Source organism: Mesorhizobium sp. M1163 (assembly GCF_040318415.1).
Lineage (GTDB): Bacteria > Pseudomonadota > Alphaproteobacteria > Rhizobiales > Rhizobiaceae > Mesorhizobium.
Window position 1 is genome coordinate 1 of record NZ_JAMYMF010000026.1, and the last position, 110,706, is coordinate 110,706.

Consider the following 110,706-nt stretch of genomic DNA (forward strand, 5'->3'; position numbering starts at 1 on the left):
AAGTGAAATCAACACCGAACAGGTTCGCCCCGCTCAGGTCCTGTCCTTCTAGGATGAGAAGCTTCTTGTCACACTCGTGCCAATTAACGCCAGGCGTCGCGGCTGCGTGGCAATTGTGAGCAGCAGTGGCGTTCTGCCAAGCAAACACAGTGCAAACCGCTAGAGCCAAGCCGGATGCGCCGTAAGCTCTGGTTCGCCTCAAAGTCATTGTTGCTGGACCTCTGCTACTCGCCGACACGCAACCTTACCACATCTGCTGACACTCGAGCCACGGTGACCACCGCCGTCACAGTTAGCGCATTTCTCATATTCAAGCTTTGATGTTGTTCAACCGATCAACCCGCGCGTAGGGCGCGATTTGCGAGCGCCTCCCCATATCATCGGCGGTCCAGCAGAGATTCATTTGTCACCGGCCAGGCGCATCATTCCGTAGGTATGCTTGACTAAGCCGAGGAGAGCGGTCGTTCAGGCTGGCGAAGTCGCGTGCCAAGATTGGCCTCCGCTCTGGACGCTTGTCTCGCTAATTAGGAGCCTGCTCGAGTGCAGACCGCCAACCGCCGGCGTCCGCTGCCGACAAGCGTGAATCCGCTTGGTTCCGCACCGGTCGGTACTTCCCGACGGCGAGGTTGACCCATTGCTTGGCGACGCCGTTATCTTTCTAGGAGATGAGAGTGGTTCCATGCATCTGGCGGCATCAGTAGGGACTCCTGTCGTCGGCCTTTACGGCTTGACACCGCCGGACATTTGGGGGCCGCTCGGAGTTCCGCATCGATCGTGGCGCCTCGGCTGCCCTGCCAATGCGCTGCTCCCAACTTGTGCAAGCCGAACAATCCCGGTGGCGTCTACTGTGTGCATCGCGTGCGAGTAGAGGAGGTCACCACAGCTACCCTCGACCTGATCGAGTTCGAAACGCTCAAATCAATACCGAATCGTTAAGCTCAGTTCAGCTAGTTCGTTGAAGCGGCGGACCTAACAACTGGCCGGATCGACGGCGAGCGGCCTAGGTCCATCAGATCAAAGCCGGGCCTCGATCCAGAACCGAGATATCGTAAACTACACTCTGCGTCTCATGAACGGCCAAGTCAGCAAAATACCCCTATTCACCCCCGCCGTCGGTTACTGCTCATCGCCTTGAGATAGCCTCTTGCGAGTCGACAATCGCCTCCCGCGCTATGACAATGTCTTTCCGGGTGAGGAGCATTGCATTCCGTCGCAAGCGCGATTAGAATCGTTATTGCGCGTTCATTTTCCGCAAGACGGCAGCGCGTTCCCGGATAACGAACATTCGATCCCAGCTAACGGCAATCGCATCCCACATAACGACAACGGATTTCCCTGTTAATTCACCGGCGGCCGCGAATATTCACGCAAATCTGGTCGATATTCCCTGACGCCTCGCGCAGGAAATCTCCCACTAAGTAGCTGACATCGCGACAAGATATTGATGTTCTGCCCGCCCAAAGCGCGCATTTCGCACAAATACCCTGCTTTTTGCCTGTTAGCAGGAAATATCAAACGGAGACTGGTTCGCCACAGACCGGTCGGTTCACCATGCTTTCAATAGGTTACCCGAGGGATGCATCGGTCATGAGCCGTGGACGCGTGCAAGGAAGTCGCGCACCAACGCAAGCGCCTCATCGAAATGGGTTTCCAGTAGCCAGTGGCCGGCGCCATCGAGGAGGTGGAACTCAGCTCGCGGCAAGTCGCGTTTGTAGGCGCGGGCCGATGCGACCGGCATATAGCCGTCCTCGGGACCCCAGACGATCAGTGTCGGCGGTTGCCGTTTGCGCAGATAAGCTTGGTATTTCGGGAACCAGTTGAGGTTCCCCTCCAGCTTCTCCATCAGGCCGACCGCAAGCCGCCGACGGGCTGGCGTGTCCATCAGAGGCCAATGGAGTTTCCACAGATCCGGTGGCACGCGCTCGGCCACGGCCTCGCCAACTTCACCGATGAACTCGTGCCGGAAGCCCTCCTCGCTGACCGCATCTTCCAGCGGGCGATGCTTCTCGGACGTCTTATCGTTCCAATACATCTTGATGGCTGCGTATTTCGGGCCGAGCACGTCTTCGTAGATGTCGCCGTTCTGGATGATAAGCGCGGCAACGCGCTCCGGATAGGCGATGGCGTGGCGCAATCCGATCTGCGAGCCATAGTCGTGCAGCCACAGCGCATAGCGGGATAGGCCGAGCGCGTCAGCGAAAGCCGCCAGAAACCCGGCATAGGCATCGAAATCGTAGCCGAATGCAGCCATGTCGGGCGTGGCGCTGTAACCGAAGCCAGGAAAATCCGGCGCGAACGTGTGCCAGCGATCTGCCAGTCCAGGCATCAGCCTTCGAAACTGATAGGACGAGCAGGGATAGCCGTGCGGCAGCAGAAGCACCGGAGCGTCGGCCGGGCCGTCCTCGCGAAAGAAAATAGCGTCTCCGTTAACTTTGACTTGGCGGTGTCGCAATTTTGCCTCCTTGATCGAAAGGCTGCAACCTCCCGCATCCCGTTGTTTACGATGCTCTCGCTGGAAGGTTCCGTGGAAAAATAGACGCGGCAACTGACTTCCAAAACACAATACGGTGACAGTGCACTTTGTCTTGTTCGCGCGATTGTCGCTTTCTGTACTGCTCCGCTCGGCCAGTCCGGGCATGAGTTCGGGCCACGTGGTCCCCGCACCGTCCAAGGCCAATTCGCAAACTTATGACCAGGCGGAGGGTTCCCGGTCGCGCCGTTGAAAGCGCCAAGGAACCTGCCGCCGATCAGATCGTTTCGCGGTATCTGGCCAGATCGACCGCAACGGAGGAGAGACATGCTCGAAATTCTGCATGCTCACAATCGCGCGACACCGAACATCGGCCGGCTCGGCCAGTTCGGGCTTTGGCACGATGCTGCGTGACGTCGACTACGTCCTGCGAAAACTCGACTGGATGCGCGCCGAAGGCATCTGGCCCAACGGCTTGCGATATCTGTGGACCGATGCATTCGGGGTCGTGCTCTACGTCTCGCTTTACACAGAAACTGGCGAACAGCGCTGGCTGGACGCGGCCGAGCGGCTGGTCGCCGATGTCGAGCGTGTGCTCGGCCGCCGGCGCGGACTGAGGATCGGCGAAGCGGCCGATCGCGACGGCCAGTACTTCCACTATCTCGCGATGTGGCTGTTCGCCTTGGCGCGCCTCGGCGATCTGAAGCCGGAATACCGCAAGCGCGGCATTGCGCTGGCGCGTGACATTCACCCGGCATTTGTGGTCCCCGGCCGTGGTGTGATCTGGAAGATGCAGGAGGATCTAAGCAGCCCATATCCTGGCTACGGTCTCGGCAGCATGGATGCCTATGACGGCTACGTCTCTTACCGGACGCTCGATGAGGACGCACTGGCGCCCGAGATCGCGCAAATGCGTGATCTGATGCAGCGCGATTGGCGCACCCTCGACATCGAGCAGGACCTCGGCCTCGGCATGATGCTGTGGCTCGCCCATTTCTTTCCCGACGAGCCGTGGGCCGAGGCCCAGACGAGGCGTTCCCTGCGAACCCTGGAAACGATGTGGGTCGACCCGCCCGGCTATTTCAGCCGTGCCCCATGGCTGGGCGACACCAAGTTCGCCTTCACCAATTACGGCGTTTCGCTCGGCCTGCAGGCCGCCGGTATCTGGCCGGGGCGTGTCGATAGGCTGAACGCCTTCTTCGAGGACTGGCGCTCCGGCGACGAATACGACCGCGAGGCGATCACGTGGGTGATGGCCTGCACCTCACATCTTCCTGGTGCTTTTCTGACCCGGGGCGGCGAGACAATGATTGAAAGCGACCAAGCTCGGGAACGTTCCTCTGCCGGCGCGGTTGTCGATGGAAGTGCACCGAGACGCAAGGAACGCGGTTGAAATGGCCATTCTCTTGGGAAAACCGGGAAGCTGTTGGGTGGCGGCAGCCAGATCCACGAACTATCCCCAGCTCGAAGGTTCGATCCATGCGGACGCCGTTGTCGTGGGGGCTGGAATTGTCGGGCTGACGACGGCGCTTCGGCTTTGCGAGGCGGGCCGATCGGTGGTCGTCCTCGAAGGCCTGCGCACGGGCGGCCAGGTGACCGGCCGCTCGACGGCCAAGATCACCACGCAGCATACGCTGATCTATCGTCATCTCATCGACACTGTCGGCCGGGAGTTGGCCCAGGTCTACGCCGATGCGAATTCCGCCGGCGCCCGACAAATCCGCGATTGGGTTAACAACTACGCCATCGCCTGCGATCTCGAGAGCAAGGAAGCCTATACCTACACCTGCGACGATCGCCGGCGCGCGGAGGTCGCGGCCGAGGCGGAGGCCGCGCGCCAGGTCGGGCTAGAGGCCGAGTTTCTCGAACGCGCACCGCTGCCTTTCGAAACGGCCGCGGCATTACGGTTCCCCGACCAGGCGCAGTTCAATCCGGCGATGTATCTGGTTGGTCTGGCGGAAGCGGTGACGGCCCGTGGCGGTCGGATCTTTGAAAACAGCCGCGCCACCTCGATCGACGAGGCAATCCGCTGGCGCGTCGTCACAGATGGCGGCGCCGTTGATGTCGGGCACGTCGTCGTCTCCACCAACATGACGGTGAAGAGCCCCGTCGGCATGGCGAACCGGACGCAACCGCGCTGCCACACCGTGATAGCCTTTCGGATCGATGATCCCCTCCCTGTCGACGGCATGTTCATCGGCATCGACGAGCCGACGCATTCCATTCGCACAGGCCGTGATGCCGAAGGTCCGCTGCTGGTCACGCTTGGCCCCAAATTCAACACCGGCTGGGATGGCGACTTGGCGAAGCGGTTTGTCGAACTGGAAAAATGGACAAGAAAGAACCTTCCGGTCGGCGACGTCGCGTGGCGCTGGTGCAACGAGGACTATGATACGGCCGACAGGATCCCATACGCCGGCGAACCCGATCCCACCAAGGCCGCCGGCTTCCGCATTGCCACGGGCTTCAACGCCTGGGGCATCACCAACGGGACGGCCGTGGGAACGATGATCGCCGACCTGATTTGCGCCCGCCCGAGCCCATGGCAAAAACTCTACGATCCGGCGCGGCCCTATCCCGAGGACTTCCACAAGAATGGCCGCAGTCAATCGATCGTCTCGAGCACCCACGACATTGCGCCCGGCATGGGTGGCGTGATCGTCAGGGGAGACGAAAAGATTGCGGCCTGGAGAGACACCGAAGGCGCACTCCAGGCGGTTTCGGCGACCTGCACCCACAAAGGCTGCACCGTAACCTGGAACAATGCGGACCACACCTGGGATTGTCCCTGCCACGGCTCGATCTTCGCCGCCGACGGTTCGGTCATCCACGGCCCTGCCCGAAAACCGCTTGCCCAGATTACATTGTGAAGGCGGCCACTGTGAAGGCGGCGATCGGCGCGGCCCGCGTCACGCCGGCCGTTCGTAGGTTCCGACCAACTCCGTCTCCTCCAATGCGTGTTTCTGGGCTTGCTTCCAGACCTGATGCACGCCCGCCTGTCCTGGTACGCTGAGGCTCGGCACATCGAGCGCGGCCAGTAGGAAGTGGTAATGGTGGACGCCGTGCCCTGCAGGCGGCTGCGGACCATCGTAATAGGCATTGCCGAAATCGTTGGTGCCTTGCCTGAGTGCCGACGGGCCGGGCTTGCCGTCTTCGGCCTCGGCGAGTCCGCCGGCATCCGGCGGGATATTGAAGACCGCCCAGTGCGCGAAAACCCCGCTTGGCGCATCGGGATCCTGCACGACAAGAACAAGGCTCTTGGTACCATCCGGAACACCGGACCACTTCAGCGGCGGCGAGACGTTCTGGCCGTCACGCGCATATTTTTCGGGAATTGTTCCGCCTGCCGGGAACGCCGGACTGATAAGGGTAAGTGGCATTGCCATTTCCCCAAGGAGGTTGCGACCGAGAAACCCGCGTCGGCGCCGTTCACGCCGCTTGCTGAGCTTCCGCGATGCGTCTGATCTCTCCTGGAAGGGATTCCCAGACCTTGTGCATCTGTCCTTCTCCGACATGATGGGCGAGCACCTTGGACACGACCCTGAATGCATCCTTGGAATCGACCGGACGGGTGAATTCCAGCTCCGCCTTGATTTTGGCCAGAAACTCGTCGAGCGACCGCATCTTCTCGGGAGCTTTGGAGGGCTGATATTGGTCATAGAAGGCGCCCCGCACCAGAATCGGCAGCTGCGAGCCGAGGTGGGCTGCAAGGTCCGGGTGCATACGGTCGCGCAGCGCGTGCAGCACCGCGCCGAGAACGTGCCAGTCGACCTGCCGATCCGGTCCAATCTCGTCCATGATCTCGTCGAGCCAGGTGTTGGCGGTCTGCAGCGTCTTGTCGAATACGTCGAGTCCGGTGGCGTTCATCGAAATCCTCCTTCCGTTCAAATCCGACTACGCCCGATGTGACCAAACAGCCGTACCTGCCCGTTGTTCCCCGATGGGCATGTCCTGACGCGCATTCATTGTCGGAGGTCCCGTCATGAAGGAATTTGGGCCGGCTTTTTGCCGCTGTTTTTTCGACCGCCTTTCTTGGCCGGCGCGCTCGGAACATCCTCCTGGGCGGACGAGTTTTATTTGCCGTCGCCGATCACATGGCGACGAGTGATGCAGACACGAAAAACAGGAGAAGAACCATGGCACATCACGATTTGGCGCCCAGGACGCCATCGCGCAGCCTCTACCCATCCGCGCGAGACCCGCTCACGTCATTTCACCGGCAGATTGATCGCCTGTTCGACGACTTCTTTGCGCCAATGGCCGAAGCGACTACGGCCGGCGGTCTTTGGCCGAGCGTCGACGTATACGAAACAGACCAAGCCTATAAGGTCACCGCCGAATTGCCGGGGCTCGAGCAGAAGGATGTTGAGCTCGAGCTGCGCGACAACACCCTCTCCATTACGGGCGAGAAGCGTTCGGAGCACAAGGAAGGCGACGGCGGCCGCACTTACAGCGAACGCAGTTATGGCCGATTTCAGCGGACCATCCCCCTAGAAACGGAGATCGATGCCGATAAGGTGCAGGCCACTTTCAGGAACGGCGTTTTGGCTGTCGAGCTTCCGAAGAATCCCGCTGCAAAGGACAAAACACGCCGCATAGAAGTGAAAGCGCGATAGTTGCCAAACTGAAGGTTGCCTGATCAGGCGGCGTTCAGCCCCTGTGGAAGGAGAGCGGCGAGCACGGCGGCAACCGCTCAGGGCGAGCGTCTAGCGCCGGGGATCGTCCGTCGCCTCGGAAACGCCTTCGAGAGCGATCTTGGCGGCTTCCTCATCGGTCCGCCCGAGGTCGGCCAAGGCAATGACGCCGACGAGGCGCTTGTCGTGGTTGATCACCGGAAGACGACGCACCTGATGCTTGGCCATGATCTTCGCCGCATCGGTGATATCGGCATCGTCGAAGCACCAATAGACATGCTCGGACATGACCTCGCGAACGGTCGTGTTGCCGGCTGAGCGCTCCTCGGCGACGCCGCGCATCACGATGTCGCGGTCGGTCACCATGCCGACCAGCCTGTCATTCTCGCCGACCGGAAGGGCACCGAGATTGTCGGCCCGCATTTTCCGGGCGGCATCCCTGATTGTCGTGTTCGGGCCGACCAGTTCGGTCCGACGGCTCATGATCTCCTGAACTTGCATGGGATATTCCTCTCTCTGATTGCTTAGGCAACAAGTCGCCAAACGCGCTGTTGCCGCGCATCGCGAGATTGCCAGCTGGCCGGACGAGGCTTGTGCGATCGCCATCCTCTCGATCCCGCGCCAATGCACGTGCCGGCACCTCGCGATCGAAACTATTCTTGGAACGTCCAGGCAGCGAGCGAGTTCCAAACGGTAACCGGCGTCGCAGCCATCCCACGGGATGTCGCCGCAGGCTGGTGAAAAACATCCACCGGAAAAACAGATGCACGCGGATTGAAGATCATGGCTGTCATCTTTTCAGATCGCCGCGAGGCCGGGCGGCGACTCGCCGGAGAGCTCGTTCGCTTTGCCGGGCGCGACGACGTGACCGTGTTGGCACTGCCCCGAGGCGGCGTGCCGCTCGGCTACGAGGTCGCGCAGGCGCTCAAGGCACCGCTCGACGTCTTCGTCGTGCGCAAGCTCGGCGTTCCCGGTCACGAGGAGCTTGCCATGGGAGCGATCGCGCCCGCAGGCATACGTGTCCTGAACGACGAAATCGTCAGCGGTCTCGCGATCCCGCCACATGTCATCGACGCGGTCGCCGCAAAGGAGGAAAAAGAGCTTCTGCGCCGCGAGCACCTCTACAGGGACGGGCGGCCCCCACCGCAGTTGAATGGACGAACCATTATCCTCGTGGATGACGGGCTTGCGACCGGATCGACCATGCGGGCCGGGATCAAGGCGCTGCGAAAAAACCACGCCGCCCACATCGTCGCGGCCGTTCCCGTCGGTAGCCCCGACACTTGCGACGCGATGCGGGCGGACGCCGACGAGGTCGTTTGCGCGACGACACCAGACCCGCTGCTCGGTGTCGGGCGGTGGTACGTGGATTTCTCACAGACGAGCGATGAAGAGGTCCGCGCGCTCCTCGCCAGGTCCGTGCCCAAGCCTGCCGCTTCCGAAGAGGAATTGGCTGGGCACGCGAGTGCGGGTCCGGCGCCTGGCACCAGATCGACTTAGCGGAGGTGGATATGGACCGGGATAGCGAGCACGTCGTGCATGTTCCCGCGGGGCCTATCACGCACGAGGGCAATCTTTCGTTACCCCGGATGCCCGCGGCCTTGTGCTCTTCGCCCATGGCAGCGCTGGACGAAGTCGCGGATCTCGCGAGCCGATGGTTCTTGCGCCATCTGATTTCGGACAGATCGGCGTCCACGTCCTGACAGCTGGAGGTTGGATCACCAGTCCCGGGATCATTTGCGTCCTCAACGCGTTAAGGTCCTCGTAAGACAGCGCGCAGCTGCAACCCCAATGGCTGTCGCAATCCGTATGTGGGAGCCGTATGTGGGAGAAAGACAATGCCGGACAAGAAAACCATCGAGAAGGCCCGAAAGGACAAGCGCGAGGGCAAATCGCCGAGCACGCAGGCCGGCGAGTTCGTGCACGAGGAGATCGATAAAATCCGCCGCGGCGAGCACGGCGCGCGCTCGACCCAGCAAGCTATCGCCATCGGGCTTTCCGAGGCGAGACGCGCAGGCGTAGACCTGCCCCCGCCCAAAAAGGGCAAGGTGAAGGAGAGCACGCGAAAAAGCGCCGAATACGCCTATGAGGCTGGCCAGGGCGAACGCACGCCGAAACGCCGCCCGCGGGTCTCGAAAGCCGTCTCCAAGGTGCTCGAGCACGAGCCGAAGAACACAGCGTCGCACGAGGCGCTGGCGCAGCAGGCAAAGCGTGCGGCCTCGCGCCGGACGGCTGAGGAGCGTTCCGCAGCAGCAAAGAAAGCCGCCGAGACGAAAGGCGCCAGCGGAAGGAAGGCGGCGGCGCAAAAGGCCGCCAGAACGCGGGCACACCACGCATAGGTCAAAGATGGCAGTTCGGCTCTAGGAAACCCGATATGGCCCAAACGACCGGTATCGAGCTCCGCTCCTGCAGCGTGGGACGGTGCCGCTGCCCAAAGCGAATCAGTGACTGCATCTGCGGGACAACATCGACGCCTTCGCTCGAAATGTTCCGTTACGCGTAACACCGACCCAGAGGTACTCGGCGACAAGGCCCCGGAGGTACTCGGCGGCAAAGTCGACGGGAGACCGGGAGGAAAGCGCAGCCTGTTTCTTGAGCAGATGCCTATTGCCCACAACGCGGAGAACTCTGATCATGTCCTCAGTAGCCAGCACGACAATGCCACGAACCACCCCTCAGGCGAGACATATCGCTTTGCTCGGCGCGCCCTCTAATCTTGGGCTGATGCCGCGGGAGGGTGAGCCGGAGCCCGGCGCATGGAAGGCGCCGGAGGTACTTCAATCGCTTGGTCTCGCCAACCGTTTGGGCGCCGGTCCGTTGCGCACGGTTCGGGCTCCGCCCTATCGGCCTGAGGTGGACCCTGCGACGGGCGTGCGCAATGCCCAGGCGCTGCGCCAGTATTCCGAGACGCTTGCCGAAGGCGTCGGCGAGGAGCTGAACTCGGGAGGGTTCCTGCTCATACTCGGCGGCGATTGCAGCGTGTTGCTTGGCCCCGCGCTCGCGCTACGGCGTCGTGGCCGCTACGGCCTTATCTTTTTCGATGGGCACACGGATTTCAAATTGCCGGATACCTCGCCCTCAAAGGGAGCCGCGGGCATGGATTTGGCCTTCGTGACCGGCCATGGACCGAAGCTCCTGACCGATTTCGGCGAGCACACTCCTTTGTTCCGTGAGGCCGACGTGGTCGCATTCGGCTACCGCGATGTGCAGGACCCGGCGACGTATACGTCCAAGGCCGTCTTCGACACCGATGTTCGCCGGATGGATTTGGCTGAAGTGCGGCGGCTCGGCGTCGCCGATGCTGCACGCGTAGCGCTTGATGCGGTCGCAGGGCAGGACGTCGAGGGTGTATTCGTTCACTTCGATGTCGACGTGCTGGACAGCGAGATCATGTCGGCTGTCGATACGCCGGAAGCCGGCGGTGTCTTGCCCGACGAAGCCGTCGAAGCCCTTCGCACATGGTGCAACGATTCACGCGTGATTGGGATGGAGGTGACGATCTATGATCCCGAACGCGATCCAGATCGCCGCTGCGGCAAGCTGCTGATCGACATTCTGACTGCTGCACTCCGCGACCGGTAGGCCAATGGCAGTCGTCCTGCACTTGTGCACGAATGCAATCCGCCGGAGCGAATGGCAGTCGGTCTGACGGATCGCCGCGCGCCCTTTCTGGGGTGCCACCTCATCGGGAACCGTTCTCAAGGAAACATGGTTCCGAGTGTGCGACTGAAAGCATTTGGCTCCTTTTACCCCCGCTAAAGGAGATTCGCCATGACCGGCAAAACCCGTCCCACCGTCCTGATCACAGGCAGCAGCGGGTTTCTGGGCCAGGCCATCGCTCGCGGCCTGACGGAGCGCTACGACATCATCGGCCTCGACGTTGCCAGGCGGTCCTTGCCCGGCGTCGAGACGATCGAGATCGACCTTACCTCGGATACGAGCGTGGCGAAGGCGCTGGCGGAGGTGCGCGAACGGAGTGGCGGCCGCATTGCCTCCGTGATCCATCTCGCGGCCTATTACGACACGACCGGCGAGGATAATCCGAAATACGGCGCGGTGACCGTCGAGGGAACGCGCCGGCTGCTGAACGCGCTGAGGGGGATCGAGACGGAGCAGTTCGTGTTTTCGAGCACGTTGCTGGTGCATGCGCCGAGCCCGGCGAAGGGCGCCAAGATCAACGAGCGATCGCCGATCGATCCGGCCTGGGCCTATCCGAGATCGAAGGCCGAGACCGAGACGCTGATCCTGAAGGAGCACGGCGACATCAAGGTTGCGATCCTGCGACTGGCGGGTGTCTATGACGAGGATTGCCACGCCGCCTTCATCGCCCAGCAGATCGCCCGCATTTTCGAGCGCATGCCGACCGCCTATCTTTTCACCGGCGACATCAGCCTTACCTGCACCTGGACGACGTCGTCGACGCCGTAGTGCGCACCGTCGACCGGCGCAGCGAGCTTCCCGACGAGACCGTACTGCTGATCGGCGAAGAGCAGACGCCGTCCTACGACGAGATGCAGAAGCAGATTGGGCGGTTCCTGCATGGCGAGACCTGGCGGACCCTGTCCCTGCCCAAGGAGGTGACGAAGCTCGGCGCCTGGATGCAGGAGAAGGTTTTCGACCAGGAGACCGACATCAAGCCATGGATGATCGAGAACGCCGACGATCACTACGAGATCGACATCTCCCGCGCCAGGCGGCTGCTTGGCTGGAAGCCGCGGCACAGCCTGACCGCTACCTTGCCGGAAATGATCCGGCGGCTGAAGGCGGATCCCACCGACTGGTACAAGAAGAACAAGCTTGAACCGTCGGCGGTCGCCGCTTCCGCGCCCGAGCTCGACCAGGCCGCCGCAAGGCTGCGGCGTCCGCTCGAGCGCTCAGACGACGAGGTCGAGGTGGAAACCGAACGCCACCGGGCCGCAACGCTCTGGGCGCCACTGACCAATGTTGCCATCGGACTGTGGCTCGTGGCGGCGCCCTTCACGCTCGGCCTGTTCGATCCCGCTTCAGCACCGATTCCGCCGGCGCTCGGACATGAGATCGCCTCGCCGGAGACGCGCGACGGCAGGCTCGGCATCAGTGAGATCGTATCCGGCCTCGCCATCCTGTCGCTGGCGCTTGTAGGCATGCGCCGGCGCTGGCACGGACTGCAATGGATCACCGCCTCGATTGGGGTTTGGGTGATGTTCGCGCCGCTCCTGTTCTGGACCACCAGCGCCGGAGCCTACGCGACCGACACGCTGGCCGGCATGCTGATCGTCGCGTTCGCGGTGATGGTCCCGCCAACGCCGGGTATCAGCCGGCGTGCCCTTGCCGCCGATGACGACCGGCCGCTCGGCTGGAGCTATTCGCCCTCGCTTTTCACCCAGCGCATTCCCATAATCGGCCTCGCCTTTGTCGGCCTGTTCGTCTCGCGTTATCTCGCTGCCTATCAGCTTGGCCATATCGATGGCCTTTGGGAACCGTTCTTCGGCCCGGGCGGAACGCCGGCCGGCAATGGCAGCGAGGCGGTGGTCACCTCCTGGGTCTCCAAGGGCTTTCCGATCGCCGATGCCGGGCTGGGCGCCTTTGCCTATGCGCTGGACATTCTCGCCGGCGCGATCGGCGACCGCCGCCGCTGGCGCACCATGCCGTGGATGGTGCTGTTGTTCGGCTTGCTGGTCGTCCCGCTCGGCGTGGTCAGCGTCGGCTTCATCATCATCCAGCCGCCGCTCATCGGAGCGCTGTGCACGCTCTGCATCGTCCAGGCTGCCGTCACGGTCGTGCTCATCCCCTATTCGGTCGACGAGGTGCTGGCGAGCTGCCAGTATCTTTGGCGTGTGAAACAGGCGGGAGAGCCGTTCTGGCGCACATTCTGGTGCGGAGGCCCGGCACTTTCGGAGGACCAGACGCCGGCGCCCGACCTCGACCGGCCGCTGTCGGAAGTGGCGCGGGACTTCGTCACCGGCGGTGTGAACTTCCCATGGACCCTAGTCGCCAGCACCCTCGCCGGCGCCCTGCTGATGATCACGCCGCTCGCCTTCGGCACAAGCCCGCCGCTCTACTTCAGCGACCATGTCACCGGCTGCCTGGTCATAATGGTCGCCGTTACGGCGATGGCCGAAGTGGGGCGCGCCGTCCGCTTTCTGAACATCGCGCTTGGAGCCTGGATCGCCCTCTCTCCCTTTATCCTCGCCGGCGGTGCGGCGGCGAGCCTCGCCAATCTGGCGATCGGAGCGCTGCTGGTCGGGCTCAGCCTGACGCGCGGCACGCGCAGCGCTGCGCATTATGGCGGCTGGGACCGAGCCATCGTCTAAGGGATGTTCAGCAGCGCTAGACGATCCGCCAGGTGACTGCAAAGATTGATCCGCATCAGTCTGTCGAACATGTTGAGCGGGAAGTCGGCGAAAGACGCAAAGGCCGCCGCACCCTTCCAACTTGAATTTTCCGCGTATCTGGGTTTCATAAGTCGGCAAATAACTTAGGGAGGAATTTCAACATGAAAAAATGGGCAATTCTTGGCGCCGGCATCCTCGCCGCCGCGTCGGCATCGGCGTCCGCCGAAAGCCTGACCATGTATTGCGGCGTCGATGAGGTCTGGTGCCAGCAGACGGCACGGGCGTTCGAGGAGAAGACCGGCATCACCGTCAATATGACCCGCAAGAGCGCTGGCGAAATCTATGCGCAATTGCGCGCTGAGGCCGCCAACCCAAAGGGAGACATCTGGTGGGGCGGCACCGGCGACCCGCATCTGCAGGCAGCCGAGGAGGGCCTGACCGAGGAATATGAATCGCCGCTGCTCGACCAGTTGCAGCCATGGGCGATCAAGCAGGCGGAAACATCCGGCCACCGCACTGTCGGCATCTATTCGGGTGCGCTGGGCTTCGGCTACAACAAGGATCTGCTGGCCAAGAGCAATCTTCCCGAACCGAAATGCTGGGCCGATCTGATCAAGTCCGAATACAAGGGGCACATCCAGGTCGCCAACCCCAATTCCTCGGGGACCGCATACAATATGCTGGCGACCATCGTTCAGCTGTTTGGCGAGGACAAGGGTTTCGAATACATGAAAGCCCTGCACAAGAACGTTAACCAGTACACCAAGTCGGGCTCGGCGCCGATCAAGGCCGCCGGTCTCGGCGAGACCACCATCGGCATCGTCTTCATCCACGACGCCGTGTCGCAGGTCGTCGCAGGTTTCCCGATCGTTCCGGTCACTCCCTGCGAGGGAACCGGCTACGAGATCGGCTCGGAATCGATCATCAAGGGGGCGCGGAACCTGGAGGCTGCGAAAAAATTCTATGACTGGGCGCTCGAGGCCGACGTCCAGTCCATGGCGCAAAAGGCGGGGTCGTTCCAGGTTCCGTCGAACAAGGCGGCAAAAACCTCCGACAAGGCGCCCGACCTCTCCACCATCAAGCTGATCGACTATGACTTCAAGAAGTATGGCTCGAGCGAAGAGCGCAAGCGGCTGCTGAAAAAATGGGACGAGGAGGTCGCATCGCTGCCGCAATAGCAGATGCGCTTCCGCGAAACCCGCTGGCCCATTGAACCGGTCGCCCTCCTTTGGATGGCGGTCGGATGGCTGGGGTTTGCCGTGCTGCCTTGGTACGGCATCGAGGACGGGTTCTTCGGCTTTTCCTGGCTGTTCGACGGCTACCCGTCCGACAGCGAATTCGCGCCGGCACTGGTTCTGGCGCTCAAGGGCGAGAAACTGTGGCTGGCGCCGCTCGGCCTGCTGCTGGCGGCGCCGCTGCTTCTGTGGGGCCGCACCAAATCCGATCCGTTTTTCAGCCGGCTGCTGATCATCGTCGGCGCCGCCGGATTTGGCTGGCTGTTGTTCCAGGGCTTCGCCATCGGGCTGCGCGGCTGGCAGTTCGGCTGGCTCACCAGCACGTTCGGCGAACTTGGCGACCGCCAATTCGGCATGGGCTACGGCGCCTTGCTGGTCAGCGGTGCCTTTCTGTTCCTTTTCACCCTGGGTGTTGCCGCGCGCGGCGCCGTCTCTGGCGACGTCTTCGTCGTCGGTTCGATCGGCTTAGTCGTCGCCATGGTTGCCATCTTCATCTTCATGCCGATCCTGATGATGCTGGCCAATGCCATGCAGACCGACGATGGCGGCTACTCGCCTGTCGCGTTCCTGGCCAAGCTGTTCAGTTCGCGGCTGTGGAGCCTGGCTTGTCTTGCCGGCGGCAGCCGCTGCGGCGTGGCCTGGAATTCGCTGCTGCTGGCCGTGCTCGTCGGCCTGCTGACCATGTTTCTGGGGCTGGTGTTCGCGCTGGTGGTGACCCGTACCGATTTCCGCTATGGCAAGCTGCTGCGCGCCCTGACCGTGTTGCCGATCATCACGCCGGCTTTCGTCATCGGCCTTGCCATCATCCTGTTGTTCGGACTGTCAGGCGCGGTGACGCAGAGCGTGGCCAGTGTCTTCGGCTTCCAGCCGACACGCTGGGTATATGGACTTCCCGGCATGCTCATTGCCCAGGTTCTAGCCTTCACGCCGATCGCCTTCCTGGTGCTGATCGGCGTCGTCGAAGGCGTCAGCCCGTCCATGGAAGAGGCCTCACAGACGCTCCGAGCCAGCCGCTGGCAGACGTTTTGGACGGTATCCCTGCCGCTGATGCGGCCGGGACTGGCCAACGCCTTTCTGCTCGGCTTCATCGAGAGCATGGCCGATTTCGGCAATCCGCTGGTGCTGAGCGGCAATTACGACGTGCTGTCGACAGAAATCTTCTTCGCCATCGTCGGCGCGCAGAACGATGCGGCACTTGCCGCGATCCTGGCGCTGGTGCTGCTGGCCTTCACGCTCGGCGCGTTTTATGCCCAGCGCTTCTGGATCGGCAGGCGCCCTTACACCACCGTCACCGGCAAGGGCGACGCCGGCGTCCATCCGCGCTTGCCTGCCGGGCTGACATACGCGCTCTATGTCATCGCCGGACTGTGGACGGCCTTCACCGTGCTGGTCTACGCGGTGATCTTCTACGGCAGCTTCGTCAAGCTCTGGGGGGTCGACCAGAGCCTCACATTGGAGCACTACAGGAAGGCGTTTTCCGTCGGCTGGAATGAGTTCGGCATCCACTGGTCGGGCTCGGCATGGAGCTCCTTCTGGACGACCATGGAGATCGCGCTGATATCGGCGCCGCTGACGGCCGGAATAGGGCTTCTGACCGCCTACCTTCTGGTCCGCCAGAATTTCCGCGGCAAGAATGCCTTCGAATTCGCGACCATGCTCTCGTTCGCGATTCCGGGAACCGTAATCGGCGTCAGCTACATCATTGCCTTCAACGTGCCGCCGATCGAACTGACCGGGACCGGCATCATCCTCGTATTGTCGTTCATCTTCCGCAACATGCCGGTGGGCGTGCGCGCCGGCGTCGCCTCGATGTCGCAGATCGACCGCAGCCTGGATGAATCCTCGCTGACGCTTGGCGCCAACTCGTGGCAGACCTTCAGACGCGTCATCCTGCCTTTGCTGAGATCGGCAATGCTGGCGGCGCTCGTCTATTCCTTCGTGCGCGCCATGACCGCGATCAGCGCCGTCATTTTCCTGGTCAGCGCGCGCTACGATCTTTCGACCAGCTACATCGTGGGACGTGTCGAGAACAATGAATACGGCATCGCCATCGCCTATTCGACGGTGCTTATCGTCGTCACGTTGATGGTGATCGGCCTGATGCAGCTGGTTGTCGGCAGCCGCAATATCGGCCGGCGCGGCATCCAGCCGGGCGACGGCTGGAGCGTGCGCACCAATGTCAGCCTGCCCGGAACGGCAGGCGGCCCGACGACGATAGCAGGAGCTGGGTGATGGCCGAAATTCGCGGCAACGCCGCCTCGGTGACCTTCGACCATGTCACCAAGACATATCCGGGCGCCAGCACGGCGGCGGTCGACGACATCTCGCTTGCGATCGAAGCCGGCAAGCTGGTGACGCTTCTCGGGCCCTCCGGCTGCGGCAAGACGACGACGTTGCGCATGATCGCCGGACTCGAAATGCCTTCCAGCGGCCGCATTCTGATCGGCGGCAAAGACGTCACGCGCCTGCCCGCTACCGACCGCGACGTGTCCATGGTTTTCCAATCCTATGCGCTGTTCCCGCATATGACGGTGATGGAGAACGTCTCCTATGGCTTGCGCTTCTCCGGCCATGACAAGAAGGAGGCTGCGTCGCGTGCCCGTGCCGGGCTGGAAATGGTCGGCCTGACCGGTTTCGAGGCGCGCCTGCCCAGCGAATTGTCTGGCGGCCAGCAGCAGCGCGTGGCGGTGGCGCGGGCGCTGGTGCTCGAACCGCAAGTGCTGCTGTTCGACGAGCCGCTCTCAAATCTCGACGCCAAGCTACGTCGACACGTGCGCGAGGAAATCAGGGAAATCCAGACCAAGCTCGGGCTGACGGTGGTCTATGTCACGCATGACCAGGAAGAGGCGCTGGCGGTTTCGGACCGTATCATCGTCATGAACAAAGCCGTGATCGCACAGGACGGTACGCCGCGCGAACTCTATGACGCGCCGGCCAACGCTTTCGTCGCCGATTTCATCGGCGAAGCCAATATCCTGGATTGCGAGGTGGTTTCGGTAGAAGGCGATGAAGCCACCGTCCGGCTGGGTTCGCTGGCCTTGAAACTGCCGGCGCGTGGCCACCGGGCCGGCCCGGCGAAGCTGGCGGTCCGGCCGAGCCGGATCGGGATCGGGGCTGCCGGCACGCCGCGGACGATCGCCGGCAGTCTCGAAAAGGTCACCTATGTCGGTAGCCATCTCGAACTGATCATCGGCACACCGCACGGCCAGGTGTTTGCAATATCGCCCAATATCGATGCGCCATTTCAGGCAGGCGACAGCGTCGGGATCGGCTTTCCGGAGCGCGGACCGGTTCTGATCAAAGCTTGAAGGATTGCACGCAGAGTTGGCGGATCTGGGCGAACACGCCGCTGCCGCCGCAAATCACCAGCGCGCCTCCTTCCAGCACCGTCTTTGGGTCGGGCTTGACGATCGTGCCGCCGGCTTCTTCCACCAGGAGCATGCCTGCCAGGCAGTCCCACGCGTTCATATGCTCTTCGACATAGCCGAGCAGCCTGCCAGCGGCCACATAGGCGAGCATCAGCGCACCGGATGCGTTACGGAAAAACACGCCGCCTTTGGAAAACAGCAAGCCGATGAGCGTGGCGACGTTTTGCATATCGGCGCGGTTGGAAAACCCGGTGCCCAACGAACCGTCGGTCAGGCTGGTGGCCGCGCTTGCCCTGATCGGCTTGCCGTCGAGAAAGGCGCCGCCGCCCTTACGGCAATGAAAAGTCTCGCCCGTGGAGGGTTCGTGGATGACGCCCACGACAGTGTCGCCGTCCTTGGCGCAAGCGATGACCACACACCAGGCCGGAATGCCCCGCACGAAGTTCGCGGTGCCGTCGATCGGATCTATCACCCAGACATGCCCGCTCGATCCGGTGACCGAGGCATGCTCCTCGCCGACAATTCCATCGGTCGGGTAGGCGGCTTTCATTGCCGCGCGGATGAACAGCTCGACCTCGCGGTCGGCCTGCGAAACCATATCCTGATGACCTTTGCTCTCGATGGCGAGGCTGTCGAGATCGCGAAAATATTTCAGGCCGAGCGCGCCAGCGCGCCGCGCGAGATCGATGGCGAACTGTTCGCGCGCTGCTGTGTCGGGTGTCATGGGGTCCTTGGGATGGCGAATGTGATCTGAGGAAAATACCCCAGCCGGAGAAGCTTAGCGGTCAAGGTAAGAGTGTGCAAATGACGGCTCTGCCTTTTGCAGGGCGGCTCGAGGTCGACCGATCTCCCACGCACTGACAGCGATGACCGCGGTCATACCGAGCCGGTCATGCCGCCGTCGACATAGATGATCTGGCCCGTCATGAAGCTCGATGCATTGGATGCCAGGAAGATCGCGGCGCCGCCCAGTTCGTCGACTTCGCCCCATCTGGCCAGCGGTGTGCGCCCGACCAGCCAGCGCGAGAATTCGGCGTCTTGCACCAGCGCCTCGTTCAGTTCTGTCCGGAAGTAGCCTGGGCCGATACCATTGACTCTGATGCCGTGTGGGCCAAGCTCGGTGGCAAGCCCCTTGGTCAGCATTTTCATCGCACCCTTCGATGCCGTGTATGGCACGATCGAGGAACGCCCCAGTTCGCTTTGCACCGAACATATGTTGATTATGGACCCGGTCTTGCGGGCCATCATCGAGCGGACCACCGGCCGGGTGACATAGAATGCACTGTAAAGGTTTGTCCGCATCAATCTGTCGAACATGTCGAGCGGGAAATCGGCGAATGGCGCGCGGTGCTGCATGCCGGCATTGTTGACGAGAATATCGATCGGGCCGCGCTCTGCTTCCAGCCTGCCGATTTCACGCTCGACGTCTTCAGCCACGGTCACGTCGAAGGTGGAGCCGATCGCCTGGATACCGGATTCGGCCAACGATCCGAGTGCCTTTTGAACGTGGTCTTCGTCCCGCCCATTGATGATCACCGTCGCGCCGGCGCTCGCCAGCGCCTTCGCCATGGCAAAGCCGATGCCGCGGCTCGATCCGGAGATGAAAGCGGTTTTGCCGGCGAGGCCGAACAGGTTCGATAGGTCGGTCAATGTTTGTTTCCCAGAGATGCGGCCAGATGCAGGCGATCGAGGCCCTGACGTACATCGTAAGCGCGGACGACCGCTGTCAGCAATGGCGAGATTGCCGGCAATAAACGCTTATCCCCGCCAGACACCTTCCCGGCGCAGATCGTCCATCGTGCGCGAAATGCCTTCGCGCAGGATCGACACCATGTCGTCGACCTGCTCGCGCGTGATGATCAATGGCGGCGACATCACGCACATGTTGATCAGTGGCCGGACCAACAGGCCGAGCTCGTGGCAATGCGCGTCGATGCGTTTGCCGACATCCTTGTCGAGCTGCAGTGGATCCTTGCTGTCGCGGTCGGCGACGCATTCGACGCAGCCCATCAGCCCCATGCCGCGCACCTCACCGACCAGCGGCAATTCCTCCAGCGTCTTCAGTTGCGCCTGGAAGTAGGGCGCGACCTCGCGCGTATGGGCCAGCACGCTTTCTTCCAGAATATCGAGGTTCTTCAGCGCCACCGCGCAGCCGACCGGATGGCTGGTGTAGGTCAGGCCATGGCCGAACATGGCGTCTGGATGGTTCGAGCGGCGCAGCTCCTCCAGCAGCCGTTCCGAAAGGATGACGCCGCCGAGCGGGAAATAGCCTGAGGTCACACCCTTGGCGAAGGTGATCATGTCGGGCTCGATGCCGAACACCTCGCCGGAGGCAAAGACATGGCCGAGCCGGCCGAAGGCGGTCACCACCTCGTCGGAAACATAGAGGATGTCGTTGTCGCGGCAGATCTGCCGGATGCGCTGGAGATAGCCTTCGGGCGGCACGATGACCCCGCCTGATGCCTGCACCGGCTCGCCGACGAAAGCACCGATCCTGTCGGCGCCGACGCGGGCGACTGTGTCGCGGAATTCGGCGACCAGCGCATCGGTGAAAGCGGCAACGCTCATGCCCTTCGGACGGCGGAACGGATCGGGTGAGGACAATTTGACGACCAGCTCGTCTGCGCCATCCATCCAGTCACGGTCGCGCGGACGCCCGTTAAGCGAGGCCGACAGATAGGTCGAGCCGTGATACGCGCCGCCCCGGCTCAGGATCAGCTTCTTTTCCGGGCGGCCGCGCACATTGTTGTAAAATTGCATAAAGCGCAGCGCCGTCTCGACCGCCGAGGAGCCGCCCGTGGTGAAGAAAACATGGCTGAGATCGCCCGGCGCGTGGCCGGCGATTCGCATGGCCAGTTCCGCCGACGGCGCATTCATCGTGTACCACGGCGTGTTGTAGGACAGCGCCATCGCCTGGTCGTACATTACCTTGGCGAGCTCTTCGCTACGGTGGCCGACATTGATGCACCACATGCCCGCCGGTCCGTCGATCAGCCGCTTGCCGGTGGCATCGGTGATGTAGATGCCCTCGCCCGCGCCGATCAGGGCGCGTGCCTCCGCGCCGACCGAGCCGGCGAACGGCCAGGGCTGGACAAGATGGCGCTTGGCCAGTTCGACGGCATCCTGAGCGCCGGCTCCAGCCATTTCGGTCGAAGTGATGTCTCTTGCCGCCGCCATCTTCGCCTCGCATTGTATGCCGCAATTTCACCGGACACGAAGCTGGTTCACGCTCCAGGAAAGCTCGGCTTTCTTCGTTAATTTTGAATGGCCGTTCAATCAATATTGCAGAAATAGCGCTTGATTTCAATCCGCCGATGCGCGCATGATGAAGAAAGCCGGCAAGCTCGGAGCGCGATAGCGCCTGGGCATAAAGTGGGAACAGATAGCCGGTTCCAGCAATGGGATGCCGCATGGCAGGACAGTCCGCGCCAGCAACCGAAATCACGCCGGAGACCCTGCCCGAGGGCCTGCAATGATGGTGGCCGCGGAAGGGTCGCCCGCTTTCGGCATGACGCGGGCCAGGCGCAACGCCCTTCTGCAATCAGAACCCGTTCAGGGTCTTGCCCTGATCAGCCCGACCTTCGTCTATGCGCTGATACTTCTGGTGCTGCCGATCCTGGCGGTCATCGCGCACTCCTTCTGGACGCAGAATTACCTCACTGTCGACCATACCTTCACGCTTGAAAACTACCGCCTTGCGCTGACCGAGCCGATCTATCGCGACCTGCTGTGGCGCTCGCTCTACATCTCGCTGACGGTGAGCTTCTTCACGGTCGTGCTCGCCTATCCGATCGCCTATTTCATCTCGTTCCACGGCGGCCGCCACAAGGGCCTGTGGCTGTTCCTGATCACCATCCCGTTCTGGACCAGCTATCTGCTGCGGGTAATGTCGTGGAAGGTCATCCTCGGCTATAATGGCGTGCTCAATTCCGGCCTGATGGGCCTTGGCATCATCGACGAGCCGTCGACCGCGCTGCTTTACAATTCGACTGCCGTCATCATCACGCTGACCCACGCCTGGGCAGCCTTCGCCATCCTGCCGATCTTCGTCTCGCTGGAAAAAATCGACCGCACGCTGGTCGAGGCGGCCACGGACCTCGGCGATGGCCCTGTCCGTTCCTTCCTGCGCGTGACGCTGCCGCTTTCGGCGCCCGGCATCATTTCGGCAGCGCTGATCGTCATGATCCCGACGGTCGGCGATTACGTCACGCCGAAGCTTGTCGGCGGCAAGGACGGCGTCATGATCGCCAATGCCATCCAGGCGCAATTCGGCAAGGCCTCCAATTGGCCGCTGGGTGCTGCACTCTCCGTCACCACGATGCTGGTTGTGACGCTGATCGCAGGCGCCACGGTTCTGATCATCCGTGCCGCCCAGCGGCTGGCACGATGAGGCTGGCGCGATGAGGCCGGCGCGATGAGGCCGGCGCGATGACGGCGATGCGCCGCTTGCTGCCGGGCCGATTGCTGCCGGCCTATGCGTTCCTCTACGTCGTGTTTCTCTATCTGCCGGTTATCTTCCTGCCGATCTTCTCCATCAACACCGCCGCGACGCCGAAATTCCCGCTCTCCGGCTTCACCTTGAAATGGTACCACGACCTGCCGCGCACGCCGGCGCTGCTCGACGCCACCTGGAACAGCCTGGTCGTCGGGGTATCGGCTTCCATCCTGTCGACCGTTCTTGGCATCCTCGCCGCCCGCTCGATCACCCGCTACCGCTATCCCGGCCGCCGCGCCATCAACGGCCTGATCATGGCGCCGCTGGTACTGCCCGAAATCATCGTTGCCATCTCCTTGCTACTGGTGATCCTGCAACTCGGTTTGAGCCTGTCGCTGTTCACCGTCGTGCTTGGCCACGTCCTGGTCTGCGTTCCCTATTCGATGACGGTGCTGACCGCTGGCTTCGAGGGCTTCGACCGCAGCCTGGAGGAAGCCTCCGCCGATCTCGGCGAGAGCGCCTTCGGCACGTTTCGGCGGGTGACGCTGCCGATGGTGGCGCCGGCGATCATTTCAAGCCTGCTCGTCTGCTTCACCATTTCGCTCGATGAGTTCCTCATCGCCTTCTTCCTGACCGGCACCGAGGCTACACTGCCGATCTATATCTGGGGCCAGTTGCGTTTCGCCGCGAAACTGCCCGGCGTGCTGGCGCTGGGCACGCTGTTGCTGGTTGCCTCGTTTCTTTTGATGACGACCGCCGAAATCCTGCGCCGCCGCGCGGCCAGGCGCACCCAGAACGAGGGAGCCTTCCATGCCTGAGCGGCCCCAAATCGAACGCTCTATGATCGAGGTCCGCAACGTCACGCGCAGCTATGGTTCGTTCAAGGCGCTGGACGACGCCTCGCTGACCATCAGGGAGGGCGAATTCTTTTCGCTGCTTGGCCCGTCCGGCTGCGGCAAGACCACGCTGTTGCGCATGATCGCAGGTTTCGACAATCCGACCAGCGGCTCGATCTCCGTCGATGGCCAACCGATGGAAGGCATCCCCGCCAACCGCCGGCCGACCAACATGGTGTTCCAGAGCTACGCCATCTTCCCGCATCTCAATGTGGAGCAGAACGTCGCTTATGGCCTGAAGCGGCTGAAGCTGGCCGGCACGGAGGAAAGGCGCCGTGTCGAAGAAGCCCTCGCCCAGGTGTCGCTGACCGGCCTCGGCAAGCGTCTCGCCACCGAGCTTTCCGGTGGCCAGCGTCAGCGCGTGGCGCTGGCTCGTGCGCTGGTGATGCGGCCAAAAGTGCTTTTGCTCGACGAGCCGCTGTCGGCGCTGGACAAGAAATTGCGCGAGCAGATGCAGGTCGAGCTGCGCCGTCTGCAGCAGGCGGTCGGCATCACCTTTGTCCTGGTAACCCACGACCAATATGAGGCACTGGCCATGTCGGATCGCATCGCAGTGATGTTCGGCGGCATGATTGCGCAGGTCGCATCGCCGAAGGAGATCTACCAGCGGCCGGTCAATCGCCAGGTGGCCGACTTCCTCGGCGGCATGAATTTTGTCAAGGCCGAGATCGTCGAGGAGAACGGCGCCTCGCTGGTGCTCGACACGCTGGGCTTCGGCCGCGTCAAGACCGACAAGCCGAAAGCTTTTGTGCGCAATGGCACCGCCGCGACGCTTGGCATCCGGCCCGAGCGCCTGCGCGTTCTGTGGGACGATGCGACGGCAAAATTCGAGGTCGCGGGCAAGGTGGTCGAGCGCCATTATTTTGGCGAGATCACCCATCTGATCGTCGAGATACCAGGGCTGGAAAAGCCGTTGTCGGTGACCGAGACCAACGACTTCGGCGCTGACGACATTCCGGTCGGCACCACGATCCGCCTCGCCTACGACCCAGAGGCCTTGGTGGCGATGGCAGATTGAATGATCCTTTGCGCAGCAATACGCCCGGCGACGATTGCACCCTCGACATAGCCTGGGAATGACGGCGACAGCTCCGACGAGGCGAAATGGACCGGCGGCGCGCCGGCGCGGATGATGCGTTCGGCATTGGTTGCCGTCGCATCGACGATAAGGTCGCTGTAGCCGCCACCGCTCCAGCGATCGTCCGTCCAGTCACGGTAGCTGAGATCGGAGAAGCCGGCCGCCTCGGCGCCAAGCGCTTGCTCCAGTTTTGACGTCACCTTGGCGCGCAGTTCCGCCTCGCCCAGTTCGCGCCAGCGCCGGGCCAGCGGCCCGCCGATGAAGACGACAAGGGCTGGATGACCGTCGTCATTGCCGGCGTCGCAGGCAAAAAGCCCGTGCGGATCGCGCCACATCACCATGCCGCTCAAGCCCCTGTCCCGCCAGAAGGCCGTGGGATAACGCGCCAGCATCTTGATTACCGCGCCGCTTTGCCAGACGCCGAGCGCTGCTTCCAGCGCAGCCGGCAGCAGCGGTACGAAATCCAGTCTCGACGCCATCATCGGCGGGACTGCGACCAGCACCGCTCGCGCCTCGATTGAGCCTGCGGCCGAGACGACGCGAACCCCTTGCGGTCCGCGCTCTATGCTCTTGACCGGCGTGTTCAGCCGCAGGCGACCACCGAGGTCGCGGGCCAGGTCGTCTGCCAGCGAATGCATGGTTTCGCGCACGAAATACTGCAGTTCCGACACCTCGTTGGTGATGCGGCGGTCGTTGTCGATCAGGTACCACAGCGGCAGCCTTTCCACTGCCAGGCACCAAAGGCCCTCGATCAGCGAATGAAAGACCGCCTTGGCTTCATCGGGATCATTCTGGCGATCGAGCCATGCCGCGACGGTCAAACCGGCAATGGCCGGATCGTCCGGTGCAATCGCGTTCATCCGCTCGCGTATTCGCATGGCGGTGCCATAAGTGCGCTCGGCTTGCGCCTCGCTCATCCGCGGTTGGGTGATGAATTCGCCGGCGAAATGCGTCCCGACCAGCGTCTTGCCGCGTGCCCGCACCAGCGCCATCAGTTCGGGCATGTCCTCGCACAGGAACTGGCCGCCGCTGTCGATGCGCTCGCCGAGCCCGTTCGGCATGGCTTCGACGCGTCCGCCGACGCGGTCGCGGGCTTCGAGCAGCACGAAATCGACGCCAGCGTTGTTCAGCTCATGCGCCGCCGACAGGCCGGTGAAGCCGGCGCCGACGACGACCACCTCGGCTCGTTCGATCTCGGACGTCAATAGCCGGCCTTGATCTTCTCGAATTCGGCGATCATCCGCTGCTTGAGCTCCGGCGCCACCGGCTGCTGGAACAGCGTCTTGTCGAGGAACTTGTCGAGATCGTCGAAGCCGCGCTCGGCCAGGATCTTGGGATCGATCGCCGCCATGGCAGCGGCGTTGCCATGGCCATAGCCGAACGTCTTGACCAGATAGTCGGATACAGCAGGCGCATTGACAGCGTTCAGGAAATCATAGGCCTGGTCGAGATCACCCGGTGCGTCCTTCATCAGCACATAGCCGCACACCCATGTCGACAGGCCTTCCTTGGTATCGCGGTTCATGGCGATCGGCACGCCTTGGCCCTTGAGGGTGACGAAAGTCTCGTTCCAGCCCCAGGCGAGATCGACCTCGTTGCCGGAGAAGGCCTGATTGATATCGGTGTCGTCGGTCCAGTAGAAGCGGATGTTCTTGTGCACGTCACGCAGAAATGCCGAGGCGTCCTTGAACTGCGCGTCGGTCATCTTGTTCCAGTCCTTGAGGCCGATGACCAGGCTGGCCAGCGCGTAGGCGTCGTCGACATTGTCGCCAATGGTAACGCGCCCCTTGAACTTCGGATCGGCAAAGATCCTGAGCGACTGCGCCTGATCCGGCGTCACATGGTCGGTGCGGTAAAGCAGGGCCGTATTGCCCCAGTCGAAAGGCATGAACCAGGCCTTGCCGTCAGCGGTGGTGGCGAGATCCTTCATCGCCATGATGCCGGGATTGAGATCCTTCCAGCCGGCGATACGGCTGGTGTCGAGCGGCTGCAGCATGCCGGCCTCGCGCCATTTCACCACGCTTTGCGAGCAGGGATGCGCAATGTCCGCCTTGAAGCCGGCCCGCATTTTCTGAAAGGCCTCTTCCTCGTCGCCGAAGAAGGCGAAGGTCGGCTCGGCGCCTTGTTCGGCGGTGTAGGCCGGATGCAGCAGCGGGTCCTCATAGCCCGACCAGTCGAACACGACGAGGTCGCCGCCGCCTGCCGCAAGTGCCGCGACTGTGCCTGCGCCGATTGCGCAGGCCGCGGCGATGGCCAGGCGGCGAAGCACGGAATTCATGGCGCAAAGCTCCTCATCGCGGGAAACACCGCGGCGACGTTAGGAGAATTCGGGAGCTTTGGCGAGCCCGTCCGCCCGCTATGTCCGTGGGCAGACGGGCCAAGCGAGGAGAGCTCAATAGCCGGCTTTGATCTTCTCGAACTCGGCGATCATCTTGAGCTTGAGATCGGATGGAACCGGCGACTGGAACAGCGTCTTGTCGACGAACTTCTGCACGTCGTCATAGCCTTTCTCCTTTAGCACCACCTGGTCGACGCCGGCCATGCCATTGGCATTGGCCTGGCCGTAGCCCCAGTCCTTGACCAGGACCTTGGCGACTTCCGGATCGTTGACGGCGTTGAGATAATCATAGGCCTTGTCGGCATTGCCGGGCGCATCCTTGAACAGCACATAGCCGCAGACCCAGGTCGAAATGCCCTCGTCGGTGTCCTTCTTGGCCTTGATCGGCACGCCGGCGGCGACAGACTGCACCGTCGCGTCGTTCCAGGCCCATGCGAGATCGACCTCGCCGCCGCTCAACAGCTGCACGATATCGGTTGAGTCGGTCCAGTAGGAGCGGACGTTCTTGTGCACCTGGCGCAGGAAGCCTGATGCCTGTTTGAACTGGTCGTCCGTCATCTTGGTCCAGTCCTTCAGGCCGATGGCGAGACTGGCCAGCGCGTAGGCGTCGTCGACATTGTCACCGACGGAAACCCGGCCCTTGAACTTCGGATCGGCGAAGGCCTTCAACGACTGCACGTCCTTCGCATCGATCTTGTCGGAATTGTAGGTCAGCTGCGTGTTGCCCCAGTCCCAAGGCATGAACCAGGCCTTGCCGTCGGCGGTGGTGGCGAGATCCTTCATCGCCATTATGCCGGGATTGAGGTCTTTCCAGCCTGATATCTTCGAGGTGTCGAGCGGCTGCAGCAGGCCGGCCTCGCGCCATTTCACCACGCTTTGCGAGCAAGGATGGCCAAGATCGGCCTTGAAACCGGAGCGGACCTTTTCGAACGCCTCGTCCTCGTCGCCGAAGAAGGTGAAAGTCGGCGAATCGCCGTTCTTTTCGACATATTTCGGATGGAAGCCGGGCTCCTCGTAGCCAGACCAGTCGAACACGACGAGATCCCTGTCCGCAGCCAGCGCCGCCGCCGAAGCGGCGAGCGCTCCGGCCAATGCCAATGTCAGCGTCAATGTCAGCGTCGGGCGTCGCGTCATTGTCTTCATTGCTGTTCCATCCTCTTTTGATTGTTTCACGCCGGCTTGGCACCGCCGGCTGTCGGCCACGGATAATGCTTGGGAAATGCCGCGGACAGGAACGCGTTCGCGGCCTGCAGCGCAGTCTCGCGCGTGGTGTCTTCGGTGCCCATCATCAGCCGCAGCCACAGTCCCTCCAGCATGGCGCTGAGCGCCAGCGCCATCACCTGCGGCTCATAAGAATAGCCGCCGCTCTGCTTGAGCGTCGCGCAAAGGTCGATAAAGATGTTCTGATAGACGGCGTCGCGTGCGCTGCTCAGCGCCTGATAGGTCGGCCGCGATTTGGCTTCGCCCCAGAACGCACACCAGGCCGCCAGCTTGCGCTTGTTGCAGATCGAGCGGTCGAAATCGGCCGCGACCAATGCCTGCAACTGGCGGGCGGGATCATCGCCGGCCTTCTGCAAGGCGCTGCGCCAATGCGCCGAATACTCGTCATACATGTATTGCAAAGTCGCGACGAGCAGCTTCTCCTTGCTTTCGAAATGGAAATTGACGATGCCGCGCGACAGGCCGGCACCGTCGGCAACGTCGGCCATCGTCGTATCCGAATAGCCGCGCTTGGCCAGTGAATCGATCGTCGCTTCGATCAGTTGAAGCTGCCTGGTCTCTTTCGACGCCTTGCGGCCACGCTTTTCGGTGTCGCTCTTTCGCGTCGCCTCGAGGAGGGCTTCGCGCGCCTCTGTTGTCTTCATGGGATTGATGGTCTCCAGCATCGCCGGCTAGCCAACCGGCTTTCGGCCGCGAAGATGAGTGGGACGGTGCTCGCCTGTGTCAAGCACCTTCTGCATGGCTTCCCAGGTTCGTATATTCTTGTCGACATAGGCCGCGCCGACGGCAGCCGCGACCACCGGGTAGAGCGGCCCCTTCAAGCGGTTCAGCTCCTCCCCCGCGATCTCGCGATACCAGGGATTTGCGGTCGCGCACGGTGATGTCGGCAAAGCCGGCCTGGCGCATCGCCTGCACATAGCGGGCCGGCGATGCCATGGCGAAGGACAGGCCTTCAGCGGCGACATAGGCCTTCATCTCGGGCGACGGCTCGCCATCATGCGAGATCATCCAGTTCGACGCGGCAAAGACGCCGCCAGGCTTCAGGACGCGGAATATCTCGGCGAACAATGCATCCTTGTTCGCCACGTGCAGCAGCGCGTCCTTGGAAAATACGACGTCGAAGGCACCGTCGGCAAAAGGCAGCGGTCCTGGCGCCGCCTGGATGAAATCGGCGCGACGCGCGAGCCCGCGCGCAGCGGCCCGCTTCCTGGCCGTCTCGATCACGGGCCGTTCGACGTCGAAGCCTGTGAGGTGGGCCGCGCGGTGACGCTCGATGAGATGCAGCGTGATGCCGCCGGAACCGCAGCCCATGTCGAGGACTGTCTTGCCCGCAAGCGACAGCCCTTCGACGACCCGGTCGACCTCTTCTGGCCCACCCGGCGACAAATAGCCGTCGCCCCACAGCGCCTCGAGGAAGCGGATGGCGGTGTCGTCATACTCCGGTTCGGCCTCTGCCGTTTCGATCATCAAACCCTGGTCCCAAGGCTATCCTCGAATGAGCCAAAGCCTAGCGCATAAACACGAAAACGCAACATCATTTGTTGAACATTCATTCAATATGGCTGGACAGGATGACCGTCTTCGTGCGAAATTCGGCTTATTGGGGGCGCATCACACGAAAAGAAGGTCGGGCACGATGAAGGCTGGGCCAAAGTGAAGAGCTGGGACGCGATCGTCATCGGCGGCGGGCATAACGGGCTGGTCAATGCCTGCTACCTGCAGCGTGCCGGGCTCGACGTGCTGGTCGTCGAGAAGAACGACTGGGTCGGTGGTGCCGCCACCAGCCGCGAGCTGACGCCCGGCTTCCTCTATTCCAACTGCTCCTATGTCTGCTCGCTGTTCCGCCCGGAGATCATGCGCGACCTCGAGCTGCCGCGCTTCGGCCTGCAGGTGATCTCCTATGAGGGCGGCGCGGTGTTCACCCGCGATGGCGACTATCTCGCCAACTACCGCGACCACGATGCCCACCGGCGCGAATTCGCGCGGTTCTCCAAACGCGATGCCGAGGCCTATGATCGTTATGCCCGCGACGTGACGCGGCAGTGCCGCTTCATCCAGCCGCTGCTGATGCGCACGGCGCCCGACCCGACCAGCCTGCGGCCGCGCGACCTTGGCGAACTGCTCTATCTCGGCAAGAAGTTCACGGGGCTCACTGCGGAGGAAATGGCGCTGACGCTGCGCTTCTGGACCATGTCGATCTCCGACTTTCTCGACGAATATTTCGAGACCGACGTGATCAAGGCGAATTTCGCTTTGTCGGCATCATCGGCACCGCGCTCGGGCCGATGTCGCCCGGCACCGCCTATGTCCTGCTGCATCATTATATGGGCGAGGTCGACGGCTCGGTCGGCGCCTGGGGCTATGCGCGCGGCGGCATGGGCGCGGTCACCGAGGCGCTCGCCGCATCCTTCCAGGCTTCGGGCGGCACCATCCGTACCGGCGCCGAGGTCGACCATGTGCTGATCCGGCGCGGCAAGGCCAAAGGCGTGGTGCTGGCCGGCGGCGAGGAAATATACGGCAAGCTCGTGGTTTCCAACGCCGACGTGAAGCGCACCTTCCTCAAGCTGGTCGAGGAAAAGGAATTGCCCGAGATTTTCCTGCGCCGGGTCAGGAATTTCAAGATCCGCGGCTCGTCAGGCAAGGTCAACATCGCGCTCGATTCACTGCCGGAATTCCCGGCGCTGCCGAGGGATTCGCCCGTCTATTGTGGCGACATGCATTTCACCGATTCGATCGAGCGCATGGAGCGTGCCTATGACGACTGGAAGGCCGGGCGCTGGTCGGCCGATCCTTTCCTCGACATGGTGATCCCGACGACGCTCGACCCGACCATGGCTCCACCCGGCAAGCATTTCATGAGCTGCTTCGTGCAATATGCGCCACCGAAGGTGGACGGCCGCGGCTGGACCGACGCCGACCGCGACGGCTTTGCCGAAAGCGTGATCGCGCAGATATCGGACTATTCGCCGGGCTTCCGCGACCGCATCGTCCACATGGAAGTGCGCACGCCGCGCGAGATCGAGGCCGAGGTCGGCCTCACCGAAGGCAATATCTTCCAGGGTGAATTGACCTTCGACCAGTTGTTGTTCAACCGCCCCGTGCCGGGCTACGCACAATACCGCTCGCCGGTCGATGGACTCTACATTTGCGGCTCCTCGACCCATCCCGGTGGCGGCGTCATGGGCGCGCCGGGCCGCAATGCCGCCGCCGAGATCCTGCGTGATCTCGCCAAGCCAAATCAGCATATGAGCCCGGCCCATGACGTCATCTGACAAATGGGATGTTGTCGTCATCGGCGGCGGCCATAATGGCCTCGTCGCCGCCGCCGTTCTGGCGAAGAGCGGCCGCAAGGTGCTGGTGCTGGAAGCCGCCGGCGAGGTCGGCGGCGCCGCGCGCACGGAGGAATTCGCGCCCGGATTTCGTGTTTCGTCGATCGCCCATCTGCTGAACCGGCTGCACCCCGATGTGGTGAAGGTATTGGAGCTGGAGAAGCACGGGCTGCAGGTCGCACGCGGCGACTTCGCGCCGTCGGTGGTGCTGGCGAAAAGCGGTCCGCCGCTTTTCCTGCATGGCGCCTATGGCGAGGTGCTGACCGGCACCAGTCCTGCCGAGCAGTCCGCCTGGAAGGAGTTGCGGGCACAGCTGCTGCGCTACGCCGGCATCCTGAAGCTGTTCTTGTCACGCCGGCCGCCCGATCTCGGCGCCATGTCGCTCGCCAACACGGCAGCGCTCGGCCAAACCGGACTGGCGCTGAAGAAGCTTGGCAAGGAGGACATGCGCGATTTCCTGCGCGTGCTGTTGATGAACGTTGCCGACCTGCTCGACGAGCAGCTTGCCGACGACCGGCTGAAGGGCCTGCTTGCCTTCGACGCTACGCTCGGCAGCCATCTTGGCCCGCGCTCGCCGACCTCGCTGCTCGGTCTCTATTACCGCCTGGCCGGCGAGACCGGCGGTTCCGCCGGCGCGCAGATGCTGCCGAAGGGCGGCATGGGCGCCGTCATAGCCGCCATTCGCGCATCGGCGCAACAGGCCGGCGTGACCATCCGCACCGCGACGCCGGTGGCAAAGATTATCGTCGAGAAGGGCCGCGCCGTCGGCGTGCTGCTCGACAGCGGCGAGGAAATCCGCGCGACAACGGTCGTGTCCGCCATCAGCCCGGCGACGGCCATGATCGACCTTGTCGGCCCGCGTGAAGTCGACACCGGCTTCGTTCGCAAGGTCGGCAATATCCGCATGAAGGGCGATGCTGCGAAGCTCAATCTGGCGCTCGACCAGCCACCGCAATTCGTCGGCGTCGATGCCGCCGGCCACCGTGGCCGTCTCGTCATCGCGCCCTCGACCGATCATGTCGAGCGCGCCTTCAACCCGTCGAAATATGGCGAGTTCTCACCCGAACCGGTGATGGAGATCACGCTGCCCTCGCTGTCGGACGCCTCGCTCGCGCCCGAGGGGGCCTGCGTGCTGTCCGCGGTGGTGCAATACGCCCCCTATGCCTTGAAAGAGGGCTGGAGCGTCGGCAAGCCGAAATTCCTCAAAGTCTTAATGGCTGAACTCGAGGCTTATGCGCCGGGAATCGGCGGCAGCGTGCTCCATGCCGACCTGCTGACGCCGGCCGACATCGAGGCGCGCTACCGGATGCCGGGTGGGCACTGGCACCACGGCGAACTGCAGGCCGACCAGATGCTGATGTCACGGCCGATCTCCGGCTGGTCCGGCTACGACACGCTGGTGGACGGGCTGTTCCTTGCAGGCGCTGGCTCGCATCCGGGCGGCGGGGTCTCCGGCGTGCCGGGCCTGAATGCCGCAAGGCGCATCATTACGGTGAGGGGGTAGCTGTCATGGTGCAACGAGCCAAGACCGTGCTCCACGGCGAAAGAACGCCGTGATGAACCATCAGCCCATTGGCCCATCCGATGCCCGCATCGCGGCACAATCCCATTTCCGCAGTTTGCGCCTCGACACGCCGTTCCAGGCGCGCATTGATGCGCTGGCGAAGACGAACGACTGGTACAATTGGGCCGGCTATCGCGCCCCACATTCCCTATGGGACGAGGATCTCGAATATTTCGCCATCCGCAGCCAGGCCGCTCTGTTCGACATCTCGCCGATGACGAAGTACCGCATCGAGGGACCGGATGCCGAGACCTTCCTCGACCGCCTGACATTGCGCGACGTGACTAGGCTGAAGCCCGGCCGCGTCAACTACACCGCCTGGTGCGACGATCAGGGCTTTGTCCTCGACGACGGCACGTTGTTTCGGCTATCGCCGACACGGTTCCGGCTGTGCTCGCAGGAGCGGCATCTGCCGTGGCTTCTGGACAGCGCCATTGGCTTCGACGTGGCGGTTGAAGAAGAGACCGAAACCGTCGCCGGCCTCGCCTTGCAAGGCCCGACCTCCTTTGCCGTGCTGCGCGATGCAGGTTTTGCAGGTATAGAAAAACTGAAAATATTCGACCTCGCCGAGTTTCCGCATGACGGCGTCACCATCACCATCTCGCGCACCGGCTTCACCGGCGATCTCGGCTACGAGTTGTTCGTGCAAACGGATAAGGCGCTCAGCCTCTGGGATCGGCTGATGACGGCGGGCGAGCTGCGCGGCATCCGCGCCATCGGCTACGCCGCATTGAACCGCGCCCGGCTCGAAGCCGGGCTGATCGTCGCCAATGCAGATTTCGTCACCGCCGAGCATGCCATCCGCGCCGATCGCCTGCGCATGCCGGACGAGATCGGCCTCGGCTTCATGGTCGACTTGGAAAAGGGTCATTTCAACGGCCGCCGCGCAATACTCCACGCACGGGCGAAGAAGCGTCTTAGCCATGTCCTGGTCGGGTTGCAGATCGAGGGCAATATCCCGGCCGAGCACGCGATCGTCTACCACAGGAAAAGCCAGGAGGTCGGACTGGTCAGCGCCGCCATGTGGTCGCCAATGGCCAAGCGCAACATCGCCATCGCCTCGCTGACGCGGCCGTTCGGCGAGACCATCGTCGACGACCTCTGGGTCGAGATCTACGCCATGCGCGAGCTGCAGTACCAGAAGCTGATGAAGCGGGCCAAAATCGTGGCGCGGCCGTTCGTCAGGCTCGACCGCCGCACCGCCAATCCGCCCGCGGATTTCTGAGCATGTCCGACGAAGCCGAACGTCATGAGGATGACGCCGAAGCCGCCGAACAGTGGCAGCTGGTCAACACGCCGCTCGGCGAAAAATGGTCGGGCCGCACCCGCTATGCCGCGGCCATGTTCTTCTACAAACGCGGCGAGATGAGCGCTGAAACGCTGGAGGTCTACCGCATTTGTGCGAGGCTGGACTCGACCGATCCGCTGCCGATCATCCGCGATCGCGGCATTGGCCAGGACTGGCTTAAACGCATAGGTTTTGAATAACTCGCCCTGGGGCGTGTTGAGATTCAGGTCAGGCCGAGTCGAAAATTGTGGGTTCCGAGAACCGGAGCGGAGCGTACTTTTGGGTGCCCTAGCCGATGGTCTTTTCCAGCATACTGAGCCAATTGCGATAGGCGATCTTCTCGATCAACGCGCGCCCGAAGCCGCGTGCTGCGAACGCGTCGAGCAGCTTCGGCAGGCCGGCAACGTCGCCGATCACGGCAGGAATCATGGCGCCGTCGAAATCCGAGCCGAGGCCAACGCCGTCTTCGCCCAGCGCCTGCAGCAGCGAATCGACATGGCGCACCATGATGTCGAGGCTGGTATCGGCGTTCATCCTGCCGTCCTCACGCAGGAACCCGGTGGCGAAGTTCAGCCCGACCATGCCGCCCGAGTCGCGGATTGCGCCGAGCTGCCATTCGGTGAGGTTGCGCGAATGGCCGCAAATCGCGTGCACGTTGGAGTGGGTCGCGACCAGCGGTGCATCGCTGATTTCGACGACGTCGCGAAAACCTTTTTCGTTGAGATGCGAAAGATCGATCATGATCTTCAGCTGGTTGCAGGCTTTCACCAGCGCCTTGCCGGCATCGGTCAGCCCTGGCCCTGTATCGGGCGACGACGGAAAACGGAACGGCACGCCGTGGCCGAAGGCATTGGGACGGCTCCAGACGATACCGAGCGAACGCAGGCCGGCTGCGTGGAGGACGTCAAGCAGGGTGAGCTCAGGATCGATCGCCTCGACCCCTTCGATATGGAACACCGCCGCGATCGAGCCTTGCGCCATCGCCTTCCTCACGTCGCCGGCGCTGCGGCAAACGGTGAGCGCCGAAGCCCGCTCTAGCCTGAACAGGATCGAGGCCATCGCCATGGTGGAGTTGAGCGCATCGGCGCGCGGAACCTCGGGCGGCAAGGGCTCGCTGTCACTCGGCGCCAGCGGCACCGAGCCGCGTTTGGATTTCTCGACAGGCGGCGGGAAGATCGCGAACATGCCGCCGGCAAATCCGCCTTTCTTCGCGCGCGGCAGGTCGATATGGCCACCCGGCGTCCCCTCGACGAACAGCTTTTCGACGTCCGCATCCTTCGACTGGTAAAGCCTGAGCAGCGTATCGTTGTGGCCGTCGAAGACGGGAACGAGATCGGATTCGGTCATGGAGGGCCATTCGGTTGAAGTGGTCGGGCCGCAGACGGCGAGCCGGTTTGTTGGCAATACTTAGGCAAGACGGGCGCTCTTCGCAAATCCCGCATGTTGCCGCTGTGTTTGTACGCCTCCAATGGCCGAAGAGGCCCGCGGTAAAGCCGCGCACCCTTTCTCCTGTCATTCATCGATGGCTGTCTCTTACCGCTTCAGCACGTCCGCCCATTCCGGATGGCGACGGAACTGGGCATTGGCGAACGGGCAAAGCGGGATGATCGTTTTGCCCGCCGCACGCGCATCCTCGACGGCACGGGTGACCAGGCGAAGCCCCGCGCCCTGGCCGCGAAATGCATCCGGCACTTCGGTATGGTCGATGATGATCTGGTGCTCGCCGATCTTGGTGAAAGTCATCTCCGCCTCGGCGCCGCCCGGCCCACGCAGGAGATAGCGGCCCTTCGAGCCGCGGTCCTCCAGTTCGATCTCCGGCAATAGGTCAGACATGGCTTGCGGTCCTTTCGTCCGGCGCCACGGCGAACAACCGCCGCGCCGCCTCGATCTCGCTCGGCCGCACCTCATGGCCGCCGTCATGCCACTCGACTGTGACATCGGCGCCATCGGCGCGCAAATAGGCTTCGAGCCGCACCGTCAAATTAGGCGGACAGATCGGGTCCCGCCTGCCGGCGGTGACCAGGATGTGACTGCCGCCAAGGCTGCCCTTGACCTCCGGCTCGAACGGGATCAGCGGATGCATCAGCACCGTTGCGTCGAACAGCGACGGCTCGGCAAACAGCACCGAGGCCAGGATGTTGGCGCCGTTGGAGTAACCGAGGCCGAGCACCGAAGATGGCTTTGCCGCCTCGACATGTGCCTTGACGAAGCCGGCCATCTTCTCTGTCGCTCGCGTGAGGTCGCCCATGTCGTAGACGCCCTCGCCGGCGCGGCGAAAGAAGCGTGCAGCGTCTTGTTCCGAAACATCGCCGCGCGGAGCGACGATCGTCGCTTGCGGCACAAGATCGCGTCCAAGCGACAGAAGCTGGGCCTCGTCGCCGCCGGTGCCATGGAAGACGAAGAGCAGCGGTCCATCAGGCGAACCGGGCAGCACCTTGTGAATATACGAATCCTTACTCACGACGTTGCCCTCAGTCTTCCAGTTTCTGCAGATGCTGCTCGAGATAGGGCCGCAAATGCTGGTGTTGTGACGGCAGCTTCAGCGCCTCACCAAGATGGGCGGTGTCCTCGTCGCGGTCGAAGCCGGGCTCGTTGGTAGCGACTTCGAACAGCACGCCGCCCGGTGTGCGGAAGTAGATCGCCCAGAAATAGTCGCGGTCGATTACCGGCGTCACCTGATAACCGGTATCGAGCAGCGCCTTGCGCACTTCGAGCTGCTTGGCGCGGTTCTCGACGGCGAAGGCGACATGGTGGACCGAGCCGGCGCCGAGATTGGCGAAGCCGGCCCCTGGCAGCGATTCGATATCGACGACATCGGCGCCGTTGCCGTTCTTCACCGTTAGCCGCCTGACATTGCCGGACTTGTCGACCTCCTCATAACCCATGAATTTCAGCAGCTCTTCGGTGGCGCCACTATCTTTCAGCCTGAGCGACACTGAGTGAAAGCCGCGGATCGCCTCGTCAGTGGGAATGCCACCCTTGGCCCAGGGCGCTCGGCTGTCCGCTCTGTCCTCGACCAGCGCAAAACCGTCGCCGTCGGGACCGGCGAAGGCAAGACGCTTCTCGCCGAACGTCTCCTCGCGAGAAAGCCCTGTGACACCTTGCTCGGCAAACCGTTTCTCCCAATAGCCGAGCGTGCCCTCGGGCACCGAGTAAGTGGTTGTGCCGACTTCGCCGACTCCATGGCGGCCCTTGCCGATGTTGGGGAAGGGGAAATAGGTCATCACCGAGCCGGGCATGCCGACCTCGTCGCCGTAATAGAGGTGGTAGACGTCGGGCGCGTCGAAATTGACGGTTTTCTTGACCCGCCGCAGGCCGAGCGTCCCGGTGAAGAATTCATTGTTCTGGCGCGCGTCGCTGGCCATCGAGGTGACGTGATGCAGGCCCTTGACCTGGTCGAGCATGTTTCTGCTCCTTCCCTTGTACTGGTGCGGCCCTTGCCGCTGTCCACGCAAATATGAGGATCCGGCTCCTGGCTGCAAAGATGGCAAACACAGAATGGACTGTGCTGTTAAAGTGAACGATCAAACAGGTTTTGTTCACCATTCGGCAAACTGGACCGGCTTGCATATTCGCCGAAATTGCGCTCCATGAGCGACGTAGCCGGCATGAGGATATAGCGGTTGATTGGAAAACGCCCCAACATTCTCCTGATCACCTGCGACCAGTGGCGCGGCGACTGCCTATCGGCTGCTGGCCACAAGGTGGTAAGAACGCCGAATGCCGACGCGTTGGCTGCAGAGGGCATTCTTTTCAAGAAGCACTATGGCGGCGCCGCGCCTTGCTCGCCGGCTCGCGCCTGCCTCTACACCGGCCTCTACCAGATGAACAATCGTGTCTGCCGCAATGGCACACCGCTCGACGCCCGCCACGGCAACATAGCGCTCCGGGCGCGTGCCCTCGGCTATGAACCGACGCTGTTCGGCTATACTGATATGGCACGCGATCCGCGTACGCTGGCGCCTGGCGACCCGCAGCTGAAGAGCTATGAAGGCGTGCTGCCCGGCTTCACCGTACGTCAGCTTCTGCCCGAGCACCAGAAGCCTTGGCTGTCATGGCTCAAGGCGCGCGGCGTCGATGCCGGCGCCGGCTCCCCCGACATCCATCTCCCGGTGGGTGAAATCCCGGAAAACGACGGCGGGGTTAGCAACGCCCCGCCCGTCTATTCGAAGGACGAAACGCCGTCGGCCTTCCTGGCCGGCGAATTTATCCGCTGGCTCGGCGAACAGGAGCGCGATGCGCCGTGGTTCGCGCACCTTTCCTTCATCAGTCCTCACCCACCCTTCATCGTGCCGGCGCCTTACAACGCCATGTACGATCTGGCCATCGGTCCAGCTTTTGACCGCGCCGAAAGCTGGCAGGCCGAAGCAGCAAGCCACCCTTATCTCGCCTATGAACTTGACCGGCAGGAACGGTCGAAATTCCGGCCCGGCTCGGAGGGCAAGGTGCGCGACTGGGGCGACGATAATTTTCGCCGCATTCGGGCGCTTTATTACGGCATGATCTCGGAGAGCGATGCGCAGCTTGGCCGGGTCTGGCAAGCAGTCAAGGCGGCCGATGCATGGGACGACACCGTCATCGTGCTGACCTCCGACCACGCCGAGATGATGGGCGACCATTTCATGCTGGGCAAGGGCGGCTTCTTCGACGGCAGCTTCCATATTCCGCTGATCATTCGCGATCCGCGCCGCCGAAAGGCTGTCGGCAGCAGCGTCGACCGCTTCACCGAGGCGGTGGATTTGGCGCCGACCTTGCTCGAGCTCACTGGCGGCGAAGTGCTGCCGCATCTCGACGGCCGCTCGCTGGCGCCTTTCCTGGACGCGACGGAGCCGGACGCCTGGCGCGACGCGGCCCATTGGGAGTTCGATTTCCGCTCGATCGCGGATGGTGATGCCGAACGGTATTTTGGCATCGGTCAACGCCAGTGCAATCTCGCCGTCATCCGTACGGAAAAGTACAAATATGTGCATTTCGGCGGTGGCCTGCCGCCCTTGCTCTTCGACCTCGAGAAAGACGCCGGCGAGGTGACCAGCGTCGCGGACGACCCAGCCTATCGGCCGGCGCGGCTGGAACTTGCCGAAAAGCTCCTTGCCTGGCGGGCCGAGCATCTCGACCAGTCGCTGGCGCTCGCCGAATTGACGCATGACGGCGTTACCGGCCATGTCGCGGGCCTGCCTTTTGCGTCGACATGAGAAAGCCCGCGCCGTTGCCGGCGCGGGCTTACCTGTCGACTGAGATGCAGCTTACCGCATGATCATGCGCTGTTTGTCGCGGTTTTGCGCATAGCTGCCCTTGTCATAGGCGGCCTGCGCCTCGAGCTGCTCCTTGGTGAAGTTCGTGTAGAGATAGCGCTTGCCGTTCTTGTCGGTCATGAATTTCAGGTTGTCCATACCGACTGCCACCTCCTTCTCGCCGACGCCGAGGAAGCCGCCGACGTCGATGATGACTGCGTCGACCTTCTTGTCGCCGCTCAGCACGACGTCGCCGATCTCGCCGACATTGGCATCATTGGCGCCGTAAACGGTTGTTCCAACCAGATCCTCGGCCCGGATTTCGCCTATCGGCATTTCAGTCAGCGTCGACTTGTCGATCGAGCCGGTCTTGGTCTGGTCGGCCGCGGAATTAGCCGTGGGCGCCGGCGCCGGGGCATTTTGAGCCGTTTTACTGGCTTGGTCAGTGTTGCTGGTCGTCGCGGTGTTGCTGGCCGTCACGGTAGGCGTGACGGTGGCAGGCGCAGTAGCCGCGGCATCGTTCGACGCAGTGGTTGCCGGGGCCGGATCATAGGCCTTGCGGTTGAAGTCCGGCTGTGCCTGCAGCTCTTCCTTGGTCGTTTGCGCGACCAGCCAGCGATCGCCGTTCCTCTCGGCCCACTGCGCCTTGTCGAAATCATAGGCGACGTTCTTTTCGCCGATGCCGAGGAAGCCGCCGACACCGATGATCAGCGATTGCGCCTTGGCTTCCTTGTTGATGACGATGTCGTTCACGTCACCGATGTTTTGGGCGTCGTCGCCGGTGCCGTTATAGACGGTCTCGCCGATGATATTGGTGGCGAGATTGCCCTCGGCGCGCTTCACTGGCTCAGCCGGCGCGGCAGGCGCCGGGGTTGTATTTTGCGCGCTGGTGGAAGGGGCGGCAGGCGCCGCATTATCCGCCGAAGCTGGTGGCGGAGGCGGATCGTAAGGCCTCCGGTCGAAATCCGGCTGAGCCGTCAACTCATCCTTCGTCGTTTGCGCTATCAGCCAACGGTCGCCATTTCTTTCGGCCCATTGCATCTTTTTGTAGTCGAAAGCGACGTTCTTGGTTCCTATGCCAAGAAAACCGCCGACGCCGATGACGACGGATTTTACCTCGCCGCGCTCGTCGAAGACGACGTCGCTGATGTTGCCGATATTCTGGGCATCGTCGCCGGTGCCATTATAGACGGATTCGCCGATGATGTTGGTGGCAAGGCTGCCCTCGGCACGTATCGCCGGAGCGGTATCCTGGGCGGCGGGTGGTTGCGCCGGCGCCGGGGTCGTCGCCGATTGCGCAAATGCACCCGTCGCAATCAATGTTGCGACTGCTGTCGTGGTTAAAAGGGTGCGGATCATCTTAGTGTCTCCTCGTCGGTGATTTCGTGCACGCCCTGCCCGCCTGGCGTCACTGCGGGCGCAGCGTCTTCTGCATGTTCACAACGTTGTGACCACACTGTTGTTCCGAAAAAAGCCGCGGTGCACCCTGTGCGATGTCAATGGTTCTCGGATTCGCCGCGCTGGTCGAACGGAACATTTTCTCGGCCGCCCCGTTCCACTCCCGGCTGGGGCCCCGCCCCGGCCCGATAGGTGCTGGAAAATGGAACGGCCATGCGGTTTGCAGCGGTGCTGAACAAGGACGGGGGCACCCTGCGCACCATCGATCTTGAGGCCTTCGCCAGCCGGATGCGCGGCACGCTTGAGACTGCCGGCCACTCGATCGATATCGAAATCGTCGCCGGCAAGGATATCGTCGCCACGCTGGACGGCGTAGCTTCCAGGCGCGGCATCGACGTCGTGCTGGCGGGCGGCGGCGACGGCACCATTTCGGCCGCGGCAGCCCGTTTGATGAACGGGGAGAAGGCGCTGGCAATTCTGCCGGCTGGCACAATGAACCTTTTTGCGCGCGGCCTCGGTATTCCGCAGACCCTCGATGCGGCACTGAAATCGTTTGCGGACGGCGAGGTGATGGCGATTGACATTGCAACAGCCAACGGCCGGCCTTTCGTGCATCAATTCTCGATCGGCATGCACGCCAGGATGGTGCAACTGCGCCAGAAGATGGAATTCGGCTCGCGGCTGGGGAAGATGCGTGCCTCGGTGCGAGCCGCTTGGGCAACGATCAACAATCCACCGGCGATGAACGTAACGCTGACGGTCGGTGAGGCCGAGATTAGAACCCGGATCACCGGTATCGGCATCACCAACAATCTGTTCGGCGAGGGCCACCTGCCCTATGCCGACGATCCGGCAGGCGGCGTGCTGGGCATCTATGTCACCGTGGCACGGCGGCGCGGCGAATTGATCAGGTTCCTCTTTGACGTCGCCCGTGGGAAATGGCGCGGCAACGAGCATGTCGAAATCCATCAGGCAAACCGCGCCGTTTTGAAAATCCATTCGACGAACAGGAAAGTTCAGGCCGTCATGGACGGCGAACTGGTAAAGCTCGATCGCGAGACGACCGTCGAAATCCATCCGCGCGCGTTGAATGTTCTCGTCCCGGCGCGCGCCGCCGAGGCAAAGGTTGCCTGACGTGAGGTAGCGTGATGTGGGGTTGCGTGATGCGGGTTGGCACGAGAGATGGAGAGAGTCTAGCCGCTGGGTGTGTTGCCCTGCTCGGTCTTAGGCGTCTCGATCATCCAGCCGTAGATTTCGGCGACGCCCCAGGCGATAAAAGCCAGCAACAGCGCGGCGATCAGGATACGAAGGACATGCTGACCCCGCCGCCCTTGACGGGCTTTGTTTTCAGGAACGATTTTTGGCATGGTCTGGCTCCATATTTGGCGCCGGCAGGCGTAGCTAGCAGGGCATTGGCTGGTAACGGCTCCCCGCTGCGAAAGTTCCGGCTCGACAAGGCGGCAAACGGGCCGGTTGGCCTGATCAATCAGCGGGGCCGGCCACTGGGGGCGTAGTGGACGACAATAGCCAGACAAAGCCGGGCCTGCCGGTCGATATTCGCCATGTGGTGGGCGCTGCGGACCGCCTTGCCGTGCTGCACGGCCTCGACGCGCTGGATACGGCTGCCGACCCTGATTTCGACCGTATCAGCGGTCTTGCCGCTTCGGCGATGCAAACGCCTGTCGCACTGATCACGCTGGTCGATGCCGAGCGGCAGTGGTTCAAGTCCTGTATCGGCCTCAACGAGACCGAAACCGCAACCGAGACATCGTTCTGCGCCTATACCATCGCAGCCGGCGACGTGCCGATGGTGGTGGCCGACGCGGCGACGGATCCGCGGTTCAAAGCCAATCCGCTGGTCACCGGCGAGCATCATATCCGCTTTTACGCCGGCGTGCCGATCGTAGTCGACGGCGCACTGATCGGCACGCTCTGCGTGCTCGACCGGAAGCCGCACGCACGTCCCTCTTCTGTCCAGCTCGACCAACTGTCGGCGCTAGCTGGCCTCGCCGCGAGCCTGTTCACGCTGAAGGATGCAACCCGCAGCGCAGCGATTGCTGAGGCCGCACTGGCTCGAGAGGAAAAGCGGCGCGCTATTGCGCTCGATGCAGCTTCGCTCGCCAGTTGGGCATGGGATATCCGCAGCGACATGATCGACTGCGATGTCCTGCTGTCCGAATTGTTCAACTTGCCCAAGTCGAACAGGCTGAGAGCGCGCGACATCCTGACCGCCATCGACCCGCGCGACGTTCATCAGACCGAAACACGCTTTCGCGACGCGCTGACCGGCAGCGACGATTATTTTGGCGAATACCGTGTCAAAGGCCTCGAACCGCCGCGATGGATCGCAACGCGCGGCCGCGTCATAGAGCGCGACGGCGAGGGCAAGCCGACGCTGATCTTCGGCGTCAACTACGATATCACCGAACGCAAGCTTGGCGACGAACGTCAACGGCTGTTGCTGCGCGAGCTCAATCACCGCGTCAAGAACACTCTGGCAACCGTACAGGCGCTGGCGACGCAGACCGTTCGCCATGCCCGTCAGCCAAGCGAATTCCTTGAAGCTTTCAGCGCCAGGCTGCAGGCGCTGGGCGTTGCGCACAGCCTGCTGTCGGACCGCGAGTGGCGCGGCATCGGCATTCGGGAGCTGGTGGAGATCGAAGTAAAGCCGTTTCAAACCGCTGGACAATCGCGCATGGCGATCTCCGGCACCGATGTCCTGCTCTCACCCGACCAGGCAGTCGGACTCGGCCTGATCCTGCATGAACTGGCAAGTAACGCACTACAACATGGGGCGCTCTCGGTTTCTTCCGGAAAGGTCGATCTCAATTGGAAGGTGCAAGGCAGGAAGGGTGCACGACGTCTGTTGCTGGCTTGGCGTGAAAGCGGCGGCCCGCGGGTTGCGCCGCCCGAACGCCATGGCTTCGGCTCGATCCTGATCCGCCGCAGCCTGGCCAAGGTCATTTCCAGCGAGGTGACCCATGAATTCCGGCCCGACGGCGTAATCGCGGAAATATCGATGCCGCTCGACGATTTGTGACGCGAGGATTTTTCGACCGGGCGCCAGAATCGTTTGGGCCGAACTATCCGCTTCCGAACTATTTCCCTTTGCCGGTATCCGGATCGTCGGAGTCGGGCTTCACGTTCTCGCGGTAGATGGCGTAGGCTGCGAGTGCTATCGCCGGGCCGAGAATGGCGCCCAATCCGCCCTTCGCCACGCCACCTTTGCCCTTGAGCAGCGCCGGCAGCACGGCGAGTGCAGCGGCGATGCCGACCGCCTTCATGTCAGCGTTGCGTCGCTTCGCCCGGCGTCTGGCGCGCGAGCCGGCCGACATCCGGTAGACGAGCAGGATGAGACCGGCGATTGCCAGAAAGCCGATCCCGAAGCTCAACGACGCTGCCATCGGTCCATAGCGGGCCGCCGTCCAGATATAGGCTGCCCCGACCAGGAAGCCGAGGCCGCACAGCGCCGCGAGTGCTGCGACCGAATAGACCATCGCAGCGACGCGCGCGCGTTGTATCGCCGCAATGGTTTCGCCCGAGGCGAGGCCCGAGATCAGCGATGCAAGCATTCCCATGCGTGCAGAACTAGCGGCGCGCGAGGAGCGCGAAGAGGAACCCGACGCCTGCGGCGATCGCCAGCGAAGTCACAGGCTTTTCGCGCATATGGGCTATCAGCTGCGCCTCGATGTCTTTGGCGTTGCTGCGCAGGCTGTCGAAGGCTGCTTCGCCCTGGGTTCGCAACTGCTCGACGCCCTCGGCGGCGGCGCGCCGCGCAGCCCCGTAGCCATGTTCGCCAGTTTTGGCCAACAGCTTGGTAAGTTGGTCGATGTCGGCCTTCAGTTGTGCGATGTCGGCCTCAATATCGGAATTCGTGCGGGCTTCGTTCGCGGCCTTTCCTGCGGCAGTCGCCATTGCTTCACTCTCCTTGCTTTTGCTCGGTCGAAAACGCCCAACAGACCCCAAGGTTCCGGCACGAACCTCTTCTAACCCTATCTCCGGCAGCGCTCGTTGCAAATGCCTTGCAAGGGCCGCGGCCGACGCATCCGCCGGCATGTCTTTTTTAAATGACAGCATGCCAAATAGCGATCATGACTTCCCCGGTTTGAAGATAGAGGCGCATTTAAGGAGATATTGCTGCGTGGGCCCATCGCTTGACGGTTTGCGGATTCTTATCCTGGAAGATGAGTTCCTGATTGCCATGGATATCGAGCAGCTTTGTCGCGACTACGGCGCGCTCGATGTGGTCATCGCCCGTGATCTGACTGAGATCGAACAGCAAGACGTTGCCGCGCAGTTCGACGTGGCCATCGTCGACCTCATGCTGAGCGGCGTTTCGACGCTTCAATTTGCTTCACGGCTGCGTGAAGCTGGCATCCCGTTCGTCTTCGCCTCGGGCCAGTCGGATATGGACGAGATCAAGAAATCCTTTCCCGGCGTCAGACTGGTCACCAAGCCCTATTCGGGAGACGATCTCGTCGAGGCAGTGGCAGCGGCCTGCAGGCGCTGAGGGCGCGGAGCGGCTCGAACACGCCCACGCTTCACGCTGCCGTCGACCCCGTTACCTGAGCCGAAATTGCGTCCGGGCCATACTCGTCTTCACCGGAGATCTTCAAGATTTCCTGCAGCCGCGTGCGGGCGCGGCTGACGCGGCTCTTGATCGTTCCGACGGCGCAGCCGCAGATCTCGGCCGCTTCCTCGTAGGAGAAGCCCGATGCGCCGATGAGGATAATGGCTTCGCGCTGGTCTTCGGGCAGCAACTCGAGCGCGCCGCGAAAGTCTTCGAGGTCAAGCTGGCCGTGCTGGGCCGGATGAACGGCAAGTCTGGCCGTCATGACGCCATCGCTGTCCTGCACCTCGCGGCCGCGCTTGCGCATCTGCGAATAGAATTCGTTGCGCAAGATCGTGAACAGCCATGCCTTCAGATTGGTGCCGGGCTGGAAGCTTTCATGCTTGTCCCAGGCCTTGACTAATGTTTCCTGCACCAGGTCGTCGGCCTTGTCGGCATTTTGCGTCAGCGACACGGCAAAAGCCCGCAGGCTCGGGATCGAGCCGAGCAAGTCGGTCTTGAAGCCCTGGGAGACGGCCGCCATGCCTCAGTCCTTCTTCTGTACAGGTTCGGCCTTTTCCAACTGGCTGAGCAGTTGTGCGAAGCGATCCGGCACATTGTCGGAGACCAGCTCGTCGTAATATTGTTTGAGTTTGCGGCCGATTTCCGAGTTCGGCCCAAGCGGGTCGCGGGAAGCAGCCCGGCGCCCGTTGCCAACGCCAGCCGTGGTAGCTTTCGTCATGTTCTTCATTTCGCCCTTTGTCCCAGCCTTAAGCCGCCCTTCAACACATAACGCAAGGCAAGCGGCAGCCTCGTCTGGTTGCCCAACCCCGCCCTAAACGCCAGCCCGCATACTTAGTTCCGCATGACCGGAACTTTTTCGCACAACCCGCGTTTTTAACTTTGGGCTTGCGAACCGTTTTTAGCTGTAACATGTAATCACGTCATATGAGGGAGACGTCCGATATGAGCCTATCAGCAACCATCGCTCCGCACCTGCCGTTCCTGCGCCGCTTCTCGCGCGCGGTATCCGGATCGCAGGAGAGCGGCGACGCGTTGGTCGCCGCAATGCTCGAGGCCATCATTGCCGATGTCGATATCTTTCCGGACGCATCGAACGACCGCATCGCACTCTACAAGGTCTTTGCCAAGCTCTTCACCTCGGTGGCCATTCGCGTTCCGCAGGAGCATGCCCAATCGGCATGGGAGCAGCGCGCCGCGGCCAATCTGAATGCAATCGCGCCTCGTCCCCGCCAGGCCTTTCTGCTGGTCGCCGTCGAAGGCTTCAGCGAAGACGAGGCGGCGGAGATTCTCGACGTCGACGAACAGGAATTCTCCGAACTTCTCGCTCAGGCGAGCAACGAGATCTCCCGTCAGGTGGCAACCGACGTGCTGATCATCGAGGATGAGCCGCTGATCGCCATGGATATCGAGGAAATGGTCGAAAGCCTCGGCCACCGCGTCGTCGGAACAGCGCGCACCCACGCGGAGGCGGTGGCGATGTTCGGCAAGGCGCGGCCAAAGATGGTGCTTGCCGATATTCAGCTCGCCGACGGCAGTTCGGGCATCGCGGCCGTCAATGAAATCCTGTCGTCCACCTCGGTGCCGGTGATCTTCATCACCGCCTTTCCCGAGCGGTTGCTCACCGGCGAGCGGCCGGAACCGGCTTTCCTCGTCACCAAGCCATTCAACCCGGATATGGTCAAGGCTCTTATCAGCCAGGCCCTGTTCTTTGACCGGCACGCGAAGGCCGCGGCATAAAACAGCTGGCGACCGAGTTGCGGCCGCCAGGGTGTGGGATAGCCACTCCCCTTGGACCGGATGGGGGCGTGACGCCGACTTAACACACGACAGCCAACTGCTGCCGAACCTGACGAGAACCTTTTCGCACACACCGCAGCAATTCGGGCCGTAACGATTTTCAGCATCGTCTTTTTCGGGAAATGGTGGAACAAACGGAGGCGAATCACGTTTTCACCGCAGCATTGGAAGGAGATGGATCATGCTTTACTGGGCGCTCGTATTTCTCGTCGTGGCGATCATCGCCGGTGCGCTTGGTTTCGGCGGCATCGCTGGCACTTCGGCCGGCATAGCGCAGATATTGTTCTTCATCTTTCTCGCCTTCCTGATCATATCGCTTATTGCCGGCCTGATCAGACGGGCGTGAATGCCAAGCGGCCATTCAAGCGAACACTGGAAGCCGCACCCCTCAAACGGTTTCCAGCCACCGCCGGGCAGTGTCCTCCAACGGGATGCCGCTCGGCGGACCGCTTTTTAGGGCTCGATCCGAAGCTCCTCCTTTTGGAACCCATTTTTCCGTGAGCCGTTCACCCCGACGTGGGTTGAGCAAATTACCGATGCGTTCCAGAGTCGGAAAAATGAAAGACCGCGGCCAGAGGGATGAGATCATCGCTCTGCATCCCGCCGAAAGCGGAATGCAGCTTGGCCGAGCCCTTCTCCACGCCTTGCACAATGCCGGGATTTCCGTTCTATACCAGGATCGCGAGATGAAGACGGTGTGGGCGCGCAACATGCGCGCACCATGGACCTCTGATGCCTCCGACAACAACGGCATCTTGCCGCCGGCGCAGGCAGAGCGTATCGGCGCCGCCAAGCACGACGTCATCGTCTCCGGCAATCCTCAACATCTCGAACTCAGCGTGCCGGCCGATGATGGCGCCCGCTGGTTTCAGGTATGGATCGACGCCGACCGCAGCGAGACCGGCGCGGTGCAGGGCGTCGTGACCACCATGGTCGAAACAACCGAGCAGAAACGCCGGGAGCAGACGCTGAAGGCGCTGCTGCGCGAGGTCAGTCACCGCTCCAAGAACCTTTTGGCCATCATCCAGAGCATCGCCACCCAGACGGGGCGTTATTCCGGCAGCATTGACGATTTCCTGACGCGTTTCCGGGGCCGATTGCAGTCGCTGGCCTCCTCGCAGGACCTAGTTACGTCATCCAACTGGCGGGGAGCGGCGTTGCGCGAGCTGGTTTCCGGTCAGGTCGGAAGGTACGGCGCGGACCCCATGCACAGCCTGCGTTTCCGCGGCGCAAATCCATATCTCAATCCCAATGCTGCCTTGCACATCGGCTTGGCCATGCATGAGCTCGCCGTCAATTCGGTCAGCTATGGCGCGCTGTCGCGCAGCGATGGTTTCGTCGAGGTGACGGCCGATCTGACGGCCGCTTCCGCTGGCGAGCCTGCGCTGTCGCTGACATGGGCCGAAGTGATCGGAGCCAACGACAATCAACGCAGCGAGAAGCGTTTTGGCAGCGTCGCACTTGAACGCGTCGTGCCCACTTCGTTGAATGGAACGGCGACACTTGAGATCACCGGGAACCGCCTCGAATACCGTCTTGTCGTTCCTCACGGCAATTTCGAGACGGATTGAACGAACGGCGGCCGCAGGAAGAAGGCTGGCTGCATCACCCCGCCTTAACCGACTGTTCACCATAAAGTCCGATCCTGTCCGAACGTGCCGATTCAGCGGACATTGATTGAGTTTGGCACAATATGAAAGGAATGGGCCTTGACGGCTGCCGACTTGAACAGACTGGAACAGGCCGCTCGCGTCTCGATGGGCGGTTTTCAGGATCCCGACGTGTCCGCAGCGCCCGCGCCTCGTGCTTTGCCCCTTCGCTTCGCCGCCTTTGCGCTTATGGCCGCGATCGTCCTGACCGCCGCGTCCCAGTTGATCTGATCGAGCTCGCCTCTGCTTGATTCCTTTGAAACCGCGGCCGAGTGCACGGCGGCGCGCCCCCGTTCGCGGTCATCGACCGGCAGGGCCAAGCCCAACATGTCGGCGCCAAATGTCTTGCCGTCGATCCTGCGCTCGAGGACGGCTATGACAGGATTGTCTGGAATGTGCATCCCGACGCCACGCTCGATGCGTCCTTGGAGATTTCCGAGTTCGTGGTAGCATCGAACGGCGCACGTCCGAAAAGACTATCTTAATCAACAATGAAATCGTGCGCGCAGAGGCCGCACTTTCATGCTAGATGGCGGCTGGAGCTTGTTAAAGTGAGGACAAAGTGAGGATGACTCCATGCGGAAGATGATTATTGCCATGGTTGCCGTGGTTGCGGTCAGCGGCTGCACCACCACGGAAGAGAACGTGGGTATCGGCACTGTGGGCGGCGCGCTTATTGGTGGCGCTGTCGGCGGCGGCAAGGGCGCTTTGATCGGCGCTGGCGCTGGTGCGATTGGCGGTCTGCTGGTTCGCCGCCTGCAAAATGGCTACTGCCAATACAGAGATCGTCACGGCCGGATCTACACAGCTCGCTGCAACTAGTTTCGAGTTCCAGGCGAACAGCAAACGCGGAGGCAGACCACCTGTCTCCGCGTTTGCACTTCCAAAGCGCTGTCGCGATGCGGCTCACGAGACGGCGTTTCAAGCCGGCAGCGGAACCTTGATTTCCACGTTCAAGCCGTTTTCGTGAAAATCGCGCCTGATTGTGCCACGCAACTCGCGTGTGACGTTGAGATCGATCAGTCTGGTGCCGAAACCGCTCTTCGCCGGTGTCTCGAGCTTCCTCTGCCCGGCCTCGCGCCAGTTGAGAGCCAATGTCCGGGCTCCGCCGCGGCCTTCGAGCGACCAGTCGACCTTGAGCGCACCGACTGAATTGCCGGTTTCGCCATGCTTCAGCGCATTCGTCGCCAGTTCGTGAAAGACGAGGCCGAGTGCCTGCGTCGTCTTTTCGTCGAGAAGAACCTCCGGTCCCGACAACAGCCCTTCAGGAAGCTCGCTTCCGAACACCTGGCCAAGCTCGATGCGCAGCAGGTCGCCGAGATCGGCTTTCTGCCAGCGTGAGCGCGTCAGCATGTCCTGGGAAGCCGCCATCGCCTGCAGCCGAGCCGAAAATGATGCCGAGAACTCTTGGACGTCGGCGGTGTGCGATGCTGTCTGGCGCGCGATTGCCAGCACCCGCGTGATCGAGTTCTTGATGCGATGCTTCATCTCCTGCAGCATCAGGTCTTTTTCCAGCAGGCTCTTTTCGGTCGTTTCGTGAAGCAGCGAGACCGCCTCATAGGCCCGCTCCTGATAGCGGGCCACCAGCGCGATGGCGCCCGCAAGCAGTAGCCCGAACAATCCGAGCATCACCGGAATGGCACGCGAGGAAGGTTGCGAGAAAGCACTTGTCGGCCTGAACAGGACGACCCACGGCCGACCGGCAACGGTGATCTTGCGGGTGATCAGCAGCCTGTCGCCAAGGGCTGAAACAGGCGGCGTTTCCGACTGGAACAGCAGGTTGTCACTGTTCACAGCGCCGTCATAGATTTCGGTGTTGACCGGCAACAGAGGTGCCCGGCTGAGCGCAGCCTGGAACAGGTCCCGGGAGCGGAAGGCCGCATAGAGGAAGCCGGCAGTCGAAGATCTCGATGCGTTGACGGCGTCCGGCGCGGTTTCGACATTGAGCCGGACGAAGACGAGGAACCCGGTGAAGGTCTGCGCGGCACCCGTATCCTTGCCGAGCTGCACGAGCCCGCTGGCGTGCAGCTGGTCGTCGACCATCGCCTTTTCGATCGCCTCGCGCCGCACCGGCCCGGCGAACATATCATAACCGATGCTGGATTTATTGGACGGGTCCAGCGGCTCGAACAGCACGATGGGCGTACGCCACGGCAAGTTCGTGTCGGGATAGATCGGATGGCTTGCGCCGTGATCGTGCAGGATATCGCGCTCGACCGCCGCCTCGTTTTCAGTTTTCGCCAGGCGGAGGAAGCCGATGCCGCGCAGGCCGGCGAAATTATTGTCGATGTCGAGCGCGTTGAAGAAAGCCTTGAACTCGCCTTGCGAGATACCGCCATTGCGCGCATCGAACAATGCCCGGGTTGAGCGCAGCAGCGACAGGTCCAGGTCGATGCGGCTTTCGATCCGGTTAAGCGCGTCGTCCGCCGTCGCCTCGAATTTTATACGGGCGGCTTCCTGGGTGGCAAAATAGGCAAAACCCGCCATCGTCAGGCTGATCAGCGCGACGGCGATGAAAGCTACGGTCGGAAAGAGTTTCTTCAATTGCCGATACGTCCCGTGGACGGTTCGGCATCTTTATGGGCAACTCCCGACGCCAACACAATGGGGAGGCCAAAGCATGGTGACTGCTGGCACATTTTGGCGACTTGTGATTAGCCGGCTAATTCTCGTTCAGGCCGCGATCTTCAGGGCGCCCGGCCCTGGGATGGCGCCGGGCGGGCACTTGCCGAGGATGATCATGCCGAGCACCTCGTCCTGGGTGACATCGGTCGTGCGCGCCGTGCCGACAACCCGACCGTTCTTCATGACGCAGACGCGGTCGGCAAGCTCGAACACGTCATGGATGTCATGGCTGATCAGGAAGATGCCGATGCCGTCGGCCTTGAGCTGCCTGACCAGTTCGCCGACCTGTGCCGTCTCCTGCGGCCCGAGTGCCGCTGTCGGCTCGTCCATGATCAGGATGCGGGCGTTGAACAGGATGGCGCGGGCGATCGCAACCGACTGCCGCTGGCCGCCCGAAAGCTTTACCACCGGCTCCTTGAAGCGTTGGAAGCGCGGATTGAGCCTGCCCATCACCTTGCGCGCCTCAGCCTCCATGGCGACGTCGTCGAGCGTACCCCAGCCGGTCATCAGCTCACGGCCGAGAAACAGGTTGGCAGCCGCGTCGACATTATCGGCCAGCGCCAGCGTCTGGTAGATCGTCTCGATACCGTACTTCTTGGCGTCGCGGGGATTGGAGATCGAAGCCTCCTCGCCGTTGACGAAAATCTGGCCCGCATCGCGCTTGTAGGCGCCGGACAGGATTTTTATCAACGTCGATTTGCCGGCACCGTTATGGCCGAGCAAAGCCATCACCTCGCCCGGAAAAAGATCGACCGAGGCATCGTCGACGGCGCGAATGCCGCCGAAGGCGATCGAGATGTTGCGCATGTCGATCAGCGGCGTGCCCGTGGGAGCGGTCCTGTCTGCCATGCTCGTTCTCCTCACTAGACCCGTTTGCGATAGACGGTATCGAGCCACACCGCGACCACCAGCACGGCGCCGACAACGATGCTCTGCAGCGGCGAATCGATGCCGAGCAGCACCATGCCGGATTGCAGCGACTGCATCAAAAGCGCGCCGAGCATGGCGCCGAGCACCGTGCCGGAGCCGCCGGCGAGCGACGTGCCGCCGATCACGGCCGCCGCGATGACCAGCAGCTCGTCCAGGGTCCCCAGCGCATTAGTCGACGCGTTGAGGCGCGCCGATGCGATCGCCGCACTGATCGCGGCCAGCACGCCCATGATCATGAACACCTTCATGGTGACCCAGCGTGTGTTGATGCCGGCGAGTTCGGCCGCTTCCGGATTGCCGCCTATGGCAAAGACATAGCGGCCGAAACGGGTGCGTCTGGTGATGAAGGTCATGACGATGCCCGCGGCCACGGCCATCAGCACAGGTATGGCGATGCCGTGGGCGATGAACAACCCGCCCTCGGGAACGGTGATGCCGTTCTGCTGGGCATATTGGCGTACGATGCCGACCGGCCAAGGATAGGAATTGGCGATCCACACGGCGCCGAGGATGGCGGCGCAGGCTATCACGCCGAGCAAGCTTTCCGCCCAGACAGGGCGCAGCGGAAAGTTGAAGCGCTTGCGCTGCGAGCGGCCGTTGAAGAGCATGAAGGCAACGGCCGCGCAGGCGAGGACACCGACGATCCAGCTCCAGGTGGCGCCGATCGAGCCCCGTGGTCCGCCGCCCATCAGCTGGAAGGTCCTGTCCAGCGGCGCAACGGTGCGCCCGCTGGTGATCAGCCATGCCATGCCGCGCCAGACCAGCAATCCGCCGAGCGTCACGATAAAGGCAGGAACCTGGAGATAGGCGATGATGAAACCCTGAAACGCTCCGATAGCCAGGCCGAGCACCAGGCCGGCGGCCAGTGCGATGACCCACAGCCAGGGGCTGCCAAGCTGAAATCCCATGATGCGGACGAGGAATTCGGCCTGCGCCACGCCCATCACCATGCCGATCACGCCTTCCACGGAGCCGACGGAAAGATCGATGTTACGCATCACGATGACCAGCACCATGCCGGTCGCCATGATCGCCACCGACGAGGTCTGCACCGAAAGGTTCCAGAGATTGCGCGGCGTCAGGAAGAGCCCGCCCGACAGTATGTGGATCCCGACCCAGATGACCAGCAGCGCGCCGACCATGCCGAGCATGCGCGTGTCGAGTTCGGTTGCCTTGAGAAATCGGGCAACGACGCCGGCCTCCGATTCCCGCGCCCGGTCTGCCGTCGAGCTGTCGACCGGCGTGTTGGAAGTCGTGTCGGTCATGATGTTTCTCCCGCCGGGTTGCCGTCTGCCGCGGATGCCGGAAGCAGCCTAGAAGTTATCCGCCGGAAGCGGAAAAACAATTCTTTCTTGAAAAAACGCCGCGGCAAGCGGCCGCGGCGTTCGGACTTCTCGGAAACTCGGATCAGTTGCAGACCGGAACAGCGCCCGCCGCCACGCCCGCGCAGACCTCTTCTTTCTTGATCCAGCCGGCGTCGATGACGACGTTGAGGTTGTCCTTGGTGATGGCGACCGGGGTCAGGAACAGGGACTTTACGGTGTTGCCGCCGGGCGTGGTGAAATCCTTCACGCCGGCAATGTCGGTCATCTGCTTGCCGTCGGCCAATTGCGAGGCGATCTCGGCGGCGTTCTTGCCGAGCTCGCGCGCGTCCTTCCACACCGAGACCGTCTGTGTGCCGAGCGCGATGCGGTTCAGCGCGGCGTGGTCGCCGTCCTGGCCCGAGACCGGAACCGATCCAGCCAACCCTTGCGCCGTCAGTGCGGCGACGACGCCGCCGGCAGTGCCGTCGTTAGCGGCGACCACCGCATCGACCTTGTTGTCGTTCGCGGTCAGGAACTGTTCCATGTTCTTCTGGGCGTTGGCCGGCAGCCAGCCGTCGGTATAGGCCTCGCCGACATTCTTGATCTTGCCGCTGTCGATGGCGTCCTTCAGCACTTCCATCGAACCGGCAAAAAGGAAATCGGCATTCGGATCGGCGCCCGAGCCCTTGATGAAGACATAGTTGCCTTCCGGCTTCACCTTGAACACGTCGCGGGCCTGCATGCGGCCGACTTCCTTGTTGTCGAAGGTCAGGTAAAAGACGTCCTTGTTCTCGATCAGCCGGTCGTAGCCGACAACCGGAATACCTTCGTCCAGCGCCTTTTGCACGGCCGGCCCTATCGCCGAGGCGTCCTGCGCCAGGATGATCAGTGCGTTGGCGCCCTGCGAGATCAGGCTCTCGACGTCGGTGAGCTGCTTGCCCGGATTGGACTGTGCGTCGGCGGAGATATACTTGTCGCCGGCAGCCTCGATGGCCGCCTTCATTGCGGCTTCGTCGGTCTTCCAGCGCTCTTCCTGGAAGTTCGACCAGGAAACGCCGATGACCTTGTCCTTAGCCTGCGCCACCGACGCAAGCGCCAGCGTCATGGCGACACCCGCCAGAATGGCGGTCGTGAATTTCTTCATCATATCCTCCCTGCGCCGCGTACGGCGTGACCAATTGGCCCCAAAGGCCAGCTTAGAGGCGCTAATTTTTTCGAGCCTCGAAAAAATACTGGCCCGATCTCCCGCTGCTGTCAACATCGATTCTGATGGATTTTGATGTTGCTGCGACTTTTTTCGAGCTTCGGAATAAACGATGACAGCGCCACCTGCATCTGACACTATTTGCCTCATCCGACACTATTTGTCGGCATTACCGACGGCTTCCGGTTCATGAGCGGCCGCGGCAAACCGGGAGGAAAGCAAAACGATGTCGGTCGGAATCCGCCATGACGATTTGCGCCGGCGCAACCGGGCGATGGTGATCTCGGCCGTGCGCCGGGCCGGCCAGCCATCGCGTACGGAGATCGCCGCAACCACCGGCCTCAGCCATTCGACCATATCGGCGATCTCCTCCGACCTGATACGGGAAGGCATCCTCGCCGAGAGCAAGGCAAGCGAACCCGTTTCGTTGAAACGCGGTCGTCCGCAGGTCGGCCTCGCCCTCAATCCGGAAGCGGCGGCGGTGCTGACCGTGGTGTTGTCGCTGAATTTCCTGTCGGCCGCCATCATCGACTATGCGGGGCAGGTGGTCGCCGAGGAACAGCGCCGGCTGGACACGCTGACCATGCCGCGCGACGAACTGATCCGCGAATGCATGGCCATCGTCCGGCGCCGGCTGGACGATCCAGATCTTGACGTCCGCAGTGTCGCCCGCATCGCCCTGGCGATTCAGGGAATTACCGACTCCCCTGCACGCGCCATGCTGTGGTCGCCGATCACGCCCCAGACGGACATCGCCTTTGCCGACATGCTGGAAGATGAATTCGGCATCCCGGCCACGGTGGAGAACGACTGCAATATGATGGCGGTGGCTTTGCGCTGGCGCGATCCGGATCGCTATCGCGACGACTTCATCGCCATCCTGCTTTCGCACGGCATCGGCATGGGGCTGGTGTTGAAGGGCGAGCTGTTCACCGGCACGCATTCCTCGGGCGGCGAGTTTGGCCACATGATCCATCGTCCGGGCGGCGCGCTCTGCCGTTGCGGGCGGCGCGGCTGCATCGAGGCCTATGCCGGCAATTACGCCATCTGGCGCAACGCCACGCAGATGAGCGAAGACAGCCAACCGGTCGCCGACGTCAGCGACGCCGACATGCGCGCGCTGGCGGTTCGGGCGCGCGAGAAGGACGGGCCGGAACGCGAAGCCTACCGCAAGGCCGGCGAAGCGCTGGGTTTCGGTCTCGGCTCGCTGTTCGCGCTGATCGATCCGGCACCGGTCGCAATGGTCGGCGCCAGTGCCGCCGCCTTTGATCTGATCGAGCCGGCCTTGCGGAAGGCCATCGCCCAGACCGCCGGCGGCCAGCATTCGGGCTCGATCTCCTTCGATACCGAGCCGAACGAATTGCCGCTGATCCGCGAAGGCTGTGCAATGCGGGCGTTAAGCTTCGTCGACCAGCAGATTTTCGCGCCGGGCGCGCAAATGAGGCCCGGCGTCAGAAAGAACGTAGCCTGACTGGGCGGGTCAATCTTCCCTGATCGCGTAGCCGGCACCGCGGATGGTGCGGATGACATCAGGCATGCGGCCGTTGTTGACGGCTTTGCGCAGCCGCCCGACATGCACGTCGACGGTGCGTTCGTCGATATAGATCGTCTCGCCCCAGACATTATCGAGTAACTGGCTGCGCGAGAAGACGCGGCCCGGATGCCGCATCATGAATTCGAGCAACCGGAATTCGGTCGGCCCGAGCCGGATCTCGGTCTTCTTGCGATACACCCTGTGCGATTCGCGATCGAGCACGATGTCGCCGACCTTCAGCACGCTGGACAGCACTTCCGGCTTGGCGCGGCGCAGCAGCGCCTTGACCCTGGCCATGAATTCCGGTGTCGAAAACGGTTTGACCAGATAGTCGTCGGCGCCGGTCGAAAGACCGCGTACCCGGTCGCTCTCCTCGCCGCGCGCGGTCAGCATGATGATCGGCAGCCGTTCGGTTTCGGGGCGCACCCGCAACCGGCGGCAGAGCTCGATGCCGGAAACCGCTGGTATCATCCAGTCGAGCACCAGAAGATCGGGCACATTCTCCTGCAAACGGATCTCGGCTTCGTCGCCGCGTGTCACCACCTCGACCTGGTAGCCTTCGGATTCGAGATTGTAGCGGAGCAGCACACCCAACGGCTCCTCGTCCTCCACCACCATTATGCGTGGTGCGATCATCGGCTGGGCACCCCCATCATGTCGCCGGTGCGGACATTGTCGTTTCGTCTTGCTTCGGACGATTGACCGGCAATTGCTCGCCGGTCAGCACATAATACGCATTTTCGGCGATGTTGGTGACATGGTCGCCGATCCGCTCCAGATTCTTGGCGCAGAACAGCAGATGCGTGCAAGCGGTGATGTTGCGCGGGTCTTCCATCATGTAGGTCAACAGTTCGCGGAACACCGACGTATATTTGACGTCGATGCGCTCGTCGGCGGCGCGTAGCTTGGCCAACGCGGCCGCATCGCCTGCAGCATACTCCTCGATGACGCCCTGCACCTGGATGAGCACCAGCTGCGCCATCGCATCGATGGAATGCGATAGGTCGCGCGGTGTGACGCTAAGGCCGACCGCACTCACACGCTTGGCGATATTCTTGGCAAGGTCGCCGATGCGTTCGAGATCGCCGGCCATGCGGATCGCCCCGACGACATGGCGCAGATCGTGGGCCATCGGCTGGCGCTTGGCGATCAGGGTGATGGCGCGGTCGTCCAGTTCGCGTTGACGCGCATCCATGATGGCATCGTCGGAAACGACGCGTTGCGCCAGCACGTTGTCAGAATTCAACAGGGCCTTGGTCGCCCCGCCGACCATCGAACCGGCGAGGTCGGCCATGTCGCGGATCAGCTTGCTGATCTGCTCGAGATCCTCGTCGAAAGAAGCGACTGTGTGTTCGCCCATGGTCCTGTCCTTATATGCATGATCGGAACGGCTCAGCCGAAGCGGCCGGTGATGTAATCCTGCGTGCGCTTCTCGCGGGGCGACGTAAAGATCTTCTCGGTCCGGTCGAACTCGACCAGTTCACCCAGATACATGAAGGCGGTCTGGCGCGACACGCGCGCCGCCTGCTGCATGTTGTGGGTGACGATGACGATCGTGTAATCGGCTTGCAACTCGTCTATCAGCTCCTCGATCTTGGCGGTCGACAGCGGGTCGAGTGCCGAAGCCGGCTCATCGAGCAGAATGACTTCCGGCTTCACCGCCACGGTGCGGGCAATGCAAAGCCGCTGCTGCTGGCCGCCTGACAGGCTCAAGCCGCTGGCGTTGAGCTTGTCCTTGACCTCGCCCCACAGCGCGGCCCGCTTCAACGCTTGTTCGACGCGGCCGTCCATTTCGGACTTGCCGAGATTCTCATAGAGCCTGACCCCGAAGGCGATGTTCTCGTAGATCGACATAGGGAACGGCGTCGGCTTCTGGAACACCATGCCGATCTTGGTCCTCAGGAGATTGAGATCCTGCGAGCGGTCGAGAATGTTCTTGCCGTCGAGCAGCACCTGGCCCTCGGCTGTCTGCTTCGGGTAGAGTTCGTAGATGCGGTTGAACACACGCAGCAGCGTCGATTTCCCGCAGCCCGAAGGGCCGATGAAGGCAGTGACGCTGCGCTCGGGCAGCGACAAGGTGATGTCCTTCAACGCCTTGCTCTGGCCGTAGTAGAAGTTGAGGTTCTTGACCTCGATCTTCGTCTTCTCGGCGACCGTTTCGGTCATCGTCATGTCCGGGGACAACATCTGTGTCATCTGTCCTCTCTGCGTCCGGTAAGGCTGCGGGCGAGGATGCTCAAGCCCAGAACCGTCAGGGTGATTATGAGTGCGCCGGTCCACGCCAGTTGCTGCCATTCCTCGTAAGGGCTGAGAGCGAACTGGAAGATGGTCACCGGCAGGCTGGCCATCGGCGCGTTGATATTGCTGCTCCAGAACTGGTTGTTGAGCGCGGTGAAGAGCAGCGGCGCCGTCTCGCCGGAAATGCGTGCTATCGCCAGCAATATGCCGGTGACGATGCCGGACAATGCGGCGCGGTAGGCGACCGAACGGATCACCACCCAACGCGGCGCGCCGATCGCGGCACCGGCTTCACGCAACGCGTTCGGCACCAGGTTGAGCATGTCTTCAGTGGTGCGCACGACCACCGGAATGACCAGGATGGCAAGCGCAACGGCGCCGGCTATGGCCGAGAAATGCCCCATTGGCCGCACCATCAACTCATAGACGAACAAGCCGATGATGATCGAGGGCGCCGACAACAGGATGTCGTTGATGAAGCGCACGACGGTGGTGATGCGCGAGAAACGCCCATATTCGGCCATGTAGGTTCCCGCCAGCACGCCGATCGGCGTGCCGACGACAACGGCGATGATCGTCATCACCAGGCTGCCCGCGATTGCATTGAGCAGGCCGCCGGCCTCGCCTGGCGGTGGCGTCATCTCGGTGAAGACCGCGAACGAAAGCCCGGCTGTGCCCTTATAGACCAGTGCACCGAGAATGAGCGCCAGCCAGGCAAGCCCGATGCCGGCGGCGACGACGCAAAGCGCCATCATCACCGAATTCCTGGCTTTGCGGCGGCTGTGGAGCGATGAGGATGTCGACATCGGTCAGGCTCCCGTACGGGCGTCGATCCGCATCAGCATATAGCGGGCGGCGGCAAGGATCAGGAAAGTGATGACGAACAGGATCAGGCCGAGCGAAACCAGAGAGGAGGTGTAGAGATCGCCGTCGGCCTCGGTGAATTCATTGGCGATGGTCGCCGAGATCGTCGTGCCCGGCGCGAACAGAGAGGCGCTGATGCGGTGAGCGTTGCCAATGACGAAGGTCACCGCCATGGTTTCGCCGAGCGCGCGGCCGAGGCCAAGCATGACGCCGCCCATGATACCGATGCGGGTATAGGGAATGACCACGCGCCGGGTCACTTCCCAGGTCGTGCAACCGATGCCGTAGGCCGATTCCTTCAGCACCGCCGGCACCGTATCGAAGACGTCCTTGGTGATCGAGGTGATGAAGGGCAGCACCATGATGGCGAGGATCAGCGCCGAGGTCAGAAGGCCGATGCCGTAAGGAGGGCCGGCGAAAAGGCTGGATAGTCCCGGCACGCCGTGGAAGATGTTGATGATGAAGGGCTGTATCGTCGTCTGCAGGAACGGCGCGAACACGAACAGGCCCCAGATGCCGTAGATGATCGAGGGAATGCCGGCCAACAGCTCGACCGCTATGCCGATCGGGCGCCTGAGCGGGCGCGGGCAGAGTTCGGTGAGAAACACGGCAATGCCGATGCCGATCGGAACCGCGATCAGGATGGCGATGGCCGCCGTGACCAGCGTGCCGTAGATCGGCGCCAGCGCGCCAAATTTTTCCGTAACCGGATTCCAGCTTTCAGTCGTCAGGAAAGAGAACCCGAAGGCCGACAGCGCCTGCCATGAGCCGGCAAACAGCGAGATTGCGACACCACCGAGGATGACCAGCACAAGAATTGCGGAAGCGCGGGTGAGTCCACGGAATATGGCGTCTGTGAGCGCGAAGCGCCGCACCGTAGCTTCCCTGGCCCGGGCTGCTGCAGATGATGGCATGGCATCGGAAGCGATGGTCATTGGGTCCTCGCGATTGAAGGCAACAGGGAGGGCGCCGTCGACGCCCTCCCTGGAGAAGATTACATAGCCGAGTAGAGCGGCTTGCCGTCGCTGCCGACGACTTCCTTGGCCCACATGGCCTTGACGCTCTCGACCACCTTGTCGGGCATCGGAACGTAGTCCAGCTCGCCGGCCATCTCGTCGCCCCTGTCATATGCCCAGGCGAAGAATTTGAGCGCTTCGCCGGTGGTCGCGGCATCGTCCGGCTTCTTGTACAGGAGGATCCACGTTGCCGCCGTCATCGGCCAGGACTCGGCGCCCGGCTCGTTGGCGAGGATGACGCCATAGCCCGGCTGCGAGCTCCAGTCGGCATTGGCCGCTGCCGCCGAGAATGCCGCCGCGGTGGGTTCGACCTTCTTGCCGTCCTTGTTGATCATGTCGGTGTGGGTGAGCTTGTTCTGCTTGGCATAGGCGTATTCGACATAGCCGATCGCGCCGCCGGTCTGGGAGACGTTGTTGGCAACGCCCTCATTGCCCTTGGCGCCGATGCCCACGGGCCATTCCACGGCCTTGTCGACGCCGACCCTTTCTTTCCAGTCCGCGCTGACGTCGCCGAGGTAGTATGTGAAGTTGAACGTCGTGCCCGACCCATCAGAACGGTGAACGACCGCGATCGCCTGCGAAGGCAGCTTGACGTCGGGATTGAGCTTCTTGATCGCCTCGTCATCCCAGCTCGTGATCTTGCCGAGGAAGATGTCGGCCAGCGTCGGGCCGTCGAGAACCAACTCGCCCGGCTTGATGCCTTCGAGGTTGACGACAGGAACGATGCCGCCCATCACCATCGGGAACTGAGCCAATCCGGACGATTCAAGCTCTTCGCCTTTCAGCGGCGCATCAGAAGCGCCGAAGGTAACGGTCTTGGCTTTGATCTGCTTGATGCCGCCGCCGGAACCGATCGACTGATAGTTAAGCCCAATGCCGGTGTCTTTCTTGTAGGTGTCGGCCCACTTCGCATAGATCGGGTAGGGGAAGGTGGCGCCGGCGCCAGAGATGTCCGCGGCGAGCGCGGCGGACAGGGTGAGGGTAGTCGTCGCCGCAGCCATTGCAATCGCAACGGCCGCCGAGCGGATGAAATGTCTCATGTGGCCTGCTCCTGTTCGGAATATGGTCTCTCGGCGCCATTCCTCCGGCGCCCGCTGAGGCCAATAGCCCCCGATTATTACAGTCGCATGACAGTTTCATGTCGCTCCGGTAACGTCGTCCAGCCGGGTAAGAAGGAACGGCCGCGGGCTTTGTCGGCATGGGCCGCGGTTTGCCGCTGGAATCAGCAGCTTGCGTGAATTCCGGCCGGCTTTGTCCGCTCGACGATAGCAGCCACTGACCTTGAGAAGAAAAAAGCCGGACGGGAGCGCGTTGCATGCAGCCAGAACGTGTCATGGCCGCACCATCGCCGAAACAGGTCCGTTGGGGTAAATCTGACCCTGTTTCTTGCCGGCGGTCGCTGCTCCCGCCCGTAACTGGAGGAGCGAACTTCGAATATCCCATTGTCGCGACTGAGCGCGCCATTGGGTATGGTGCGATCGCACCATGGCCTTACGCTGGAAGCGGTGACGAATCGCAAGGTTTTAACTCGCCTCGCGCTGGACCTCCATCCGCGCCCGACCCGGCGCTCGATCTTTCGAGCGGGGCCTTCGACTGGAAGTGCGACGATTTCTACTTCACCTTACCTACTCCCTCTGCACTATTCCGCCGGTTGTCGGTTGGGCCGAAGCAGCGTTATAAGCTTGCAGGGGTGTTGCTGATGTTTCGACGGATTCTGCCTGTCTTCCTGTGCCTGGCGCTGCTTCTGGGAACCGGCTGTGCGCGCAGCTATGACGGCACCGTGATCATTCCCAAGCCGCTCGATGTTCGCCGTTTCTGGGACCGGCCTTCTCCGCAGGCGCAAGCCGAACAGTCGCAGCTGGAGACCGATGTCTTTCCTGTGGCGCCTCAAACGCCGAAAAGGCCGGCGGTGCGCCGGAGCGCAGCTTCCGTTGCAGCGCCACGAAGGAAGGTCGCCAATCCGCCCATGCTGTCATCGGAGCCGGCGAAGCCGCTCACCTGCAGGAATGTCAGCCAGCCCGGCAAACGGGCCCGCATGGTCTGCGAATAACCAACCGGCCGTCGGTCGATGCGTGCGGCTGTAGGCCTTGAAGCGGCTATCCGGCCAGCCGTTCGCCGTCTCGGGACATCGCCTGCCTTGGTCAGTCCGCCGGGAAAAAGGCCGGCCCGACCACTCTCACCGGCCGCGCGCCGATCGCTCTTTCGACCGACTGATGCTGGGCAGCCCCTGGTACCTCGGCAACCAGCGTTTTTTCCCCTGCGAGAGCGGTACCGGCGGTTTGGATCCCGGATTCAGGAATTTCCGCGACGATGCCAAAATCCGGCTTTGCCGTCGGCAACGGAATGATGGCGTTGCTCATGTTGGCCGGTGTCACGGTTCGTGCCCTGAGTTCGGCGACGCGCTGGTAATAGCGCTTGACATCGCAGGCCTTGAAGTTCGCGTCGTCGCGGTACCTGAAGGCGGTCGCAAGCTCCACATAGGGCTTTTGCGTCTCGAGCGCGATCATCTCTTCGGTCTCGCGGGTGGCATCGCTCAGCGTATAGAGTTCGACGCCGGCATCGTCGCAGATATAGCGGCACTGATCGACCGTTTCCTTCAGATCGTCGTTCTTGGCGAACTGCGATTTTGGCGCGGGGAAGAAATATCCGTCCGACAAGCGAACGCAAAACAGCATCCGATTGCCACCCATTATTGCGCCTGCGGACTGAGGTTTTGGTGCTGTGCGCTGCTGTGCCTGCGGCTGGTTCTGCTGCGCCTGCTGCTTCTTGGCAGCGGGGGCGGCGCAGCCTAGCGCGACGAACCTGGCCTTCAGGCCGGAGGTGTCCCTGCCCGAATTCGACAGTCTGGCGATCTGCCGTTGCACCTCCGCCTTGCTGCTTACGAGGTCGGCGCAGGGGTTGAAGAAGAACCCGGCCGTTTTCGCCGTGCATCGGCGCTGTCTCTCCAGCCTTTGAATCGCGGCGAGTTGCCGGCGTAGTTGGGCAAGCTCGGGGCTGGTCCCGGCGCCACGCCCCGCCGAAAGCAATTGGCTCCTGATCGCGCCGCAGCTATCCGCATAGGAGGAGGACGTGCCGAGCGCAACGGCTATTGCCGACACCAGCATCAGAATCGTGAGAAGCCAGAAGCGTGTCATTGGAGCGACCATTGTCCTTGTTGCGCCGAGAACAGGATTTCTTTGTCGACTATGGATAAGTACTGGCTAAATCAGTTTTACCTAATTGAAGTAGACCGCACCGCCACCAGAGACTTTAGTTCTAGTGTATTATATCCGCTGGCGTAAATTCAATATTACATTTTTATTTCAAGATTGAGACGAACCGGCAGCAACGCCGGCGAACTCGCGCCACGGCGAAGTTTGAAGCACCCGGCCGGATCCGCACCGCGATCAATCCGGCGTTACCGGCCGGCCGTTGCTGAAACCTTAGCCCCACGTTCGGCGTTGAGCGGCCAAGGAGGAGACCGCAAATGTCGATTCATTTCACTGTCGCGGGCCTGACCAGGAATCTGTTCCATTCACTTGGGCTGGACCATGAACGCACACCGAGGCCGCTCGACCACGAGCAGAGGCTTTTGCTGGAGTGCTATCTCGCCGGCCAGATTCCGGAATCGGCCTGGAGCGACTATGTCTTCGAAATGCCGGAACTGGCGCGACATGTCGAGGCCAGACGAAGCCGCCACTAAAGCGCATCGCGGTCGACCCGGCCTCATGCGACGCGCTTAGGTTCTTGTTTTATGCATGTCGTTGTCGCAAAACCGCTGCACACTTTTGCTCGACATGCGCTAGATCCCGAAAAGTAGAATCCGGTTGTCGGAAAAGATCAAGGCGAAGCCTGCACTCGCGTTGCAGGCTGTTTTTGTTTGGGCGAGTTGAATTGCAGAGTGAACACCTTGCCCGGGATGCCTTCAGCCAGCGCCGGTGAAAGGCTCAACGGCAGGCAGTGGTCCACGGCCGCAATCGCCGCGTCGACAAAAGCTTGCCGCGCCTTGTCGTCGCCGGCCACGCGGATGGCGGTCGGCTTGGGCCGGCCGATCAGCGTGCCATTGCGCCTGAAGCTGAAGCTCAGGGTGACGGTGGAATTCCCGGCATTCGCTGGGGGGGTCCAGCACGCCTGGATGGCAGCCCCGACCTCGGGCATGGTGTTGAGCGTCGCTGCATTCGATTGACCGGCTGCACCCGCCAGCATGGCGCCTGCAATCACCACCATTCCAGCAATGCTTTTCATGACAGGGCCTCTGTCCTTGAACCGCCCTCGAGGACGTGACTAACTTCGATGGTAGGGCCGACATCGGCGATGACAAGGTGCCAGCAACGCGCTTCATCAGCCATGCAGGCGTCGGGAAGCGCCGTCGACCGCAACTTCGGCAGGGCTGCAACAAGCAAAAGGCCGGCGAGCAGCCGACCTTTGCTTTCCATCCGCGCCAGTACATCCGTGGTCGCGGGCTGGAGGTGGATACAGTAGAAAGGGTTTCGGTTAACGAAACCTTAAGCTCCCCACATCGTGCAAACAGGGGAGAGTAAAAAGAATTACCCCAGATCGTTACCGGCTCCTGCAGAACGTACGGACGATCGCCGGCCTGCACGTGCCTCAGGCGTTGGCCTGCGACCGCACATAGGCGATATAGCCGCGCACATCGCCGGCCGGCTCGGCATAGGCCTTGCCGAGCTTCTTCTCGATCGCCGTCATATAGTCTTTTGCCCATTGGGGCAGCGCATAGTCGATGACGGCGAGGAACTCGAGCGTCGCCGCCAGACGGATGTCGGCGATCGACGGGTTCTTGCCGCCGATGAACGGCTTGCCGTTCCTGAAGAAGCTGTGAAAGACCTCCAGCGGCTCGGCAATTGCGGCCGCCGCGGCCTTCTGGGCTTCCGATTTCCTGTCGGGATGAGCGTCGCTGTGGCCGACCTCGCCGGCATATTGCGGGAAATTCAGTGCTGGATAGGTGGCGCGCGCCACATAGGGGTAGAGCGTGCCGATCAGGTAGAACATGGCACTGTCGATCATTGCCCGCTTGGCGGGTTCCTTAGGGTACAATTTTTCCAGCCCGTGCTTGTTGGCGAGGTACTGCATGATGGCGCAGCTTTCCCACAAGACACCTCTCGGCAGGCCCTTGTCCTCGATCATCGGGGTCAGGTGGGCCGGGTTTCGCGCCATATATTCAGGCGAGCGCGTGTGGCCCCATACGTCGGTCTCGGAATGGTCGAGCCCGGCCGCGCGCGCAAACACCCGTACGCTCATATTGTTGACGCTCGGCTTCAGCATGCTGAGCATCAGCGCGGGTTTTTTCGCTGATTTCGCTACGGCCTTCCGCGCGGACTTCGCGGATGCCTTGGCTGCAGGTTTTGCGGCGGCTTTCGTTGCCGACTTGGCGGACGCTTTCGACGCCTTGGCAGCAGGCTTTGTCGCGGCCTTGGCAGCTGGTTTCGGAGCGGCCTTGGCGGCCGGCTTCTTCGCACTCTTCGTTGTCGTCTTTGCCATTGTGTCCTCCCTTTGTTTGGCCTGTCGTCAGTATGGATCTTTCGGAGCGCGGTCTTCCGACAAGGTCGCGCGGGAGCGCTCGACAAGCGCCTGGATCGCGTCGGCGAGATGCACCTCGGCTATTGCGTAGTCGCCGCGCGCGACGCGGATCTTGTGCGCCTGCATCAACACGTCGGCATGGGTGAAGCCCGCCGGCGGCTCGAAACGGTAGGAGGCGAGCTCGATCAGCAGGCCGAGCGGATCCTCGAAGTAGATCGAGTCCATGAAGCCGCGATCCTTGACGCCGCTGTGCTTGATGGCGCGCTCGTCGAGCCGGCCGACCGCCTGCAAAAAGGTGACGCGCGACACCGCGAAAGCGATGTGATGGACGCAGCCCGTATCGGTTGGCGTGCGCCGCTTGACCGGCGTGCGGCTCTCGTCGGTGAAGACGGTGATCAGCCGGCCGTCGCCCGGATCGAAATAAAGATGGCTTTCGCTGGCTTTGTCGAGGTTGGGCTGCTCGAAGATGAAAGGCATGCCGAGCACGCCTTCCCAGAAATCGATGGAGCTCTGGCGATCGGCGCCGACCAGCGTGATGTGATGGACGCCTTGTGATTGCAGCTTCTGCATCTGACTCCTCCCGGCCACGCCGTCTTGCCGCCGAACGGAAGTTCGGATGCCCAGTCGCGCTTGGATCAGCGCCCGGCATGTGACCGCGCCCGGCCTCGCTCGCCTGCGCTCCGCATTCCGCATCCTGCAGGAGTGCGGCCGGAGCTTTGATGAACGGATGCTAATTCAATCCGAGGCGTTGCGCCAGAAGCGCTGAGTTTCAAGAACTCCACGCAGGCGCCAAGAGCGGCACCGGGATCGCGGACGCCTTCGCCGAGCTCGCCGAAACGATCCGTCGCCGGCAGCTGTAATGGTGCGGCAGCCCGCAGGTCGCTGGGTTTCCCGAGCGGCCGGTTTGGCGACGGCAGGTCAAAGGGGCCTCGTTGACGCATGCCGCGCCTGGTTCGGATTACGGGCATCCGCGGCCCTTAGATGAAAATCACATATTCTTCATCGGCACGTCGGGATCGACATGTCCCCCATCGGCAGTGATCTTCAGCCGTGAGAGGTAGTGCTCCCATCCCCTTCGGTGGCTGTCACGCTCCTTTGCGTTCGGCAGTCCGCTGTGCGTGAAGCGGATCAGTGTCCCCGCATCCCTCGCGATCAGGTCGATCTCGACATGGCTGGAGCCGGGCGGCACAGTCTCGTTGTCTTCCCAGCCAAAACTGTAGGCAAGACGGTGGACCGGGATCACCTCGGTGAACTCACCGCGGGCCATATGGCGACCACCGACATTGACGAGGAACAGACCGCCCGGCGATGCATCCAAATTCGCTTCGGTCCCGATCCATCGCACGATCTGGTCCGGATCCGTCAAAAGCGCGAACACGGTCGCTTGTGGCGCCGCGACCTCAATCTCTGTGTAAACCGATTCCGCCATCGCTCACTCCAGGTCACATCCGCATCGAATGCCGTGCATGATTGAAGCGAATGTGGGGAGTTGCAAGAAGATGTTCGAGGCGTAAGCATAAGCCTGTGCCGAGTGACCTTCTACCGATGCTTCTCGCAAACTCGCTTTCATTCCTTCTGGACGACGCCGCGCATATTGGCGACGGTGGGCGACTTCTATTGCAGCTCTCAACGCATTTGATGGAAGACGGCTTACCGATCATCGCCGGCGCGCTGGCGCAGGATGCTCCCGACCCGATCATTTCACGCCGCATCTGGCTCTGGCGAGCGCCTGGGAATGAAGTGGTCGAGGCTTTGGGCATAGGCGCCGACCGCCAGAATGCCGATCCCCGGCTCGTGCTGCGGGAGTGGCTTGGCACGACGCGGGCGATGGTGTTCGACGAGCGAGCGGGCGGTGTCGCACCGACTTTGGTGTGGGCGTTCGATCATACTCCGGATGAGGCGCAGTCAGAGCTGCTGCGGCAAATCTCCCGGTTTGCTGCGGCTCCGATGACCGCACTCGCAGAACGGGCCGCGAAACGCGCATTGCTCGAAGCATATTTGGGAAAGCGCAGTGCAGCACATGTGCTCAACGGTCATTCTCGTCGAGTAAAGGGAGAGACGATACGGGCTGCGCTTCTGTGCGCGGACCTTCGAGGTTTCACCGATCTATCCGAGGTTCATGATGCAGACGAGATCGTATTGGTACTTGATGCCTGGTTCGATTGCGTCGCCGGCGCGGTGCACGCATTTGGTGGTGAGGTTCTCAAGTTTATAGGTGATGGCGTCCTCGCGATTTTCCCGATTGGCGAGCGCGATGCAAATGCCGCATGTGACGCTGCGGTACGCGCCGTGAAGGCCACGCGCGCCGGGATAGATCATCTCAACCAAACTCGGCGCCGCAATGGCGGCCCTGAGCTCGGATATGGCATTGGCCTGCATGTCGGCGAGATACTCTGGGGGAATATCGGCACTGCCGGCAGGTTGGACTTCACCGCGATCGGCAAGGCTGTAAATCTTGTCAGCCGCATCGAAGGGCTGTGCAAGCCGTTGGGACGGACGGTGCTCGCGTCGACAGTGTTCGAGGCAGAAACTACCGAGCCGATGATCGCCATGGGCAGTCATCCGCTCGGAGGAATAGCAGGCGCGCAAACACTTTTCGGCTTGCCGGAATAGATCGAATGGTTGAGCCCGCCGTGGATGTGTCGTTCGCAGCATATCTTGGTATCGTGCGAAGCCATGACTGAGAGAAATTCGAACGGCAAAGAAGCTACGATACTGCAACTGGAGTATGGCGCGTTTAGAGCCCAGCCATGCCGTCGGCATGCTTGCCGATCGCGTCGCCGGGGCCGTGGATAGTGCGCTGAGTCAAATCAGCCGGACAGCTTCAAACGGACGGAAGCCCGAATCCTCGCCAATCAGGCATCGGACATGCGGCGGGCAGCGTCACGGAACGGATAGTCGACACGGACGACGCCATCTTGTTTCCTGAGGACCCAATACTCACATATGTCGCCCCCGTTTCGGGGCCGGGATACTTGAGCTATATTTCAGGGAAGGAGAACAACATGGGTGGCGTTAAGGTGGCAATGAGGCGCTTCCCCGCTGCCGCTATCGCTGGCCCCGAGCCGTGCCATCGGATGAAAGCTGCATCCTTGCCGGTAATGTCCTTCACCGATTTCAACAGGGTTCATGGACCGCTCGAAGCGCCCGATAATGGTCGCAGGTAGGCGATAGCAGCGGCCGGACAATGCTCTTGTGAAGCTGAGGCCGTAGCGTTGGTTTCCCGCTAAACAACGCTACCAGACATTTAAGTACGACCGCGTAGGATCGATGGTCTTGCGAATTTTTGGATTCGGCAACGCGACAGCTACTCCCAGAGGGATATTCCCTCTTGCGTTAAGGCTCGTTGCACAGCCGCTCGCTCCTCCAACCGACGTGCATGAGAGGTCCAAGCGGGGTAGGTATTTCGCATGTCTACGGCCATGCGATTTCCCCACCTGTAGAATACGAGCAAATACGGATCAACGATTGAATAGGACTCTCCTACGGCCCAATCTCGATCCGTCAACTTGGATTCTATAAGCGCAAACGCGGAAGCCAAGTGCTCCTTTCCTTTATGAACCAAGGGCTCGTACATCGATTGATCCGGTAAGAAAAAGTCGGCGCGCCAGATCATTCGGACGGCGACCGCGTGAACCGCACTCGATAGCCAGTTAAACCATTCGATGGAACGGATGATGTTTTCTGCATTCGCTCCCAGGAGCCGCGCGTCTGGATTCGTCAGGCCCAGGTGAAATAAGATTGCCGGCGCTTCAGTGAGAGTGAAATTGTCGGCAATGAGAACAGGGATTCGCCCTTTCGGGTTTAAGCGGTGAAATTCGTCGGTCTTGGCTTCGGGATGACCTGGCGACATCAACGCCAGCGAATAGGGCCTTCCAATCTCCTCCATGACGATGTGAGGTGCAAAAGAGCAAGAGCCTGGCGCAGCATGAAGTGTGTAATGCATCAATTCCTCCGAAAACCGCATCTTACCTGTTTCAATCTGTACTAAGTTGCCAACGACGTCTTGCTGTTGTTTAGCGTACTTCCAACGCTACGGCCTCAAGCTCTTCCGCAGCCGCCATGAAGCGGTCGATCTCGGCCTGTGCAAGTTGCTTGGATGGTTTGGTTCTGGCCATTTTGCGATCTCCGTTAAGTGGATCGCCGCACCGGCGCAAATGAGGACCATATTCCTAAATCGACCGCAAGAGTTATTCTGCCAGATGGTCCTGATCGATCTTGGCAATTACCCCCTCAAGAGCCTGGACTGCGCGCCTCGATATCTCAACATGAGCAGCCGTGGTATCGACTTTTCCCTTGCCTGGCTGAACAGTCCAAATGCCCGTTTTCCCTGCTTCGGCATTGGTGATGAACCGGCGCTCCTCTTCGAGCTGCTGGCTAAGTTCTTCGCGGAAAGCCTTCCACTGGTCTTTCGTTGCGGCCATCGGGTCTCCTTCCTCGCTGCCTTTCGGCTGAAAGTGACGCAGCTCTGCCGGGCGCGCAAGCGCCCCTCAACGGTTTGCCGCCTCCCCGCGAAGGGAGTTAGACCAAGTGTGAGGACGACTCCGTTCTTGTTAGGTAACGATCGACGAAGCTGGGCTCTGCGTCGCCATACACAAATTTCTTCGCTGTGGAGATGGTGGAGATGTTCGTGGCGTCTACCACGCGCCTATCGGGCATCTTAGCGATGTTTTCTGCGATTGACCGCGCGTTTGTTGCGAAAAAGGCGTGACCAGGGGAGATGGGGAGATTTATGAGACATTTCGGACGGTAGAGGTCTCCAATGCGTTCAAGTGGGTCGTCGCCGAGCATGAGAGGCCGACTTGAATTGCTGACGTCGCGTACTGTCCACCAGAAGGAAAGCAGGCGCTCAATTGGCCGGCTCTCGCCGATCATCTTGGACAAGGTTTCCATGCCAGAATTGGCCAATGCACTAGGTGCGTGATTCTGAGCCCATTCGAGTAGGTTTCGTTCGGGTGCGGACCCTTTTGCAGCGTCGAAGTCTGCATCGGGTTCCGAAAGTATTTTTTGCTGCATCTCTTCAATGCGCTTTGATATCGACGCGACAACATGAGGGACACGCAGCAGCGCCGCGTTCAGATAGATCGCCCACCAGTATCGTTCTTCAATGGAGAGCGATTTTGCCCCTCGAACGACCATCTTCTCGAGGATGGGTGCTGCTTTGTCGTCTACGAAACCGAAAACCCGTTCTTCCACAAGGTGGACCATGTCCGCGGGGACGTGCTCCAAAGCGTAAAGACCTGGGACGTATCCGGTGGCAGCAGGAGCTACCCCCTTTCTAGTCAGTTTTCCATTGTGCTTGATTCTGCCCCATTGTGTCACATAGCCAGCAGTGTCGGCCCACCGCCGGAGGTGAAACTGCGGCACATAGTGATGGTCCCCATCCTTGCTCAACGGTTTTGCTCAACTGCTTGCCAAGCGGCGCGGCTCACGGCGCTCTAGGCACCTCAAAAATGGATCCTACGAATGGCTTATTTGACCGTTATTTGACGGTTTTACCTGCCGGCCCGCTAAGTAGTTGAAACGATTGGTACGCCCAAGGGGAATCGAACCCCTGTTCCCGCCGTGAGAGGGCGGTGTCCTGACCGCTAGACGATGGGCGCGTTCAAGAACCGGCGATATAGGCTGACGGCTGGGAAAAAGCAACTAGGCTTAAGGCTGCCTGTCGCGCCGGTGAAATATCCGCTGCAAGCCTAGCGTTTTGGCTCGATCAGGTCCCAGAGATTTCCATGGAGATCGGCGAAAACCGCGACCGTGCCATAGGCTTCATGGCGCGGCGCCTCGCGGAACTCGACGCCCTTTTGGAACATCAGCGCATAGTCACGGGCAAACTCGTCGGTTTCGAGGAACAAAAAAACCCGCCCGCCGGTCTGGTTGCCGACGGCGTGCCTTTGCGCATCGCCGGATGCCTCGGCGAGAAGCAGCCGCGCGCCCTGCCCGTTGCCCGGCGTGATCGTGACCCAGCGTTTGCCGCCGCCGAGATCGACATCTTCGGTGAGGACAAAACCCAGCCGGTCGACATACCAGGAGATCGCCTCGTCATAATTTGCGACGACGAGCGCGACCGTGGCAATGCTGCGGTGTTCGGCAAAACCGGTCATTTGTTCCTGATCGAAAAGCGGCCGACGATGCGGCGCTCAGTGGTGTCGTAGACGAAAATGGCGCGGCTGCCGTCGGCCAACTCGGCGTCGATCGACAGGCGATTGCCCGAGAGCGATTGGCTGACCACCCTGGCGCCGACCGGCAGCACGATGTCGCCACTGACCGGCTCGCCTGCCGACACCTGGATGTCGCTCGTCAACGGCGGGGCGGCAGGCGGTGCATTGCGCGCTTTGTAGACAAGCGCCGCGATCACCACCATAAGGGCGAGGAACAGCAGGCCGAGATTGATGGCGACGAAGCGGACGAGCTTCCTCCGCACCTTTTCGACCTCGGGGTCGAGCGGCTTTTCCTCGTCTTCGTCGGCAAGCGGCTGGGCCATGGCAGCAGATTCCGGAACTGTTTTCGATGAGCGCTCATAACGAAGAGGTCAGACAATTAATAGGGGCCAGACAGATCGTGCTGGAGGCCGGCGCCGATGCGGCCGGCCAACGGCTCGACCAATGGCTGGCGGCCAGGCTCGGCCCCGACATGTCGCGCAGCCGGGTGCAGATGCTGATAAAGCAGGGCGCGGTCAGGATCGGCGGCAGGCCAGCCAGCGAGACGAAGCGCAAGATGGCACAAGGTGACAGCGTGTCGGTCGACATGCCGGAGCCGGAACCGGCGGAGCCGCAAGGCGAAGATATTGCGCTGGATGTCCTCTACGAGGACAGCGAGCTGATCGTCATCAACAAGCCGGCCGGGTTGGTCGTGCATCCCGGCGCCGGCAACTGGACCGGCACGCTGGTCAACGCGCTGATCCATCATTGCGGCAACAGCCTGTCGGGCATCGGCGGGGTGAGACGGCCGGGCATCGTCCATCGCCTCGACAAGGAGACCAGTGGCGTCATGGTCGTCGCCAAGACCGATCGCGCCCACAAGGCGTTGTCGGAGGCCTTTGCCGACCACGGCCTGACCGGCGATCTCGAGCGCGCCTATCTGGCGTTGGTCTGGGGCATACCGGCAAGGCCGACGGGGATGGTCGACGCGCCGCTCGGCCGCGCCGCCGACCGGGTACGCCGCGCCGTGGTGCCGCAAGGCCGCGACGATGCCCGCCACGCCATAACGCATTTCACCGTCATTGAGCGCTTTGGCGAGCAGCAGCAGGAATTCGCCACGGCGAGCCTGGTCGAATGCCGGCTGGAAACCGGTCGCACCCACCAGATACGCGTCCACATGGCCCATATCGGCCATCCGGTGATTGGCGACCCCGAATACGGCCAGGCTTTCCGCACCAAGGCCAACCGGTTGCCTGCGCCGCTAACCAGCAAAGTGAAAGCATTTCCGCGACAAGCGTTGCACGCCCGCCTCCTTGCATTTCGGCATCCGGATACCCATTTAACGATGAGGTTCGAAGCACCGATACCGTGGGACATGGAGAACCTCGTCGACGGCTTCCGCAAGCTTTGAACCAACCACCTGAAAACCTGACCGGCGTTGTTCACTTCAGCGTGACACACTGTTTCGTGTTGAACAAATGCCTGTCTTTCTGGTTTTGTTCCTATATATGTCGGTTGGCGCGAATGTGCCTTTGGCATTCGCGCCACATGCCTGCCGCGTTTCGGGGGCATCACTCCAATAGAGAGGGGGCGCTATAATGGCCCAGTCACTACCCAGTATCGTTTCCGGCGAAGGCGGCCTCAGCCGCTACCTGGAAGAAATCCGCCGTTTTCCGATGCTTCAGCCGCAGGAAGAGTACATGCTCGCCAAGCGCTACGCCGAGCATGAGGACACCACGGCTGCGCACAAGCTCGTCACCAGCCACCTTCGGCTCGTCGCCAAGATCGCCATGGGCTATCGCGGCTACGGCCTGCCGATCGGCGAGGTGATCTCGGAAGGCAATGTCGGCCTGATGCAGGCCGTCAAGAAATTCGAACCGGAGCGCGGCTTCCGTCTCGCCACCTATGCGATGTGGTGGATCAAGGCCTCGATCCAGGAATACATCCTGCGCTCGTGGAGCCTGGTTAAGATGGGCACCACCGCCAACCAGAAGCGCCTGTTCTTCAACCTGCGCAAGGTGAAGGGCAAGATCCAGGCGCTCGACGAAGGCGATTTGAAGCCCGACCAGATCACCGAGATCGCCACCCGGCTGAACGTCTCGGAAGCGGAAGTCGTGTCGATGAACCGTCGTCTGTCGGGCGACGCCTCGCTCAATGCGCCCATCCGGGCAAGCGAAGGCGAATCCGGCGAATGGCAGGACTGGCTGGTCGACGACCACGAAAGCCAGGAAGAGATGCTGATCGAGCAGGACGAGCTGGAAAACCGGCGCGGCATGCTGTCGGGCGCTCTTGCCGTGCTCAACGACCGCGAACGCCGCATCTTCGAGGCGCGCCGCCTCGCCGATGAGCCGTTGACGCTGGAAGAGCTGTCGGCCGAGTTCGATATCAGCCGCGAGCGCGTGCGCCAGATCGAGGTGCGCGCATTCGAGAAGGTGCAGGACGCGGTCAAGGCCGCGGCCAAGCGCCAGATGCAGGCGCTTCGCACCATCGAGGCGCAGCCGGCGGCGTAAAGCCTCCCGATAGAAACAAATAACGGCGGCGCCACGTAACTGGCGCCGCCTGTATTTTAGAGGGTTGCCAGTTCCGCGGCGCCTTCGCGGATGTCCGATCCACTGCCACAAACTGCTCAGTAGCCTCGCCATCGTGTCCGCAGACGATCTCATCGATAGCGGCATTACCGCAATTTTCCCCAAGCCCTGGAAACCGCAACGCTGCAAGCTGTGGCGGCAATGTTCCGGCGCCGACACGGGCTTCCGTTGCAAAATTCCACAAGGCGGCGCTTGCGGCAGGCGGGCGACAACGGGCCGCCGGGCCGCGCCGGGCAGTTGAACTCGTCTGTTCGGAAACGAAAGGCAGTATGACGATGACGATTTCTCCGTTTCTGACCGCTCTCGGATCCGAAGGTCCCCCAGCCGACCGAGCGAAAGACATGGACCTGTATGGATGGCTAATTGGAAGCTGGGAAATGGACACGGTCCACTACCTCGATGACGGGACAATCCAGAAATGGAATGGAGAATGCCATTTTGGCTGGGTGCTCGAAGGCCGCGCGGTTCAGGACGTTTGGATCAGGCCCAAGCGCCCTGCTCCGTCCGCGATGTATGGCACAACCTTGCGCATCTTCGACCCTGGGATCGATGGCTGGCATATCATATGGAACGACACGCTCAACCGGGATCACTCGCGCCAGATCGGCCGGGCCGAGGGTAAGGACATTGTCCAGCTCGGCAATGACTCGCGCGGTCTGAAAACTCGATGGCGTTTCACTGAGATCACTGCCAACAGCTTCCATTGGATCGGCGAGGAAAGATCTTCCGAGAGCGATCCTTGGCAAATCACGTATGAACATTTAGCCCGCCGAACAAAACCCTGACGCTGGACTAAACACTTAGCTGGCGTCTGCGCCGCTCCTCATCCGGCTGCCGCCACCGTCTTCCCGCATGGACCTCTCGGATTCAAACATCGCAAAAATCGAATCTGGATCAATAACTTGGATGACCATCGCAGAGTTTGAATGGCATTGTAGTGCCAACGACCCATCTCCTCACAGGCAATCGAGCGGAAATTTCAGATAGCGCCGCCCGTTGGATTCCGGTTCCGGCAGGCGTCCGCCATTCATATTGACCTGCAGCGCGTGCAGGATCAGCCGCGGCATCGGCAACGTCCTGTCGCGGGCTTGGCGGAGCGCGACGAAGTCGGCTTCCGTCTTGCAGCCGGCAACATGGATGTTGCCGCCTTTCTGTTCCGCGACCGTGCTTTCCCAGCGCGCTTCGCGGTCACCCGGCTGGTAGTCGTGACCGACGAACAGACGTGTCTCGTCCGGCAGTGCCAGGATGTCCTCGATCGAACGCCAGAGCCGCTCGGCGCTGCCGCCGGGAAAGTCTGCCCTTGCGGTGCCGCTGTCCGGCATGAACAGCGTGTCGTGGATGAAGGCGGCGTCGCCGATGACGTAAGTAATCGAGGCCAGGGTGTGGCCCGGCGAAAACAGCACTCTTGCCGGAAGGCCGCCGACCGAAAAAGTCGCGCCGTCGGCGAACAGCCTGTCCCATTGCGAACCGTCGGCGGGGAATTCCGGCCAGTTGTAGATCACCTTCCACAATTTCTGGACGTCGATGATCCTCTCGCCGATTGCCGTCGGCGCTCCGGTTCTCCCCCTCAGATAATGGACGGCGGACAAATGGTCGGCATGCGGATGCGTGTCGAGGATCCACTCGACCTCCAGCCCGCTTTCCCTGACGAAGTCGAGCAGGGCGTCGGCGTTTTTCGTTGCCGTTGCACCGGACCTTTCGTCGAAGTCGAGCACCGGATCGATGATGGCGCATTTGCGGGTCGCCATGTCGGCGACCACATACTGGACGGACCCGCTCGGCTTGTCATAGAAGCCGGTGACCTGCGACCTAGCCGATAATGCGTCCAATCCCAGCCCCCTTGATCTCTCACCGTGGCAGGAATGATTTTCTCAGCCACGGCAAATGAAAGGCATGGTTGTCCGTCAACCAGGCGTCGTCAAGCACCCCGTGCTCACACGGCTAGGAAAACCAAAAATTTCTCCGTGCCGCCTCTGCCTGCTCAGGCGGAAGGCTGCTTGGTTTTCCTGAGATATGGCAGGATTGTCTCGTAGGCGCCGAAGCGCTTGATGGCATCCTCATTCGAGACAGCAGCGGTGATGATGACGTCCTCGCCCTGCTTCCAGTTCGCCGGCGTCGCCACCTGGTGCTTGGCGGTCAGTTGCATGGAATCGATGGCGCGCAGGATTTCGTCGAAGTTGCGGCCCGTCGTCATCGGATAGGTGAGGACCAGCTTGATCTTCTTGTCGGGCCCGATGACGTAGACCGAACGCACCGTGGCATTGTCGGCGGGCGTGCGGCCCTCCGAGCTCTCGCCGGCACCCGCCGGCAGCATCTCGTAAAGCTTGGCGACCTTGAGATCCTTGTCGCCGATCAGCGGGTAGTTCACCGAATGGCCGGTCGCCGTCTTGATGTCGTTCTGCCACTTTCCATGGCTTTCGACGGGATCGACCGAGATGCCGATGATCTTAACGTTGCGCTTCCTGAACTCACCTTCGAGCCCGGCCATCGTGCCGAGTTCGGTTGTGCAAACCGGCGTAAAGTTCTTCGGATGGCTGAACAATACCGCCCAGCCGTCGCCGATCCATTCATGGAAGCTGATCGGTCCTTGCGTGGTCTCAGCGGTGAAGTCCGGCGCGATATCGTTGATGCGGAGGCTCATGACATGTCCCTACCTTGTGAGTGCAGATCGCAGCCGGCGTTGACCGGCGCTGCTTTTGCCTTTCTACCACTCCGGCGTCATCCTTCAAACGGCTGTTGCGCCGGCATCGAGGCCGGCGGCGAAATATTTTCATTGCTTCTCGGCAAATGCAGCAGGAATTTTCGCTGCGCTGGCTCAGGCCTTGCTCACTGCTAACGTCGTCGTCAGGTCTTCCATGCGCTGGGCCAACGCGCCGAGCGCCCCGGTCAGCACGGAATCGTTCTTGTCGGCCTTGGTCAGTGCGTCGTCGCGCGTCTTGCGCAGCGTCAGCACTTCGCTTTCCATGCCCTTGACCCGCTTTTGCAGTTCTGAAAGCTCGTCCATGACCATGATGCCGGCCATCACGGTCAGCCTCTGGTCGCCGATCTCGCCAAAAGAATCCTTCAGATGCGAGACATAGCGGTCGAAGCGCTCGGCAAGATCGATCAGATGCTCTTCCTGGCCCTCGTCGCAGGCCATCCGATACTGCTTGCCGTCGATGGAAACCGTGACTTGTGCCATTGGCCTACCTGTCCAGTACCGCGCGGATGGTCTCCATGGCTGTCACCAGCCTTCGCGACACTTCCTTGTTGGCATCTTCCAGCCGTTCGGCGCGGGCCTCGGAATTGTCGAGTTCCTGCGCCAGCCGCGAGCGGTCGGCGTTCATCCGCTGCACTTCGGCCTCGGCTTCCGAATAGTCCCGCTCGTGCTCGAGCTTGGCCGCGACGGCGTTTTCCAGCCCTTCGATGGCCTTACCCAGCCTGGCAATGACTTCCTTGAGGGTCGTTTCCCCGGTCATGGCTTTCGTCCTGCGCCCTGCCCATCACCGAATCATCCACGTTCAGAACGCGTTATCCCTGAAACATTACGCGCCGTGTGAACCGCACGTCAATAAAGCGATCGCGACTGTCCCCTGCTAACGCTAATGTAAGTGGTGCATGGCCATCACAAGACCGGCAAAAGCACACCGATTTGTTGACTAAAAGGCCGCGCCTGCTATGTGTCGCGCACCCTTTTCAAGGGCTTTCCCAAGGCCCAAACCCCCATTTTGGAGGAAGCATGACCTCGCGCGAACAACATGACCGGATGGCCAATGCGATCCGTTTTCTCGCCATGGACGCCGTCGAGAAGGCAAACTCCGGCCACCCCGGGCTGCCCATGGGCTGTGCCGACATCGCCACCGTGCTGTTCACCCGCTTTCTCAAATACGATCCGAAGAACCCGCATTGGCCGGATCGCGACCGCTTTATCCTGTCGGCCGGCCACGGCTCGATGCTGCTTTACTCGCTGCTCTATCTGACCGGCTACGAAGACATCACCATCGACCAGATCAAGCAGTTCCGCCAATTGGGGTCGAGGACCGCGGGCCACCCGGAATACGGCCATGCCGCCGGCATCGAGACGACGACGGGCCCACTCGGCCAGGGCCTTGCCAATTCGGTCGGTTTCGCGCTCGGCGAGCGCATCATGAATGCCGCTTTCGGCAACGATCTCGTCGACCACTACACCTATGTGCTGGCCGGTGACGGCTGCCTGATGGAAGGCGTGTCCCAGGAAGCCATCGCGCTTGCCGGACATCTGAAGCTGAACAAGCTGATCGTCTTCTGGGACAACAACAACATCTCCATCGACGGCCCGGTGTCGCTGGCCGACAACACCGATCAGGTCGCCCGCTTCCAGGCGTCCGGCTGGAACGCCAGCCATATCGACGGCCAGGACCCGGAAGCGATCGCCTATGCCATTGAAGCGGCCCGCCACTCCGACAAGCCGACGATGATTGCCTGCAAGACGACGATCGGCTTCGGCGCGCCGACCAAGGCCGGTACCAACAAGGCGCATGGCTCGCCGCTCGGCGCCGAGGAAATCGCCGGCGCCAGAAAATTCTTCGGCTGGGATTATCCGCCGTTCGAGGTTCCGGCCGATATCCTCGACGCATGGCGTACCGCCGGCCGGGCCGGCGTCAAGGCGCGCACCGACTGGGAAAGCCGCCTTGCCAAGGCCGACACCAAATTGCGCGGCGAATTCGAACGCCGCATCGGTGGCACGCTGCCGGCCAACTTCGATGCTGTCATTGGCGATTACAAGAAGAAGCTCGCCGCCGACAAGCCGAAGGTCGCCACCCGCAAATCGTCGGAAATGGCGCTGGAGGTCATCAACGGCGCCGTGCCCGAAACCATCGGCGGCTCGGCCGATTTGACCGGCTCCAACAACACCAAGACCAGCCAGACCAAGAACATCACTGCCGACGATTACGGCCAGCGCTATGTCCACTACGGCATTCGCGAGCACGGCATGGCGGCCGCGCTCAACGGGCTGACGCTGCATGGCGGCATTGTCGCCTATGGCGGCACCTTCATGTGCTTTTCCGATTATGCCCGTCCGGCGATGCGGCTTGCCTCGTTGATGGGCATCCGCTCGATCTTCGTCATGACCCATGATTCCATCGGCCTTGGCGAAGACGGCCCGACCCATCAGCCGGTCGAGCATCTGGCAGCACTTCGCGCCATCCCGAACCACAATGTCTTCCGCCCGGCCGACGCGGTGGAAACCGCGGAATGCTGGCAGCTGGCCATTGAATCGGAAAAGACGCCTTCGACTTTGGCGCTGACCCGGCAGAACCTGCCGACGGTACGCAACGACTTCGTTGCGGAAAACCTCTCCAGCCGCGGCGCCTATGAACTTGCCGCCGCAAGTGGCGAGGCGGCGGTGACAATCTTCGCTTCGGGCTCCGAGGTCGAGATCGCCCTGGCCGCGCGCGAGGCGCTGGAAAAGCACGGCCATGCTACCCGCGTCGTCTCGGTGCCGTGCTTCGAATTGTTCGACAAGCAGAGCGCCGACTATCGCAGCAGGATGATCGGCAATGCGCCGCTCAAGATTGCCATCGAAGCCGGCATCCGTCAGGGCTGGGATTATTTCATCGGCACCGAAGGCATCTTTATCGGTATGACCGGCTTCGGCGCCTCCGGCACGATCGAACAGCTCTATCCGCATTTCGGCATCACCGCCGAAGCAACGGTGAAGGCGGCGGAAGCCCGTCTGCACGGCAAATGAAATTAAGCCCCGATCCGCAAAGGCTGGCATAGCGGTTTTGCCGGCCGGCGGAGCACTAATCGATTTAAATCCGAGCCTCGGCGGCTGGATTCTTTGCCCGTCCGCCGTTATGAAGCTGCGGACTTGATCTTCGGCCCCCAACTCCCAGGGAGAGAACAATGACCGTCAGAGTTGCCATCAATGGATTCGGCCGCATCGGCCGCAACATCCTGCGCGCCATCCACGAATCCGGCCGCAAGGATATCGACGTCGCCGCCGTCAACGATCTCGGCCCGGTCGAGACCAACGCGCATCTGCTGCGCTTCGACAGCGTGCATGGCCGCTTTCCGCATGAGGTGACGGTTGACGGCGATCAGATCATCGTCGGCAAGGAAAAATTCAAGGTCACCGCGATCAAGGATCCGACGCAACTGCCGTGGAAGGAACTCGGCATCGACATCGCGCTCGAATGCACCGGCATCTTCACCGCCCGCGACAAGGCCGCCGCCCATCTGACCGCCGGTGCCAAGCGCGTTCTCGTCTCCGCTCCGGCGGAGGGGGCCGACCTCACCGTCGTCTATGGCATCAATCACGACAAGCTGACCAAGGACCACATCGTCATCTCGAACGCCTCCTGCACCACCAACTGCTTGGCGCCGCTGGCGGCCGTGCTGAATGAGGCCGTCGGCATCGAGAAGGGCATGATGACGACGATCCACTCCTATACTGGCGACCAGCCGACGCTGGACACCATGCACAAGGACCTCTACCGCGCCCGCGCCGCCGCGCTTTCGCAGATTCCGACCTCGACCGGTGCCGCCAAGGCCATCGGCCTGGTACTGCCCGAGCTCAAGGGCAAGCTCGACGGCATCTCCATCCGCGTGCCGACCCCGAACGTCTCGCTGGTCGATTTCAAGTTCATCGCCAAGCGGTCGACCACCGTCCAGGAAATCAACGACGCGGTAATCGCGGCTTCGAACGGCAAGCTGAAGGACATCCTTGCCGTCACTCGTCATCCCAATGTTTCTATCGACTTCAACCACGATCCGCACTCCTCGATCGTGGCGCTCGACCAGACCAAGGTCATGGACGGCAATTTCGTTTCGGTGCTGGCCTGGTACGACAATGAGTGGGGCTTCTCCAACCGCATGGGCGACACCGCTGTCGCCTTCGGCAAGACCATCGCCTGATCGCAGAACCATCTTCTCGACTTGGACAACGCCCGGCTCAGTCCGGGCGTTTTTCGTTGCAGCACGCCCCCCCGAGGCAGCCTCCGCTGCTCGGAGGTGCCAAAACATTCGACTATCGGCAGCGTAGGGCGAAAAGCCGCGCTGCTGCCTTGCAGCGGCCATGTCTTCGCCCCACTCTCCCGTGATGCCGGAGCATATCGACTAGGGGCGACCAACGAATGGAGCATGGTATCTATCTGGTGACGCTCGTTGGCGCAGCACTTGTCGTTGCCGCCGCGTTTTCGAGCCTGATCGCCTTCCGTTTCGGCGCCCCCCTCCTGCTGCTGTTTCTCTGCATCGGCCTTGCCACCGGAACCGACGGTCTCGGAATCCATTTCGACAATGCCCGATTTGCCTATTTTGCCGGCTCATTGGCGCTGGCGGTGATCCTTTTCGATTCCGGCTTCGGCACGCCGCTCAATGCCTTGCGGCAGGCGGCCGGGCCGGCGCTGTCGCTGGCGACCTTCGGCGTCCTTTTGACCACTGGCCTGTTCGGCGCCGCCGCCTATTATTTGCTCGACCTGACATGGCTGGAATCCTTCCTGCTCGGTGCCGCCGTCGCCTCGACCGACGCCGCGGCGGTGTTCTTCCTGCTGCGCGCCGGCGAGATCAATTTGCGCGAGCGCGTGCGTTCGACGCTCGAGGTGGAATCCGGCACCAATGACCCGATCGCCATCTTCCTGACCATCACGCTGGTCGAGGTCATCGCCGCCAACACCCACCCCGAGGCCAAGGTGCTGGTTACCGATCTTGCCGTCGGTTTCCTTGTCAACATGGGGCTCGGTGCGGTCATCGGTATTCTCGGCGGCATGGCCATCGTGCGCCTTGTCGATCGCCTCAATCTAGATCACGGCCTGCTGCCGATCTTCGTGCTGACGCTGTCGCTGATGGTGTTTGCCGCCGCCGGCGCCGTCGGCGGCTCCGGCTTCCTGGCGGTCTATCTCGCGGGCCTGATCGCCGGCAATTCCGATATCCGGGCTGTCACCATCCTCAAGCGCTTTCAGGACGGCATGTCGTGGTTGGCGCAGATCATCATGTTCCTGATCCTCGGCCTGTTCGCGACGCCTTCGCAATTTCCGGCGATCCTGGTGCCGGCGGTGCTGCTCGGACTGTTCCTGATATTTGTCGCACGGCCAGTCGCCGTCTGGCTATGCCTGGTGCCGTTCCGTCTGCCACGCCCGGAAGTCGCCTTTGTCTCATGGGTTGGCCTGCGTGGCGCCGTGTCGATCCTGCTTGCTATCACGCCGCTGCTCGGCGGTCTTGAGAACGGCCGCCTCATCTTCAACACCGCCTTCATCATCGTGCTGGTCTCTCTGGTCATCCAGGGATGGACCGTCGGGCCGCTGGCGCGCCGCCTCGGCCTTATCGTGCCGGCCCGCCTGGGACCGCTCGACAAGGTCGAATTGGAACTGCCGGGCTCCGCCCATCATGAGCTTCTTGCCTACCGCGTGGCACCCGGCAGCCCGGTGGCGCGCGGCGAACGCATTCCGCGCTGGGCGCGGCCGTCGCTTGTGCTGCGAGACGGACGCTCGATGCGCTTCCAGGATATGGGCCGGCTGGCGGCCGGCGATCATGTCTACATCTTCGTGCCGGACCGCTATCCGCGCCTGCTCGACAAGCTGTTCGCCAGCCGTGCCGTGGTCGATCCCGAGGATGCGGATTTCTTCGGCGCCTTTGCCGTCGATCCGTCACGCTCCGCCGAGGAACTGGAGACCGCCTACGCGCCGGGCCTGACCGAAGCGGAACGCAAGCTCACCATTGGCGATCTGGTCACGGCGCGGCTCGGCGGCCACGCCGAATATGCCGACCGCGTGCTGCTCGGTCCGATCGAGCTGATCGTCCGCGACGTCGACGACAAGGGCAGGATCACCGGCCTTGGCCTATCCTTCGAGCCGACCGCGCCAGTGGCACGCGTTCCGGTGTTCCTCAGCGCCGGCGAAATCCGCGACCGTATCGCCGCCTTTATCCGCAACCGGCGCAAGCCGGCCGAAGCGCGAGCGGTCGAGGCGGTGGCCGAAATGGAACCGGTTCCGCAGCCCGTGGTGGAAAAGACAACTGGCGAAGGCTGACCGCGTCGACCCGAGCCGCGGAGCCCTGCCGCGAGGCTGAAGAATGGTTCGGCAACTGGCGTGGCGAGTCCATGTGGTCCGACATCGCCGGAAATCATCCCGATCGGCCGGCTGCGAGGGCATCTGGCCGAACAGTCGCCAATCCTCCGTGGCTGTACGGTGCGCCATAGGGGGCAGCTTAATTGTTGCGGGCCGCAACGAACTGCGCCGCTTGTTTCAGAAGCGCGGCTTGTTCGCCATAGGGCTCGAGCAGCGCATGAGCTTGGTCGACGAGGCCATGGAGCTGGTCCCGCGCCCAGTCCGGTCCGTGCAGCGCGACCAGCGTCGCCTTGCCGGCCGCGGCATCCTTGCCGGTTGCCTTGCCCATCTGATGCGCGTCGGCGGTCAGGTCGAGCAGATCGTCGGCAAGCTGAAAGGCAAGCCCGATCGCCGAGCCGAATTCGGCCAGCCTTTCGCGGTCGCGCGACGGCGCGCCGGCAAGGATGGCGCCCGCTTCGCAGGCAAAGCGGATCAGCGCACCGGTTTTCATCGCCTGAAGCCGGATGATGCCAGCCTCGTCCGGCCGGCTTTGTTCGGCCTCGAGATCGAGCATCTGGCCGCCGACCATGCTGCCGGCCCCTGCGGCGCGGGCCAGCGCCAGCACCAGCGCTGCCCTGCGCTCGGCCGGCAGCATTGTCGCCTCGTCGGCAAGGATGTCGAAGGCAAGCGTCAGCAAAGCGTCGCCGGCAAGAATGGCGGTCGCTTCATCGAAAGCCCTGTGCACGGTCGGCTGGCCACGGCGCAAATCATCATCGTCCATGGCCGGCAGATCGTCATGGATGAGCGAATAGCAGTGCACGCATTCGAGCGCCGCCGCGACGCGCAGCGCCGGCTCGACGTCGGCTGAAAACAGTGCAGAACTTTCCATGACCAGGAAGGGGCGCAGTCGTTTGCCGCCGTTCAGCACGCCATGTCGCATCGCGGCCATCAGGCGTTCCGGCCGCGCGATCTCGCCTGAAAGCGTGCGCCCGTCGAGCAACCGCCTCAGCAGCGCCTCGAGTGGAACTGCCCGGGCAATAAGTGCAGCCTCGAACGCCATTTGGTCGTCTTTCGTCATGGTCGGGAGCGGTAGCCGACACTCAGACATTGCGCAAGAAGCCAAGCGCCATTATGCCGGGGGCAGGGAGTAGCGCGGATTGGGTGGCTTGGCGGAACCGATCGTCGATCACGAAACCGAAGGGTTGGACATGGCGAGACCGAGACGCGGCAGCCGCATCGGTCTTCAACGCTGGGTCCGGCGCGGCATCGCTGTCGCCATCGTGCTGGCGCTGATGCCGGTGGTGCTGACCTTTCTGTACCTGCCGTCATTCGTGCACCCGGTTTCGACATTGATGCTGAAGGACCTGGCGACGTTTTCCGGCTACGATCGGCGCTGGGTTTCTATCGACGATGTGGCGCCGGTGCTGGCATATTCGGTCATCATGTCGGAGGACGGGCAGTTCTGTTTCCATCGCGGCGTCGATCTAGGCGAGTTGCGCGGCGTCGTCGACGATGCGCTCGCCGGCGAGATGACGCGTGGCGCCTCGACCATCACCATGCAGACGGTAAAGAACCTTTATCTATGGTCGCGGCCGTTGGGCTCGGTCCGTAAGGTCGTCGAACTGCCGCTGGCCGTCTATTTCGATGCGGTGCTGTCGAAACGGCGGATCATGGAGATCTACCTCAACATCGCCGAATGGGGACCGGGCATCTACGGCATCGAGGCCGCCGCCCAACATCATTTCGGCGTCTCGGCAAAACAGCTGTCGCGCCGACAGGCAGCGCTGCTTGCCGTCACCTTGCCGAACCCGATCGTGCGCAATCCGGCGAAGCCCGGGCCGGGACTGAGGCGGCTTGCCGCGTTGATCGAACGGCGCGCGGGCCGCGCCGGCGCCTATGTCGGCTGCCTGCGATAGTGTCAAAAAAAAACACCGCGACGCTGGCCAAAACGCCATCGGGCGTGTATAGGCAGCCGACTTTCTCAGATTCCGGCCCCTGACGTGGCCCTTTCACGAGGGCCGCCGGGGCGTTTTGACCATGTAGTGGAGCATATCCATGGCCGTTCCGAAACGAAAAACCTCTCCGTCGAAGCGCGGCATGCGCCGTTCCGCCGACGCACTGAAGGCCCCGACCTATGTCGAGGACAAGAACTCCGGCGAGATGCGCCGTCCGCACCATATCGACCTGAAGACCGGCATGTATCGCGGTCGCCAGGTGCTGGAGCCGAAGGAAAGCTGAGACAGCTTTCGACGGTTTATTATTGCAAAAGACCGGCCACTGGCCGGTCTTTTTGCGTTCGTCGACAACTGATCGTGTCGACCGGGGCTGACATTGTTGTTTCACGCCGTCTTTGTCCGTGTTTATGGGCCGCACGAAAATTCTTGACGGCGAACGCCGGGCGCACTCTACAAAGATCAGTCCAACCGGAGCCGCCACATGTTCGGTGCCATTCCGCTGCTGATCGTGCCTTTCATTCTCTACAATCTCGGGCTTCTGGGAATATTCGGCAGCGGCGACGACCCGTGGGCGACCGAAATGTTTTCGGTCCGGATGATGTCGGGCGGGGTGTTCTCGATGACCCTCGGCGATCTCATCGTGCTGATCGCATTGATCTTCTTGTTCGTCGAAGTGGTGAAGTCGACGCGAACGACAAATGCCTCGATCATGGACCACCTTTTGTCGACCTTCGTCTTTGTGGCCTATCTGGTCGAATTCCTGCTGGTGAAGGGCGCCGCCCATTCCGTTTTCTTCACACTGATGGTCATAGCACTGATCGACGTGCTGGCCGGCTTTTCGGTGTCGATGCGGTCGGCCAGCCGCGACATCAACATGAATTAAGGATTCCGGCTCAGCCCGGGTCGGCGGTGAAGCCAGCCGCCTCGATGCCAGCGATGGCTGCCGTTTCATCATTGTCCGACGTATCGCCGGAAATGCCGACGGCGCCGATGATCGTGCCAGCCTTATCGCGGATCAGCACGCCGCCGACGACCGGCAGGACGCGTCCGCCCGACACGTCGGAGACGCCGGCTATCAGATGCGGGCGCTCCTTGGCGAAAGCCTCCACCCGGCGCGAGCCCATGCCGATAGCGAGCGCGCCATAGGCCTTGCCGGCCGACATTTGCGGACGCAGGAACGAGGCGCCGTCCTGACGCTGGAACGAGACCAGATGGGCGCCGGCATCGAGCACCGAGACGCCAAGCGGCCTGAGCTTGAGCTCGGCACCCTTGGCAAAGGCGGCGGCGATGATCTCAAGGGCTTTGTCGAGCGTCAGTGCGGTCATGGCCGCCTCCTAAACGCGCCAGTTATCAACCGGCAGAACAGATCGCGGTGAAAACTGTTCCGCGTACGAAACGAAGCAATGCGATCCAAGGAGCGCCGGCTTATTTCTTCTTGGCGCGGGACTTCTTCACCGGCGCCGGAGGCGCATTGGCCAGGTCTTCCGCTTCCTTGGCGAGGCGCAGCGCCCGCAGCTTGTTGGTTTTGGCCTGGCGAGCGTCGCTCTCGGCGACATATTCCGCCATGGCCTTCTGGCGCACCGTGGCTGCCTCTTCCTGTTTCTTGAAACGCAAATCGGCCCGCGCACGGGCAGTGTCCTTAGAGTTCTCGACCAAGAGCGTTATCCAATCCGGTAAATTATCTTCAGTCCCTTGATAGCAGAGCCAGCCCGCAATTGGGAAAATAAGTTGGTCATGGCGCCGGATCGCACCCGACTCGCTCCGCATTGCGGGCGATCACCGCATCGTATGCGGCCTGCAAGGTCGCGCGCACGGTGGGTCCAGATGGGGCGGGAGACGCACCTAGATGCTCGTGGCGCAACTCGTTCATGAACTTATCCCACATCGGCGGGCCGCCTTTTTCCAGAAGCTCGGCACGGATAGAGAGCTCTTCGCTGACCGGGAGCCAGACGCGGCCCCAGGCGCCGAGATGCGCCAGGATCGGCACCAGCGTAATAGCCATTTCGGTCAGGCTGTAGATCGCCTTCTGCTTGTGGGAGGGATCGTCCGCCTTGGTCAGCATGCTGAGCTCCATCAGCCGTTTCAGCCGGTCGGCGAGGATGTTGGAGGCGATGCCCTCCATCGAGCCATTGAGCAGCTCGCGAAAGTGGCGTCTGCCGCCGAAGATGATGTCGCGAAGGATGATCAGGCTCCACCGATCGCCGAACACTTCGAGCGACAGATTGATCGGACATCCGGACCGGCGATCGATGTTCATGCGAATCTCCAAAAACCGGTTGCATTATCGTATCGGTTTTAATATCGTGCAACCGATTGCAAATTGCAATCAGATTCGCGACCCGAGGAGGAAAGCCATGAGAAACGCCGAACACCCCGAAATCGTATCCCAGACGTTCGGCGATCCGGCACATCCGGCGGTATTGTTGATCATGGGCGCCATGGCTTCCATGCTCTGGTGGCCGGAAGCGTTTTGCCGGAAGCTGGCCGGCGAGGGTCGCTTCGTGGTCCGCTATGACAATCGCGATACCGGCCGTTCGACGAAATACGCGCCGGGCGAGCCGCCTTATACATTCGACGACATGGCGGACGATGCCATCCGCGTCCTTGACGACCAGGGAATCCGAAAGGCGCACGTGGTCGGCATGTCGATGGGCGGCGTGATTGCGCAGCTCGTTGCGTTGAAATACCCGTCGCGTGTCACTTCGCTTACGGTGATCAGCAGCTCGCCCTTGGGCATTGATACGTCGCATCTGCCCGGAACCACCGAGGCCTACAGGAAACATTCGGACGAAGGCGCGAAGGTCGACTGGTCTGACCGTGGCCAGGCGGTGGATTTCATCGTCAAGGACGCGTATGCGCTCACCGGCACCGCACGCTCATTCGACGAGCAGCGCACGCGGGCTTTCGTCGAACAGGATTACGACCGGTCCGGCGGCTTTCTAAGCGCCACCAATCATTTCATGCTCAAGAGCGGCGAAGATGGGAGCGGCGAAGATCGGAGCGGCCAGCACTGGACGGGGCGGCTGCACGAGATGAAGATCCCGCTCCTCGTTATCCACGGCACCGACGATCCGATCTTTCCAGTCGAGCATGGCGCCGCTCTTGCCGACGCGGTCGCCGGCGCAAGGCTGGTCCGGATCGAGAGCGGCGGCCACGAGCTGCATCCCGACGACTGGGCCGCGATCATCGATGCCATCGTCACCCACAGCCAAGCCAAATAGTACCAAGCCTGACCTCAACACCGAATTTCCGCGAGACGAACCACCCAAGGAACGACAACCAATGTCCCTGACTATGCATCTTCATCCACTGGCCTCCTTCTGCTGGAAGCCGCTGATCGCGCTCTATGAGAACGGCACGCCATTCACATCCGTTGTCGTCGATCTCGGCAATGAACAGTCGCGCGCGGCGTTTCTGAAATTGTGGCCGCTCGGCAAGATGCCGGTACTGCGTGATGAAGCGCTGGATCGGACCGTGCCGGAATCGACAATCGTCATCGAATATCTCAACGCGTATTATCCTGGGCCGGCCGAACTGATCCCCGCCGATGTCGATCTCGCTCGCCAGACCCGGCTCGCCGACCGCTTCTATGACTTCTACGTCCAGGAACCGATGCAGAAGATCGTCGGCGACCGGCTGCGGCCGGAGGGCAAGACCGATCCGTTCGGCGTCGAGCAGGCGCGCGCCCAGCTGCGCAGCTCCTACGCCGTCATCGAACAGGACATGCAGTCGAGGACATGGGCGGTGGGCGGGAGCTTCACCATGGCCGACTGCGCCGCCGCCCCCGCGCTGTTCTACGCTAACAAGGTCGAGCCGTTCGGCGACAAATATCCTGCGGTGAGGCGCTATCACGACCGGCTGCTGCGGCGCCCGTCGGTTGCCCGTGTGATCGAGGAAGCGCAGCCCTATTTCAAGCTCTTCCCCTACAACAACGGCTAGAGAGTGGTTCATCGTTTCACGGAAACGCCGAACCGCTCTATCCTTTTGTTTTTTGCGCAATTCCGGACGGAAAACCGTTTCACACTTTTCCTGGAATTGCTCCAGGCCCGAGGCTGCACGAGCTGCCCGACGCGCGGACGACGCCTCTCAGCTTCCGGGTGAACCGAGCTGCTCTGCATCCCAGAACTGGTCGAGCCAGATGTTGAGCTTTAGGAAGCCGGCATTGCTGACCGTATAGACGCGCCTGGTGCCTTCCGGCTTGGCGTTGACCAGCCCGGCATCAAGCAGCACCTTCAGATGCTGCGAAACGGCCGGGCGGGACACCGGCAAGCCAGAGGCCAGTTCGTTGACGGTCTTCGGTCCGCGCCGGAGCTCTTCCAAGAGATAGCGCCGGTTGGGATCGGCAATCGCCATGAAGGCGTCGGAAAGCATCATGCCTTATTTGTGGGGCAAAGCGTCTCGAATCTCAACCGTCGGTTTCAGCTTTTCTGCGCGGGTCGAGCCGCAACGCTTCCGGCGTCACCGAGCGGTCGGCCGGCTGGGTCTTGAAGGCATCGCGGCCTTCGATTGGCACCGGCGCGCGACGGCTGATGCGCAGCAGCGTATAGGCGGCCAGGCAGAGATGCGCCAACGCAGTAGCCAGGAACAGCCCCTCGGGACGCATCCAGCCCATCAGGCCGGCGGCCAGCAGCGGGCCGATCATCGTGCCGAAGCCATAAAGCAGCAGCAGGCCGCCCGACACTTTGACGAAGTCTTCCGATCGGGCATGGTCGTTGGCATGCGCCACCGCGATCGAATAGAGCGTGTAGGCGAAGGCGCCGTAGGCGGCGGTGCAGACGATAACGAAGACGCCGGAGCGCGGTTCGAACAGGAAGATGGCGATGGCGAACAGCGCAGCGCCGAAAGCCGCGCCCGCCAGCACGAAACGACGGTCCGTCGTGTCGGAGAGCCGCCCGGCCGGAAGCTGCATGGCGGCGCCGGCGATGACCACCAGGCTCATCATGAGCGCGATCTCGGCCGTCGAGATGCCGATGCGAGCTCCATAAACGGCACCAAGCGTGCCCCAGGCGCCGTTGGCGATGCCGATCAGCACGCAGGCGATCGCCGACACCGGCGAATTGACGTAGAGCCCTTTGACGTCAAGCGACACGTCCTGCAGCGGCTTGGGGTGCGACGCCGTCGAGACCGCCGTCGGGATCAGTGATAGGCAAAACAGAATGCCGGTGATCATGAATAGCGACGCCGATTTCACATCGCCGCCGGCAACGATCATCTGACCGCCCATGATCGAGGCATAGGTGACCATCATGTAGAGGCCGAAGACGGTGCCGCGGTTTTCGTTGGTGGCCTTCTCGTTCAGCCAGCTTTCGATGACCATGAAAGCACCGGCCATGGTGAAGCCGGTGAAGGCGCGCAGCAGGATCCAGGTATATTCATCAATGATCAGGCCGGTGAGCAGTGCGACGATCGCTCCCGATGCGGCAAAGGCGCCGAAAGCCCTGACATGACCGGCGCGGCGCACGATGCGTGGCGCAAAGAAGCAGCCGGTGACGAAGCCGCCGGCCCAAGCCGTGCCCATCAGGCCGAGCGATGCGGTCGAGAAGCCCTCCACCTGGCCGCGCAGCGGCAACAGCAGCCCGTGCAGCCCGGATGCCGCCAGCAGGAACGCGGTGCCGCGCAGCAGCGAGAGGATCGGTCTGTAGCTTGCGAACATTGTTCAATCCGGCTGGGGTTCGGGGCACAGGTCTGGAGACAGCGGCATTCGGGCTTTTCGGCGGCGTGCCCGAGCTTTTGGAATTGCCCGCAGTACTATCCGCGGCGAAACAGCGCCTCTGCCGCCGACTTGGTGGAGCCCTTGGTCATGAGCTCGGCTTCCAGCCGGGCGATCTCGCCGCGCAGGATGCCGATCCGCTCGGACAATTCATCGACAGAAAGCAGCGACAGATCCTGCCCGATCTCGTGCGGGCGCGCTTTCTTCTTGGGTTCGTCGTCGAAGACCGCCATCGTCGCTCCTCCGTGATTGCCCATTTGCCTGATTTGCCAATGAGCATACATAGGGCAGGGGTATGGATGCAAATGGCCGGCAACAGCTGGCGCTAGAAACCGGCGAAACACGACGGGAAAATTCATGGCGAACGCACAGAAAATTCCGACCAGGATGATGGCGATCGCCATCTCGGAGCCGGGCGGGCCGCGGGTGCTGAAACCGGAAACCCGCGACGTGCCGGTACCCGGCCCTGGCGAGATCCTGATCCGGGTGCGTGCCGCCGGCGTCAACCGGCCCGACGTGCAGCAGCGCAAGGGCGCCTATCCGCCGCCGCCGGGTGCGTCGGATCTGCCGGGCCTGGAAGCGGCGGGCGAAGTCGCCGCCCTCGGCGACGAGATATCGCGCTGGCGCGTCGGCGACCGGGTCTGCGCGCTGACGGCGGGCGGCGGCTATGCCGAATATGTCAAGGTTCATGCCGGCAGCGTGCTGCCGCTGCCCGCCGGCTTTACCTACACCGAAGCGGCGGCGCTGCCGGAAAACTACTTCACTGTTTGGCACAATGTCTTCGAGCGCGGCGGCCTGAAGAGCGGCGAGACGCTGCTCGTGCATGGCGGCTCATCGGGTATCGGAACGACGGCGATCCAGCTTGCTGCCGCTTTCGGCGCTTATGTCGTCACCACCGCCGGCAGCAAGGAGAAATGCGACGCCTGCCTCAAGCTCGGCGCCGACCGGACGGTCAACTACCGCGAGGAGGACTTCGTCGCCGCGGTCAAGGAGGCAACCGGCGGCAAGGGCGCCAACGTCATCCTCGACATGGTCGGCGGCGATTATGTCGCGCGAAACTACGAGGCTGCGGCCGTGGAGGGCCGCATCGTCCAGATCGCGACGCAGGGCGGAGCGGTGGCGAGCGCCGATTTCTTCAAAATCATGGCCAAGCGGCTCGTGCACACGGGTTCGCTGCTCAGGCCACGCACGGTGGAGTTCAAGGCGGCAGTCGCGGCTGCGCTGGAGGCGCAGGTTTGGCCGCTGCTCGGCACGCGCAAGGTTGCACCGGTGATGGACACGATCTTCCCGCTCAAGGAAGCCTGGCGGGCGCATGAGCGGATGGAGGAGGGTGAGCACATTGGCAAGATCGTGCTCGATGTCGCCTGACGGCCGGTAAACAGGCTGAACGAAAGCTTAATGGTGCAATGCAACAAACGCATTGCCGCCATGCAAAAGCGTCTGTTCAATTTTTCATCGCCGATGCCTATTTACGCGGCATCGAAACGATGGAGGACTACCATGAACCCGATCCGCGCTTTCCGTAACTGGCGCATGTACAACGAAACCGTGCGCGAACTGAACCGGCTGAACGCTCGTCAGCTCAATGATCTCGGCATCAACCGCGGCGACATAGAGAGAATCGCCCGCCAAGGGCTTTGATCTTGAGCACGATCCTGTCCGAAGACCGGGCGCTGCTTTTCCGCAACGCCGAGCCGCGGTTCGGGATCAAGCCTTAGAAGCCAGAGCCGTAGCAGACGGATTTCCGTCGCCGGTTCCGAGCCCGCCCGACCTTGGTCTGGCGGGCTTTGTCTTTTTGAAGCTTTCGACTGCATGGCTTCATGTGCCGACCCTTCGCGGTCTGCTGGTCGCGCCGCCATGCCGTCCTTGACGCGCGCCTGCCAAAAACATTGCGAAATGGCGAGTGAGCAGTTATATAGACCGCGATTTTCCCATTTTGGTGGCTGTAAACCACCGCCCGCGCGGGAACGCGGGCGAACGAGAAGGATTTTTGTAATGGCCAATACGCTGCTGATGCCAAAAGCGACCGCCGTCTGGCTGGTTGACAACACAGCGCTTTCCTTCGAGCAGATCGCGCAGTTCTGCGGACTGCATCCGCTTGAGGTCAAGGCGATCGCCGACGGCGAATCTGCGCAAGGCATCAAGGGTATGGACCCGATCATGACCGGCCAGCTCACTCGCGACGAGATCGCGCGCGCCGAGAAGGACCCGAACCACCGGCTGAAGCTCTCCGACCCCAAGGTGCGGGTGCCGGAATCCAAGCGCAAGGGTCCGCGCTACACTCCGCTGTCCAAGCGCCAGGACCGGCCCAACGCCATCCTCTGGCTGGTGCGCAACCATCCCGAGCTCAAGGATGCGCAGATTTCCCGCCTTGTCGGCACGACGAAGTCGACGATCGACCAGATCCGCGACAGAAAACACTGGAACTCCGCCAATCTCCAGCCGATGGATCCAGTGACGCTCGGCCTGACGTCGCAGATCGACCTCGACATGGAAATCAACCGCGCCTCGCGCGGCCGCGAGCAGGCGCAGCCGGTCGGCGATACGCTGCTGCCGGCCGCCTTGACCGAACGGCTGGTGCCGGCGCCGGAAAAGCCGAAGGACGAGGACCGCGAACTCGACGCCAACGCCGTCTTCGCCAAGCTTTCGGCGCTGAAGTCGAAGGACAAGGATACGGACGAAGAGGAATAGAGGTCTCGCATCCAAAACAAAAAGCCCGCTTTCAAGCGGGCTTTTTTGCGATCTTCCGTGTCAGCTTCGCGCCGCCCGGTCCGGTGCCATGCCGTAGTCCTCGCTGCGTTCCACCGCGCGGTAGAAATCGGCGAGCTGCTTGCCGCGCTCCGGCTTGAAGGTGCGGCCGGCGATGACCACCGAGGCGATGCGGTCGATGCGGAAGGCGCGGAAATCGCCGCGCATCTCGCACCAGGCGACCAAGGTCCACACCTTGCCCCAGAACCACAGGCCGAGCGGGCGGATGTCGCGCGCGGTGCTGCGGCCGGCCTCATCCGAATAGTCGATGGTCAGCACCTGACGTTTCTCGATGGACCGCTCAATCAGGTCGATGGCTTCGCGGGCGGCGTCGCTTACCACCCACATCGGCGTGTGGATCTCGGTGCGGGCGATGCGGTCCTTTTCGGCGTCGGGCAGCACGGCGCCGATCTTGACCAGCGCCTCGTCGGCGGCTCGCGCCATGGCCGCGCCGCCAAAGGCGCGCACCATGCGGGCGCCGGCGACCAGCGCGACGATCTCGTCACGCGTGAACATCAGCGGCGGAAGGTCGAAACCCTCCCTCATCATGTAGCCGACACCGGCCTCGCCGTCGATCGGCACGCCGGTCGACTGCAGGTCGGCGATGTCGCGATAGATGGTCCGCTCGGAAACCTCGAGCCACGTGCCCAGCTTCTGGGCGGTGACCAGACGGCCACCGCGCAGGTGCTGCACGATCTGGAAGAGCCTGTCGGCGCGGCGCATCGTATGGTCCCTCGGCGTCTATTGCTCCAGCCCTTCGCGCTTGCGCTGCGCGGCGACGGAGGCCGCGCCGAAGGACAGTTTCCTCGTTGTCGGCGTGCTTGCGTCGAGCACCCGCCAGAACGGCGCAATGTCGCCCAGCGCCATGCCACGCTCAAGATCCTCGTTGGCGGCCTCGGCGACGGTACGCAGATGATAGCCGATGGTGACCGGACATGTCACCTCGGCACTGTGCTCGATGGCGAGCGCCATGCGCAAAGCCCGGATATCCATGTCCATGCCTTCGGGGATGGCGGGGATGAATGCATCGACCTGGCGAGCTGTAGGAACCAGCATCGGCTGGCCTTCGACGACATCAGCGATGGTGCGTGGCGACGGTGTTATGCCGTTGATGCCAGGCGTGTTCAGCCTGTCGGTCCAGCTCATCGATCGTCCTCTCGGCCGTCCGTCTCTGACGGCCATCCCACTATGGCACGAGCCTCCTGACACCATACTGTCAGGAGGCTTCAGCATGCCTGTTTAAGCTCATCGCCGGGCCGCATCCAAACGCCGGGCAGAAAGATTGCCTCAGTTGCCGCCATTGTGGCGGTCGCCATACATGTCCGGCCAGCCAATATCCTTGCGGATGTCCGCCGGCAGGGTGTTCATGAAACGCTGGGTGCGGATCTCATTGCGCATCGTCCGGATCTTGCCGACATAGTGCTGCACGCTACGCAGAATGGTAAAACCGTTCATGGCTGGTCTCCTCTCTTTCGATGCAGGCACTATCGCACACCCCTACTGACAGCAGTCTGTCAGGAGGGTGCGGCTCTCATGACCGGCGTTCCTATTTGTCCACCGAAGTGATCGAACAGTACTGAAAAGAGGCGTGCCGCGGTGGAAAGACCGCGATCGCGGAGCCGCTTTGACAGCCAGCCGCGATGCTGATCAAAGGCTGCATGTCGAAACTTCTCGCGCTCGTCATCATCGCCATGATGGTCATCCAGCTCATCAAGCCGCTCGGCTGGCCGGGGCTGAAGCGGCGCAGCGATTTCTGGAAGCTGGCGCTGTTGGCTATGGCGGCGATTTCGATTACGGCGGTGCTCGGACACGGGACGTAATGCATGTCGCGCAAAAGTGTGCAGCGGTTTTGCGCCAACGACATACATAAAACAAAGAACCTAAAGTAGCGTCGCATGAGGCCAATCGAACGCGACGCGCTTTAGTGCCGGCAGCCGCTACGCGACGCCCGGTTCGTTGGCGAGCACCAAGCCGGCCAGATGTTCCGCCCAGGCGCGGTAGCCGGCTTCCGAAGCATGAAATCCATCCGACGCAAAGCCGGCCTCGGCGTCAGTGATCGGCAGGCGGGGCGCCGGTATGGCGCCGCGCTCGAGGCAAAGGCGCTCGCCCATCCGGTTCATCTCGCCGGCGCGGATCTCGAGGATCTTGCCGAGCAGCGGCGGCATTGCCGGCGCCCGGGTGAACTCCAGCACCGGCGACCACACCACGCGCGCCTCCGGCCATTTGGCGCGCAGCGCGTAGAGCAGGCCGCCAAAATCGCGCTTGAAGCGCGGTACCGAATGAAAATTCTTGGTGTCGTTGGTGCCGATGGCGAGCACGATATGCGTCCACGGATCGGCCGACAGATTGGGCAGCACATGATCGCGGATCTGGCCAGAGGTTGCCGAGTTGAAGCCGGCTGCCCGCCAGCGCACGGTGCGGCCGCTGCGTTGCGCAATCAGAACGGCCAGTTGCGCGGCCAATCCGTTTTCGGAATTGCCGATGCCGACTGAGGCGGCAGAGGAATCGCCGAGCACCAGCAGCGAGATTGCCGGCGCCTGGCCTGATATCTCGTGCATGACCGGACCTTGTGCCGGCAGCATGCGGGTGGTGCGGCGACGCACGCCAAGTCCTTGCCAGACATAGACCGGAAAGGCGAGCCAGGTGAGAAGGGTCGGAAAGCGCCGCATGGCAAATCCCTTTTAGGGCACAGCGAACAGCACTTAGCGCATGTTGCACTGAAGGTGAACGACCTTGCAGCGACAGCCTGTCGCCTCAATGGCAGCAGTCATGCGTCCCGGATTGGTCTTCATACTCGTCATGCAGCCGCACCCAGTCGGCGAGGCTATGATGCGGCCCGGTTTCGTTGCGGCCTTTCGGCGTCAGGTCGAGATAGTGATAGGCGCCGATCAGCGGATCGCCGCCTCTGGAGCGCGAGATGAAAGTCAGGAAGATGTCGCCTTTCTCGTCGCGATAGAACACGCTGGTGCCGGGAAGGTCCTTCGATCTCCGCGCGCGCCGCTCGAAATTGTAGGTCGTGTCGCCGGCCGCGATCTGCTTGTCGGTAAATGATACCTGCATATCGAAGTTGAAGTCCGAGGCGTAAGACGACACCCAGTCGAATTTCCAGCCCATGCGCTGCTTGTAGGGCAGAAGCTCGGCCAGCGGCGCCCGCGCCACCACGACAAGCGAAACATCGTGGTGCCTGAGATGCTGGTTGGCGCCGTCGATGTGGTCGGCAAGGAACGAGCAGCCCTCGCAACGATAATCGGCGCCCGGCCCGAACATGAAATGGTAGACGATCAACTGGCTGTTGCCGCCAAACAGGTCGGGCAGTTTCTTTGGCCCTTGCTCGGTCTCGAAGACGTAGTCCTTGCGGATCTTCAGCCATGGCAATTCGCGGCGTTCGGCGGCGACGCGGTCGCGAAAGCGCGTCAATTCCTTTTCGCGCGCCAGATGCGCCTTGTGCGCTTGAAACCAGTCTTCCTGCGAAACGGTCTTGTTGTTTGGCATAGGTCTGCTCCTCTTTTCACGGAGGACGTTCGGCAGCGAGGAATGCCGACACCGAGCTGCATTTCAGTTGCAAGAAAATTGCAGCCCTTGCTGCTTTCAAGCAAAACCCGGGCACGTGGCCCGGGTCGGGAGAAACGCAAGATGGATTGGGTTAAGCGGCTTGCTCCAGCGACGGCTGCCATTGTCCAAGCGCTGCCAGATGGTTCATGTGAGCGCGATGGGCGAAGGCGGCCTGCGCGGCGGCGACGTTCGCCGCCTTGCCGCTCCAGGCCTTCTGCGGAGCGGCCTGCAAGGCGCGGCCGTAGGAGAAGGTCAGCTTCCACGGATGCGGGCCGATGGCGTTGATGGCGTTGAGGTTGGCGGTCGCTTGCTCGTCCGATTGTCCGCCCGAAAGGAAGGCGATGCCTCCGATCGCGGCTGGCACCGTCTCGCGGAACAGTTTTATCGTCCTTTCGGCGACCTCGTCGGGGCTGCTGACCTTGCGCGATTTCTTGCCGGCGAGAACCATGTTTGGCTTCAGGATGGTGCCTTCGAGGACGACGCGGGCCGCATAGAGCTCGGTGTATAGCTTTGTCAGTGTCGCCTTGCTGATCTCGTAGCAAGTGTCGATGTCATGAGCGCCGTCCATCAGCACCTCCGGCTCGACGATCGGCACGATGCCGGCTTCCTGGCAAAGCGCGGCGTAACGGGCGAGCGCATGGGCATTCGAGCCGATCGAGGTGGCGGAAGGCACCCCCTTGGCAACATCGATGTCGATTACCGCGCGCCATTTGGCAAAGCGGGCGCCAAGCTTGTAATAGTCGGCGAGGCGTTCGCGCAGGCCGTCCAGGCCTTCGGTGATGGTATCGCCGGGAAATCTTGCCAGAGGCTTGGCGCCGGCGTCGACCTTGATGCCGGGAATGGCGCCTGATGCCTTGATGATGTCGGCCAGCGGCGTGCCGTCGGCGGCCTTCTGGTGGATGGTCTCGTCATAGAGGATAACGCCGGAAATGTACTTGGTCATTGCATCGCTGGCGCGGAACATCATCTCGCGATAGTCGCGGCGGCTGTCGGCGGTCGACTCGACGCCGATGACGTCGAAGCGCTTCTTGATAGTGCCGGAGCTCTCGTCGGCAGCCAGCAGGCCCTTGCCGTTGGCCACCATCGCGGCGGCAATGTCCTCGAGACGTTCGCTCATCGTGCTTCTCCTGAAAGAATTGACCCGTACCCAGCAGACCACCAGAGCAACGCAGGTTCAAGTCGAACCCTTTCGTCGGAGAAGCGCGAATCGATTGAAAATCGCGAGCGCACTGCTTCGCGCTGTTATTAACGCCGCGCTCAGCGCTTCAAGACGTCGACGCCGGGCAAGGGCTTGCCTTCCATCCATTCGAGGAAAGCGCCGCCGGCCGTCGAGACATAGGTGAAATCATCGCTGACGCCGGCATGGTTGAGGGCGGCCACCGTATCGCCGCCGCCGGCCACCGAGACCAGCCTGCCGGCCTTGGTGCGCGCTGCCGCGTGCCTGGCCGTCGCCACCGTCGCATGGTCGAACGGCTCGATCTCGAAGGCGCCGAGCGGCCCGTTCCAGACCAACGTCGCGGCACGGTCGATCCATTCGGCAATGGTTTTCACGGTTTTCGCGCCGACATCGAGGATCATGCCGTCGGCTGGTACGTCTGCAATGGCGACGGTCTCGCTTGCGGCACCGGCCTTGAACTCCCTGGCGACAACGGCGTCGGCGGGCAGGATGATGGCGCAGCCGGCCTCGGCCGCCTCGATCATGATCTGCTTGGCGGTGGTCGCGAGATCGTGCTCGCACAAGGATTTCCCGACGTCGGTGCCGCGTGCCGCGAGAAACGTGTTGGCCATGCCGCCGCCGATGACCAGCGCGTCGACCTTCTTCACCAGGTTCATCAACAAGTCGATCTTGGTCGAGACCTTGGCCCCGCCGACAATGGCGACAACCGGGCGGACGGGATTGCCGAGGCCCTTTTCCAGCGCATCGAGCTCGGCCTGCATGGTGCGCCCGGCGAAGGCCGGCAGCACGTGCGCCAGCCCTTCCGTCGACGAATGGGCGCGGTGCGCAGCGGAGAAGGCGTCGTTGACGAAGATGTCGCCGTTGGCGGCGAGCTTTTCGGTGAAGGCCGGGTCGTTCTTCTCCTCGGCTTTGTAGAAGCGGGTGTTCTCGAGCAGCAGCACATCGCCGCTTTCCATGGCGGCGACGGCGCTCGCGGCCTTGTCGCCGATGCAGTCGGTGGCAAAGCCAACCGGACGGCCGAGCACGTCCGCCGTCGCCTTGGCGATCGGCTCGAGCGAGAATTCCGGCGCCGGTCCATCTTTGGGACGACCGAAATGTGCAAGCAGGATGACCTTGGCGCCCTTGCCGGACAGCTCGGCGATGGTCGGTACAATGCGCTCGATGCGGGTGGCGTCGGTGACCTTGCCCTCAGTGACGGGAACGTTGAGGTCGACACGCACCAGCACACGCTTGCCGCTGATATTGCCGATGTCGTCCAGTGTCTTGAAGTCGGCCATGCTGATCCCTTTCGCGAAAAATCGCGGGGACCTTACCCCGCATCAACGACGATGCAAGACCTGCCTGACGGTTCTGCTTAAGGGTTCACGGAAAATGTGATCGCGTGTCGAAGATGAAGCGCCCAGCGGGAGCGAGATGGGCAGCAATGGCGCGAAACGCGCCGACATATGGCTTTACCGGTTGCGCACCACAATGCATGCGCCGCCGACGCTGTGCAGCTTCTGGCAAATATCGTCGGCCTTGGCTTTGGTGTCGGCGCCGATCCGCACCGCATAGATGCCGCGCCTGCCGATCGGTGTGCGCACCCGGCTGACCACCGGATTGCGACCGCTGAGCAAGGCTGGAAACCGCCGTTTCACATTGCTCCACTGATTGAGCGCCGCGGCGCGGCGGAAATTGCCGGCCACCTGCACGCCCCATGGCTTGATGTTGATCGACGACATCGGCACGGTTCTGGACATGATCACCGGCAGCGTGCGGCAGGCGGCAGCGAAGCTCGCCTTCTTGTCGAGCGGCCGGATGACGCCGGCATACGCGGCATCGGTGAACCTGTCGGCCGGCTCGCCCATGACGTCCAAAACGTAGCTTTCGGTCTCCATCGGCAAGAAGCCGCCGGAATTCAGCCAGCGCGTCACCCGGCTCTCGCCGGCATTGTATGCGGCTGCGGCGAGGCCCAGATTGCCAAAGCCGGTCTTCATTTCGGCGAGGTATTTTGCCGAGGCCGGGATAGCCTGCTCGATATCGAACGAATTGGCGAGCCCGCGCATCTTGGCGGTACCCGGCATGAATTGGGCGATACCCTCCGCACCGACGGGGCTGACCGCATTGGGATCGAAGCGACTCTCCTTCCAGATCAGCCGGGCAAAGAAATCCCGGGGCAGGCCGTTCTGGTCGGCATGCGTCTCGATAAGATCGCAAACTCGATCGATCAGCTTCTGCTTGGCGGGCCGCGGCGGATCGGCCTGGACGGCTGTCGCCCAGCCCAGCCAGCAAATGACAACCAGCGTCGCCCCAAGCAAACGCCGCATCGAACTACTCCGCCGCGGCTTTGCCGTGTTGGCCAAACCGCCGTTCGATGTAGTCGGAAACCATTTTCTCGAAATCCGCGGCGATCGACGGGCCGCGCAGGGTCGCCGCCTTCTTGCCGTCGACGAACACCGGGGCGGTCGGCGTCTCACCGGTTCCGGGCAGCGAAATGCCGATATCGGCATGTTTGGATTCACCCGGACCGTTGACGATGCAACCCATCACCGCGACCTTGAGGTTCTCGACGCCGGGATATTGTTCGCGCCACACCGGCATGTTCTTGCGCAGGTCGGCCTGGATGTTCTGGGCAAGCTCCTGGAACACGGTCGAGGTCGTGCGGCCGCAGCCCGGGCAGGCGGCGACGATCGGCACGAACTGCCGGAAGCCCATGGTCTGCAACAGCTCCTGCGACACCTGCACTTCGCGTGTGCGGTCGCCGTTCGGCTCCGGCGTCAGCGAGATGCGGATGGTGTCGCCGATGCCTTGCTGGAGCAGGATGCCCATCGCAGCCGATGATGCGACAATGCCTTTCGAGCCCATGCCGGCCTCTGTCAGGCCGAGGTGCAGCGCATGGTTGGAACGGGTGGCGAGCTCGGTGTAGACGGCGATCAGATCCTGCACGCCGCTGACCTTGGCCGAGAGGATGATTTTCTCGCGCGCAAGGCCAATCTCTTCGGCCATTTCGGCCGACAGGATCGCCGACTGCACGATCGCTTCGCGCGTCACTTCCTGCGCGGTCAGCGGAAAGCCTTGGGCCTGGTTGTCATCCATCAGCCGGGTCAGCAGCTCCTGGTCGAGCGAACCCCAGTTGACGCCGATGCGCACCGGCTTGTCGTATCGGATCGCCATCTCGACGATCGCCGCGAACTGCCGATCCCTCTTGTCCTTGAAACCGACATTGCCGGGGTTGATGCGGTACTTGGCCAAGGCCTCAGCGCAGGCCGGATGATCGGCCAGGAGCTTGTGGCCGATGTAATGGAAATCGCCGACCAGCGGCACGTCGATCCCGAGCCGCTCCAGTCGCTCGCGGATGGCCGGCACAGCGGCAGCGCTTTCGTCGCGATCGACCGTTATGCGCACGATCTCGGAGCCGGCGCGATGCAGTGCCGCCACTTGCGCCACCGTCTGGTCGACATCGGCCGTGTCGGTGTTGGTCATCGACTGGACGACGACTGGGGCGCCGCCGCCGACCATCACGCCGCCGACGTCGACACCGACCGACCTGCGGCGCGGGAAGGGTGAGGAAAAATATCCGGTCATGCCGGCTGCCTTTAATCTTGAAGGTCCGGGCATGAGGTGGAGGAGCAAAGATGGCTTGTCAATGGCGACTGGCGCGCAGACCTAGCAAATCGGAAATGACAAGACGGCAGCTTGCCGCAAATCCATAAGCGTTTCCGGCAGCATAGAGACATGCCACCGGAAAGAAATCGCGCGCCAGGCGGCGCAGCTAGTCCTGGATGGGCGTCAGTGCGTCGTCGGTTTCGCCTTCAGTTTTTCAATCTCGTCCTTGAGCGCCAGCTTGCGCCGCTTGAGATTCACGATTTCGAGGTCGTCTACCGACGGATGGGTCATCGCATCGTCGATTTCGCGTTCGATGTCGCCGTGTTTCCGCTGCAGCTCATCAAGATGGGATGCAAGAGACATGATTGGTTCTCCCTTTCATGGTTTCCTCGGATTGCAGCCGTCATGGCACGTCCACCGCAGGCTCGCTTCTGTGACGGCATAATGACAGTGTGCCACCATCGCGCACCGATGTCGAATGCTGCGTGGTAGCATTCCACGACAATATGAAATGTGGTATGGGCTGCGCGCCGGTGCAAGAAGACCCCCGGTCCCGCCCAATCAGGCCCATAGTTTGGGCGCCGCAGACGTGCAGACGGTAAAAATGTCCGATCAGGAACAGGCAGATATCCGCCTCGAATATTCCCGGCTGAAGCAGGAACACGCCGATTTCGACGCGGCCATCAATGCGATGATCGCCATGAATTGCGACCCGCTGCAGATCCAGCGCATGAAGAAAAAGAAGCTTTTCCTGAAGGACAGGCTGATGGCGCTGGAAGACAAGATCATTCCAGACATTATCGCTTGAATGGACGCCGGCGCTGGCCTGCTGAAAAGGCGGCCTATGCCGCGATCGAAAGCCGCGCGGCGCGCTCGAGCAACAGCTCTATCAGGTCATCGGTCTTTTCGGTCGAGGTATCGATGGGAACCACCAGGCACATCGTCGCCTCGACCCTGCCCGGCGCTGAAAAGACCGGCGCGGCCAGGCATTTCGTGTAGGCATCGACAAGGCCGGAGGTGACGCAGTAGCCGGCCGACTTGGCCACCGCGATATCGGCTATGAACTCGTCGAGCTGCAACCTGCGGCCGTCCGGCAGTACGAGGTCGTCTTCCGAGACCATATCCTCGATCGCTGCCCTGTCGAAGCCGGCGAGGAGCAGCCGCCCGGAAGCTGTCCAGGGAAGCGGTATTTGCAGACCCGTCGCCGAGCTGATCCTGAATGGCCTGGTTCCCGGGCTTGAATGGACGATGGTGTAGCGGCCGCTTTGCAGCATGCACAGCTCCGAGGTCTCGCCGGACTCGCGTGACAGATGGTCGACTTCCTGCCGCCCTCGCCTGAGCAGGTCGTTGCCCCGCACATAGTCCATTCCGTAGAGATAGAGCTTCTTTCCAAAATAGACCCGATTGCCGTCTCCGGCCATCTCCAGCAGGCCTGCGTCGACCAGCGAGCGCACCAGCGTATAGGTCGTCGACCGCGGTGCGTTCACCCCTCTGGCAAGATCGCCAATGCCGATCGCGCGCTGGGTCGCGTGGAGAAACTCCAGAATCTGGAGGACCCGGTTGAGGCCCTTCTCCCGCGAGCCCGAATTCTTGTCTTCGTCCAGACCGGCGTCCGGTCGAGCGGCCAAGGCATTGCCTTCTTGCATTATCGATTCCTGATGTTAATCTGTCTTGTACAGAGTACAGGCGTCCCTTGTAAGGGACAATGACGTCAGTTGCAACCGATGCCTGCGCTGCTGGTCCAACGGGGAACACAACACGAAGGAGGTCGCCGTGAACGACACATCCAAAAGGCGTGAATTTCTGAAACTGGGAATGGCCGGGCTTGCAACGGCCGGAGTGATGAGTGCCGCCACTGCGGTCGATGTCCAGAAAGCTGCGGCCCAGGCAGCGCCTGACAGCCTGCTGCGCACCGTTCTCGAGCGCGGCAAGGTGATCGTCGGCACCGGCAGCACCAACGCGCCCTGGCACTTCGAGAACGATGCCGGCGAACTGGTGGGCATGGACATCACCATGGGTCGCATTCTCGCCAAGGGGCTTTTCGACGATCCGACCAAAGTCGAATTCGTAATGCAGGATCCGGCCCAGCGCATTCCGAACGTGACCACCAACAAGGTCGACATCACCATCCAGTTCATGACCATGACCGCCCAGCGCTCGCAGCTGATCCACTTCTCCAGGCCCTACTATGTCGAAGGCATCGCCTTGCTGACCCTTCCGAACGCCGAGAATAAGACCTTCGACAAGCTGCTTGCCGCCGGTTCGGCGACCCGGATTTCCATCCTGCAAAACGTCGATGCCGAGGCAAACGTGCGCATCGTCCTGCCGGAGGCGCAGGTGATGCAGATAGATACGCAGGCCAACGTGCTGCAGGCACTGGAATCGAAGCGATCCGACGCCGCGGCCGTCGATCTGTCGACGGTCCGCTGGCTCGCCTCGCGCAATCCGGACAAATACTTCGATGCCGGCAAGAGTTGGTTCTCGATGCTTTATGGTGCCGCACTGCGGCAGGGCGACCTCGACTGGCTGACCTTCGTCAACCAGACCTTCACCATCGCCATGTTCGGCCATGAAACGGCACTCTACGACGCTGCGTTCAAGGATTATTTCGGACAGGAGCCGCCGGCCCGCCATCCTGGATTCCCGGTTATCTGATCCATCAGGCGGAAGGATGCCTCCGGCGCCCTTCCGCCTCGTTCCCGGACTGTCGGCACTAAGCAGGACGCATGGGCTATACCCTCAACTTCAACCTGATCTGGCGGCATTTCGACAAGCTCTGGGGGGGGCTGCTGCTCAGCCTTGAGCTGGCTGTCATCTCCATCGCGATCGGCATCGTCATCGGGCTGCTTCTGGCGGTCTGGTACGTGTCGGCCGGGCGAGCGGTGCGGACCGTCATCGCGGGCTATGTCGAGTTCATCCGCAACGTGCCGCTGATCCTGCTCGTCTACCTGGTCTTCTACGGCCTGCCGACCGTGGTCGATATCGCCTACAGCGCGCAAACCTCGTTCATTGCCACGCTGTCGCTCTACAGCGGCGCCTATCTGGTCGAGGTATTTCGCTCCGGGCTCGAGGCGGTGCCGCGCGGACAACTCGACGCCGGCAAGGCGATTGGCCTGACCCCTTGGCAGAGACTGCTCCATGTACGCTTGCCGACGATGCTGCGCATAACGCTGCCGGCGCTTTCCAACACTTTCATATCGCTCTTCAAGGACACGTCGGTGGCGTCGGTCATCTCGGTACCCGAGCTCACCTATGGCGCCCAGTGGATCAACTTCAACACCTTCCGCATTGTCGAGGTCTATCTGGTGGTGACTGCGATGTACCTGTTGACCGGCTACGCGCTGCTTTTCGCGCTGCGGCTGGTCGAGCGCCGGTTCAAGGCGGCGCGCTGACATGCTGAGCCAGATCATCTATGCCTTGCCGTTCCTCGCCGAAGGCTTTGCCGTAACCTTGTGGGTGTCGCTGCTGGTTGTGGTGCTATCGCTTATCGCCGGCGTGCTGATGGGTGTCGGCCTCGTCTATGGTCCGGCTCCGCTGCGCTGGGCAGTGCGCGTCTTCAGCGACACCATACGCGGCATTCCGATCCTGGTGCTGATCTTCTTCGTCTATTACGGCCTGCCCGCGGTGGGACTGCATCTTGAGTCCTTTTGGGCGGCCGTACTCGCCCTCACCCTCTTCAAGACCGCACAAGTCGTCGAGTATCTCAGGGGCGCCGTCGGCTCGATTCCCAAGGGTCAGTCGGAGGCGGCGATGGCGATCGGGCTGACCTTCCGCCAGCGGCTGGCCTACGTCATTTTTCCGCAAGCGTTCAGGCGCTTCCTGCCGCCCTGGATCAACGGCGTCACCGACGCGGTGAAAGGCAGCGCGCTGGTCTCGCTGCTCGGCATCACCGACCTGATGCAAGCGATCAACCAGGTCATCGGCCGCACCTATGAGGCGATGCCGCTCTACATCCTCGGCGCGCTCGTCTACTTCGCCGTCAACTACGCCCTCTCCTTGGCCAGCCGGCGGCTGGAGCGGCGTTTCTCCTTCATCCGGGAATAACAAGATGTCCAAAGCCTCGCACGCAAATCCGGCGCTTCTCGATATCTCCGAGGTCTCCAAAGCCTTTGGATCCGTCGAGGTCCTGCGCTCGGTCAGCCTCAAGGTGACGCGCGGCGAGGTGGTGACGGTCATCGGCCCATCCGGCAGCGGCAAGACCACCCTGCTGCGCTGCGTCAATTTCCTGGAGAGCTATGATAACGGCTCGATCCGTATCGACGGTAAAGAGGTCGGCTACCGCGAGGCGGGAACACGCCAGCGACGCAGCGAGCGCGACCTGGCGGCGATGCGCGCCGAGACCGGAATGGTGTTCCAGAGCTTCAATCTGTTTCCGCATTTGACTGCGGCCGGCAACATCATGCTCGGCCTGCGCAAGGTGCGCGGCAAGAGCAATGCCGAGGCCCGCACCATTGCCGAGCACTGGCTCGGCCGGGTCGGGCTCGCCCACAAGGCCGACAGTCTGCCGGCCGAGCTTTCCGGCGGCCAGCAGCAGCGCGTCGGCATCGCCCGCGCTGTGGCGATGGAGCCGAAGATCCTGCTCCTCGACGAGATAACCTCGGCGCTCGACCCCGAACTGGTTGGCGAGGTGCTCGAGGTCGTACGCAGCCTCGCCGAAGACGGCATGACGATGCTGATGGTCACGCACGAGATGGCTTTTGCACGCGATGCATCGAGCCGCATCGTTTTCATGGCGGATGGCGGCGTCAGTGCCGTCGGACCTCCCGCCGAGATCCTGGCTGCGGACTTCGACAATGAACGCCTTCGCAGCTTCCTGGCGCGGTTTCGCGCCTCGCATTTTTGACACCGGACGGCGAAAGCTGTCGCAAGGAGCTTTTATGACGCCTTACATCCGGCTCGCGGAATTGGGCCTGACGCTGCCCGAGCCGCCGAAGCCCATCGCCAACTTCGTCACCTATGCCGAGAGCGGACGGCTGATCTTCCTCTCCGGCCAGGGGCCGTTGCGCGCTGATGGCGCGCTCTGCACCGGCAAGGTTGGCGAGGATGTCTCCGTGGAGGAGGCCTATGGGCATGCCCGTCTCACCGGCCTGAACCTGCTCGCCGTCATGCATGCCGCGGCCGGCGACCTCGGCCGCATCGTGCGCGTCGTCAAGCTGCTTGGCTTTGTCAATGCAACGCCGACATTCAGCGAGCACCCCAAGGTGGTGAATGGCTGTTCCGATCTTTTCGCGGCCGTCTTTGATACGCTTGGCGGACACGCCCGTTCCGCGATCGGTGTCGGCTCGCTGCCGGGCAACATCACAGTTGAAATCGAGGCGGTCGTCGAGATCGCCGCCTGAAAACAGGATCTACAGAGATGACGACCTATTCCGCTGACCGTTCCAATACGACAATCCGCGAACGGCTCGGCCTTCGCCCGATCATTAATGTTTCCGGAACGATGACGGCGCTCGGCGCTTCGATCATCGTGCCGGAAGCGATTGCCGCAATGTCGGAAATCGCCTCGCAATGGGTCGAGATGGACGATCTGCAGCGCGCCGCAAGCACGGTGATTGCACGCCTCACCGGCGGCGAGGCCGGCTTTATCACCGCATGCTGCGCCAGCGGCATAACCATGGCGATTGCCGGCGCGATGACCGGAACCAGCCTTCTTGCGATCGAGCGGCTGCCGGACGACACCGAGGGCCTCAAATCGGAGGTCATCGTCCAGCTTGGCCACATCGTCAATTATGGCGCGCCGATCGACCAGTCGATCCGGCTTGCCGGAGCCAAGGCAGTGCCCGCCGGCACGGTCAGCGTTACGCAGGACTATCATGTAGGCGAGGCGATCCAGGACCGGACGGCGGCAGCCCTCTACGTCGTCGCGCACCACACCGTGCAATACGGCATGCTCTCGCTCGAAGAGTTCTGCGAGATCTGCCACGCCAAGGGCGTGCCGGTGATCGTCGACGCCGCCTCGGAATACGATTTGCGCGGCTTTCTGGCGCGCGGCGCCGACATTGTCGTCTATAGCGGGCACAAATTTCTCTCAGGGCCGACAAGCGGCATCGTTGCCGGCCGCAAGGATCTGGTGCGGGCCGCCTATCTCCAGAACCGCGGCGTTGCGCGCGCCATGAAGGTCGGCAAGGAGAGCATTGCCGGCACCATGGGGGCCCTGGAAGCCTGGGAACGGCGCGACCATGCCGGCATCCGCCAGCGGGAAGAAGCCGCACTGCATCTGTGGCAAACCGCATTGCAGGGCCTGCCCGGCATCGCAGCAAACATCATTCCCGATCCGACCGGAAATCCTCTCGAGCGCCTGCAGGTGTTTGTTGCGCCCGAAAGCCGGTTCACCGCCGCCGGGCTGGCCTCGGCACTGGCGGCGGGTTCGCCCCCCATTATCGTTCGCAACCACGAGGTCGAGCGCGGCCACTTCTTCCTTGATCCGTGCAATCTGCACCACGGCGAGGCGGAGATCGTCGCCGAGCGCCTGCGGGCGGTGTTGAGCGCTGCTGAGCGGCCCGCGGATGCGATGAAGTCCGCTCGCAAGCAGTCTGCCGGGGCTTTGCGCTGGCCGGATTAGGTAGCGATGGCGCCATTCGCCCGAGTGCGGGACGCTCCTATCCTTGCGGCTCCCCTCGATTTCCGCTAATGCGCGCGTTTGCCGCCGGGGAGCAGAAGCTTGGACAATCACCGCGCCGACGTCGCCATCATCATGGGCAGCCAGTCCGACTGGGCGACGATGCGCCACGCCGCCGAAACGCTTGAGGCGCTTGGCATTCCGCACAAGCGGCTGATCGTCTCGGCCCACCGCACTCCCGACCGGCTCTATGACTTCGCCAAGGGCGCCAAGGGCGCCGGCTACAAGGTGATCATCGCCGGTGCCGGCGGTGCGGCGCATCTGCCGGGCATGACGGCAGCGATGACGCCACTGCCGGTGTTCGGCGTGCCGGTGGAATCGAAGACGCTGTCCGGCCAGGATTCGCTGCTTTCGATCGTGCAGATGCCGGCCGGCATTCCGGTCGGCACTTTGGCCATCGGCAAGGCCGGCGCTGCCAACGCCGCCCTTCTGGCCGCCGCGGTGCTGGCGCTGAGCGACGAAAAGCTTGCCGCCCGGCTGGACAGCTGGCGCGCCGCGCAGACCGCCAAGGTGGCCGCCGAGCCGACGGACACGCCGTGAGCCGGCCCGCCGGATCGACCATCGGCATCATTGGCGGCGGCCAGCTCGGCCGCATGCTGGCGATGGCCGCGGCCCGCCTCGGCTACCGCATCGTCGTGCTGGAGCCGCAGCCGGACTGCCCGGCGGCACAGGTCGCCAACCGGCAGATCGTCGCCGCCTATGACGACGCGGCCGCGCTCGGCGAGTTGGCTGCGGCCAGTGCCGTCGTTACTTACGAATTCGAGAACGTTCCGGTTGCGGCCGCCGCGGCACTTGCCACCACGGTCCCGGTCTATCCGCCGGCACGCGCACTGGAAGTGGCTCAGGACCGGCTGGCGGAAAAGAAATTCCTCAACGGCATCGGCATACCGACCGCGGATTTCAGCCCCGTCGACAATGACGAGGAACTGACGGCCGCGCTGAAAAAGTTCAACGGCAGCGGCATATTGAAGACGCGCCGGATGGGCTATGACGGCAAGGGCCAGCGTGTCTTCCGCAACATGGAAACAGGCGGCTTTGCCGGCACTTGCGAGGCGATGGGCAACGTGCCGTTGATCCTGGAATCATTCGTCGCCTTCGAGCGCGAGATTTCGGTGATCGCCGCGCGCGGCATCGACGGTTCGCTCGCCGCCTACGATCCGGCCTGGAATGTCCATCGCAACGGTATTCTTCACAGTTCGACGCTGCCGGCCGGGGTGAAGTCCGACACGGCGGCTGCGGCTCAAACGGCGGCGGCCGAGATACTTGCAGCGCTCGACTATGTCGGCGTCATCGGCGTCGAATTCTTTGTCCTGGCCGACGGTTCGCTGCTGGCCAACGAGATTGCGCCGCGCGTCCACAATTCCGGTCACTGGACGGAGGCCGCCTGCACCATCTCGCAATTCGAGCAGCACATCCGCGCCGTCGCCGGCCTGCCGCTGGGAAATCCCGCACGGCAGTTCGACTGCGTCATGGAAAACCTGATCGGCGACGACATCCGGCGCGTTCCTGAACTTCTCGCCGAGCCCGATCTGATGCTGCACCTCTATGGCAAGGCCGAGGCGCGGCCCGGCCGCAAGATG

117 protein-coding genes, 1 tRNA gene and 2 pseudogenes (1 of these 120 only partly in view) are annotated in these 110,706 nt (G+C 62.3%); 55 read left to right on the forward strand and 65 right to left on the reverse strand.

The window, feature by feature from the left end; all coding sequences use genetic code 11:
* Nucleotides 1-679 precede the first annotated feature (679 nt).
* On the forward strand, nt 680-868 hold the full coding sequence (locus tag NKH43_RS23000) for a glycosyltransferase family 9 protein (protein ID WP_352860103.1): 189 nt from the start codon (nt 680-682) through the stop codon (nt 866-868).
* A 717-nt stretch (nt 869-1,585) separates the two neighbouring features.
* On the opposite strand, the gene NKH43_RS23005 is transcribed toward NKH43_RS23000, so the two are convergent.
* Nucleotides 1,586-2,638 (reverse strand): alpha/beta fold hydrolase, encoded by a 1,053-nt coding sequence (locus NKH43_RS23005; protein WP_352860053.1) that lies wholly within the window; start codon nt 2,636-2,638, stop codon nt 1,586-1,588.
* Nucleotides 2,639-2,813: 175 nt separating this feature from the next.
* Here NKH43_RS23005 and NKH43_RS23010 point away from each other — a divergent pair, with 175 nt between their 5' ends.
* Nucleotides 2,814-3,863 (forward strand): hypothetical protein, encoded by a 1,050-nt coding sequence (locus tag NKH43_RS23010; RefSeq protein ID WP_352860055.1) that lies wholly within the window; start codon nt 2,814-2,816, stop codon nt 3,861-3,863.
* 1 nt (nt 3,864) lies between these two features.
* Nucleotides 3,865-5,340, forward strand: a complete 1,476-nt coding sequence (locus NKH43_RS23015) for an FAD-dependent oxidoreductase (protein WP_352860057.1) — start codon at nt 3,865-3,867, stop codon at nt 5,338-5,340.
* A gap of 39 nt (nt 5,341-5,379) precedes the next feature.
* Here NKH43_RS23015 and NKH43_RS23020 read toward each other — a convergent pair whose 3' ends face one another.
* Together NKH43_RS23020 and NKH43_RS23025 are read right to left on the reverse strand one after the other, a co-directional pair.
* Nucleotides 5,380-5,850 carry a YbhB/YbcL family Raf kinase inhibitor-like protein gene (locus NKH43_RS23020; RefSeq protein ID WP_023720888.1) on the reverse strand — a complete coding sequence of 157 codons (471 nt, stop codon included), beginning with the start codon at nt 5,848-5,850 and terminating at the stop codon, nt 5,380-5,382.
* Nucleotides 5,851-5,899: 49 nt separating this feature from the next.
* Nucleotides 5,900-6,337, reverse strand: a complete 438-nt coding sequence (locus tag NKH43_RS23025) for a DUF2267 domain-containing protein (RefSeq protein ID WP_352860059.1) — start codon at nt 6,335-6,337, stop codon at nt 5,900-5,902.
* A 269-nt stretch (nt 6,338-6,606) separates the two neighbouring features.
* Between NKH43_RS23025 and NKH43_RS23030 the strand changes: the two genes are divergently transcribed.
* Nucleotides 6,607-7,086 (forward strand): Hsp20/alpha crystallin family protein, encoded by a 480-nt coding sequence (locus NKH43_RS23030; RefSeq protein ID WP_352847248.1) that lies wholly within the window; start codon nt 6,607-6,609, stop codon nt 7,084-7,086.
* Nucleotides 7,087-7,176: 90 nt separating this feature from the next.
* Here NKH43_RS23030 and NKH43_RS23035 read toward each other — a convergent pair whose 3' ends face one another.
* The gene (locus NKH43_RS23035) at nt 7,177-7,605 is read right to left on the reverse strand and encodes a CBS domain-containing protein (RefSeq protein WP_023677862.1); all 429 of its coding nucleotides are present in this window, start codon (nt 7,603-7,605) and stop codon (nt 7,177-7,179) included.
* Between the two features lie 282 nt (nt 7,606-7,887).
* Here NKH43_RS23035 and NKH43_RS23040 point away from each other — a divergent pair, with 282 nt between their 5' ends.
* The 7 genes and pseudogenes from NKH43_RS23040 to NKH43_RS23070 all read left to right on the forward strand — a co-directional run bounded on the left by NKH43_RS23040 (nt 7,888) and on the right by NKH43_RS23070 (nt 17,961).
* Nucleotides 7,888-8,604 carry a phosphoribosyltransferase gene (locus NKH43_RS23040; protein ID WP_352860060.1) on the forward strand — a complete coding sequence of 239 codons (717 nt, stop codon included), beginning with the start codon at nt 7,888-7,890 and terminating at the stop codon, nt 8,602-8,604.
* Between the two features lie 338 nt (nt 8,605-8,942).
* Nucleotides 8,943-9,443, forward strand: coding sequence for a DUF6496 domain-containing protein (locus NKH43_RS23045; protein ID WP_352847241.1), 501 nt, complete (start codon nt 8,943-8,945; stop codon nt 9,441-9,443).
* Nucleotides 9,444-9,798: 355 nt separating this feature from the next.
* A complete protein-coding gene (locus NKH43_RS23050) occupies nt 9,799-10,686 on the forward strand; it encodes an arginase family protein (protein ID WP_352860062.1) in 888 nt (295 codons plus the stop codon).
* 189 nt (nt 10,687-10,875) lie between these two features.
* Nucleotides 10,876-13,397: pseudogene (locus tag NKH43_RS23055) on the forward strand (NAD-dependent epimerase/dehydratase family protein).
* A gap of 182 nt (nt 13,398-13,579) precedes the next feature.
* Nucleotides 13,580-14,596 carry an ABC transporter substrate-binding protein gene (locus tag NKH43_RS23060; RefSeq protein WP_352860063.1) on the forward strand — a complete coding sequence of 339 codons (1,017 nt, stop codon included), beginning with the start codon at nt 13,580-13,582 and terminating at the stop codon, nt 14,594-14,596.
* Nucleotides 14,597-14,599: 3 nt separating this feature from the next.
* Nucleotides 14,600-16,885, forward strand: a complete 2,286-nt coding sequence (locus NKH43_RS23065) for an ABC transporter permease (protein WP_352860065.1) — start codon at nt 14,600-14,602, stop codon at nt 16,883-16,885.
* A complete protein-coding gene (locus NKH43_RS23070; RefSeq protein WP_352480834.1) occupies nt 16,885-17,961 on the forward strand; it encodes an ABC transporter ATP-binding protein in 1,077 nt (358 codons plus the stop codon). Before NKH43_RS23065 ends, NKH43_RS23070 begins: the two co-directional genes overlap by 1 nt.
* Here the strand turns inward: NKH43_RS23070 and NKH43_RS23075 are convergent.
* The 3 genes from NKH43_RS23075 to NKH43_RS23085 form a co-directional block, all read right to left on the reverse strand.
* Nucleotides 17,951-18,745: an inositol monophosphatase family protein gene (locus NKH43_RS23075; RefSeq protein WP_352480835.1), complete on the reverse strand. Its 795-nt coding sequence runs from the start codon at nt 18,743-18,745 to the stop codon at nt 17,951-17,953. The genes NKH43_RS23070 and NKH43_RS23075 overlap by 11 nt on opposite strands.
* 152 nt (nt 18,746-18,897) lie before the next feature.
* The gene (locus NKH43_RS23080) at nt 18,898-19,671 is read right to left on the reverse strand and encodes a glucose 1-dehydrogenase (protein WP_352860067.1); all 774 of its coding nucleotides are present in this window, start codon (nt 19,669-19,671) and stop codon (nt 18,898-18,900) included.
* 108 nt (nt 19,672-19,779) lie between these two features.
* Entirely contained in the window at nt 19,780-21,198 is a 1,419-nt protein-coding gene (locus tag NKH43_RS23085; RefSeq protein ID WP_352860069.1) for an aminotransferase, read from the reverse strand.
* A 295-nt stretch (nt 21,199-21,493) separates the two neighbouring features.
* On the opposite strand from NKH43_RS23085, the gene NKH43_RS23090 reads away from it, so the two are divergent.
* The 3 genes from NKH43_RS23090 to NKH43_RS23100 are packed head-to-tail and all read left to right on the forward strand — an operon-like array spanning nt 21,494 to nt 24,370.
* Nucleotides 21,494-22,411, forward strand: a complete 918-nt coding sequence (locus tag NKH43_RS23090; protein ID WP_352480838.1) for an ABC transporter permease — start codon at nt 21,494-21,496, stop codon at nt 22,409-22,411.
* A 38-nt stretch (nt 22,412-22,449) separates the two neighbouring features.
* Nucleotides 22,450-23,274: an ABC transporter permease gene (locus NKH43_RS23095; protein WP_352860070.1), complete on the forward strand. Its 825-nt coding sequence runs from the start codon at nt 22,450-22,452 to the stop codon at nt 23,272-23,274.
* 22 nt (nt 23,275-23,296) lie between these two features.
* On the forward strand, nt 23,297-24,370 hold the full coding sequence (locus NKH43_RS23100; protein WP_352860105.1) for an ABC transporter ATP-binding protein: 1,074 nt from the start codon (nt 23,297-23,299) through the stop codon (nt 24,368-24,370).
* Here the strand turns inward: NKH43_RS23100 and NKH43_RS23105 are convergent.
* From NKH43_RS23105 to NKH43_RS23125, 5 genes are all read right to left on the reverse strand, one after another.
* Nucleotides 24,334-25,635 carry a flavin monoamine oxidase family protein gene (locus tag NKH43_RS23105; protein WP_352860072.1) on the reverse strand — a complete coding sequence of 434 codons (1,302 nt, stop codon included), beginning with the start codon at nt 25,633-25,635 and terminating at the stop codon, nt 24,334-24,336. The genes NKH43_RS23100 and NKH43_RS23105 overlap by 37 nt on opposite strands.
* Nucleotides 25,632-26,708: an extracellular solute-binding protein gene (locus tag NKH43_RS23110; protein WP_352860074.1), complete on the reverse strand. Its 1,077-nt coding sequence runs from the start codon at nt 26,706-26,708 to the stop codon at nt 25,632-25,634. Before NKH43_RS23110 ends, NKH43_RS23105 begins: the two co-directional genes overlap by 4 nt.
* Nucleotides 26,709-26,822: 114 nt before the next feature.
* Nucleotides 26,823-27,911 carry an ABC transporter substrate-binding protein gene (locus NKH43_RS23115; protein WP_352480842.1) on the reverse strand — a complete coding sequence of 363 codons (1,089 nt, stop codon included), beginning with the start codon at nt 27,909-27,911 and terminating at the stop codon, nt 26,823-26,825.
* Between the two features lie 26 nt (nt 27,912-27,937).
* Entirely contained in the window at nt 27,938-28,654 is a 717-nt protein-coding gene (gene betI, locus NKH43_RS23120) for a transcriptional regulator BetI (protein WP_031194530.1), read from the reverse strand.
* Nucleotides 28,655-28,712: 58 nt separating this feature from the next.
* Nucleotides 28,713-29,456 (reverse strand): methyltransferase domain-containing protein, encoded by a 744-nt coding sequence (locus NKH43_RS23125; protein WP_352860076.1) that lies wholly within the window; start codon nt 29,454-29,456, stop codon nt 28,713-28,715.
* A gap of 186 nt (nt 29,457-29,642) precedes the next feature.
* Here NKH43_RS23125 and NKH43_RS23130 point away from each other — a divergent pair.
* From NKH43_RS23130 to NKH43_RS23145, 4 genes and pseudogenes are all read left to right on the forward strand, one after another.
* A pseudogene (locus NKH43_RS23130) lies at nt 29,643-31,261 on the forward strand (phytoene desaturase family protein).
* Entirely contained in the window at nt 31,248-32,822 is a 1,575-nt protein-coding gene (locus tag NKH43_RS23135) for a phytoene desaturase family protein (RefSeq protein WP_352860078.1), read from the forward strand. The pseudogene NKH43_RS23130 and the gene NKH43_RS23135 overlap by 14 nt, the downstream one beginning before the upstream one ends.
* Before the next feature lie 52 nt (nt 32,823-32,874).
* Nucleotides 32,875-34,107 carry an aminomethyl transferase family protein gene (locus tag NKH43_RS23140; RefSeq protein ID WP_352860079.1) on the forward strand — a complete coding sequence of 411 codons (1,233 nt, stop codon included), beginning with the start codon at nt 32,875-32,877 and terminating at the stop codon, nt 34,105-34,107.
* Between the two features lie 2 nt (nt 34,108-34,109).
* Nucleotides 34,110-34,370: a hypothetical protein gene (locus NKH43_RS23145; protein ID WP_023720906.1), complete on the forward strand. Its 261-nt coding sequence runs from the start codon at nt 34,110-34,112 to the stop codon at nt 34,368-34,370.
* 88 nt (nt 34,371-34,458) lie between these two features.
* Here NKH43_RS23145 and NKH43_RS23150 read toward each other — a convergent pair whose 3' ends face one another.
* The 4 genes from NKH43_RS23150 to NKH43_RS23165 form a co-directional block, all read right to left on the reverse strand.
* A complete protein-coding gene (locus tag NKH43_RS23150; protein WP_352547168.1) occupies nt 34,459-35,517 on the reverse strand; it encodes a dipeptidase in 1,059 nt (352 codons plus the stop codon).
* Nucleotides 35,518-35,703: 186 nt separating this feature from the next.
* Nucleotides 35,704-36,003, reverse strand: a complete 300-nt coding sequence (locus NKH43_RS23155; RefSeq protein WP_352476216.1) for a GNAT family N-acetyltransferase — start codon at nt 36,001-36,003, stop codon at nt 35,704-35,706.
* Nucleotides 35,996-36,631 (reverse strand): alpha/beta hydrolase, encoded by a 636-nt coding sequence (locus tag NKH43_RS23160; RefSeq protein ID WP_023720909.1) that lies wholly within the window; start codon nt 36,629-36,631, stop codon nt 35,996-35,998. Before NKH43_RS23160 ends, NKH43_RS23155 begins: the two co-directional genes overlap by 8 nt.
* Nucleotides 36,632-36,641: 10 nt before the next feature.
* Nucleotides 36,642-37,574: a VOC family protein gene (locus tag NKH43_RS23165; RefSeq protein ID WP_023720910.1), complete on the reverse strand. Its 933-nt coding sequence runs from the start codon at nt 37,572-37,574 to the stop codon at nt 36,642-36,644.
* Nucleotides 37,575-37,793: 219 nt separating this feature from the next.
* On the opposite strand from NKH43_RS23165, the gene NKH43_RS23170 reads away from it, so the two are divergent.
* Entirely contained in the window at nt 37,794-39,362 is a 1,569-nt protein-coding gene (locus tag NKH43_RS23170; RefSeq protein ID WP_023720911.1) for an alkaline phosphatase family protein, read from the forward strand.
* A gap of 51 nt (nt 39,363-39,413) precedes the next feature.
* Here NKH43_RS23170 and NKH43_RS23175 read toward each other — a convergent pair whose 3' ends face one another.
* Nucleotides 39,414-40,760, reverse strand: a complete 1,347-nt coding sequence (locus NKH43_RS23175) for a PRC-barrel domain-containing protein (RefSeq protein WP_352480849.1) — start codon at nt 40,758-40,760, stop codon at nt 39,414-39,416.
* 252 nt (nt 40,761-41,012) lie between these two features.
* On the opposite strand from NKH43_RS23175, the gene NKH43_RS23180 reads away from it, so the two are divergent.
* Nucleotides 41,013-41,933: a diacylglycerol/lipid kinase family protein gene (locus tag NKH43_RS23180; RefSeq protein WP_352480850.1), complete on the forward strand. Its 921-nt coding sequence runs from the start codon at nt 41,013-41,015 to the stop codon at nt 41,931-41,933.
* 59 nt (nt 41,934-41,992) lie between these two features.
* Here the strand turns inward: NKH43_RS23180 and NKH43_RS23185 are convergent, their stop codons facing one another.
* Nucleotides 41,993-42,166, reverse strand: coding sequence for a hypothetical protein (locus NKH43_RS23185; RefSeq protein WP_023720914.1), 174 nt, complete (start codon nt 42,164-42,166; stop codon nt 41,993-41,995).
* Between the two features lie 146 nt (nt 42,167-42,312).
* Here NKH43_RS23185 and NKH43_RS23190 point away from each other — a divergent pair, with 146 nt between their 5' ends.
* On the forward strand, nt 42,313-43,839 hold the full coding sequence (locus NKH43_RS23190) for a sensor histidine kinase (protein WP_352855464.1): 1,527 nt from the start codon (nt 42,313-42,315) through the stop codon (nt 43,837-43,839).
* 58 nt (nt 43,840-43,897) lie between these two features.
* Here NKH43_RS23190 and NKH43_RS23195 read toward each other — a convergent pair whose 3' ends face one another.
* Together NKH43_RS23195 and NKH43_RS23200 are read right to left on the reverse strand one after the other, a co-directional pair.
* Nucleotides 43,898-44,377: a hypothetical protein gene (locus tag NKH43_RS23195; protein WP_023720916.1), complete on the reverse strand. Its 480-nt coding sequence runs from the start codon at nt 44,375-44,377 to the stop codon at nt 43,898-43,900.
* A 10-nt stretch (nt 44,378-44,387) separates the two neighbouring features.
* Nucleotides 44,388-44,714 (reverse strand): ElaB/YgaM/YqjD family protein, encoded by a 327-nt coding sequence (locus tag NKH43_RS23200; RefSeq protein WP_023720917.1) that lies wholly within the window; start codon nt 44,712-44,714, stop codon nt 44,388-44,390.
* 226 nt (nt 44,715-44,940) lie between these two features.
* On the opposite strand from NKH43_RS23200, the gene NKH43_RS23205 reads away from it, so the two are divergent.
* Nucleotides 44,941-45,309 carry a response regulator gene (locus tag NKH43_RS23205; RefSeq protein WP_352480853.1) on the forward strand — a complete coding sequence of 123 codons (369 nt, stop codon included), beginning with the start codon at nt 44,941-44,943 and terminating at the stop codon, nt 45,307-45,309.
* Between the two features lie 31 nt (nt 45,310-45,340).
* On the opposite strand, the gene NKH43_RS23210 is transcribed toward NKH43_RS23205, so the two are convergent.
* Entirely contained in the window at nt 45,341-45,892 is a 552-nt protein-coding gene (locus NKH43_RS23210) for a sigma-70 family RNA polymerase sigma factor (protein ID WP_023678544.1), read from the reverse strand.
* Between the two features lie 3 nt (nt 45,893-45,895).
* Complete coding sequence (locus tag NKH43_RS23215; protein ID WP_023720919.1) at nt 45,896-46,099, reverse strand: NepR family anti-sigma factor; 204 nt, start codon at nt 46,097-46,099, stop codon at nt 45,896-45,898.
* A 215-nt stretch (nt 46,100-46,314) separates the two neighbouring features.
* Between NKH43_RS23215 and NKH43_RS23220 the strand changes: the two genes are divergently transcribed.
* The 5 genes from NKH43_RS23220 to NKH43_RS23240 all read left to right on the forward strand — a co-directional run bounded on the left by NKH43_RS23220 (nt 46,315) and on the right by NKH43_RS23240 (nt 49,640).
* Nucleotides 46,315-47,109: a response regulator gene (locus NKH43_RS23220; RefSeq protein WP_023678542.1), complete on the forward strand. Its 795-nt coding sequence runs from the start codon at nt 46,315-46,317 to the stop codon at nt 47,107-47,109.
* 241 nt (nt 47,110-47,350) lie between these two features.
* Nucleotides 47,351-47,515 (forward strand): DUF1328 domain-containing protein, encoded by a 165-nt coding sequence (locus NKH43_RS23225; protein WP_023678541.1) that lies wholly within the window; start codon nt 47,351-47,353, stop codon nt 47,513-47,515.
* Nucleotides 47,516-47,705: 190 nt separating this feature from the next.
* Entirely contained in the window at nt 47,706-48,740 is a 1,035-nt protein-coding gene (locus NKH43_RS23230; RefSeq protein ID WP_352515608.1) for a sensor histidine kinase, read from the forward strand.
* Between the two features lie 138 nt (nt 48,741-48,878).
* Nucleotides 48,879-49,049, forward strand: coding sequence for a hypothetical protein (locus NKH43_RS23235; protein WP_352494195.1), 171 nt, complete (start codon nt 48,879-48,881; stop codon nt 49,047-49,049).
* 345 nt (nt 49,050-49,394) lie between these two features.
* Nucleotides 49,395-49,640, forward strand: coding sequence for a YMGG-like glycine zipper-containing protein (locus NKH43_RS23240; RefSeq protein ID WP_006328050.1), 246 nt, complete (start codon nt 49,395-49,397; stop codon nt 49,638-49,640).
* A gap of 99 nt (nt 49,641-49,739) precedes the next feature.
* On the opposite strand, the gene NKH43_RS23245 is transcribed toward NKH43_RS23240, so the two are convergent.
* From NKH43_RS23245 to xylF, 4 genes are all read right to left on the reverse strand, one after another.
* Nucleotides 49,740-51,362, reverse strand: a complete 1,623-nt coding sequence (locus NKH43_RS23245) for a CHASE domain-containing protein (RefSeq protein WP_352817753.1) — start codon at nt 51,360-51,362, stop codon at nt 49,740-49,742.
* Nucleotides 51,363-51,491: 129 nt separating this feature from the next.
* On the reverse strand, nt 51,492-52,292 hold the full coding sequence (locus tag NKH43_RS23250) for an ATP-binding cassette domain-containing protein (RefSeq protein ID WP_023720922.1): 801 nt from the start codon (nt 52,290-52,292) through the stop codon (nt 51,492-51,494).
* Between the two features lie 14 nt (nt 52,293-52,306).
* The gene (locus NKH43_RS23255) at nt 52,307-53,638 is read right to left on the reverse strand and encodes a sugar ABC transporter permease (protein WP_352494194.1); all 1,332 of its coding nucleotides are present in this window, start codon (nt 53,636-53,638) and stop codon (nt 52,307-52,309) included.
* Between the two features lie 142 nt (nt 53,639-53,780).
* The gene (xylF, locus tag NKH43_RS23260) at nt 53,781-54,821 is read right to left on the reverse strand and encodes a D-xylose ABC transporter substrate-binding protein (RefSeq protein WP_352494193.1); all 1,041 of its coding nucleotides are present in this window, start codon (nt 54,819-54,821) and stop codon (nt 53,781-53,783) included.
* Between the two features lie 286 nt (nt 54,822-55,107).
* Here xylF and NKH43_RS23265 point away from each other — a divergent pair, with 286 nt between their 5' ends.
* Nucleotides 55,108-56,352, forward strand: coding sequence for an ROK family protein (locus NKH43_RS23265; RefSeq protein WP_023720925.1), 1,245 nt, complete (start codon nt 55,108-55,110; stop codon nt 56,350-56,352).
* A 9-nt stretch (nt 56,353-56,361) separates the two neighbouring features.
* On the opposite strand, the gene phoB is transcribed toward NKH43_RS23265, so the two are convergent.
* From phoB to pstS, 6 genes are read right to left on the reverse strand one after another with little or no spacing between them, the layout of a single operon-like run.
* On the reverse strand, nt 56,362-57,051 hold the full coding sequence (phoB, locus tag NKH43_RS23270) for a phosphate regulon transcriptional regulator PhoB (RefSeq protein ID WP_031194536.1): 690 nt from the start codon (nt 57,049-57,051) through the stop codon (nt 56,362-56,364).
* 16 nt (nt 57,052-57,067) lie between these two features.
* Nucleotides 57,068-57,775 (reverse strand): phosphate signaling complex protein PhoU, encoded by a 708-nt coding sequence (gene phoU, locus NKH43_RS23275; RefSeq protein WP_023720927.1) that lies wholly within the window; start codon nt 57,773-57,775, stop codon nt 57,068-57,070.
* Between the two features lie 32 nt (nt 57,776-57,807).
* Nucleotides 57,808-58,611 (reverse strand): phosphate ABC transporter ATP-binding protein PstB, encoded by an 804-nt coding sequence (pstB, locus tag NKH43_RS23280; RefSeq protein ID WP_023720928.1) that lies wholly within the window; start codon nt 58,609-58,611, stop codon nt 57,808-57,810.
* The gene (pstA, locus tag NKH43_RS23285; RefSeq protein WP_352480861.1) at nt 58,608-59,459 is read right to left on the reverse strand and encodes a phosphate ABC transporter permease PstA; all 852 of its coding nucleotides are present in this window, start codon (nt 59,457-59,459) and stop codon (nt 58,608-58,610) included. Before pstA ends, pstB begins: the two co-directional genes overlap by 4 nt.
* A gap of 3 nt (nt 59,460-59,462) precedes the next feature.
* On the reverse strand, nt 59,463-60,452 hold the full coding sequence (pstC, locus tag NKH43_RS23290; RefSeq protein WP_352468946.1) for a phosphate ABC transporter permease subunit PstC: 990 nt from the start codon (nt 60,450-60,452) through the stop codon (nt 59,463-59,465).
* A gap of 59 nt (nt 60,453-60,511) precedes the next feature.
* Nucleotides 60,512-61,573, reverse strand: coding sequence for a phosphate ABC transporter substrate-binding protein PstS (gene pstS / locus NKH43_RS23295; RefSeq protein WP_352480862.1), 1,062 nt, complete (start codon nt 61,571-61,573; stop codon nt 60,512-60,514).
* 275 nt (nt 61,574-61,848) lie between these two features.
* Here pstS and NKH43_RS23300 point away from each other — a divergent pair, with 275 nt between their 5' ends.
* Nucleotides 61,849-62,583, forward strand: a complete 735-nt coding sequence (locus NKH43_RS23300; protein WP_352480863.1) for a hypothetical protein — start codon at nt 61,849-61,851, stop codon at nt 62,581-62,583.
* Between the two features lie 91 nt (nt 62,584-62,674).
* Here NKH43_RS23300 and NKH43_RS23305 read toward each other — a convergent pair whose 3' ends face one another.
* Entirely contained in the window at nt 62,675-63,667 is a 993-nt protein-coding gene (locus NKH43_RS23305) for a DUF2865 domain-containing protein (protein WP_352588335.1), read from the reverse strand.
* A gap of 332 nt (nt 63,668-63,999) precedes the next feature.
* Between NKH43_RS23305 and NKH43_RS23310 the strand changes: the two genes are divergently transcribed.
* Nucleotides 64,000-64,215, forward strand: a complete 216-nt coding sequence (locus tag NKH43_RS23310; RefSeq protein WP_023720934.1) for a hypothetical protein — start codon at nt 64,000-64,002, stop codon at nt 64,213-64,215.
* 137 nt (nt 64,216-64,352) lie between these two features.
* On the opposite strand, the gene tolA is transcribed toward NKH43_RS23310, so the two are convergent.
* From tolA to NKH43_RS23330, 4 genes are all read right to left on the reverse strand, one after another.
* Nucleotides 64,353-64,757 carry a cell envelope integrity protein TolA gene (gene tolA / locus NKH43_RS23315; RefSeq protein ID WP_352999141.1) on the reverse strand — a complete coding sequence of 135 codons (405 nt, stop codon included), beginning with the start codon at nt 64,755-64,757 and terminating at the stop codon, nt 64,353-64,355.
* A gap of 363 nt (nt 64,758-65,120) precedes the next feature.
* Nucleotides 65,121-66,011: a glutathione S-transferase family protein gene (locus NKH43_RS23320; RefSeq protein ID WP_352588332.1), complete on the reverse strand. Its 891-nt coding sequence runs from the start codon at nt 66,009-66,011 to the stop codon at nt 65,121-65,123.
* A 27-nt stretch (nt 66,012-66,038) separates the two neighbouring features.
* Nucleotides 66,039-66,620 carry a VOC family protein gene (locus NKH43_RS23325; protein ID WP_023720938.1) on the reverse strand — a complete coding sequence of 194 codons (582 nt, stop codon included), beginning with the start codon at nt 66,618-66,620 and terminating at the stop codon, nt 66,039-66,041.
* A gap of 418 nt (nt 66,621-67,038) precedes the next feature.
* The gene (locus tag NKH43_RS23330; protein ID WP_023678521.1) at nt 67,039-67,479 is read right to left on the reverse strand and encodes an SRPBCC family protein; all 441 of its coding nucleotides are present in this window, start codon (nt 67,477-67,479) and stop codon (nt 67,039-67,041) included.
* 116 nt (nt 67,480-67,595) lie between these two features.
* Between NKH43_RS23330 and NKH43_RS23335 the strand changes: the two genes are divergently transcribed.
* Complete coding sequence (locus tag NKH43_RS23335) at nt 67,596-68,663, forward strand: adenylate/guanylate cyclase domain-containing protein (protein ID WP_352860085.1); 1,068 nt, start codon at nt 67,596-67,598, stop codon at nt 68,661-68,663.
* A gap of 694 nt (nt 68,664-69,357) precedes the next feature.
* On the opposite strand, the gene NKH43_RS23340 is transcribed toward NKH43_RS23335, so the two are convergent.
* From NKH43_RS23340 to NKH43_RS23365, 6 genes are all read right to left on the reverse strand, one after another.
* Nucleotides 69,358-69,996, reverse strand: coding sequence for a glutathione S-transferase family protein (locus NKH43_RS23340; RefSeq protein WP_352588326.1), 639 nt, complete (start codon nt 69,994-69,996; stop codon nt 69,358-69,360).
* A 244-nt stretch (nt 69,997-70,240) separates the two neighbouring features.
* On the reverse strand, nt 70,241-70,474 hold the full coding sequence (locus NKH43_RS23345) for a hypothetical protein (protein ID WP_352494188.1): 234 nt from the start codon (nt 70,472-70,474) through the stop codon (nt 70,241-70,243).
* 97 nt (nt 70,475-70,571) lie between these two features.
* Entirely contained in the window at nt 70,572-71,417 is an 846-nt protein-coding gene (locus NKH43_RS23350) for a DUF4238 domain-containing protein (protein ID WP_352860106.1), read from the reverse strand.
* A 161-nt stretch (nt 71,418-71,578) separates the two neighbouring features.
* Nucleotides 71,579-71,653, reverse strand: a tRNA-Glu gene (locus tag NKH43_RS23355).
* Nucleotides 71,654-71,743: 90 nt separating this feature from the next.
* Nucleotides 71,744-72,151, reverse strand: a complete 408-nt coding sequence (locus NKH43_RS23360) for a VOC family protein (protein ID WP_352494186.1) — start codon at nt 72,149-72,151, stop codon at nt 71,744-71,746.
* Complete coding sequence (locus NKH43_RS23365) at nt 72,148-72,531, reverse strand: fimbrial protein (protein ID WP_352494185.1); 384 nt, start codon at nt 72,529-72,531, stop codon at nt 72,148-72,150. The genes NKH43_RS23360 and NKH43_RS23365 overlap by 4 nt, the downstream gene beginning before the upstream one ends.
* Before the next feature lie 26 nt (nt 72,532-72,557).
* On the opposite strand from NKH43_RS23365, the gene NKH43_RS23370 reads away from it, so the two are divergent.
* The 3 genes from NKH43_RS23370 (at nt 72,558) to NKH43_RS23380 (ending at nt 75,560) form a co-directional block, all read left to right on the forward strand.
* Entirely contained in the window at nt 72,558-73,598 is a 1,041-nt protein-coding gene (locus NKH43_RS23370) for an RluA family pseudouridine synthase (protein ID WP_023720953.1), read from the forward strand.
* A 187-nt stretch (nt 73,599-73,785) separates the two neighbouring features.
* Nucleotides 73,786-74,697 carry an RNA polymerase sigma factor RpoH gene (rpoH, locus tag NKH43_RS23375; RefSeq protein WP_023720954.1) on the forward strand — a complete coding sequence of 304 codons (912 nt, stop codon included), beginning with the start codon at nt 73,786-73,788 and terminating at the stop codon, nt 74,695-74,697.
* Nucleotides 74,698-75,044: 347 nt separating this feature from the next.
* Complete coding sequence (locus tag NKH43_RS23380; protein ID WP_352860086.1) at nt 75,045-75,560, forward strand: hypothetical protein; 516 nt, start codon at nt 75,045-75,047, stop codon at nt 75,558-75,560.
* A 171-nt stretch (nt 75,561-75,731) separates the two neighbouring features.
* Here NKH43_RS23380 and NKH43_RS23385 read toward each other — a convergent pair whose 3' ends face one another.
* The 4 genes from NKH43_RS23385 to NKH43_RS23400 form a co-directional block, all read right to left on the reverse strand.
* Nucleotides 75,732-76,604: an MBL fold metallo-hydrolase gene (locus NKH43_RS23385; protein ID WP_023720957.1), complete on the reverse strand. Its 873-nt coding sequence runs from the start codon at nt 76,602-76,604 to the stop codon at nt 75,732-75,734.
* Nucleotides 76,605-76,756: 152 nt separating this feature from the next.
* A complete protein-coding gene (locus tag NKH43_RS23390; protein WP_023720958.1) occupies nt 76,757-77,416 on the reverse strand; it encodes a peroxiredoxin in 660 nt (219 codons plus the stop codon).
* Between the two features lie 174 nt (nt 77,417-77,590).
* Nucleotides 77,591-77,956, reverse strand: a complete 366-nt coding sequence (locus NKH43_RS23395) for a cell division protein ZapA (protein WP_023720959.1) — start codon at nt 77,954-77,956, stop codon at nt 77,591-77,593.
* 4 nt (nt 77,957-77,960) lie between these two features.
* Entirely contained in the window at nt 77,961-78,233 is a 273-nt protein-coding gene (locus NKH43_RS23400; RefSeq protein WP_006200774.1) for a DUF4164 domain-containing protein, read from the reverse strand.
* A gap of 260 nt (nt 78,234-78,493) precedes the next feature.
* Between NKH43_RS23400 and tkt the strand changes: the two genes are divergently transcribed.
* From tkt to NKH43_RS23415, 3 genes are all read left to right on the forward strand, one after another.
* Nucleotides 78,494-80,485 carry a transketolase gene (gene tkt, locus NKH43_RS23405; protein WP_352480874.1) on the forward strand — a complete coding sequence of 664 codons (1,992 nt, stop codon included), beginning with the start codon at nt 78,494-78,496 and terminating at the stop codon, nt 80,483-80,485.
* A 158-nt stretch (nt 80,486-80,643) separates the two neighbouring features.
* Nucleotides 80,644-81,654: a type I glyceraldehyde-3-phosphate dehydrogenase gene (gene gap, locus NKH43_RS23410; RefSeq protein ID WP_352860088.1), complete on the forward strand. Its 1,011-nt coding sequence runs from the start codon at nt 80,644-80,646 to the stop codon at nt 81,652-81,654.
* Between the two features lie 218 nt (nt 81,655-81,872).
* Entirely contained in the window at nt 81,873-83,762 is a 1,890-nt protein-coding gene (locus NKH43_RS23415; protein ID WP_023720962.1) for a potassium/proton antiporter, read from the forward strand.
* Between the two features lie 178 nt (nt 83,763-83,940).
* Here the strand turns inward: NKH43_RS23415 and NKH43_RS23420 are convergent, their stop codons facing one another.
* Nucleotides 83,941-84,858 carry a polyprenyl synthetase family protein gene (locus NKH43_RS23420; protein ID WP_352640176.1) on the reverse strand — a complete coding sequence of 306 codons (918 nt, stop codon included), beginning with the start codon at nt 84,856-84,858 and terminating at the stop codon, nt 83,941-83,943.
* Between the two features lie 79 nt (nt 84,859-84,937).
* Between NKH43_RS23420 and NKH43_RS23425 the strand changes: the two genes are divergently transcribed.
* The 3 genes from NKH43_RS23425 (at nt 84,938) to NKH43_RS23435 (ending at nt 86,618) form a co-directional block, all read left to right on the forward strand.
* Nucleotides 84,938-85,696, forward strand: coding sequence for a transglycosylase domain-containing protein (locus NKH43_RS23425; RefSeq protein WP_031194544.1), 759 nt, complete (start codon nt 84,938-84,940; stop codon nt 85,694-85,696).
* 139 nt (nt 85,697-85,835) lie between these two features.
* The gene (rpmF, locus tag NKH43_RS23430; RefSeq protein ID WP_006203806.1) at nt 85,836-86,018 is read left to right on the forward strand and encodes a 50S ribosomal protein L32; all 183 of its coding nucleotides are present in this window, start codon (nt 85,836-85,838) and stop codon (nt 86,016-86,018) included.
* 198 nt (nt 86,019-86,216) lie between these two features.
* The gene (locus NKH43_RS23435; protein WP_023720966.1) at nt 86,217-86,618 is read left to right on the forward strand and encodes a hypothetical protein; all 402 of its coding nucleotides are present in this window, start codon (nt 86,217-86,219) and stop codon (nt 86,616-86,618) included.
* A gap of 10 nt (nt 86,619-86,628) precedes the next feature.
* Here the strand turns inward: NKH43_RS23435 and NKH43_RS23440 are convergent, their stop codons facing one another.
* From NKH43_RS23440 to NKH43_RS23450, 3 genes are all read right to left on the reverse strand, one after another.
* Nucleotides 86,629-87,060, reverse strand: coding sequence for a GlcG/HbpS family heme-binding protein (locus tag NKH43_RS23440; RefSeq protein ID WP_023720967.1), 432 nt, complete (start codon nt 87,058-87,060; stop codon nt 86,629-86,631).
* A gap of 100 nt (nt 87,061-87,160) precedes the next feature.
* A complete protein-coding gene (locus NKH43_RS23445) occupies nt 87,161-87,391 on the reverse strand; it encodes a hypothetical protein (protein ID WP_023720968.1) in 231 nt (76 codons plus the stop codon).
* Nucleotides 87,392-87,467: 76 nt separating this feature from the next.
* Nucleotides 87,468-87,992, reverse strand: a complete 525-nt coding sequence (locus tag NKH43_RS23450) for a winged helix-turn-helix transcriptional regulator (RefSeq protein ID WP_023720969.1) — start codon at nt 87,990-87,992, stop codon at nt 87,468-87,470.
* A 97-nt stretch (nt 87,993-88,089) separates the two neighbouring features.
* On the opposite strand from NKH43_RS23450, the gene NKH43_RS23455 reads away from it, so the two are divergent.
* Both NKH43_RS23455 and NKH43_RS23460 read left to right on the forward strand, forming a co-directional pair.
* Nucleotides 88,090-88,956: an alpha/beta fold hydrolase gene (locus NKH43_RS23455; protein WP_352480878.1), complete on the forward strand. Its 867-nt coding sequence runs from the start codon at nt 88,090-88,092 to the stop codon at nt 88,954-88,956.
* 61 nt (nt 88,957-89,017) lie between these two features.
* Entirely contained in the window at nt 89,018-89,674 is a 657-nt protein-coding gene (locus NKH43_RS23460) for a glutathione S-transferase family protein (RefSeq protein WP_352480879.1), read from the forward strand.
* A 147-nt stretch (nt 89,675-89,821) separates the two neighbouring features.
* On the opposite strand, the gene NKH43_RS23465 is transcribed toward NKH43_RS23460, so the two are convergent.
* From NKH43_RS23465 to NKH43_RS23475, 3 genes are all read right to left on the reverse strand, one after another.
* Nucleotides 89,822-90,109, reverse strand: coding sequence for an ArsR/SmtB family transcription factor (locus NKH43_RS23465; protein ID WP_023720972.1), 288 nt, complete (start codon nt 90,107-90,109; stop codon nt 89,822-89,824).
* 31 nt (nt 90,110-90,140) lie between these two features.
* Nucleotides 90,141-91,388: an MFS transporter gene (locus NKH43_RS23470; protein WP_352480880.1), complete on the reverse strand. Its 1,248-nt coding sequence runs from the start codon at nt 91,386-91,388 to the stop codon at nt 90,141-90,143.
* A gap of 95 nt (nt 91,389-91,483) precedes the next feature.
* Nucleotides 91,484-91,678, reverse strand: a complete 195-nt coding sequence (locus NKH43_RS23475; protein ID WP_023720974.1) for a DUF1192 domain-containing protein — start codon at nt 91,676-91,678, stop codon at nt 91,484-91,486.
* Between the two features lie 124 nt (nt 91,679-91,802).
* On the opposite strand from NKH43_RS23475, the gene NKH43_RS23480 reads away from it, so the two are divergent.
* The 3 genes from NKH43_RS23480 (at nt 91,803) to NKH43_RS23490 (ending at nt 94,136) form a co-directional block, all read left to right on the forward strand.
* Nucleotides 91,803-92,813, forward strand: coding sequence for an NAD(P)H-quinone oxidoreductase (locus NKH43_RS23480; RefSeq protein WP_352588315.1), 1,011 nt, complete (start codon nt 91,803-91,805; stop codon nt 92,811-92,813).
* A gap of 132 nt (nt 92,814-92,945) precedes the next feature.
* Complete coding sequence (locus NKH43_RS23485; RefSeq protein WP_023720976.1) at nt 92,946-93,086, forward strand: DUF1127 domain-containing protein; 141 nt, start codon at nt 92,946-92,948, stop codon at nt 93,084-93,086.
* A 354-nt stretch (nt 93,087-93,440) separates the two neighbouring features.
* A complete protein-coding gene (locus tag NKH43_RS23490; protein WP_023720977.1) occupies nt 93,441-94,136 on the forward strand; it encodes a DUF1013 domain-containing protein in 696 nt (231 codons plus the stop codon).
* A 60-nt stretch (nt 94,137-94,196) separates the two neighbouring features.
* On the opposite strand, the gene NKH43_RS23495 is transcribed toward NKH43_RS23490, so the two are convergent.
* The 3 genes from NKH43_RS23495 to NKH43_RS23505 form a co-directional block, all read right to left on the reverse strand.
* Nucleotides 94,197-94,916, reverse strand: coding sequence for a helix-turn-helix transcriptional regulator (locus NKH43_RS23495; RefSeq protein ID WP_023678491.1), 720 nt, complete (start codon nt 94,914-94,916; stop codon nt 94,197-94,199).
* Between the two features lie 18 nt (nt 94,917-94,934).
* Nucleotides 94,935-95,339 (reverse strand): hypothetical protein, encoded by a 405-nt coding sequence (locus tag NKH43_RS23500; protein WP_352860090.1) that lies wholly within the window; start codon nt 95,337-95,339, stop codon nt 94,935-94,937.
* A gap of 141 nt (nt 95,340-95,480) precedes the next feature.
* The gene (locus NKH43_RS23505) at nt 95,481-95,648 is read right to left on the reverse strand and encodes a hypothetical protein (RefSeq protein ID WP_023720979.1); all 168 of its coding nucleotides are present in this window, start codon (nt 95,646-95,648) and stop codon (nt 95,481-95,483) included.
* 203 nt (nt 95,649-95,851) lie between these two features.
* Here NKH43_RS23505 and NKH43_RS23510 point away from each other — a divergent pair, with 203 nt between their 5' ends.
* Nucleotides 95,852-96,013, forward strand: coding sequence for a hypothetical protein (locus NKH43_RS23510; RefSeq protein ID WP_352860092.1), 162 nt, complete (start codon nt 95,852-95,854; stop codon nt 96,011-96,013).
* 117 nt (nt 96,014-96,130) lie between these two features.
* Here NKH43_RS23510 and NKH43_RS23515 read toward each other — a convergent pair whose 3' ends face one another.
* From NKH43_RS23515 to NKH43_RS23545, 7 genes are all read right to left on the reverse strand, one after another.
* On the reverse strand, nt 96,131-96,862 hold the full coding sequence (locus NKH43_RS23515) for an SGNH/GDSL hydrolase family protein (RefSeq protein WP_352860094.1): 732 nt from the start codon (nt 96,860-96,862) through the stop codon (nt 96,131-96,133).
* A gap of 85 nt (nt 96,863-96,947) precedes the next feature.
* Entirely contained in the window at nt 96,948-97,685 is a 738-nt protein-coding gene (locus tag NKH43_RS23520) for a DUF899 domain-containing protein (protein WP_023720981.1), read from the reverse strand.
* 151 nt (nt 97,686-97,836) lie between these two features.
* Nucleotides 97,837-98,862 (reverse strand): class I fructose-bisphosphate aldolase, encoded by a 1,026-nt coding sequence (locus tag NKH43_RS23525; RefSeq protein ID WP_352860096.1) that lies wholly within the window; start codon nt 98,860-98,862, stop codon nt 97,837-97,839.
* 140 nt (nt 98,863-99,002) lie between these two features.
* On the reverse strand, nt 99,003-100,199 hold the full coding sequence (locus tag NKH43_RS23530; protein WP_023720983.1) for a phosphoglycerate kinase: 1,197 nt from the start codon (nt 100,197-100,199) through the stop codon (nt 99,003-99,005).
* A 174-nt stretch (nt 100,200-100,373) separates the two neighbouring features.
* Entirely contained in the window at nt 100,374-101,228 is an 855-nt protein-coding gene (locus tag NKH43_RS23535; protein ID WP_023720984.1) for a lytic transglycosylase domain-containing protein, read from the reverse strand.
* Nucleotides 101,229-101,232: 4 nt separating this feature from the next.
* On the reverse strand, nt 101,233-102,486 hold the full coding sequence (ispG, locus tag NKH43_RS23540; RefSeq protein ID WP_352480886.1) for a flavodoxin-dependent (E)-4-hydroxy-3-methylbut-2-enyl-diphosphate synthase: 1,254 nt from the start codon (nt 102,484-102,486) through the stop codon (nt 101,233-101,235).
* 204 nt (nt 102,487-102,690) lie between these two features.
* Nucleotides 102,691-102,870, reverse strand: a complete 180-nt coding sequence (locus NKH43_RS23545) for a YdcH family protein (protein ID WP_023678481.1) — start codon at nt 102,868-102,870, stop codon at nt 102,691-102,693.
* A 241-nt stretch (nt 102,871-103,111) separates the two neighbouring features.
* Between NKH43_RS23545 and NKH43_RS23550 the strand changes: the two genes are divergently transcribed.
* Entirely contained in the window at nt 103,112-103,315 is a 204-nt protein-coding gene (locus NKH43_RS23550; protein ID WP_023678480.1) for a YdcH family protein, read from the forward strand.
* 34 nt (nt 103,316-103,349) lie between these two features.
* Here the strand turns inward: NKH43_RS23550 and NKH43_RS23555 are convergent, their stop codons facing one another.
* On the reverse strand, nt 103,350-104,153 hold the full coding sequence (locus tag NKH43_RS23555) for an IclR family transcriptional regulator (protein ID WP_352815079.1): 804 nt from the start codon (nt 104,151-104,153) through the stop codon (nt 103,350-103,352).
* 127 nt (nt 104,154-104,280) lie between these two features.
* On the opposite strand from NKH43_RS23555, the gene NKH43_RS23560 reads away from it, so the two are divergent.
* From NKH43_RS23560 to NKH43_RS23595, 8 genes are all read left to right on the forward strand, one after another.
* Nucleotides 104,281-105,162, forward strand: a complete 882-nt coding sequence (locus NKH43_RS23560; protein ID WP_031194546.1) for a transporter substrate-binding protein — start codon at nt 104,281-104,283, stop codon at nt 105,160-105,162.
* 71 nt (nt 105,163-105,233) lie between these two features.
* Nucleotides 105,234-105,899 carry an amino acid ABC transporter permease gene (locus tag NKH43_RS23565; RefSeq protein WP_023720988.1) on the forward strand — a complete coding sequence of 222 codons (666 nt, stop codon included), beginning with the start codon at nt 105,234-105,236 and terminating at the stop codon, nt 105,897-105,899.
* A gap of 1 nt (nt 105,900) precedes the next feature.
* Complete coding sequence (locus NKH43_RS23570; RefSeq protein WP_352640167.1) at nt 105,901-106,551, forward strand: amino acid ABC transporter permease; 651 nt, start codon at nt 105,901-105,903, stop codon at nt 106,549-106,551.
* Nucleotides 106,552-106,555: 4 nt separating this feature from the next.
* Complete coding sequence (locus NKH43_RS23575; RefSeq protein ID WP_023720990.1) at nt 106,556-107,350, forward strand: amino acid ABC transporter ATP-binding protein; 795 nt, start codon at nt 106,556-106,558, stop codon at nt 107,348-107,350.
* A 34-nt stretch (nt 107,351-107,384) separates the two neighbouring features.
* Entirely contained in the window at nt 107,385-107,846 is a 462-nt protein-coding gene (locus tag NKH43_RS23580; RefSeq protein ID WP_023678474.1) for a RidA family protein, read from the forward strand.
* Between the two features lie 17 nt (nt 107,847-107,863).
* Nucleotides 107,864-109,069 (forward strand): aminotransferase class V-fold PLP-dependent enzyme, encoded by a 1,206-nt coding sequence (locus NKH43_RS23585; RefSeq protein WP_352860098.1) that lies wholly within the window; start codon nt 107,864-107,866, stop codon nt 109,067-109,069.
* Nucleotides 109,070-109,168: 99 nt separating this feature from the next.
* Complete coding sequence (gene purE, locus NKH43_RS23590) at nt 109,169-109,666, forward strand: 5-(carboxyamino)imidazole ribonucleotide mutase (RefSeq protein ID WP_023720992.1); 498 nt, start codon at nt 109,169-109,171, stop codon at nt 109,664-109,666.
* Nucleotides 109,663-110,706: the 5' portion of a 5-(carboxyamino)imidazole ribonucleotide synthase gene (locus tag NKH43_RS23595; protein WP_352480890.1), read on the forward strand. The gene runs 33 nt beyond the window's last position; 1,044 of the gene's 1,077 nt are visible here — the first part of the coding sequence; the start codon lies at nt 109,663-109,665; its stop codon lies beyond the right edge, outside the window. The genes purE and NKH43_RS23595 overlap by 4 nt, the downstream gene beginning before the upstream one ends.

Bases quoted from the DNA above. Each gene is read 5' to 3' on its own strand.
- NKH43_RS23460 (WP_352480879.1), top strand. From the start codon at position 89,018: ATGTCCCTGACTATGCATCTTCATCCACTGGCCTCCTTCTGCTGGAAG.
- NKH43_RS23150 (WP_352547168.1), bottom strand. From the start codon at position 35,517: ATGACCGAATCCGATCTCGTTCCCGTCTTCGACGGCCACAACGATACG.
- phoU (WP_023720927.1), bottom strand. From the start codon at position 57,775: ATGGGCGAACACACAGTCGCTTCTTTCGACGAGGATCTCGAGCAGATC.
- NKH43_RS23455 (WP_352480878.1), top strand. From the start codon at position 88,090: ATGAGAAACGCCGAACACCCCGAAATCGTATCCCAGACGTTCGGCGAT.
- NKH43_RS23435 (WP_023720966.1), top strand. From the start codon at position 86,217: ATGTTCGGTGCCATTCCGCTGCTGATCGTGCCTTTCATTCTCTACAAT.
- NKH43_RS23420 (WP_352640176.1), bottom strand. From the start codon at position 84,858: ATGACGAAAGACGACCAAATGGCGTTCGAGGCTGCACTTATTGCCCGG.
- NKH43_RS23495 (WP_023678491.1), bottom strand. From the start codon at position 94,916: ATGCGCCGCGCCGACAGGCTCTTCCAGATCGTGCAGCACCTGCGCGGT.
- NKH43_RS23330 (WP_023678521.1), bottom strand. From the start codon at position 67,479: ATGGCGGAATCGGTTTACACAGAGATTGAGGTCGCGGCGCCACAAGCG.
- NKH43_RS23580 (WP_023678474.1), top strand. From the start codon at position 107,385: ATGACGCCTTACATCCGGCTCGCGGAATTGGGCCTGACGCTGCCCGAG.
- NKH43_RS23485 (WP_023720976.1), top strand. From the start codon at position 92,946: ATGAACCCGATCCGCGCTTTCCGTAACTGGCGCATGTACAACGAAACC.
- NKH43_RS23400 (WP_006200774.1), bottom strand. From the start codon at position 78,233: ATGACCGGGGAAACGACCCTCAAGGAAGTCATTGCCAGGCTGGGTAAG.
- NKH43_RS23140 (WP_352860079.1), top strand. From the start codon at position 32,875: ATGAACCATCAGCCCATTGGCCCATCCGATGCCCGCATCGCGGCACAA.
- NKH43_RS23220 (WP_023678542.1), top strand. From the start codon at position 46,315: ATGAGCCTATCAGCAACCATCGCTCCGCACCTGCCGTTCCTGCGCCGC.
- NKH43_RS23005 (WP_352860053.1), bottom strand. From the start codon at position 2,638: ATGCCCGGACTGGCCGAGCGGAGCAGTACAGAAAGCGACAATCGCGCG.
- NKH43_RS23300 (WP_352480863.1), top strand. From the start codon at position 61,849: ATGCAGCCAGAACGTGTCATGGCCGCACCATCGCCGAAACAGGTCCGT.
- NKH43_RS23305 (WP_352588335.1), bottom strand. From the start codon at position 63,667: ATGACACGCTTCTGGCTTCTCACGATTCTGATGCTGGTGTCGGCAATA.
- rpoH (WP_023720954.1), top strand. From the start codon at position 73,786: ATGGCCCAGTCACTACCCAGTATCGTTTCCGGCGAAGGCGGCCTCAGC.
- pstS (WP_352480862.1), bottom strand. From the start codon at position 61,573: ATGAGACATTTCATCCGCTCGGCGGCCGTTGCGATTGCAATGGCTGCG.
- NKH43_RS23570 (WP_352640167.1), top strand. From the start codon at position 105,901: ATGCTGAGCCAGATCATCTATGCCTTGCCGTTCCTCGCCGAAGGCTTT.
- NKH43_RS23045 (WP_352847241.1), top strand. From the start codon at position 8,943: ATGCCGGACAAGAAAACCATCGAGAAGGCCCGAAAGGACAAGCGCGAG.
- NKH43_RS23025 (WP_352860059.1), bottom strand. From the start codon at position 6,337: ATGAACGCCACCGGACTCGACGTATTCGACAAGACGCTGCAGACCGCC.
- gap (WP_352860088.1), top strand. From the start codon at position 80,644: ATGACCGTCAGAGTTGCCATCAATGGATTCGGCCGCATCGGCCGCAAC.
- NKH43_RS23500 (WP_352860090.1), bottom strand. From the start codon at position 95,339: ATGAGCTGGACCGACAGGCTGAACACGCCTGGCATCAACGGCATAACA.
- ispG (WP_352480886.1), bottom strand. From the start codon at position 102,486: ATGACCGGATATTTTTCCTCACCCTTCCCGCGCCGCAGGTCGGTCGGT.
- NKH43_RS23320 (WP_352588332.1), bottom strand. From the start codon at position 66,011: ATGGCAAAGACGACAACGAAGAGTGCGAAGAAGCCGGCCGCCAAGGCC.
- NKH43_RS23075 (WP_352480835.1), bottom strand. From the start codon at position 18,745: ATGACACCCGACACAGCAGCGCGCGAACAGTTCGCCATCGATCTCGCG.
- NKH43_RS23440 (WP_023720967.1), bottom strand. From the start codon at position 87,060: ATGACCGCACTGACGCTCGACAAAGCCCTTGAGATCATCGCCGCCGCC.
- rpmF (WP_006203806.1), top strand. From the start codon at position 85,836: ATGGCCGTTCCGAAACGAAAAACCTCTCCGTCGAAGCGCGGCATGCGC.
- NKH43_RS23125 (WP_352860076.1), bottom strand. From the start codon at position 29,456: ATGATCGAAACGGCAGAGGCCGAACCGGAGTATGACGACACCGCCATC.
- NKH43_RS23345 (WP_352494188.1), bottom strand. From the start codon at position 70,474: ATGGCCGCAACGAAAGACCAGTGGAAGGCTTTCCGCGAAGAACTTAGC.
- NKH43_RS23175 (WP_352480849.1), bottom strand. From the start codon at position 40,760: ATGATCCGCACCCTTTTAACCACGACAGCAGTCGCAACATTGATTGCG.
- NKH43_RS23370 (WP_023720953.1), top strand. From the start codon at position 72,558: ATGAGCGCTCATAACGAAGAGGTCAGACAATTAATAGGGGCCAGACAG.
- NKH43_RS23545 (WP_023678481.1), bottom strand. From the start codon at position 102,870: ATGTCTCTTGCATCCCATCTTGATGAGCTGCAGCGGAAACACGGCGAC.
- NKH43_RS23395 (WP_023720959.1), bottom strand. From the start codon at position 77,956: ATGGCACAAGTCACGGTTTCCATCGACGGCAAGCAGTATCGGATGGCC.
- NKH43_RS23575 (WP_023720990.1), top strand. From the start codon at position 106,556: ATGTCCAAAGCCTCGCACGCAAATCCGGCGCTTCTCGATATCTCCGAG.
- NKH43_RS23550 (WP_023678480.1), top strand. From the start codon at position 103,112: ATGTCCGATCAGGAACAGGCAGATATCCGCCTCGAATATTCCCGGCTG.
- NKH43_RS23215 (WP_023720919.1), bottom strand. From the start codon at position 46,099: ATGAAGAACATGACGAAAGCTACCACGGCTGGCGTTGGCAACGGGCGC.
- NKH43_RS23340 (WP_352588326.1), bottom strand. From the start codon at position 69,996: ATGCATTACACACTTCATGCTGCGCCAGGCTCTTGCTCTTTTGCACCT.
- NKH43_RS23030 (WP_352847248.1), top strand. From the start codon at position 6,607: ATGGCACATCACGATTTGGCGCCCAGGACGCCATCGCGCAGCCTCTAC.
- NKH43_RS23240 (WP_006328050.1), top strand. From the start codon at position 49,395: ATGCGGAAGATGATTATTGCCATGGTTGCCGTGGTTGCGGTCAGCGGC.
- NKH43_RS23335 (WP_352860085.1), top strand. From the start codon at position 67,596: ATGCTTCTCGCAAACTCGCTTTCATTCCTTCTGGACGACGCCGCGCAT.
- NKH43_RS23165 (WP_023720910.1), bottom strand. From the start codon at position 37,574: ATGCTCGACCAGGTCAAGGGCCTGCATCACGTCACCTCGATGGCCAGC.
- NKH43_RS23360 (WP_352494186.1), bottom strand. From the start codon at position 72,151: ATGACCGGTTTTGCCGAACACCGCAGCATTGCCACGGTCGCGCTCGTC.
- NKH43_RS23185 (WP_023720914.1), bottom strand. From the start codon at position 42,166: ATGCCAAAAATCGTTCCTGAAAACAAAGCCCGTCAAGGGCGGCGGGGT.
- NKH43_RS23225 (WP_023678541.1), top strand. From the start codon at position 47,351: ATGCTTTACTGGGCGCTCGTATTTCTCGTCGTGGCGATCATCGCCGGT.
- NKH43_RS23155 (WP_352476216.1), bottom strand. From the start codon at position 36,003: ATGTCTGACCTATTGCCGGAGATCGAACTGGAGGACCGCGGCTCGAAG.
- NKH43_RS23090 (WP_352480838.1), top strand. From the start codon at position 21,494: ATGATGGTGGCCGCGGAAGGGTCGCCCGCTTTCGGCATGACGCGGGCC.
- pstB (WP_023720928.1), bottom strand. From the start codon at position 58,611: ATGACACAGATGTTGTCCCCGGACATGACGATGACCGAAACGGTCGCC.
- NKH43_RS23380 (WP_352860086.1), top strand. From the start codon at position 75,045: ATGACGATGACGATTTCTCCGTTTCTGACCGCTCTCGGATCCGAAGGT.
- NKH43_RS23210 (WP_023678544.1), bottom strand. From the start codon at position 45,892: ATGGCGGCCGTCTCCCAGGGCTTCAAGACCGACTTGCTCGGCTCGATC.
- NKH43_RS23520 (WP_023720981.1), bottom strand. From the start codon at position 97,685: ATGCCAAACAACAAGACCGTTTCGCAGGAAGACTGGTTTCAAGCGCAC.
- NKH43_RS23040 (WP_352860060.1), top strand. From the start codon at position 7,888: ATGGCTGTCATCTTTTCAGATCGCCGCGAGGCCGGGCGGCGACTCGCC.
- NKH43_RS23450 (WP_023720969.1), bottom strand. From the start codon at position 87,992: ATGAACATCGATCGCCGGTCCGGATGTCCGATCAATCTGTCGCTCGAA.
- NKH43_RS23365 (WP_352494185.1), bottom strand. From the start codon at position 72,531: ATGGCCCAGCCGCTTGCCGACGAAGACGAGGAAAAGCCGCTCGACCCC.
- NKH43_RS23230 (WP_352515608.1), top strand. From the start codon at position 47,706: ATGCGTTCCAGAGTCGGAAAAATGAAAGACCGCGGCCAGAGGGATGAG.
- pstC (WP_352468946.1), bottom strand. From the start codon at position 60,452: ATGACCATCGCTTCCGATGCCATGCCATCATCTGCAGCAGCCCGGGCC.
- NKH43_RS23490 (WP_023720977.1), top strand. From the start codon at position 93,441: ATGGCCAATACGCTGCTGATGCCAAAAGCGACCGCCGTCTGGCTGGTT.
- NKH43_RS23390 (WP_023720958.1), bottom strand. From the start codon at position 77,416: ATGAGCCTCCGCATCAACGATATCGCGCCGGACTTCACCGCTGAGACC.
- NKH43_RS23110 (WP_352860074.1), bottom strand. From the start codon at position 26,708: ATGAATTCCGTGCTTCGCCGCCTGGCCATCGCCGCGGCCTGCGCAATC.
- NKH43_RS23200 (WP_023720917.1), bottom strand. From the start codon at position 44,714: ATGGCGACTGCCGCAGGAAAGGCCGCGAACGAAGCCCGCACGAATTCC.
- NKH43_RS23530 (WP_023720983.1), bottom strand. From the start codon at position 100,199: ATGGCCGACTTCAAGACACTGGACGACATCGGCAATATCAGCGGCAAG.
- NKH43_RS23060 (WP_352860063.1), top strand. From the start codon at position 13,580: ATGAAAAAATGGGCAATTCTTGGCGCCGGCATCCTCGCCGCCGCGTCG.
- NKH43_RS23510 (WP_352860092.1), top strand. From the start codon at position 95,852: ATGTCGAAACTTCTCGCGCTCGTCATCATCGCCATGATGGTCATCCAG.
- NKH43_RS23250 (WP_023720922.1), bottom strand. From the start codon at position 52,292: ATGGCAGACAGGACCGCTCCCACGGGCACGCCGCTGATCGACATGCGC.
- NKH43_RS23475 (WP_023720974.1), bottom strand. From the start codon at position 91,678: ATGGCGGTCTTCGACGACGAACCCAAGAAGAAAGCGCGCCCGCACGAG.
- NKH43_RS23255 (WP_352494194.1), bottom strand. From the start codon at position 53,638: ATGACCGACACGACTTCCAACACGCCGGTCGACAGCTCGACGGCAGAC.
- tkt (WP_352480874.1), top strand. From the start codon at position 78,494: ATGACCTCGCGCGAACAACATGACCGGATGGCCAATGCGATCCGTTTT.
- NKH43_RS23470 (WP_352480880.1), bottom strand. From the start codon at position 91,388: ATGTTCGCAAGCTACAGACCGATCCTCTCGCTGCTGCGCGGCACCGCG.
- NKH43_RS23085 (WP_352860069.1), bottom strand. From the start codon at position 21,198: ATGGCGGCGGCAAGAGACATCACTTCGACCGAAATGGCTGGAGCCGGC.
- NKH43_RS23585 (WP_352860098.1), top strand. From the start codon at position 107,864: ATGACGACCTATTCCGCTGACCGTTCCAATACGACAATCCGCGAACGG.
- NKH43_RS23325 (WP_023720938.1), bottom strand. From the start codon at position 66,620: ATGCAGAAGCTGCAATCACAAGGCGTCCATCACATCACGCTGGTCGGC.
- tolA (WP_352999141.1), bottom strand. From the start codon at position 64,757: ATGAAAAGCATTGCTGGAATGGTGGTGATTGCAGGCGCCATGCTGGCG.
- NKH43_RS23515 (WP_352860094.1), bottom strand. From the start codon at position 96,862: ATGCGGCGCTTTCCGACCCTTCTCACCTGGCTCGCCTTTCCGGTCTAT.
- NKH43_RS23000 (WP_352860103.1), top strand. From the start codon at position 680: ATGCATCTGGCGGCATCAGTAGGGACTCCTGTCGTCGGCCTTTACGGC.
- NKH43_RS23535 (WP_023720984.1), bottom strand. From the start codon at position 101,228: ATGCGGCGTTTGCTTGGGGCGACGCTGGTTGTCATTTGCTGGCTGGGC.
- NKH43_RS23065 (WP_352860065.1), top strand. From the start codon at position 14,600: ATGCGCTTCCGCGAAACCCGCTGGCCCATTGAACCGGTCGCCCTCCTT.
- NKH43_RS23180 (WP_352480850.1), top strand. From the start codon at position 41,013: ATGCGGTTTGCAGCGGTGCTGAACAAGGACGGGGGCACCCTGCGCACC.
- phoB (WP_031194536.1), bottom strand. From the start codon at position 57,051: ATGATCGCACCACGCATAATGGTGGTGGAGGACGAGGAGCCGTTGGGT.
- NKH43_RS23310 (WP_023720934.1), top strand. From the start codon at position 64,000: ATGTCGATTCATTTCACTGTCGCGGGCCTGACCAGGAATCTGTTCCAT.
- NKH43_RS23195 (WP_023720916.1), bottom strand. From the start codon at position 44,377: ATGGGAATGCTTGCATCGCTGATCTCGGGCCTCGCCTCGGGCGAAACC.
- NKH43_RS23555 (WP_352815079.1), bottom strand. From the start codon at position 104,153: ATGCAAGAAGGCAATGCCTTGGCCGCTCGACCGGACGCCGGTCTGGAC.
- NKH43_RS23565 (WP_023720988.1), top strand. From the start codon at position 105,234: ATGGGCTATACCCTCAACTTCAACCTGATCTGGCGGCATTTCGACAAG.
- NKH43_RS23145 (WP_023720906.1), top strand. From the start codon at position 34,110: ATGTCCGACGAAGCCGAACGTCATGAGGATGACGCCGAAGCCGCCGAA.
- NKH43_RS23020 (WP_023720888.1), bottom strand. From the start codon at position 5,850: ATGCCACTTACCCTTATCAGTCCGGCGTTCCCGGCAGGCGGAACAATT.
- NKH43_RS23135 (WP_352860078.1), top strand. From the start codon at position 31,248: ATGACGTCATCTGACAAATGGGATGTTGTCGTCATCGGCGGCGGCCAT.
- NKH43_RS23015 (WP_352860057.1), top strand. From the start codon at position 3,865: ATGGCCATTCTCTTGGGAAAACCGGGAAGCTGTTGGGTGGCGGCAGCC.
- NKH43_RS23265 (WP_023720925.1), top strand. From the start codon at position 55,108: ATGTCGGTCGGAATCCGCCATGACGATTTGCGCCGGCGCAACCGGGCG.
- xylF (WP_352494193.1), bottom strand. From the start codon at position 54,821: ATGAAGAAATTCACGACCGCCATTCTGGCGGGTGTCGCCATGACGCTG.
- pstA (WP_352480861.1), bottom strand. From the start codon at position 59,459: ATGTCGACATCCTCATCGCTCCACAGCCGCCGCAAAGCCAGGAATTCG.
- NKH43_RS23415 (WP_023720962.1), top strand. From the start codon at position 81,873: ATGGAGCATGGTATCTATCTGGTGACGCTCGTTGGCGCAGCACTTGTC.
- NKH43_RS23525 (WP_352860096.1), bottom strand. From the start codon at position 98,862: ATGAGCGAACGTCTCGAGGACATTGCCGCCGCGATGGTGGCCAACGGC.
- NKH43_RS23505 (WP_023720979.1), bottom strand. From the start codon at position 95,648: ATGAACGGTTTTACCATTCTGCGTAGCGTGCAGCACTATGTCGGCAAG.
- NKH43_RS23480 (WP_352588315.1), top strand. From the start codon at position 91,803: ATGGCGAACGCACAGAAAATTCCGACCAGGATGATGGCGATCGCCATC.
- NKH43_RS23115 (WP_352480842.1), bottom strand. From the start codon at position 27,911: ATGAAGACAATGACGCGACGCCCGACGCTGACATTGACGCTGACATTG.
- NKH43_RS23465 (WP_023720972.1), bottom strand. From the start codon at position 90,109: ATGATGCTTTCCGACGCCTTCATGGCGATTGCCGATCCCAACCGGCGC.
- NKH43_RS23100 (WP_352860105.1), top strand. From the start codon at position 23,297: ATGATCGAGGTCCGCAACGTCACGCGCAGCTATGGTTCGTTCAAGGCG.
- NKH43_RS23070 (WP_352480834.1), top strand. From the start codon at position 16,885: ATGGCCGAAATTCGCGGCAACGCCGCCTCGGTGACCTTCGACCATGTC.
- betI (WP_031194530.1), bottom strand. From the start codon at position 28,654: ATGCTGGAGACCATCAATCCCATGAAGACAACAGAGGCGCGCGAAGCC.
- NKH43_RS23010 (WP_352860055.1), top strand. From the start codon at position 2,814: ATGCTCACAATCGCGCGACACCGAACATCGGCCGGCTCGGCCAGTTCG.
- NKH43_RS23035 (WP_023677862.1), bottom strand. From the start codon at position 7,605: ATGCAAGTTCAGGAGATCATGAGCCGTCGGACCGAACTGGTCGGCCCG.
- NKH43_RS23095 (WP_352860070.1), top strand. From the start codon at position 22,450: ATGACGGCGATGCGCCGCTTGCTGCCGGGCCGATTGCTGCCGGCCTAT.